Annotated in this window: 112 protein-coding genes and 1 pseudogene (2 of these 113 running past the window's edge); 61 read left to right on the top strand and 52 right to left on the bottom strand. The window is 73.7% G+C overall.

The genetic code is table 11. The annotated features are described in order from the left end of the window. Together asnB and ACSNN8_RS34850 are read left to right on the top strand one after the other, a co-directional pair. Positions 1-714 carry the 3' portion of an asparagine synthase (glutamine-hydrolyzing) gene (gene asnB, locus ACSNN8_RS34855; protein WP_436654429.1) on the top strand. Its footprint begins 1,206 nt before the window's first position, so 714 of the gene's 1,920 nt are visible here — the last part of the coding sequence; the start codon falls outside the window, past its left edge; it ends in the stop codon at positions 712-714. A 44-nt stretch (positions 715-758) separates the two neighbouring features. Continuing rightward, on the top strand, positions 759-2,171 hold the full coding sequence (locus ACSNN8_RS34850; protein ID WP_436654428.1) for a Dyp-type peroxidase: 1,413 nt from the start codon (positions 759-761) through the stop codon (positions 2,169-2,171). Here ACSNN8_RS34850 and ACSNN8_RS34845 read toward each other — a convergent pair. Then, positions 2,168-6,136 carry a tetratricopeptide repeat protein gene (locus tag ACSNN8_RS34845; protein WP_436654427.1) on the bottom strand — a complete coding sequence of 1,323 codons (3,969 nt, stop codon included), beginning with the start codon at positions 6,134-6,136 and terminating at the stop codon, positions 2,168-2,170. The two genes, ACSNN8_RS34850 and ACSNN8_RS34845, sit on opposite strands and share 4 nt — an antisense overlap. 121 nt (positions 6,137-6,257) lie before the next feature. On the opposite strand from ACSNN8_RS34845, the gene ACSNN8_RS34840 reads away from it, so the two are divergent. Beyond that, the gene (locus ACSNN8_RS34840; RefSeq protein ID WP_436654426.1) at positions 6,258-6,869 is read left to right on the top strand and encodes a hypothetical protein; all 612 of its coding nucleotides are present in this window, start codon (positions 6,258-6,260) and stop codon (positions 6,867-6,869) included. A 97-nt stretch (positions 6,870-6,966) separates the two neighbouring features. Next, positions 6,967-8,118 carry a cellulose-binding domain-containing protein gene (locus tag ACSNN8_RS34835; protein ID WP_436654425.1) on the top strand — a complete coding sequence of 384 codons (1,152 nt, stop codon included), beginning with the start codon at positions 6,967-6,969 and terminating at the stop codon, positions 8,116-8,118. An 83-nt stretch (positions 8,119-8,201) separates the two neighbouring features. Here ACSNN8_RS34835 and ACSNN8_RS34830 read toward each other — a convergent pair whose 3' ends face one another. From ACSNN8_RS34830 to ACSNN8_RS34810, 5 genes are all read right to left on the bottom strand, one after another. Next, the gene (locus ACSNN8_RS34830) at positions 8,202-8,600 is read right to left on the bottom strand and encodes a hypothetical protein (protein WP_436654424.1); all 399 of its coding nucleotides are present in this window, start codon (positions 8,598-8,600) and stop codon (positions 8,202-8,204) included. A 402-nt stretch (positions 8,601-9,002) separates the two neighbouring features. Then, positions 9,003-9,971, bottom strand: a complete 969-nt coding sequence (locus ACSNN8_RS34825; protein ID WP_436654423.1) for a phosphotransferase family protein — start codon at positions 9,969-9,971, stop codon at positions 9,003-9,005. 6 nt (positions 9,972-9,977) lie between these two features. Further along, positions 9,978-12,329, bottom strand: a complete 2,352-nt coding sequence (locus tag ACSNN8_RS34820) for an ATP-binding cassette domain-containing protein (protein WP_436654422.1) — start codon at positions 12,327-12,329, stop codon at positions 9,978-9,980. Between the two features lie 70 nt (positions 12,330-12,399). Beyond that, the gene (locus ACSNN8_RS34815) at positions 12,400-13,014 is read right to left on the bottom strand and encodes a TetR/AcrR family transcriptional regulator (protein ID WP_436654421.1); all 615 of its coding nucleotides are present in this window, start codon (positions 13,012-13,014) and stop codon (positions 12,400-12,402) included. 4 nt (positions 13,015-13,018) lie between these two features. Further along, on the bottom strand, positions 13,019-14,125 hold the full coding sequence (locus tag ACSNN8_RS34810) for an FAD-dependent oxidoreductase (RefSeq protein ID WP_436654420.1): 1,107 nt from the start codon (positions 14,123-14,125) through the stop codon (positions 13,019-13,021). 31 nt (positions 14,126-14,156) lie between these two features. Between ACSNN8_RS34810 and ACSNN8_RS34805 the strand changes: the two genes are divergently transcribed. The 7 genes from ACSNN8_RS34805 (at position 14,157) to ACSNN8_RS34775 (ending at position 19,433) form a co-directional block, all read left to right on the top strand. After that, complete coding sequence (locus ACSNN8_RS34805) at positions 14,157-14,693, top strand: TetR/AcrR family transcriptional regulator (protein WP_436654419.1); 537 nt, start codon at positions 14,157-14,159, stop codon at positions 14,691-14,693. A 2-nt stretch (positions 14,694-14,695) separates the two neighbouring features. Beyond that, positions 14,696-15,079 carry a DUF6582 domain-containing protein gene (locus tag ACSNN8_RS34800; RefSeq protein WP_436654418.1) on the top strand — a complete coding sequence of 128 codons (384 nt, stop codon included), beginning with the start codon at positions 14,696-14,698 and terminating at the stop codon, positions 15,077-15,079. Positions 15,080-15,168: 89 nt separating this feature from the next. Next, entirely contained in the window at positions 15,169-15,501 is a 333-nt protein-coding gene (locus tag ACSNN8_RS34795; RefSeq protein WP_436654417.1) for a YciI family protein, read from the top strand. Then, entirely contained in the window at positions 15,498-16,721 is a 1,224-nt protein-coding gene (locus ACSNN8_RS34790; protein ID WP_436654416.1) for an RNA polymerase sigma factor, read from the top strand. Before ACSNN8_RS34795 ends, ACSNN8_RS34790 begins: the two co-directional genes overlap by 4 nt. A 56-nt stretch (positions 16,722-16,777) precedes the next feature. Next, positions 16,778-18,172 (top strand): FAD-dependent oxidoreductase, encoded by a 1,395-nt coding sequence (locus ACSNN8_RS34785; RefSeq protein WP_436654415.1) that lies wholly within the window; start codon positions 16,778-16,780, stop codon positions 18,170-18,172. Between the two features lie 89 nt (positions 18,173-18,261). Then, complete coding sequence (locus ACSNN8_RS34780) at positions 18,262-18,975, top strand: SDR family oxidoreductase (protein WP_436654414.1); 714 nt, start codon at positions 18,262-18,264, stop codon at positions 18,973-18,975. After that, entirely contained in the window at positions 18,957-19,433 is a 477-nt protein-coding gene (locus tag ACSNN8_RS34775; RefSeq protein ID WP_436654413.1) for a hypothetical protein, read from the top strand. Before ACSNN8_RS34780 ends, ACSNN8_RS34775 begins: the two co-directional genes overlap by 19 nt. Positions 19,434-19,649: 216 nt before the next feature. On the opposite strand, the gene ACSNN8_RS34770 is transcribed toward ACSNN8_RS34775, so the two are convergent. Then, positions 19,650-20,327, bottom strand: a complete 678-nt coding sequence (locus ACSNN8_RS34770) for a hypothetical protein (RefSeq protein WP_436654412.1) — start codon at positions 20,325-20,327, stop codon at positions 19,650-19,652. A gap of 204 nt (positions 20,328-20,531) precedes the next feature. Between ACSNN8_RS34770 and ACSNN8_RS34765 the strand changes: the two genes are divergently transcribed. From ACSNN8_RS34765 to ACSNN8_RS34755, 3 genes are read left to right on the top strand one after another with little or no spacing between them, the layout of a single operon-like run. Then, positions 20,532-21,677 (top strand): sensor histidine kinase, encoded by a 1,146-nt coding sequence (locus tag ACSNN8_RS34765; protein ID WP_436654411.1) that lies wholly within the window; start codon positions 20,532-20,534, stop codon positions 21,675-21,677. Beyond that, positions 21,674-22,324, top strand: a complete 651-nt coding sequence (locus tag ACSNN8_RS34760; RefSeq protein ID WP_436654410.1) for a response regulator — start codon at positions 21,674-21,676, stop codon at positions 22,322-22,324. Before ACSNN8_RS34765 ends, ACSNN8_RS34760 begins: the two co-directional genes overlap by 4 nt. 11 nt (positions 22,325-22,335) lie before the next feature. Continuing rightward, positions 22,336-23,106 carry an enoyl-CoA hydratase-related protein gene (locus ACSNN8_RS34755; protein ID WP_436654409.1) on the top strand — a complete coding sequence of 257 codons (771 nt, stop codon included), beginning with the start codon at positions 22,336-22,338 and terminating at the stop codon, positions 23,104-23,106. Between the two features lie 21 nt (positions 23,107-23,127). Here ACSNN8_RS34755 and ACSNN8_RS34750 read toward each other — a convergent pair whose 3' ends face one another. Then, on the bottom strand, positions 23,128-23,751 hold the full coding sequence (locus ACSNN8_RS34750; protein ID WP_436654408.1) for a DUF5701 family protein: 624 nt from the start codon (positions 23,749-23,751) through the stop codon (positions 23,128-23,130). A gap of 175 nt (positions 23,752-23,926) precedes the next feature. On the opposite strand from ACSNN8_RS34750, the gene ACSNN8_RS34745 reads away from it, so the two are divergent. Together ACSNN8_RS34745 and ACSNN8_RS34740 are read left to right on the top strand one after the other, a co-directional pair. Next, complete coding sequence (locus tag ACSNN8_RS34745; protein WP_436654407.1) at positions 23,927-25,288, top strand: glycosyl hydrolase family 18 protein; 1,362 nt, start codon at positions 23,927-23,929, stop codon at positions 25,286-25,288. A 135-nt stretch (positions 25,289-25,423) separates the two neighbouring features. Continuing rightward, positions 25,424-26,473, top strand: a complete 1,050-nt coding sequence (locus tag ACSNN8_RS34740; RefSeq protein WP_436655516.1) for an EamA family transporter — start codon at positions 25,424-25,426, stop codon at positions 26,471-26,473. Here ACSNN8_RS34740 and ACSNN8_RS34735 read toward each other — a convergent pair. Then, positions 26,425-26,955: a hypothetical protein gene (locus ACSNN8_RS34735; RefSeq protein WP_436654406.1), complete on the bottom strand. Its 531-nt coding sequence runs from the start codon at positions 26,953-26,955 to the stop codon at positions 26,425-26,427. The genes ACSNN8_RS34740 and ACSNN8_RS34735 overlap by 49 nt on opposite strands. A gap of 99 nt (positions 26,956-27,054) precedes the next feature. Here ACSNN8_RS34735 and ACSNN8_RS34730 point away from each other — a divergent pair, with 99 nt between their 5' ends. Together ACSNN8_RS34730 and ACSNN8_RS34725 are read left to right on the top strand one after the other, a co-directional pair. Continuing rightward, complete coding sequence (locus ACSNN8_RS34730) at positions 27,055-28,113, top strand: sensor histidine kinase (RefSeq protein ID WP_436654405.1); 1,059 nt, start codon at positions 27,055-27,057, stop codon at positions 28,111-28,113. Beyond that, on the top strand, positions 28,110-28,760 hold the full coding sequence (locus tag ACSNN8_RS34725) for a response regulator (protein WP_436654404.1): 651 nt from the start codon (positions 28,110-28,112) through the stop codon (positions 28,758-28,760). The genes ACSNN8_RS34730 and ACSNN8_RS34725 overlap by 4 nt, the downstream gene beginning before the upstream one ends. Before the next feature lie 31 nt (positions 28,761-28,791). On the opposite strand, the gene ACSNN8_RS34720 is transcribed toward ACSNN8_RS34725, so the two are convergent. Next, positions 28,792-29,118: a DUF6223 family protein gene (locus ACSNN8_RS34720; protein ID WP_436654403.1), complete on the bottom strand. Its 327-nt coding sequence runs from the start codon at positions 29,116-29,118 to the stop codon at positions 28,792-28,794. Positions 29,119-29,301: 183 nt separating this feature from the next. Between ACSNN8_RS34720 and ACSNN8_RS34715 the strand changes: the two genes are divergently transcribed. Genes ACSNN8_RS34715 through ACSNN8_RS34700 form a run of 4 tightly spaced genes read left to right on the top strand, consistent with a single transcriptional unit; the run spans position 29,302 to position 32,193 of the window. After that, positions 29,302-30,402, top strand: a complete 1,101-nt coding sequence (locus ACSNN8_RS34715; protein ID WP_436654402.1) for a sensor histidine kinase — start codon at positions 29,302-29,304, stop codon at positions 30,400-30,402. Further along, positions 30,399-31,055 carry a response regulator gene (locus ACSNN8_RS34710; RefSeq protein ID WP_436654401.1) on the top strand — a complete coding sequence of 219 codons (657 nt, stop codon included), beginning with the start codon at positions 30,399-30,401 and terminating at the stop codon, positions 31,053-31,055. The genes ACSNN8_RS34715 and ACSNN8_RS34710 overlap by 4 nt, the downstream gene beginning before the upstream one ends. Positions 31,056-31,087: 32 nt before the next feature. Further along, positions 31,088-31,804 (top strand): MarR family transcriptional regulator, encoded by a 717-nt coding sequence (locus ACSNN8_RS34705; RefSeq protein ID WP_436654400.1) that lies wholly within the window; start codon positions 31,088-31,090, stop codon positions 31,802-31,804. Then, the gene (locus tag ACSNN8_RS34700) at positions 31,801-32,193 is read left to right on the top strand and encodes a VOC family protein (RefSeq protein ID WP_436654399.1); all 393 of its coding nucleotides are present in this window, start codon (positions 31,801-31,803) and stop codon (positions 32,191-32,193) included. Before ACSNN8_RS34705 ends, ACSNN8_RS34700 begins: the two co-directional genes overlap by 4 nt. Before the next feature lie 43 nt (positions 32,194-32,236). Here ACSNN8_RS34700 and ACSNN8_RS34695 read toward each other — a convergent pair whose 3' ends face one another. Then, on the bottom strand, positions 32,237-32,524 hold the full coding sequence (locus tag ACSNN8_RS34695; RefSeq protein WP_436654398.1) for a DUF1905 domain-containing protein: 288 nt from the start codon (positions 32,522-32,524) through the stop codon (positions 32,237-32,239). Between the two features lie 100 nt (positions 32,525-32,624). Here ACSNN8_RS34695 and ACSNN8_RS34690 point away from each other — a divergent pair, with 100 nt between their 5' ends. Continuing rightward, positions 32,625-33,065, top strand: a complete 441-nt coding sequence (locus tag ACSNN8_RS34690) for a VOC family protein (protein ID WP_436654397.1) — start codon at positions 32,625-32,627, stop codon at positions 33,063-33,065. A 21-nt stretch (positions 33,066-33,086) separates the two neighbouring features. Here ACSNN8_RS34690 and ACSNN8_RS34685 read toward each other — a convergent pair whose 3' ends face one another. The 5 genes from ACSNN8_RS34685 to ACSNN8_RS34665 are packed head-to-tail and all read right to left on the bottom strand — an operon-like array spanning position 33,087 to position 36,944. Continuing rightward, positions 33,087-33,740 carry a glycosyltransferase gene (locus ACSNN8_RS34685; RefSeq protein ID WP_436654396.1) on the bottom strand — a complete coding sequence of 218 codons (654 nt, stop codon included), beginning with the start codon at positions 33,738-33,740 and terminating at the stop codon, positions 33,087-33,089. Next, positions 33,737-34,345 (bottom strand): methyltransferase domain-containing protein, encoded by a 609-nt coding sequence (locus ACSNN8_RS34680; RefSeq protein WP_436654395.1) that lies wholly within the window; start codon positions 34,343-34,345, stop codon positions 33,737-33,739. The genes ACSNN8_RS34685 and ACSNN8_RS34680 overlap by 4 nt, the downstream gene beginning before the upstream one ends. After that, positions 34,342-35,064: a PIG-L deacetylase family protein gene (locus tag ACSNN8_RS34675; protein ID WP_436654394.1), complete on the bottom strand. Its 723-nt coding sequence runs from the start codon at positions 35,062-35,064 to the stop codon at positions 34,342-34,344. The genes ACSNN8_RS34680 and ACSNN8_RS34675 overlap by 4 nt, the downstream gene beginning before the upstream one ends. After that, a complete protein-coding gene (locus tag ACSNN8_RS34670) occupies positions 35,058-35,960 on the bottom strand; it encodes an acyl-CoA dehydrogenase (protein ID WP_436655514.1) in 903 nt (300 codons plus the stop codon). The genes ACSNN8_RS34675 and ACSNN8_RS34670 overlap by 7 nt, the downstream gene beginning before the upstream one ends. A 45-nt stretch (positions 35,961-36,005) precedes the next feature. Next, positions 36,006-36,944 (bottom strand): SDR family NAD(P)-dependent oxidoreductase, encoded by a 939-nt coding sequence (locus tag ACSNN8_RS34665; RefSeq protein ID WP_436654393.1) that lies wholly within the window; start codon positions 36,942-36,944, stop codon positions 36,006-36,008. Between the two features lie 44 nt (positions 36,945-36,988). Between ACSNN8_RS34665 and ACSNN8_RS34660 the strand changes: the two genes are divergently transcribed. The 3 genes from ACSNN8_RS34660 to ACSNN8_RS34650 are packed head-to-tail and all read left to right on the top strand — an operon-like array spanning position 36,989 to position 40,877. Continuing rightward, positions 36,989-38,173 (top strand): zinc-dependent alcohol dehydrogenase, encoded by a 1,185-nt coding sequence (locus ACSNN8_RS34660; protein ID WP_436654392.1) that lies wholly within the window; start codon positions 36,989-36,991, stop codon positions 38,171-38,173. Next, positions 38,170-40,413, top strand: coding sequence for a molybdopterin oxidoreductase family protein (locus ACSNN8_RS34655; RefSeq protein ID WP_436654391.1), 2,244 nt, complete (start codon positions 38,170-38,172; stop codon positions 40,411-40,413). Before ACSNN8_RS34660 ends, ACSNN8_RS34655 begins: the two co-directional genes overlap by 4 nt. A 5-nt stretch (positions 40,414-40,418) precedes the next feature. Then, positions 40,419-40,877, top strand: coding sequence for a hypothetical protein (locus ACSNN8_RS34650; RefSeq protein ID WP_436654390.1), 459 nt, complete (start codon positions 40,419-40,421; stop codon positions 40,875-40,877). Here the strand turns inward: ACSNN8_RS34650 and ACSNN8_RS34645 are convergent, their stop codons facing one another. The 6 genes from ACSNN8_RS34645 to ACSNN8_RS34620 form a co-directional block, all read right to left on the bottom strand. After that, positions 40,878-41,681: an SDR family NAD(P)-dependent oxidoreductase gene (locus ACSNN8_RS34645; RefSeq protein WP_436654389.1), complete on the bottom strand. Its 804-nt coding sequence runs from the start codon at positions 41,679-41,681 to the stop codon at positions 40,878-40,880. It abuts the gene before it with no gap. Next, positions 41,662-42,276, bottom strand: coding sequence for a TetR/AcrR family transcriptional regulator (locus tag ACSNN8_RS34640; protein ID WP_436654388.1), 615 nt, complete (start codon positions 42,274-42,276; stop codon positions 41,662-41,664). Before ACSNN8_RS34640 ends, ACSNN8_RS34645 begins: the two co-directional genes overlap by 20 nt. A gap of 72 nt (positions 42,277-42,348) precedes the next feature. Then, the gene (locus ACSNN8_RS34635) at positions 42,349-44,838 is read right to left on the bottom strand and encodes an FG-GAP-like repeat-containing protein (protein ID WP_436654387.1); all 2,490 of its coding nucleotides are present in this window, start codon (positions 44,836-44,838) and stop codon (positions 42,349-42,351) included. Between the two features lie 107 nt (positions 44,839-44,945). Beyond that, complete coding sequence (locus ACSNN8_RS34630) at positions 44,946-45,677, bottom strand: hypothetical protein (RefSeq protein WP_436654386.1); 732 nt, start codon at positions 45,675-45,677, stop codon at positions 44,946-44,948. A gap of 898 nt (positions 45,678-46,575) precedes the next feature. Then, the gene (locus ACSNN8_RS34625; protein WP_436654385.1) at positions 46,576-47,061 is read right to left on the bottom strand and encodes a universal stress protein; all 486 of its coding nucleotides are present in this window, start codon (positions 47,059-47,061) and stop codon (positions 46,576-46,578) included. Between the two features lie 619 nt (positions 47,062-47,680). After that, the gene (locus tag ACSNN8_RS34620; RefSeq protein ID WP_436654384.1) at positions 47,681-48,532 is read right to left on the bottom strand and encodes an alpha/beta fold hydrolase; all 852 of its coding nucleotides are present in this window, start codon (positions 48,530-48,532) and stop codon (positions 47,681-47,683) included. Positions 48,533-48,614: 82 nt separating this feature from the next. On the opposite strand from ACSNN8_RS34620, the gene ACSNN8_RS34615 reads away from it, so the two are divergent. After that, on the top strand, positions 48,615-49,064 hold the full coding sequence (locus tag ACSNN8_RS34615) for a CGNR zinc finger domain-containing protein (RefSeq protein ID WP_436654383.1): 450 nt from the start codon (positions 48,615-48,617) through the stop codon (positions 49,062-49,064). Then, positions 49,057-49,728, top strand: a complete 672-nt coding sequence (locus tag ACSNN8_RS34610; RefSeq protein ID WP_436654382.1) for a DNA-3-methyladenine glycosylase family protein — start codon at positions 49,057-49,059, stop codon at positions 49,726-49,728. The genes ACSNN8_RS34615 and ACSNN8_RS34610 overlap by 8 nt, the downstream gene beginning before the upstream one ends. Here the strand turns inward: ACSNN8_RS34610 and ACSNN8_RS34605 are convergent. Next, the gene (locus ACSNN8_RS34605; RefSeq protein ID WP_436654381.1) at positions 49,694-50,092 is read right to left on the bottom strand and encodes a VOC family protein; all 399 of its coding nucleotides are present in this window, start codon (positions 50,090-50,092) and stop codon (positions 49,694-49,696) included. The genes ACSNN8_RS34610 and ACSNN8_RS34605 overlap by 35 nt on opposite strands. A gap of 61 nt (positions 50,093-50,153) precedes the next feature. Here ACSNN8_RS34605 and ACSNN8_RS34600 point away from each other — a divergent pair, with 61 nt between their 5' ends. Together ACSNN8_RS34600 and ACSNN8_RS34595 are read left to right on the top strand one after the other, a co-directional pair. Beyond that, positions 50,154-51,170, top strand: coding sequence for a helix-turn-helix transcriptional regulator (locus ACSNN8_RS34600; protein ID WP_436654380.1), 1,017 nt, complete (start codon positions 50,154-50,156; stop codon positions 51,168-51,170). 109 nt (positions 51,171-51,279) lie between these two features. Then, on the top strand, positions 51,280-51,927 hold the full coding sequence (locus tag ACSNN8_RS34595) for a pentapeptide repeat-containing protein (protein ID WP_436654379.1): 648 nt from the start codon (positions 51,280-51,282) through the stop codon (positions 51,925-51,927). Positions 51,928-51,948: 21 nt separating this feature from the next. Here the strand turns inward: ACSNN8_RS34595 and ACSNN8_RS34590 are convergent, their stop codons facing one another. Next, on the bottom strand, positions 51,949-52,815 hold the full coding sequence (locus ACSNN8_RS34590; protein ID WP_436654378.1) for an aldo/keto reductase family oxidoreductase: 867 nt from the start codon (positions 52,813-52,815) through the stop codon (positions 51,949-51,951). An 86-nt stretch (positions 52,816-52,901) separates the two neighbouring features. Between ACSNN8_RS34590 and ACSNN8_RS34585 the strand changes: the two genes are divergently transcribed. After that, entirely contained in the window at positions 52,902-53,327 is a 426-nt protein-coding gene (locus ACSNN8_RS34585; protein ID WP_436654377.1) for a winged helix-turn-helix transcriptional regulator, read from the top strand. Between the two features lie 3 nt (positions 53,328-53,330). After that, positions 53,331-53,546, top strand: coding sequence for a hypothetical protein (locus ACSNN8_RS34580; RefSeq protein ID WP_436654376.1), 216 nt, complete (start codon positions 53,331-53,333; stop codon positions 53,544-53,546). Here the strand turns inward: ACSNN8_RS34580 and ACSNN8_RS34575 are convergent. Beyond that, the gene (locus ACSNN8_RS34575; RefSeq protein ID WP_436654375.1) at positions 53,522-53,650 is read right to left on the bottom strand and encodes a hypothetical protein; all 129 of its coding nucleotides are present in this window, start codon (positions 53,648-53,650) and stop codon (positions 53,522-53,524) included. The genes ACSNN8_RS34580 and ACSNN8_RS34575 overlap by 25 nt on opposite strands. A gap of 275 nt (positions 53,651-53,925) precedes the next feature. Here ACSNN8_RS34575 and ACSNN8_RS34570 point away from each other — a divergent pair, with 275 nt between their 5' ends. Genes ACSNN8_RS34570 through ACSNN8_RS34560 form a run of 3 tightly spaced genes read left to right on the top strand, consistent with a single transcriptional unit; the run spans position 53,926 to position 55,873 of the window. Continuing rightward, positions 53,926-54,327 (top strand): SRPBCC family protein, encoded by a 402-nt coding sequence (locus ACSNN8_RS34570; RefSeq protein ID WP_436654374.1) that lies wholly within the window; start codon positions 53,926-53,928, stop codon positions 54,325-54,327. 9 nt (positions 54,328-54,336) lie between these two features. Continuing rightward, the gene (locus ACSNN8_RS34565; RefSeq protein WP_436654373.1) at positions 54,337-55,308 is read left to right on the top strand and encodes an NAD-dependent epimerase/dehydratase family protein; all 972 of its coding nucleotides are present in this window, start codon (positions 54,337-54,339) and stop codon (positions 55,306-55,308) included. 13 nt (positions 55,309-55,321) lie between these two features. Beyond that, entirely contained in the window at positions 55,322-55,873 is a 552-nt protein-coding gene (locus ACSNN8_RS34560; protein ID WP_436654372.1) for a hypothetical protein, read from the top strand. Here ACSNN8_RS34560 and ACSNN8_RS34555 read toward each other — a convergent pair. The 4 genes from ACSNN8_RS34555 to ACSNN8_RS34540 are packed head-to-tail and all read right to left on the bottom strand — an operon-like array spanning position 55,864 to position 59,793. Next, on the bottom strand, positions 55,864-56,679 hold the full coding sequence (locus ACSNN8_RS34555) for an ABC transporter ATP-binding protein (RefSeq protein ID WP_436654371.1): 816 nt from the start codon (positions 56,677-56,679) through the stop codon (positions 55,864-55,866). The two genes, ACSNN8_RS34560 and ACSNN8_RS34555, sit on opposite strands and share 10 nt — an antisense overlap. Further along, positions 56,676-57,710, bottom strand: coding sequence for a FecCD family ABC transporter permease (locus ACSNN8_RS34550; protein WP_436654370.1), 1,035 nt, complete (start codon positions 57,708-57,710; stop codon positions 56,676-56,678). Before ACSNN8_RS34550 ends, ACSNN8_RS34555 begins: the two co-directional genes overlap by 4 nt. Continuing rightward, positions 57,707-58,753 carry a FecCD family ABC transporter permease gene (locus tag ACSNN8_RS34545; RefSeq protein ID WP_436654369.1) on the bottom strand — a complete coding sequence of 349 codons (1,047 nt, stop codon included), beginning with the start codon at positions 58,751-58,753 and terminating at the stop codon, positions 57,707-57,709. Before ACSNN8_RS34545 ends, ACSNN8_RS34550 begins: the two co-directional genes overlap by 4 nt. Beyond that, a complete protein-coding gene (locus tag ACSNN8_RS34540) occupies positions 58,750-59,793 on the bottom strand; it encodes an iron-siderophore ABC transporter substrate-binding protein (protein ID WP_436654368.1) in 1,044 nt (347 codons plus the stop codon). The genes ACSNN8_RS34545 and ACSNN8_RS34540 overlap by 4 nt, the downstream gene beginning before the upstream one ends. Before the next feature lie 198 nt (positions 59,794-59,991). Here ACSNN8_RS34540 and ACSNN8_RS34535 point away from each other — a divergent pair, with 198 nt between their 5' ends. After that, positions 59,992-61,959: a right-handed parallel beta-helix repeat-containing protein gene (locus tag ACSNN8_RS34535; protein ID WP_436654367.1), complete on the top strand. Its 1,968-nt coding sequence runs from the start codon at positions 59,992-59,994 to the stop codon at positions 61,957-61,959. Between the two features lie 42 nt (positions 61,960-62,001). Here the strand turns inward: ACSNN8_RS34535 and ACSNN8_RS34530 are convergent, their stop codons facing one another. Then, positions 62,002-63,570 (bottom strand): Na+/H+ antiporter, encoded by a 1,569-nt coding sequence (locus tag ACSNN8_RS34530; RefSeq protein WP_436654366.1) that lies wholly within the window; start codon positions 63,568-63,570, stop codon positions 62,002-62,004. 30 nt (positions 63,571-63,600) lie between these two features. Then, a complete protein-coding gene (locus tag ACSNN8_RS34525; RefSeq protein ID WP_436654365.1) occupies positions 63,601-64,011 on the bottom strand; it encodes a VOC family protein in 411 nt (136 codons plus the stop codon). A gap of 62 nt (positions 64,012-64,073) precedes the next feature. Between ACSNN8_RS34525 and ACSNN8_RS34520 the strand changes: the two genes are divergently transcribed. Together ACSNN8_RS34520 and ACSNN8_RS34515 are read left to right on the top strand one after the other, a co-directional pair. Further along, positions 64,074-65,009: a helix-turn-helix transcriptional regulator gene (locus tag ACSNN8_RS34520; protein WP_436654364.1), complete on the top strand. Its 936-nt coding sequence runs from the start codon at positions 64,074-64,076 to the stop codon at positions 65,007-65,009. 45 nt (positions 65,010-65,054) lie between these two features. Then, a complete protein-coding gene (locus ACSNN8_RS34515; RefSeq protein WP_436654363.1) occupies positions 65,055-65,696 on the top strand; it encodes a hemerythrin domain-containing protein in 642 nt (213 codons plus the stop codon). On the opposite strand, the gene ACSNN8_RS34510 is transcribed toward ACSNN8_RS34515, so the two are convergent. Then, positions 65,656-68,778: a BTAD domain-containing putative transcriptional regulator gene (locus tag ACSNN8_RS34510; RefSeq protein ID WP_436654362.1), complete on the bottom strand. Its 3,123-nt coding sequence runs from the start codon at positions 68,776-68,778 to the stop codon at positions 65,656-65,658. The two genes, ACSNN8_RS34515 and ACSNN8_RS34510, sit on opposite strands and share 41 nt — an antisense overlap. A gap of 95 nt (positions 68,779-68,873) precedes the next feature. Next, positions 68,874-70,343: a diguanylate cyclase domain-containing protein gene (locus tag ACSNN8_RS34505; protein WP_436654361.1), complete on the bottom strand. Its 1,470-nt coding sequence runs from the start codon at positions 70,341-70,343 to the stop codon at positions 68,874-68,876. 940 nt (positions 70,344-71,283) lie between these two features. Between ACSNN8_RS34505 and ACSNN8_RS34500 the strand changes: the two genes are divergently transcribed. From ACSNN8_RS34500 to ACSNN8_RS34490, 3 genes are all read left to right on the top strand, one after another. Next, positions 71,284-71,718, top strand: a complete 435-nt coding sequence (locus tag ACSNN8_RS34500) for a DoxX family protein (protein WP_436654360.1) — start codon at positions 71,284-71,286, stop codon at positions 71,716-71,718. A 40-nt stretch (positions 71,719-71,758) separates the two neighbouring features. Then, positions 71,759-72,529 (top strand): phosphotransferase, encoded by a 771-nt coding sequence (locus tag ACSNN8_RS34495; protein ID WP_436654359.1) that lies wholly within the window; start codon positions 71,759-71,761, stop codon positions 72,527-72,529. A gap of 92 nt (positions 72,530-72,621) precedes the next feature. Then, positions 72,622-72,792, top strand: a complete 171-nt coding sequence (locus ACSNN8_RS34490) for a hypothetical protein (protein WP_436654358.1) — start codon at positions 72,622-72,624, stop codon at positions 72,790-72,792. On the opposite strand, the gene ACSNN8_RS34485 is transcribed toward ACSNN8_RS34490, so the two are convergent. Then, positions 72,717-75,686 (bottom strand): AAA family ATPase, encoded by a 2,970-nt coding sequence (locus tag ACSNN8_RS34485; RefSeq protein ID WP_436654357.1) that lies wholly within the window; start codon positions 75,684-75,686, stop codon positions 72,717-72,719. The two genes, ACSNN8_RS34490 and ACSNN8_RS34485, sit on opposite strands and share 76 nt — an antisense overlap. 107 nt (positions 75,687-75,793) lie before the next feature. On the opposite strand from ACSNN8_RS34485, the gene ACSNN8_RS34480 reads away from it, so the two are divergent. Further along, entirely contained in the window at positions 75,794-76,576 is a 783-nt protein-coding gene (locus ACSNN8_RS34480) for a class I SAM-dependent methyltransferase (protein WP_436654356.1), read from the top strand. 12 nt (positions 76,577-76,588) lie between these two features. Here the strand turns inward: ACSNN8_RS34480 and ACSNN8_RS34475 are convergent, their stop codons facing one another. Further along, positions 76,589-78,463, bottom strand: coding sequence for a putative bifunctional diguanylate cyclase/phosphodiesterase (locus tag ACSNN8_RS34475; RefSeq protein ID WP_436654355.1), 1,875 nt, complete (start codon positions 78,461-78,463; stop codon positions 76,589-76,591). Between the two features lie 147 nt (positions 78,464-78,610). Between ACSNN8_RS34475 and ACSNN8_RS34470 the strand changes: the two genes are divergently transcribed. Further along, complete coding sequence (locus tag ACSNN8_RS34470; RefSeq protein WP_436654354.1) at positions 78,611-78,913, top strand: hypothetical protein; 303 nt, start codon at positions 78,611-78,613, stop codon at positions 78,911-78,913. On the opposite strand, the gene ACSNN8_RS34465 is transcribed toward ACSNN8_RS34470, so the two are convergent. After that, positions 78,910-79,908 (bottom strand): aldo/keto reductase, encoded by a 999-nt coding sequence (locus ACSNN8_RS34465; protein WP_436654353.1) that lies wholly within the window; start codon positions 79,906-79,908, stop codon positions 78,910-78,912. The genes ACSNN8_RS34470 and ACSNN8_RS34465 overlap by 4 nt on opposite strands. Positions 79,909-80,036: 128 nt before the next feature. Here ACSNN8_RS34465 and ACSNN8_RS34460 point away from each other — a divergent pair, with 128 nt between their 5' ends. The 9 genes from ACSNN8_RS34460 to lexA all read left to right on the top strand — a co-directional run bounded on the left by ACSNN8_RS34460 (position 80,037) and on the right by lexA (position 88,016). Further along, positions 80,037-80,879: a helix-turn-helix transcriptional regulator gene (locus tag ACSNN8_RS34460; protein WP_436654352.1), complete on the top strand. Its 843-nt coding sequence runs from the start codon at positions 80,037-80,039 to the stop codon at positions 80,877-80,879. A 31-nt stretch (positions 80,880-80,910) separates the two neighbouring features. Continuing rightward, entirely contained in the window at positions 80,911-81,648 is a 738-nt protein-coding gene (locus ACSNN8_RS34455; RefSeq protein WP_436654351.1) for a CPBP family intramembrane glutamic endopeptidase, read from the top strand. 27 nt (positions 81,649-81,675) lie between these two features. Continuing rightward, entirely contained in the window at positions 81,676-83,019 is a 1,344-nt protein-coding gene (locus ACSNN8_RS34450) for a cytochrome P450 (RefSeq protein ID WP_436654350.1), read from the top strand. A 195-nt stretch (positions 83,020-83,214) separates the two neighbouring features. Next, a complete protein-coding gene (locus ACSNN8_RS34445; protein WP_436654349.1) occupies positions 83,215-83,787 on the top strand; it encodes a PASTA domain-containing protein in 573 nt (190 codons plus the stop codon). Positions 83,788-83,978: 191 nt separating this feature from the next. Next, positions 83,979-84,677, top strand: a complete 699-nt coding sequence (locus ACSNN8_RS34440; RefSeq protein ID WP_436654348.1) for a GAF and ANTAR domain-containing protein — start codon at positions 83,979-83,981, stop codon at positions 84,675-84,677. A 284-nt stretch (positions 84,678-84,961) separates the two neighbouring features. Continuing rightward, positions 84,962-85,678: a SigB/SigF/SigG family RNA polymerase sigma factor gene (locus tag ACSNN8_RS34435; protein ID WP_436655512.1), complete on the top strand. Its 717-nt coding sequence runs from the start codon at positions 84,962-84,964 to the stop codon at positions 85,676-85,678. Positions 85,679-85,747: 69 nt separating this feature from the next. Further along, positions 85,748-86,458 (top strand): ANTAR domain-containing protein, encoded by a 711-nt coding sequence (locus ACSNN8_RS34430; protein ID WP_436654347.1) that lies wholly within the window; start codon positions 85,748-85,750, stop codon positions 86,456-86,458. 10 nt (positions 86,459-86,468) lie between these two features. Next, positions 86,469-87,368, top strand: coding sequence for a TIGR03619 family F420-dependent LLM class oxidoreductase (locus ACSNN8_RS34425; protein ID WP_436654346.1), 900 nt, complete (start codon positions 86,469-86,471; stop codon positions 87,366-87,368). Further along, a complete protein-coding gene (gene lexA, locus ACSNN8_RS34420) occupies positions 87,369-88,016 on the top strand; it encodes a transcriptional repressor LexA (RefSeq protein WP_436654345.1) in 648 nt (215 codons plus the stop codon). On the opposite strand, the gene ACSNN8_RS34415 is transcribed toward lexA, so the two are convergent. Then, positions 88,013-88,570, bottom strand: coding sequence for a CGNR zinc finger domain-containing protein (locus ACSNN8_RS34415; RefSeq protein ID WP_436654344.1), 558 nt, complete (start codon positions 88,568-88,570; stop codon positions 88,013-88,015). The two genes, lexA and ACSNN8_RS34415, sit on opposite strands and share 4 nt — an antisense overlap. A gap of 100 nt (positions 88,571-88,670) precedes the next feature. On the opposite strand from ACSNN8_RS34415, the gene ACSNN8_RS34410 reads away from it, so the two are divergent. Then, positions 88,671-89,432 carry an SDR family oxidoreductase gene (locus ACSNN8_RS34410; RefSeq protein ID WP_436654343.1) on the top strand — a complete coding sequence of 254 codons (762 nt, stop codon included), beginning with the start codon at positions 88,671-88,673 and terminating at the stop codon, positions 89,430-89,432. 45 nt (positions 89,433-89,477) lie between these two features. Here ACSNN8_RS34410 and ACSNN8_RS34405 read toward each other — a convergent pair whose 3' ends face one another. Genes ACSNN8_RS34405 through ACSNN8_RS34390 form a run of 4 tightly spaced genes read right to left on the bottom strand, consistent with a single transcriptional unit; the run spans position 89,478 to position 91,944 of the window. Beyond that, complete coding sequence (locus tag ACSNN8_RS34405) at positions 89,478-90,647, bottom strand: zinc-dependent alcohol dehydrogenase (RefSeq protein ID WP_436654342.1); 1,170 nt, start codon at positions 90,645-90,647, stop codon at positions 89,478-89,480. Further along, positions 90,644-91,054, bottom strand: a complete 411-nt coding sequence (locus ACSNN8_RS34400) for a hypothetical protein (RefSeq protein WP_436654341.1) — start codon at positions 91,052-91,054, stop codon at positions 90,644-90,646. The genes ACSNN8_RS34405 and ACSNN8_RS34400 overlap by 4 nt, the downstream gene beginning before the upstream one ends. Positions 91,055-91,057: 3 nt before the next feature. Beyond that, positions 91,058-91,237, bottom strand: a complete 180-nt coding sequence (locus ACSNN8_RS34395; RefSeq protein WP_436654340.1) for a hypothetical protein — start codon at positions 91,235-91,237, stop codon at positions 91,058-91,060. A gap of 56 nt (positions 91,238-91,293) precedes the next feature. Continuing rightward, on the bottom strand, positions 91,294-91,944 hold the full coding sequence (locus ACSNN8_RS34390; RefSeq protein ID WP_436654339.1) for an ATP-binding protein: 651 nt from the start codon (positions 91,942-91,944) through the stop codon (positions 91,294-91,296). 30 nt (positions 91,945-91,974) lie between these two features. Here ACSNN8_RS34390 and ACSNN8_RS34385 point away from each other — a divergent pair, with 30 nt between their 5' ends. Further along, positions 91,975-92,610: a response regulator gene (locus tag ACSNN8_RS34385; protein ID WP_436654338.1), complete on the top strand. Its 636-nt coding sequence runs from the start codon at positions 91,975-91,977 to the stop codon at positions 92,608-92,610. 37 nt (positions 92,611-92,647) lie between these two features. On the opposite strand, the gene ACSNN8_RS34380 is transcribed toward ACSNN8_RS34385, so the two are convergent. Further along, positions 92,648-93,883, bottom strand: a complete 1,236-nt coding sequence (locus tag ACSNN8_RS34380; RefSeq protein ID WP_436654337.1) for an Nramp family divalent metal transporter — start codon at positions 93,881-93,883, stop codon at positions 92,648-92,650. Between the two features lie 114 nt (positions 93,884-93,997). Between ACSNN8_RS34380 and ACSNN8_RS34375 the strand changes: the two genes are divergently transcribed. Then, on the top strand, positions 93,998-94,915 hold the full coding sequence (locus tag ACSNN8_RS34375; protein WP_436654336.1) for a manganese catalase family protein: 918 nt from the start codon (positions 93,998-94,000) through the stop codon (positions 94,913-94,915). Between the two features lie 67 nt (positions 94,916-94,982). Here the strand turns inward: ACSNN8_RS34375 and ACSNN8_RS34370 are convergent, their stop codons facing one another. Next, complete coding sequence (locus ACSNN8_RS34370) at positions 94,983-95,957, bottom strand: radical SAM/SPASM domain-containing protein (protein ID WP_436654335.1); 975 nt, start codon at positions 95,955-95,957, stop codon at positions 94,983-94,985. A 477-nt stretch (positions 95,958-96,434) separates the two neighbouring features. Here ACSNN8_RS34370 and ACSNN8_RS34365 point away from each other — a divergent pair, with 477 nt between their 5' ends. Further along, on the top strand, positions 96,435-98,891 hold the full coding sequence (locus tag ACSNN8_RS34365) for a transglycosylase domain-containing protein (protein WP_436654334.1): 2,457 nt from the start codon (positions 96,435-96,437) through the stop codon (positions 98,889-98,891). Between the two features lie 21 nt (positions 98,892-98,912). Here ACSNN8_RS34365 and ACSNN8_RS34360 read toward each other — a convergent pair whose 3' ends face one another. Then, the gene (locus ACSNN8_RS34360) at positions 98,913-99,317 is read right to left on the bottom strand and encodes an SRPBCC family protein (protein ID WP_436654333.1); all 405 of its coding nucleotides are present in this window, start codon (positions 99,315-99,317) and stop codon (positions 98,913-98,915) included. Between the two features lie 35 nt (positions 99,318-99,352). Next, complete coding sequence (locus ACSNN8_RS34355; RefSeq protein WP_436654331.1) at positions 99,353-99,985, bottom strand: HD domain-containing protein; 633 nt, start codon at positions 99,983-99,985, stop codon at positions 99,353-99,355. Positions 99,986-100,068: 83 nt separating this feature from the next. Between ACSNN8_RS34355 and ACSNN8_RS34350 the strand changes: the two genes are divergently transcribed. Further along, entirely contained in the window at positions 100,069-101,022 is a 954-nt protein-coding gene (locus ACSNN8_RS34350) for a GlxA family transcriptional regulator (RefSeq protein ID WP_436654329.1), read from the top strand. Positions 101,023-101,219: 197 nt separating this feature from the next. Here the strand turns inward: ACSNN8_RS34350 and ACSNN8_RS34345 are convergent, their stop codons facing one another. Then, entirely contained in the window at positions 101,220-101,756 is a 537-nt protein-coding gene (locus ACSNN8_RS34345) for a YbhB/YbcL family Raf kinase inhibitor-like protein (RefSeq protein ID WP_436654327.1), read from the bottom strand. A gap of 73 nt (positions 101,757-101,829) precedes the next feature. On the opposite strand from ACSNN8_RS34345, the gene ACSNN8_RS34340 reads away from it, so the two are divergent. From ACSNN8_RS34340 to ACSNN8_RS34330, 3 genes are all read left to right on the top strand, one after another. Next, complete coding sequence (locus tag ACSNN8_RS34340) at positions 101,830-102,465, top strand: GntR family transcriptional regulator (RefSeq protein ID WP_436654325.1); 636 nt, start codon at positions 101,830-101,832, stop codon at positions 102,463-102,465. Positions 102,466-103,368: 903 nt separating this feature from the next. Continuing rightward, positions 103,369-104,508 (top strand): GAF domain-containing sensor histidine kinase, encoded by a 1,140-nt coding sequence (locus ACSNN8_RS34335; protein ID WP_436654323.1) that lies wholly within the window; start codon positions 103,369-103,371, stop codon positions 104,506-104,508. A gap of 41 nt (positions 104,509-104,549) precedes the next feature. Continuing rightward, complete coding sequence (locus tag ACSNN8_RS34330) at positions 104,550-104,906, top strand: PRC-barrel domain-containing protein (protein WP_436654321.1); 357 nt, start codon at positions 104,550-104,552, stop codon at positions 104,904-104,906. Between the two features lie 885 nt (positions 104,907-105,791). Here the strand turns inward: ACSNN8_RS34330 and ACSNN8_RS34325 are convergent. The 5 genes and pseudogenes from ACSNN8_RS34325 to ACSNN8_RS34305 all read right to left on the bottom strand — a co-directional run bounded on the left by ACSNN8_RS34325 (position 105,792) and on the right by ACSNN8_RS34305 (position 109,737). After that, positions 105,792-107,030: a PEP/pyruvate-binding domain-containing protein gene (locus ACSNN8_RS34325; protein ID WP_436654319.1), complete on the bottom strand. Its 1,239-nt coding sequence runs from the start codon at positions 107,028-107,030 to the stop codon at positions 105,792-105,794. Continuing rightward, entirely contained in the window at positions 107,027-107,602 is a 576-nt protein-coding gene (locus tag ACSNN8_RS34320; protein WP_436654317.1) for a transcriptional regulator, read from the bottom strand. The genes ACSNN8_RS34325 and ACSNN8_RS34320 overlap by 4 nt, the downstream gene beginning before the upstream one ends. Then, positions 107,599-108,432: a TetR/AcrR family transcriptional regulator gene (locus tag ACSNN8_RS34315; RefSeq protein WP_436655612.1), complete on the bottom strand. Its 834-nt coding sequence runs from the start codon at positions 108,430-108,432 to the stop codon at positions 107,599-107,601. Before ACSNN8_RS34315 ends, ACSNN8_RS34320 begins: the two co-directional genes overlap by 4 nt. Before the next feature lie 255 nt (positions 108,433-108,687). Further along, positions 108,688-108,864: pseudogene (locus ACSNN8_RS34310) on the bottom strand (TetR family transcriptional regulator); the annotation flags it as partial. Between the two features lie 45 nt (positions 108,865-108,909). After that, complete coding sequence (locus ACSNN8_RS34305) at positions 108,910-109,737, bottom strand: LysR family transcriptional regulator (protein WP_436654315.1); 828 nt, start codon at positions 109,735-109,737, stop codon at positions 108,910-108,912. A gap of 70 nt (positions 109,738-109,807) precedes the next feature. Here ACSNN8_RS34305 and ACSNN8_RS34300 point away from each other — a divergent pair, with 70 nt between their 5' ends. Next, a complete protein-coding gene (locus tag ACSNN8_RS34300) occupies positions 109,808-110,530 on the top strand; it encodes an SDR family oxidoreductase (protein ID WP_436654313.1) in 723 nt (240 codons plus the stop codon). A gap of 3 nt (positions 110,531-110,533) precedes the next feature. Here the strand turns inward: ACSNN8_RS34300 and ACSNN8_RS34295 are convergent, their stop codons facing one another. Then, a protein-coding gene (locus ACSNN8_RS34295) for an SAM-dependent methyltransferase (RefSeq protein WP_436654311.1) crosses the window boundary here: on the bottom strand, positions 110,534-111,136 show its 3' portion. The gene runs 213 nt beyond the window's last position; the window shows 603 of its 816 coding nt (coding positions 214-816); its start codon lies off the right edge, out of view; its stop codon occupies positions 110,534-110,536.

Raw genomic sequence — 111,136 nt, 5'->3', positions numbered from 1 at the left:
GCCCACACCATCCCCGAGGGCGTGCGTGGCCGCAGCTTCCTCGAGCGCGGCACCACCCCGATCGAGGAGCGCTACTACGGCAACGCGCGCATCTTCACCCCCGCCGAGAAGGCCGAGCTGCTGCGGTTCACCGCCGACCCGCACACGGCGATCACCTCCCGGCTGTACGCCGAGACCGCCGACGTCGACGACGTGGCGTCCATGCAGTACGTGGACCTGCACACCTGGCTGCCCGGCGACATCCTCGCCAAGGCCGACCGCATGTCGATGGCCCACTCGCTCGAGCTGCGCGTGCCTTTCCTCGACCCCGCCGTCTACGCCGCCGCGGCGGGCCTGCCCACCGAGCTGAAGCTGCCCGCGCACGGCCGCTCCACCAAGCACGCCCTGCGCGAGGCGATGCGCGGCATCGTGCCCGAGTCCGTCCGTTCGCGGCGCAAGCTCGGCTTCCCCACCCCCACCCGGCTGTGGCTCAAAGGCGGCATCGGCGACTGGGTGGGCGGCCTGATCGCCGGCTCTGGCCCCCGCCACCTCATCGACGTCGACTACGCCCAGCGGCTGCTCACCGAGCACCGCGCCGGCGCGGCCGACCACTCCCGCAAGGTGTGGGCCGTGGCCATCTTCTGCCTGTGGTGGGCCATCTTCGTCGACGGCACCATCCGCCCGGCCCCCGCCGTCCAGAACGCGACAGTCCTGACCGGTCGGGGGTTCAGCTGACTAGCATCGGTCGCGCTCGATCCGACCGAGGGGGTTCCCGAGTCATGACCTTGTCGCTCGATCCACAGGAGATCCAGGGCAACATCCTCCGCCCCTTCGGCGGCAAGCATCAGGCCTTCGTGGCGTTGTCGTTCCGGCACGACCGCGCGAGGGCGCGCGAGTGGCTCGGCCGGATCGCGGACCGGGTCACGCGCAACGACGCCGTGCCGCCCCGAGGCGAGAACCGCCTGCCCCCGGGCCGGACGCTGCTGAATGTCGGTCTCACCGCGACCGGGCTCTATCTGCTGCATCCGGAGACCGCGGGCGTCCTGGCCGGTCACGACGCCTTCTGGAGCGGGCCGCTGGGTCCCCGGCTCGACGCGTCGGGCAACGTCACCACCGCGCCCGCACTGCTCGGCGATGTCGGCACCGGCGACCCGCAGAACTGGGTGGTCGGCGGGCTCGATGTGCCGGTGGATGCCCTGCTGACCATCGCTGCCGGCGACTACCGGACGATCCGGGACGCCGTGGCCCGTGCAAAGAGCGAAGCGTGGGGTCTGCGGGTGCTCCGCGTCGAGATCGGCGAGTCCCACCGCGACAGCGACAACCGCCGCTCCGAGCACTTCGGCTTCACCGACGGCATCTCCCAGCCGACCGTGCGCGGCTTCCCCGAAACCGAGGAGACCGGCTCCGGCAGCGGCTCCCCGGTCATCGCCGCCGGCGAGTTCCTCCTGGGTTATCCGGGCGAGCGGCGACCCCCGTCGTGGGCGCCCCGGCCGGTCGCGGCGCGATGGATGCACGGCGGCTCCTTCCAGGTGTTCCGCCGCATCGAGCAGGACGCCAAGCGGTGGTGGGAACACATGGAGTCACTCGCCGACAAGAAGAAGGGCGAGACTGCCGACGACGTGGCCGCGCGGGCGCTCGGGCGCCGCCTGGACGGCACGCCGCTGGCCACGGGCGGCGACTACAAAGACAACGACTTCGACTACAAGAGCGACCCCGACGGCGACGTCACGCCGCGCTATGCGCACATCCGCAAGGTGAACCCCCGCGACGACATGGTCTTCCGCGACCGCGGCCGCAAACTGTTGCGCCGGGGCATCCCGTACGGCCCCGAGTTCAAGCGCGCCGCGCCCGACAGCAAGAAGCGGGGGATGCTGTTCAACGCGTACATGGCCAGCATCGAGGACCAGTTCGAGTTCATCCTGCGGAACTGGTCCAACTCGCCGAGCTTTCCGCAGACCGATCTGGTCAAGTACGGCCGGGTCGCCGCCGGGACGCCGGAACGGGTCGACGGGCTCGACCCCGTCCTGGGCGACAGCTCGACCGCCGCGGCCAAGCGCCTGCCCGCCGACGTCGTCCGAGACATCCCCAAGCCGGCGTACGGCGGCTTCCTCACCACGACCGGCGCCGTGTACGCCTTCGCGCCCACCGTCACCGCCCTGCGGCAACTGGCCGGCGACGACGAGCTGAATTAGTCCTCGGGCTCGTGCCGGGGCGTGCGGTCGATGCGCTGCAGCAGCGTCTCGAGGTCGGGGCCGGTCTCCGCGACGATCCACTGCGGCAGGGCGGGCAGCGGCGGGCCGGGCGGCAGCCGTACGCCGGTGAGCCGCAGGTAGGCGCGGCGGTATTCGAGGCTGGGCGCCCGCGCGTAGAGCTGCTCGTAGATGCCCGCCGCAGTCCGGCGGGCGTCTTCGTCCTCCGGGTCGGCCAGCCAAGCGGCGTCCATCAGAGCCGCGATCTCGTGCGGCTCGGACCAGCGCTCGGCGGCCTCGCGCAGCGCCGCCGCCGCGCTCGCCGGCTCCAGGTCGCCACGGTCGACCTGCTGGCGGATCGCGAAGATGTACGTGCTCACCTGCGGGTCACGCTCGTCGTGCTGCTCGGCGACCTCGCGCGCCTCGGAGTTGAGCCGCTCCGCGACGGCCGGGCGGCCGCCGCTGAGGTGCAGCCGGGCCAGTCGGTGCAGCGACTCGCACAGGTAGTAGGGCGAGTCGAGCTCGCGAGCCAGCGGGATGGCCCGTTCCAGCAGCCGTGCCGCGTCGTCCGGACGGCTCTCGGCGGCGGCGATCACGCTGAGTCCGGTCAGCTGGTCGACCACGGTCGTCCAGTCGCGCAGCTCGACGGCGATCCGCAAGGAGTACATCGCGCACGTCCGAGCTCGGAGGAAGTCGCCCACCTCGCGGTAGATCTCGCCCATGTTGCCCACGGTGACGCTCGCGGTCTGCCGCGCGCCGATGTCGCGCGCCACGTCCAGGGCGCGCCGATAGGAGTCGATCGCCTGGACGAGATCGGCGTGGCGGTGCAGGGCCAGTCCCAGGTTGTTGGCGCCGTGCAACATCCAGTTGCGATCACCGGCTTGCTCCGCCGTGCGGAACGCGCGGCTCAGGTAGTCGAGCGCCTCCTCCGCACGGCCGGTGCTGAGATAGCAGATGCCCATGTGGTTGAGCGCGCCGCTCATCGCGGACAGGTCGCCGGCCTCGGTGGCCATGGCGAGGTGCCGGCCGGCCATCGCGAGGGCGTCGGCGTACGCGCCCTGGCGGAAGAGCGCGAACGTCATGCGGTCCATCGTTCGGGAGACCCCGGCGGCGTCACGGAGGCTTTCGAACCCGGCCAGGGCACGCTGCAGCCAGCTCACCGCCTCGGCCGGCGTGCTCGTGTACATCAGCAGGTCGCCGAGCTGCCGCTGGGCGGCGGCGACGATGTCGCGGCGACCGGTGGCCTCGGCGGCGCGCAGGGCCATCCGGTAGTGCCGCTCGGCTTCGGCCCACTGTCCGACGTGGTGGTGCACGGTGCCGATCTCGATGTGCAGCGCGGCCTGGTCGGCATCCGGCAGCAACGGCAGCAGCCGCCCGTAGTAGAAGGTCGCCGCCTCGTTGGCGTAAACGGCCTTCGCGCGGTCGCCGGCCGCCCGGAACCAGACGCGCTGCTTGTCGGTGCGCGGGGTGTGGGCGTAGTGGTGGGCCAGCACGTCGACGTACTGCGCCAGCCGATCCGGGAAGTGCTCCTCGATGAACAGGGCGGCCCGTTCGTGCAGCGCGGCCCGGGTGTCGTACGTGATGCTCTGGTACGCCGCCTCCTGCGTGATCGGGTGCTTGAACTCGTACTCAGGCTCCGGTTCCGGCTCGACCTGCGGGGTCAGCTCGAGCTTGTGCAGGTGGCGCAGGTGCGCCGCGACTTGAGCGGTGGTGCCGGCCGGTGGATAGACCGAGGCGATCGGCGGCGGCTGGAAACGGCGGCCGATCACGCTGGCCACCTTGATGGCCGCCTTCTCGTCGTCGGTGAGCTGATCGATGCGGGCCATGACCAGCCGCTGCAGGCTGTCGGGCAGGTGCAGTGCGGCAAGTTCCGATCCGGCCGGATCGACGCCCCGGCCGTGCAGGTAGGCGACCAGTTCTTCGATGTAGAAGGCGTTGCCGCCGGCCTGCTCGTCGATCTGCTCGACCAGCTCGGGTGCGATGCTCGCCTGCGGGCCGTAGCGGTCGCGCAGGCGCAGCATGGCGAGCCGTTGCGAGTCCTCGCTCGACATCTGGCCCAGGCCCACCTCGACCACGTGGTCGGCCACGGCCAGCTTGCCGGGCGCCGGTTCCCGCGAGGTGGCCAGCAGCAGCACCGGCAGCTCCGCCAGGCGCTCGATGAGGAGGTCGAGCAGGCTGAGCGAGGCCGGGTCGATCCAATGGCAGTCCTCCAGCAGCAGCATGAGCGGTCCGGATGTGGTGCGCTCACGGAGGAAGGACAGCAGGAGGGCACGGAGCAGTTCGTCGCGGCCGGCGGGGTCGAGCTGGGCGGTGAGCTCGGTGTCGGGCATCGGCAGACCCATCACGGCCGCCACCAGCGGAGCCCGCTGCCCGGTGCCGTCGTAGCGGGCGACGCGCCGGGTCAGGGCTGTCCGTTGTTCGTCGAGCGGCGCGGCCGGGTCGATGTCGAGCAGCTCGCGCCAGATCGGGCGCCACACCAGATAGCTGGAACTGGTGCCGTGCGAGCGGCAGCTGCCGCCGTGCCCGGAGAAGCCCAGCGCGCCGGCCGCCCGGCACGTCTCGGCGGCCAGGCGGGATTTGCCGATGCCGGCCTCCCCGTGCAGCCAGACGACTCGGCCGCGCCCCGAACGCGCCTCGTTGACGAGCTCACCAAGCCAGGCCATCTCGGCGGTGCGGCCGACGAGCGAGCCCCGCGCGGGGGTGGGGAGTTGGCTCGCCGACGCGGCCTCGTGCAACGAGCGGACGGCCCAGGCCGCGACCGGCGTGGCCTTGCCCTTGGCGGTGACCTCGAGGGGATCGCCGGCCTCGACCAGGTCGCGAACGCGCTCGAAGGTGAGCCGGTCGATCAGCAGACTTCCGGCCGGGGCTGCCTGCATGAGACGCGAGGCGAGGATGACGGCGTCGCCGACCACCGCGTACTCCCGGCGCACGTCCGACCCGACCTCACCGCAGAACACCGGACCGGTCGTGAGCCCGCCACGGCCGGCGCCGCCCGGCAGCGCCAGCAGCTCGAGACAGCAGCGCAGAGCCCGCTCCTCGTCGTTCTCATGGCTGAGCGGTGTGCCGAAGACGGCCACCAGCACGGTCCCCTTGTCGTCGGCCATGAGATGACGCAGGTGGCCGCCGTACCTGTCGATGATCTTCACGCCCGCGGCGAGATAGCGCTGCAGCGCCTCGGCGGTGGCCGGGTCGTCGATCGAGAGGTCCGGTAGCTGCACGAACGCGGTCGTCACCTTGCGGTGCTCGTTGACCAGCTCGTGCCGCCCGAAGCGCAGCCTGGTGCGGATGGCGGGATGCAGGAACGGCTCGATCAGCCGTTCGAGCTCGGCGGTTTGCGGCGCGGGCGGCGCGTAAGGGGAGTCGACAGCCGCGGGTGAGCCCGCGGTCTCGCGCAAGGCCGGGTCCACCACGATCTCACCGCGGTCCGCCCGGTGCAGCGCGTCGATCGCGCGGTCGAGCGCCGGGCCGGCGATCAGGTGCTGCAAGCGGGTCTCCGGGTCGCCGAGCAGCATGAGCAGCAGGGGGCCGGCGGCGAGTCCGACGCGGATCGTCAAGGATCGGGAGCCGCCCGGCGTGGGAATCGGGACGACCTCGGTGGTGGCCTCGCGAATGAGCTCGGCGCAACGGATGGCCCGGCGGGCCACCGCGGTTGCGGTCGCGGGCGTGTAGTCGAACATGCCGACCAGCGCATCACCGGCGAAGTCGACCACACTGCCACCGGACGCGGCGACGGCATCGGCCGTGACGGCGAACCACCGATTGATGATGCGGGTCAGTTGTTCGGTGCCGTAGCTTCCGGCTCCGGCGAAGCTTTCGGCCAGGGCGGTGAAGCCGACCACGTCGGCGTAGAGCACCACCGCCTCGGCACGCTGGGTGACTGGCGGATTGCTGACACTCTCGGCTGTCAGGAGAAGACGGGACACGTGTTCGGGCAGGTAGGAACGCCAGGTCGCGGCCAATCCGCTCACGATCTGTGACGGCCCGTTAACCGATGGTTGTCGGGTCACGCCTTGTGTGGCCACCCTTCAAATCCTATCGTCAGGGATCAATCATCACTCTGGGCACGTCTGTCGCCAATGGGGTTAGAAGATGAATCAGGCCACCAGCGATGTAGCCTTCCAGCTGTTCGACGCGTGCGTCCACTGTCTGCGCTTCGGGTTCGGCGCTCCACTGAAATACCCGTACGCCATGCCGCTGGCCGGCCCCGGCAACAACCCGGCCCCAGCGCTGTTCCGGCGGATCCAGGCCGTGTCGCCGCCACCCGACCGCGACGGTGAGCGCTGGTACGCCAGGATGCGGGTGGGTCAGGAGCCGTTCGTCCCGGGCGCCGTGCCCGTCGACCTGAGCAAGGTCGACTGTGACGAGGGCATTCCCTCGCTCGACCCCGCCACGCCCGAGGACATCGTGCTCGATCGGTGGTTCCGCGTCCCGCGGCAGGAGGACCCGCAGAAGAATCCGGTGTCCTTCCCGGGGGAGGATCAGGGCCGGTATCTCACCTCGATCAAATATTGGAGTCCGCCCATTCCCGAAGGCGAGGACGGTGTCGACGTGGCCGTCGACTACTACGACGTCTTCACGATGGAGTGGACCCGTCGGCCCCGGAAGGGCGACTGGGTCGCGGTCAGCTTCGACGCCTTCGATCCGCTGGAGCGCGACAGTGCCGACCTGATCATCCCGATCGGCGAATGTAACCACTCCTGACCTTTCCCGGCCGCACGAATGCAACTACAGTCATCAATGTTTGGGAGCGCTCCCATGACTGTAGGAGGCAGCGGTGCGGCGTGGATGGATACCCGTAGTGGTTGCGGCGGTGCTGGTCGCGGCCGGGATGACGGTCATGCAGGCTCCTGCTGCCTCGGCGGCGGCAGCGTGCAGCGTGCAGTGGACAACCAACCAGTGGTCGACCGGGTTCACCGCCGAGGTGCAGGTGACCAACGGCGGGGCGCCGGTCACCTCGTGGACGCTGTCGTGGACCTTCGCGGGCGACCAGCGCGTCACCAACGCGTGGAACGCGACGGTCACGCAGAGCGGCAAGGCTGTGTCGGCGGCGAGCGTGGGCTGGAACGGGTCGCTGGCCACGGGCGCCTCGGCGCGGTTCGGGTTCCAGGGCACCTTCTCGGGCGCCAACGCGACGCCGAGCGAGTTCAGCTTCAACGGGGTCTCCTGCAGCGGCTCGGGGACGCCGACCTCGCCCACGCCGACGCCGACCACCCCTGCGCCCACCACGCCCACCCCGACGCCGACGGTGACCACATCGCCGCCGCCGCAGCAGGGCTGCGCATCCGCGGCGATCTGTGACGGCTTCGAGACGCAGACGGGCGCGACGCCCGGGGGAGCCTGGGCGGTCTCCACGCCGGACTGCTCCGGCGCCGGCACGGCGGCCATCGACCGTACGGTGGCCCACTCCGGCTCGACGTCGCTGCGCATCAACGGGGCCGCGGGCTACTGCAACCACGTCTTCGCCGGCACGCCGCTCCCGGCCGGGCCCGTCTGGCACGTGCGCTACTGGGTCCGGCACACCACGGCGCTGCCGGCCTCGCACGTGACGACCGTGGCGATGCGCGACTCCGCGGACGGCAACCGTGACCTGCGCTTCGGCGGGCAGAACGGCGCGCTGCAGTTCAACCGGGCCTCCGACGACGCGACCCTGCCCGAGCAGAGCCCGGCCGGCGTGGCCCAGTCCGCCCCGCTGCCCGTGAACACGTGGAACTGCGTCGAGTTCAAGGTCGACGGCCGCGACGGCACGATCGAGACGTGGCTCAACGGCACCTCGGTCCCGGGCCTGCGCAACGACGGCGTGCCCACCCACGACGTCGACGGGCAGTGGCTCAACCGCACGTGGCGGCCCGCGCTCACCGACCTGCGGCTGGGCTGGGAGAGCTACGGCGAGGGGGCCGACACCCTCTGGTACGACGACGTGGCCGTGAGCTCGCAGCGCAACGGCTGCTGACAGCACCCGCAACGGGCCGCCGACCAGCGTTTCTGGCCGGCGGCCCCGACCGGTCTTTCCCAGCGGGTCGCGCCGGTCGGACCTCATGCTGCGGCAACGACCCGCGCCGAACTCAGGCCCGTCAACGCCACGTCGATCGACGATGTGGACGCGTGCGCCAGGATGGTGCCATGAGCACGGGCACATCCGACGACTGGTCGCCGGCCGACAACCCGTATGCGATCGCGGTGTCCGAGTCGCAGTGGTGGCGCGCCACAGTCGCCGTGACGGTGACCCGCATGCACGACAACGACATCCGTGTTGGTTGGTTCAGCTCGCGGCAGATCGACGCACGCACGTTGGTCGTCGCCCTGCACCAACTGCTGGCTGCCGAGCAGCTCGAACAATTCGCCTTGAAGGACCTCGGTATGGAGGAGGCGGTCGGACTCGCCCTGGCCGAGGCGCGGCAGCGGTTCGAGACGGCGTTGCCGGACATCAAGCACATGCGAGACGGCATGCAGCGCGTGCCGTTGATGCGAGGAACGCCGGTGAAATTCGGCAGCAGGCGGTCCGTGCGCTCGTCGATGCTGCCATCGGCTGTGAGCCGCCGGCCGGCCCGGTGCTTGTTTCCGGAGGTGACGGATCGCATGTCTGGCTTTCCCTCGTCCGTGCCGCCCGGCCGGAAGCCGACCTCAGGGGCTTGGCCGAGAAGGCGATCGCGGCGATCACCCGTACCGGACTGCGACTGGAGTCCCCGACGTTCCCGCAAGCGCAGGACCTGTCTCTACGGCTGGCCGGTGGGGAAACGTTGCAGGTTCGGCGCGAGTGAGCGACAGCAATCGGCACCGTGCACCCGCTATGGCGCCGGCCGCCGTGAAGCGGGCCGGCCCGGTCGCATACGGGTATCAGTCGAACAGTGCCAGCGCCTCGGTCAGGCGGGCCCGGGTCCACGTCCGGTGGCGGGGATCGTCCTGGCCGCGGTACGCGGCCTCGACGGTCATGACCAGCGTCAGGTACACGCAGTAGAGGCGCCGCCGCAGGCGTTCCTCCGCGGTGAAACGGGTCTTGCCGTAGCCGCGCAGGAACGCCTGGGGCTCGCCGAACGCGGGCAGCTCGGTGGCGACGAAGCCGGCCTCGATGAGCGGGTCGCCGAAGAAGGCGCGCTCGTGGTCGATCACGCAGACGATCCGGCCGTCGCGGACCAGCACGTTGCTGGCCCACAGGTCCCATTCGACGAACCGCGGCTCGGTCACCGCGTCGAGGCAGTCCGCGTGCTCGTCGAGCAACGAGGTGACGGCCGCGTGGTCGAGGCCGACCCCGCGCCGGGAGCCGTCGCGCAGCACCGCGTCGACCATGCCGAGGAAGCAGTCGCGCCAGCTCGCGGCGGCGGGGCCGGTCAGTGGGCCGAACGCCGGACCGGGGATCGCGTTGAGCTCCCGGTTCACGGCGCCCAGCGCCACGTCGTACCGGTCCTGCTCGGCCGCCGACAGCGTGGACCGGATCAGCCCGTAGTTGTCGGCGTCCACGTACGGCATGACGAACCAGTCCGCGTTGCACACCGAGCGGCCGGCGTCGGCGAAGTCCACGGAGGGCACCGGCACATTCGTGCGCGACCGGACCAGCGACAGCGCCGCCAGCTCGTTGGCCATGGCCCCCTGCTCGTACGCCATCACCTCGACCCCGGGCGGCGGAGCGATCTTGAGCACCGCCTGGTAGCCGTCGCGCAGCCGGATGCGGTAGGCCACGTTGAACCAGCCGTGCCCGAGCTCGTGCACCCAGTCGTCGCCGCGGGGGACCCGGTCGGGGCCGTAGGCGCGCGACACCATCGCCCGGAGCGTGTCGAGCGACTGCCGGTTCTTGGTGATGCTCTCCATCGTGGATCAGGATCCTACGTACTCCGCGAGGTGCTCGCCGGTGAGGGTGGCGCGGGCGGCCACCAGGTCGGCGGGGGTGCCCTCGAAGACGATGCGGCCGCCGTCGTGGCCGGCGCCGGGGCCCAGGTCGATGATCCAGTCGGCGTGCGCCATGACCGCCTGGTGGTGCTCGATCACGATCACCGACTTGCCCGAGTCGACGAGCCGGTCGAGCAGGCCCAGCAGGTTCTCCACGTCGGCCAGGTGCAGGCCGGTGGTGGGCTCGTCGAGGATGTAGACGCCGCCCTTCTCGGCCATCCGGGTGGCCAGCTTGAGCCGCTGCCGCTCGCCGCCGGAGAGCGTGGTCAGCGGCTGGCCCAGCTTGAGGTAGCCGAGCCCGACGTCGGCCAGGCGCAGCAGGATCGTGTGCGCGGCCGCCACCTTCGCGTCGCCGGCGCCGAAGAACTCCGCGGCCTCGGCCACCGGCATCTCGAGCACCTCGCTGATGTCCTTGCCGCCCAGCTTGTACTCCAGAACGGACGCGTCGAACCGCCGGCCCTCGCACACCTCGCAGGTGGTGGCCATGCTCGCCATCACGCCCAGGTCGGTGTAGATGACGCCCGCGCCGTTGCAGTTGGGGCAGGCGCCCTCGGAGTTCGCGCTGAACAGCGCCGGCTTGACGCCGTTGGCCTTGGCGAACGCCTTGCGGATCGGCTCCAGCAGACCGGTGTACGTGGCGGGGCTGCTGCGCCGCGACCCGCGGATCGCGCCCTGGTCGACCGCCACCACGCCGTCGCGCGGCGCCACCGAGCCGTGGATCAGCGAGCTCTTGCCCGAGCCGGCCACGCCGGTGACGACCACCAGCACGCCGAGCGGGATGTCGACGTCGACGTTCTGCAGGTTGTGGCTGTCCGCGCCGCGGATCTCCAAGGTCCCCGAGGGCGTACGGGTCTTCGCCTTCAGCGAGGCGCGGTACTCCAGGTGCCGGCCGGTCAGCGTGTCGCTGGCGCGCAGCCCGTCGAGGGTGCCCTCGAACACGACTTCGCCGCCCGCGTTGCCCGCGCCCGGCCCCAGGTCGACGATGTGGTCGGCGATCGCGATCGCCTCGGGCTTGTGCTCGACGACCAGCACGGTGTTGCCCTTGTCGCGCAGCTGCAGCAGCAGGTCGTTCATGCGCTGGATGTCGTGCGGGTGCAGGCCGATCGTGGGCTCGTCGAAGACGTACGTGACGTCGGTGAGCGCCGAGCCGAGGTGGCGGATCATCTTCGTCCGCTGCGCCTCGCCGCCCGACAGCGTGCCCGACGGGCGGTCGAGCGAGAGGTAGCCGAGCCCGATCTGCACGAACGAGTCGAGCGTGTCGCGCAGCGCGTCGAGCAGCGGCGCCACCGAGGGTTCGTCGAGCTTGCGCACCCAGTCGGCGAGGTCGCTGATCTGCATCGCGCAGCAGTCGGCGATGCTCTTGCCGTTGATCTTCGAGGAGCGGGCGGCCTCGCTCAGCCGGGTGCCGTCGCAGTCGGGGCAGGTCTTGAAGATGGCGACCCGCTCGACGAACGCGCGGATGTGCGGCTGCAGCGCGTCGATGTCCTTGGAGAGGAACGACTTCTGGATCGAGGGGACCAGGCCGGCGTACGTGAGGTTGATGCCCTCGATCTTGACCTTGGTGGCCTCGCGGTAGAGCAGGTCGTCGAGCTCCTTCCTGGTGAACTTCTTGATCGGCTTGTCCGGGTCGAAGTAGCCCACGCCGCGGAAGATGCGCCCGTACCAGCCCTCCATGCTGTAGCCGGGGATCGTGATCGCACCCTCGTTGAGCGACTTCTCCTCGTCGTACAGCTGGGTCAGGTCGATGTCGTTGACCGAGCCGCGGCCCTCGCAGCGCGGGCACATGCCGCCCAGCAGGCTGAACGTCCGCTTCTCCTTGACCTCGCGGCCGCCCTTCTGCAGGGTGACCGCGCCCGCGCCGCTGACCGAGGCGATGTTGAAGGAGAAGGCCTGCGGCGAGCCGATGTACGGCTTGCCGAGCCGGCTGAACAGGATCCGCAGCATCGCGTTGGCGTCGGTGGCCGTGCCGACCGTGGAGCGCACGTCGCCGCCCATGCGCTCCTGGTCGACCAGGATGGCGGTGGTCAGCCCGTCGAGCACGTCGACGTCGGGCCGCGCCATCGACGGCATGAAGTTCTGCAGAAAGGCGCTGTAGGTCTCGTTGATGAGCCGCTGCGACTCCGCGGCGATCGTGCCGAACACGAGCGAGCTCTTGCCCGAGCCCGACACCCCGGTGAAGACCGTGAGGCGCCGTTTCGGGATCTCGACGCTGACGTCCTTGAGGTTGTTCACGCGCGCGCCGTGCACGCGGATCATGTCGTGGCGGTCGGCGTCGTGCATCCTCGGCTCCTCGTCGTCGCGGATCGGCTCCTTGCGGAACTCTAGGCGCGACGACGGCCGCCGTGCTTCTTCATTCCTGATCAGGACGGGCGAGCGCCGCCAGGACGATGTCGCCGGCGGCGCGGACCGTCGCCGCCAAGGCGGCGGGGCCCCGGCCGAGGCGCTCGGTGCCCGAGCGCATGACACCCGAGAGCAGGTCCACCGTGAGGGCCACGTCGCCGACGTCGCGGAACTCCCCGCGCGCGATGCCGTCGCGGACGACGCCGCGCACCTCCACCACGATCTCGTGCCACGGGCCGCCCGGCCCCTTGGGCATCTCGGTCACCGGCAGCCCCGAGCCCGGCCGGAACATCAGCTGCATGGCCTGATCGGTCGAGGCCTCCAGCACCGTCGCGACGATTTCCCGCAGACGCCGCGCGGCCGGGTCCGCGGAGCGGGCGGCGATCGCGGCCACCCGCTCGACCGCGGGCCGCCCCGCCCGCCGGATCAGCGCCAGCACGAGCGCGTTCTTGTCGCGGGCGTAGTTGTAGAGCGTGTTGCGCGCGAGCCCGGCCCGGGCCGCGATGTGGCCCATGGTGATGGCGTCGTAGTCGTGCTCGAGCAGCAGGTGCCGCATCGCCTCGGCGAGGTCGGCCCACACCATCTCGTGGTGCTGCCCGATGCTCTCTCCCCGGATCCGCGGCACCTGGTCATCCTGCCTGACCGGCGGCCGCGGGCTGCAGGTGGGCGTTGGGTGACCAGTCCTGGAGCCGGCGCAGCTCGCGGGCGACCACGCGCTCCGGGGTCAGCCGCAGCGCCAGGTCGCGCAGGGGGCTGCGGCTCTGCAGCAGGCGGCCCATCGCGCGGGCGCGGCGCGCGATCGTCTGGGTGCGCGGCCGGCGCGTCACGTCGTACGCCCGCAGGGCCTGCTCGACCGGCAGCGTCGTGAGCAGGTGGGTGAGCGTGGCGGCGTCCTCCAGGGCCATCGCGGCGCCCTGGCCGAGGTCGGGGGTCATCGCGTGCGCCGCGTCGCCGAGCAGCACGGTGGTGCCCCGGACGAAGGTCGCGAGCGGGCGGGCCAGGTCGTGGATGTCGGTGCGGACGAGCGCCGCGGGATCGGTGGCGGCTAGGACCTCGGCCAGCGGGGCGTGCCAGCCGTCGAACCGGCGGCGGACCTCGGCGTACTCGTCGGGGAACCGGGTGCCCGGCGGCAGCGAGGCGACCCCGAACCAGTAGACGCGGCCGTCGGGCAGCGGGGCGAGGCCGACGCGCTCGCCTCGGCCGACCGACTCGCCGGCGTCCCCGCGCAGATCGACGGGGCGCCGGGTGACGCCGCGCCAGCTGGTGCAGCCGCTGTAGCGCAGGCCAGGGTCGCCGGGCCACGACGCGCGGGTGCGCGAGCGCAGGCCGTCCGCGGCGACCACGACGTCGTAGCCGTCCGGCGGCTCGGCGACGGTGTGCCCGTACGTGATGGTGGCGGGTTCGAGGGCGCCGGTCAGGACCCGGTGCAGGTCGGCGCGGTGCACGACGCGCAGGTCGGGGACCGCGCCGGGCGGGGTGACGGCGAGCCACCGGCCGTCGCTGCGGCGCTGGCCCGCCCTCAGGTGCTGCCGCGGGCCGGCGATGGCGCGGACGGCCTCGCCGAGCCCCAGGCAGTCGAGCGCCCGGAAGGCGTTGCCGAACAGCGACAGGCCCGCGCCGGCCGGCGAAGCGGTGCGGTCGCGCTCGAAGACGGTGACGTCCCAGCCGTGCCGCTGGAGACCGATGGCAGTGGCGAGGCCGCCGATTCCGGCCCCGATGACGGCTACTCTACGCATGTAGAGGACTCTACGTGTGTAGAGTGACGGTGTGAAGGTGGGGTCGAACACAGATCGCCGCGCGGCGATCGCGGACGCGGCGATCGGCATCGTGGCGGCCGAGGGTCTGCGGGCGCTCACGCACCGGGCGGTGGACCGCGCGCTCGAGCTGCCCGCGGGGTCGACGTCGTACTACGCGCGCACGCGGCGGCAGCTCGTCGAGCTGATGGTGCAGCGGCTGGCGAACCGGACGGTGGCCGACCTGGCGCCGGCGGGCGACCCGGCCGAGCTGTTCGAGCGGCTGGCCGAGCGGGCCGACGACCATCGCGTCCGCTACGCGCTGATGGTCGACCTGGCGGGCGACCCGGAGCTGCACCCGCTGCTCACCACCGCGTCGCCGGCGCGGGCGGGGTTCCTCGCCGCGGCCGAGGCGACGCTCGCCCGCGCCGGGGTGCCCGACCCGGCGGAACACGCTCCCGGCTTCATCGCGCTGGTGGACGGGCTGCTGTTCGACCGGGTCGCGGGCTCGGGCGCGGCCGGTGCGGGCATCGTCGAGGCGTATCTGCGCGGGCTGCGGGGTACCGGCTGAGCATGGCCACGAAGAAGCTGGACGCCGACGACCGCAACGAGCTGCCGGACAGCGCGTTCGCGTTCCCGCGCGTCCGCAAGGAGCCGTTGACCGACGCGCGGCACGTGCGCAATGCGATCGCCCGATTCGACCAGGTGCGTGACGTCAGCGACTCCGAGCGCGACGAGGCGTTCCGGCGCATCCAGCGGGTCGCGGCGAAGTTCGGCGTCGAGATGAGCGAGAGCAGCTGGCGCGAGCTGGGCAAGCCGTCCGCGGGGCGGCGCTCCTCCGACAAGCCCCGCCCCCAGGCCACCAAGCAGGAGCTGTACGCCGAGGCGCAGCGCCGCAAGGTTCCCGGGCGCTCCCGGATGACGAAGGACCAGCTGGTCGAGGCGCTGCGCGGCTAGATTCGGTGTCGTTGTTCCCCGCGCCTGTCCGATCGGGGCGCCCGCGTTCGTAGCAGGGTGAGACGGCGCACCACGACGGGAGACGAACGATGGCGCAGTACCTGATGTCCGTGCTCGACGACCGCACCAACTCCGGCACCGACGAGGAGATGGTGGCGATCCGGGCCTTCAACAAGCAGATGCAGGCGGACGGGCACTGGGTGTTCGCGGGCGGGCTCGCGGCGCCCGGCACGGCCACCGTGGTGGACGGCCGGGGCTCCGAGCCGGTGTTCACCGACGGGCCCTACCTGGAGTCGAAGGAGTACATCGCCGGGTTCTGGGTGGTCGAGGCCGACGACCTCGACGTGGCATTGCGGCTGGCCGCCGGCGGGTCGAAGGCGTGCAACCGCCGGGTCGAACTGCGGCCGTTCCTCGAGGGATGAGCGACGCCGCCGAGGCGATCGTCCGGGTCCACCGCCGGGAATGGGCCCGGCTGGTGGCCGTCCTTGGCCGGCGGTTCGGGGACCTGGACGTCGCCGAGGAGATGGCCGCGGAGGCGTTCGCGATCGCGGTCGAGCGCTGGCCCGTCGACGGCGTGCCGCCGAACCCGGGCGCCTGGCTGACCACGACCGCGCAGCGGCGGGGCATCGACCGGCTGCGGCGCGAGGTCAGACGCGACGAGAAGCACCGGGAGGCGTTGATGCTGGCGGACACCCCCGAGCCGCTCGGCGCCATCGACGACGACCGGCTGCGGCTGATCTTCACCTGCTGCCACCCCGCGCTCGCCCCGGAGGCGCGGGTCGCGCTGACCCTGCGCCTGGTCGGCGGGCTCACCGTGCCGGAGATCGCGCGGGCGTTCCTGGTGCAGGAAACCGCGATGGGCCGCCGCATCACCCGGGCCAAGGAGAAGATCAAGGCGGCCCGGATCCCGTACCGCGTGCCGTCCCGCGAGGACCTGCCGGCCCGGGTCACGGGAGTGCTCGCCGTGCTCTACCTGATCTTCAACGAGGGCTACCTGGCGTCCGGGCCCGGCACCGAGGCGATCCGCGCGGACCTGACCGCCGAGGCGATCCGGCTGACCCGGCTGCTGCGGGAGCTGATGCCCGCGGACGGCGAGGTGGCCGGGCTGCTGGCGCTGATGCTGCTGACCGAGGCCCGCCGCGCCGCCCGGGTGTCGGCGGACGGCGAGCTGGTCACCCTCGACGAGCAGGACCGCGGCGCCTGGGACCGGGCGCTGATCGCCGAGGGGCACGCCCTGGTCCGCGAGCGGCTCGCCTCCGGCCGGGCGCCCGGCCGCTACCAGATCCTCGCCGCGATCAACGCCGTGCACACCGACGCCCCCGACGCGCGCGACACCGACTGGTCGCAGGTGCTCGCCCTCTACGACCTGCTGGTGCGCCTCGACCCGTCGCCGATCGTGCGGCTCAACCGGGCGATCGCCGTCGCCGAGCTGGACGGGCCGGAGGTGGCGCTGGCCGAGCTCGCGGAGCTGCCGCTGGAGGGCTACCACCCGTACCACGCCACCCGGGCGGATCTGCTGCGCCGGCTGGGGCGCAGCGCGGACGCCCGGGCCGCGTACGACCGGGCTCTGGACCTGGCCGGCAACACGGCCGAGAGGGCGTACCTGCGTCGTCGCCGGGGGCAGCTGGCCGGGGCGGAGTGACGCCTCTCGATGCGTCGCGTATGTTGAAGAAACTTTCGCATACAACGGGGGAAGCGATGTCCGCTGCACGGCGATTCGCCGCGATCTCGACGTCCGAGCCGCCGCGGGGGCAGCGCAGGCTGTTCCGGCAGGCGGTCGTGCTGGGTGGCAGCATCGCGGGGCTGATGGCCGCGCGGGTGCTCAGCGACCACGCCGAGCAGGTGCTGGTCGTCGAGCGCGACGACCTCGCCGGGCTCGACCTGCCGAGCGAGCGGGTCGCCGCCGAGGCCGCGCCGCGTCCGGGGGTGCCGCAGGGCAGCCAGGTGCACGCGCTGCTGCCGTCGGGGCTCAACCAGCTGCGGCGGTGGTTCCCGGGCTTCGTCGAGGAGGCGCTCGCGGCCGGTGCGGTCGACCCGCCGGCGGGCACGAACAAGTTCTATCTCGACGGTGAGCTGCGCGACGAGCCGCCGAGCGGTCCCGCCGCGCAGGCGCTGATCTCCAGCCGCCCGTTCCTCGAGGCGCTGATCCGGCACCGGGTCCTGGCGCTTCCCAACGTGCGTACGGTGCAGGGCCGCGCCGAGGACATCGTCGTGCGCGACGGCGCGGTCACGGGGGTGCGGTTCGAAGGGCGGGAGGAGCCGGCCGACTTCGTCGTGGACGCCACCGGGCGCTCGAGCCGGCTCAGCGACTGGCTCGAGGCGCACGGCTACCCCCGGCCGCCGATGCAGCGCATGGGCATCAAGCTCAACTACGCGACCGCGCTGTTCCGGCGCCCCGCGGACGCGCGGGTCTGGACGTGCATCTCGATCGCGAACCCGGGGCCGGGCAAGGTCGCGCGGATCGCCGGCTTCACGCCGATCGAGGGCGACCGGTGGACGGTGCTCGTCTCGGGCTACGCAGCCGACCGGCCCGGCCGCGACGCCGCCGAGTTCCGGCAGCGCTGCGTCGACGACTTCCCGCGCGAGTTCGGCGAGGTCGCCACCACCGCCGAGCAGGTGGGCGACGTCATCACGTACCACCAGGCCGACAGCCGCCGCCGCGACTTCCACAAGCTCACCCGCCTCCCGGCGCGACTGGTCGCGGCCGGCGACGCGGTGGCGTCCTTCAACCCGGTGTACGGGCAGGGGATGACCTCGGCGATGCTGCACGCCTCCGCGCTGTCGGAGTACCTGCGCGGCGACCCCGACCTGTCCCGCCCGGCCCGCTCGTACTTCGCCGACGTCAAGGTCGTCGTGGACGCCGCGTGGCAGGTGTCGACGATGGCCGACCTGGCGCTGCCGCACGTCGACGGCCCGTACCCCCGCGGCTACAAGGCCATCCAGTGGGTCAGCGGCCTGGTGTTCCGGGCCTCGATGCGCGACGGCTCGGTCAGCCACCGGCTCAACCAGGTCACCACGATGCTCGCCCACCCGAGCGCGCTCGCCGAGCCGCGGTTCCTGCTGCGCGCCCTGGCGATCGGCGCCCGCGCCTGACGACTATGGCCTGAGCCACACCCCGTCACGTTCGCCGCCGGCGCCTCGTCCCTGCCGCGAGGAGCCACAACGACGAAGGGACGGACGCCATGAACATCGCAGTCGCCGGAGGGACCGGCTGGGTCGGCAGGCTGGTGGTCGAGCAGGCCCGGGCCAGGGGACACGAGGTGGTGGTGATCTCCCGGTCGACCGGCGTGGACCTGACGACGGGGGAGGGGCTCGACGACGCGCTGCGCGGGGTGGACGTCGTCGTCGACGTGACCAACGTCGAGACGCTGAGCCGCAAGGCGTCCGTCGCGTTCTTCGAGACGACGACGCGCACCCTGCTGGCGGCGGAGGAGCGGGCGGGCGTACGGCACCACGTCGTCCTCTCGATCGTCGGGGTCGACCGCGTCGACTCGGGCTACTACGAGGGCAAGCGGCGCCAGGAACGGCTCGCGCTCGACGGCCCGATCCCCGCGACCGTGCTGCGCGCGACGCAGTTCCACGAGTTCGCCGCGCAGCTGCTCGACCGCGTGCCCGGCCCGGTGAAGCTCGTGCCCGCCATGCTGAGCCGCCCGGTCGCCGCGTCCGAGGTGGCCGCCGAGCTGGTCCGGCTGGCCGAGGGCCCGGCGCGCGGGCTCGCCACCGACCTGGCCGGCCCCGAGGTGCTCGAGGTGCCGGCCATGGTGCGCCGCCTGGCCCGCCGCGGCCTCGTGCTGAGCGTCCCCGCCGGCCGCGCCATGGCCCACGGCGGGCTGCTGCCCGAGGGTGACTTCCACCGCGGCGAGATCACCTTCGACGAGTGGCTCGCCGCGCGATGACCCTCACCGCGAAGCGAGGCCTGATCGTGCCCCTGGCGGTGGTCGCCGCCACCGTGGGCGTGTGGGCGGCGGCGTTCCCGCTGTCGTTCCACACCGACTTCCCCGCTCCCGGCCGCCACTGGGTGTCGGCCCTGGGCCCGTACAACGAGCACCTCGTCCGCGACGTGGGCGCCCTCTATCTGGCCCTGCTGGTCGTCTCGGTGTCGGCCTTGCGCCGCCCCACGCCGTCCGCGATGCGCACCACCGGCGGCGCGTGGCTGGTCTTCAACGCCGTCCACTTCCTGTGGCACCTGCTGCACCTCCACGTCTATCCCACCCTCGACCGGGTGGGCAACGCCGCCGGCCTCGGCGCCCTGCTCGTGCTGTCGATCCTGCTGCTGCTCCCGGACCGCCCGGCGCCGGCCGGGGCGGCGCCGACCCGGGCCGGCACGGCCCCTCCGGCGCGCCGGCCCGGGTGAGCGCCCCGTCGTCCGGACGAGACCCCCTCACCGCGCCCTCCACCCCGGCGGATGCGCTCCGGACTCGCGTGGCGGCGTTCGGCCGGGCGTGAGCCACCACAAGGCCGGTGTGCGGGAGCAGGTCCGGCGGAGGATTCTCGCGGGATCGGGGTGTGCGCCTGATCGGCGGCACGCGGACGGCTCGGTCGGGACGTCGGGGTCCTGACCGAGCCGTTCTCAGCGGGCGGCGACCAGGTCGGGCTCGGCCGCGGCCACGTCCGGGGCGGTGCGGCGCAGGAGGCGGAAGCCGACCAGGACGAAGGGGGCGCAGCACAGGGCGCCGACGACGCTGCCGGCGGCGGCGCCCAGGATGCTGCCCGCGACGGGGCCGGCGATCATGGGGAGCAGGGCGACCGGGGTGGCCCACCAGCCGATCACGCCGTTGCGGGCCAGGCCGGCCATCAGCAGGGCCGGCATGGCGATGCCCAGCACGACGCCGGAGCGCAGCCAGACGGTCAGCGACGGGTCGGCGCTGACCCGGTCGAAGACGGCGACGGCCTGGTCGGTGGTGACGATCGACGGCATGGCGGCGTTGAACCAGTCGGTCAGCAGCATGCCGGAGATCTGGATAGCGCCCAGCGCGGTGGCGAAGGCGCCGGCGGTCGCCAGGGTCCGGCCGCGCGGGCCGCGCAGCAGGGTCAGCGCGGCCGGAACGGCCAGGGCGATCGCCACCCAGTAGTAGTGGAACAGGTTCGCCGACACGATCGACAGGTCCCAGTCGCGGGCCAGCGACTCGATGTAGGCCCGGGACGAGTCGTCGTCCTGCGGCGGCGAGGTCAGCATCGCGCCGAGCAGCAGGGCGGGGGTGGTCAGGAGGGCGGCGCCGGCCAGGCGGCGGAAAAGCGTGTTCGTCATGGCTCAGACGCTATGAAGCGGACCAGGGGCTCCGGATCATCGTGCGGGGCCGATCAAGGTGCGACCGGTGGGCGGCCGGACGCGCGCGGGGTCCTCCCGGGGGAGGACGGGCGGTCGTTCCGGGAGAGGATCCGCCGGCGGCGGGCGATCACTAGCGTCGGGCGCAGAGCGGGCGAGACCGTACCGCCGAAGGAAGGGGCGCACGTGCGCGTACCGCACACCCGGCGGCAGTGGCTGCTGACCGGCCTGCTCGCGGGGCTGGTCTGGGCCCTGGTCGCGGTCGCGGAGATGACCGGCAGCAAGGTGCCCCAGGGGGCGGGCTGGGGCGAGATCAGCGCCTCGGTGGTGCTGTTCCTCTGTTTCCCGCTGGCGGCCCGGCTGCCGGTCACCGCGATGGTGCTGTCGGTGCTGGTGGTGCCGTACATCGCCGTCCTGCACCTGCCCGGCGTGGGCGGGTCGCAGCTGATCGCCCAGCTCGTGCTGGTCGCGCACGCGGCGTACCGAGAACCGGCGCGACGCACGGTGCCGGCGGCGGTTGCGGCGTTCGTCATCCCGTCGACGGCGCTGTTCGTGACCGGCGAGACGTCGTGGGAGTTCGTGTTCTTCGCGGTGCTCGAGACGTTCGGCTGGAGCGTGGGGGCGTTGCTGCGGCGCGAGCAGGGCCGCTCGGCGCAGCTCGCGCGGCTCGCGGCGGAGCTGGCGGCCGAACGGGAGGCGCGGGCGCGCGCGGCGGTGGACGAGGAACGGGCCCGCATCTCGCGGGAGCTGCACGACGCGGTTGCGCATACGGTGAGCGTGATGACGATGCAGGCGGGGGTGCTGCGGCGGCGGCTGAGCGACCGGCCGGTCGAGCGGGACGCGCTCGCGCAGGTCGAGGAGCTGGGGCGGCGCAGCGTGGCGGAGATCCGGCGGGTGGTGGGGCTGCTGCGGCCGGACGACGCGGACGGGCTGGGGCCGGCGCCGTCGCTGCGGCGCCTCGACGAGCTGGTGGAGCACGTGCGCGCGGCGGGGCTCGAGGTGGACCTGCGGATCGCCGGCGAGCCCGGGGAGCTGCCCGCGGCGCTGGACATGTCGGCCTACCGGGTGGTGCAGGAGGCGTTGACGAACGTGCTCCGCCACGCCGGGGCGAAGCGCGCGACGGTCGAGGTGACGTACGGCGGGAAGGAAGTGGAATTGACGGTGACGGACGACGGGCGGGGCGCGGTGGCGCCCACGGGCGGCCACGGCCTGGTCGGGATGCGCGAGCGGGTCGGGCTGTTCGGCGGGCGGCTGACCACGGGCAACCGCGCGGAGGGCGGCTACCGGGTGAACGCGGTGTTCCCGCTGACGGCGGCCGGGGTGAGCCGGTGATCCGGGTGGTGCTCGCGGACGACGAGGCGATCATGCGGGCCGGGCTGCGGATGCTGATCTCCGACGAGCCGGACATGGAGGTCGCGGGGGAGGCCGCCGACGGCCACGGGGTGGTCCGGGTGGTCGAGCGCGTACGCCCGGACGTGGTGCTGATGGACGCGCGGATGCCCGGCCTCGACGGCATCGGCGCGGCCCGGCTCATCGCTGAGCGGCACCCGGCCGTACGGGTGCTGGTGCTGACGACCTTCGACGAGGACGTGCTGGTGGACGGGGCGCTGCGGGCGGGCGTGGCCGGGTTCCTGCTCAAGGTGTCGCCGCCCGAGCAGCTGCTGGAGGCGCTGCGCGAGGTGGCCGCCGGGCGCGGGCTGCTCGACCCGGCGGTCGTCCCGCGGGTGATCGACCGGTACGCGGGGACGCCGCCCACGCGGCCGCGCGACCCCGCGCTGGAGCTGCTCACGCCGCGCGAGGCCGAGGTGCTGGCGCTGGTCGGGCGCGGGCTGTCGAACCCGGAGATCGCGGCCACGCTGCACCTGGGCGAGACGACGGTCAAGACGCACCTCGGGCGGGCGCTGGACAAGCTGGGCCTGCGCGACCGGGCGCGGGCGATCGCGTACGCGTACTCGAGCGGGCTGATCATGCCGGAGTAGGGTCACGGTCCGTGGCAGCAATCGACGGTGACGTGCGTGACGGCGTCGGCTTGATCACGATGAGCAATCCCGCCCGCCGTAACGCCCTGTCGACCGCCATGCTCGGCGAGCTGGAGGCGGTCGTCCGCGGGATGGATCGGGACCCGGGCGTGCGGACGATCGTGCTGCGCGGCGACGGCGGGACGTTCACGGCCGGGGCGGACATCTCGGAGTTCGCCGCGCACCACGACTCGGCGGCCGCCCGCGACACGTGGGAACGGACGCTGACCGAACTGTTCGAGACGCTCAGCGGGCTCACCACCCCGCTGATCGCGATGATCCGCGGGCACTGCTTCGGCGCGGGCATGGCGCTCGCGCTCAGCGCCGACATCCGCGTCGCGGCCGAGGGCAGCCGGTTCGCGATCCCCGCCGCCCGGCTGGGCATCGGCTACCCGTTCGCGCTCGCGCAGACGCTGGTGCACGCGGTGGGGCCCGCCGACGCGAGCGAGATGCTGTTCACCGCCCGGGCGTACGCGGACACCGAGGCCCTGGCCGCCGGCCTGATCAACCGGCTGGTGCCCGCCGCCGGGCTCGAGGAGGACGTGCTGCGCACGGCGAGCGCGATCGCGGCCAACGCCCCGCTCGCCGTGCGCGCCGCGAAGGCCGCGATCAAGGCCGCCGCCCACCCGTCGATGCAGCCGCGGGCCCTCGCGCTGATCGCGGAGACCGCCGGCTCGCACGACGAGCGGGAGGGGCAACAGGCGTTCATGCAGCGGCGCGCCCCGCGGTTCGAGGGCCGCTGACCGTCCGCCGCCGGCGCCGGATCACCGGTCGAGCGGCCGGCGGTGGCGCGCCGAGGCGAAGCCCAGCCAGGTGTGCCGGTTGCCGGCCCAGCACCAGCCGACCTTGGGTGCCCGGCGCCGGGCGACGCCGTCGCGCCCGGTGCCGCCGCTGATCCAGATGGCGGGCGTCCGGGCGTCGAGGGCGGCGCCGCTGCGTTTGCGCGAGCCGATGGTCATGAAGCAGTGGCCGGGCTCGAGCACCTTGGGCTCCTGCAGCAGCCAGCTGATGCCCTCGTTGAGGGTGAGCGGCGTCCGGCCGCGGTCCAGGATCGCGGGCAGCGCCTCGTCGGGGCTCCAGTTGCGCATGTCGTCGCCGCGGTCGGGGTCGGCGAGCAGGTAGAGCGGGCGGTCGGGCACGGTGAGGCCGTCGAGGGGCACGAACTGCTCGAGGTCGGTCAGGTCGTCGACGACGAAGCCGGGCTTGTCGCGGTGGCGCAGCAGCGGCGCGAGCTGACGCGCGGTGGCCAGCGTGGGGTGCACGACGAGCACGCCCCGGGGTTCGTCCGGCAGCGCGGCGACGCAGGCGGCGAGCTCGGCCGCGGTGGTGCCGGTGACGTCGGCGAGGCCGGCCTCGAGGAGGCGGTGCAGCTGGTCGGTGAGGTTCATGCTTCAACTCCGTATGCCGTACGGAATGGCTTTCAGATACACCGTACACCACACGGAAATCGACTTGTTTCACGTCGTGTATTGACGACTATTAGTAAATCTTCCTAACCTTTGGTGCCCGTAGTCATCCCCACGGCGCGATCCCCCGCGCCGGACACGAAGGGTCACCATCCCCATGGCCAGAAGAAGCCGGTGGGCCGCGGCCGCAGCCGCCGTCACCGTCGCCGCCGTCGGCACCGTCACGGCACTCGCAATGCAGGGCACGTCGCAGGCCGCCGTCCTGCCCAACGGATTCAAGAGCGTCGGCTACATGCCGTCGTGGGCGGGCAGCGTCACGAGCATCCAGTACTCGAAGCTGACCCACATCAACTACTCGTTCGCGCTGCCCAACGCGAACGGCACGCTGCAGCCGATCGAGAACACGGCCAAGCTGCAGCAGCTCGTCACGCTCGGGCACCAGAACAACACCAAGGTCTCGCTCGCCATCGGCGGCTGGAACGACGGCAACGACTCCGCGTTCGAGGCGCTGGCGGCCGGCGCGAGCACCCGGACGGCGTTCGTCAACAACGTCATGAACACCGTGCGGCAGTACGGGCTCGACGGCATCGACATCGACTGGGAGTACCCGGACCCCGGCGCCAGCGCCACCAACTACACGGCGCTCATGCAGCAGCTGGGCACCGCCCTGCACAGTGAGGGCAAACTGCTCACCGCCGCGGTCGTCAGCGAGGGCGGCACCGCGAACGGCGTGCAGCCCGCGGTGTTCGGCTCCGTCGACTGGCTCAACATCATGGCGTACGACGGCGGGTCGCCGCACGCGAACTACGACTGGTCGATCGCGTCGGCGACCTTCTGGAAGAACCGGGGGCTGCCCAAGGCCAAGACCGTGCTGGGCGTGCCGTTCTACAGCCGTCCCGGTTATCTGACGTACGCCCAGCTCGTCGCCCAGGACCCGGCCAACGCCAACCGCGACTGCACGCCGTCGGGGGAGTGCTACAACGGGCTGCCGACGATCCGCCGCAAGACGCAGTGGGCGCTCGCCAACGCCGGCGGCATCATGAACTGGGAGCTGTCGCAGGACGCCACCGGCGCGAACTCGCTGGTCAGCGCCATCTACGAGGTCGCCACCGGTGGCTCCACGCCTCCGCCCGCGGGCCGCACCGGCCGGATCACGGGCATCGGCGGCAAGTGCGTCGACATCGCGGCGGCCTCCAGCGCCAACGGCACCGCGGTCCAGCTGTACGACTGCAACGGCTCCAACGCGCAGAACTGGACCGTCGGCACCGACGGCACCATCCGCGGCCTGGGCAAGTGCCTCGACGTGGCCGCCGCCGGCACCGCGAACGGCTCGCTGGTGCAGATCTACGACTGCAACGGCACCGGCGCGCAGCAGTGGCAGGCCCAGTCCAACGGCACGCTGCGCAACCCGGTCAGCAACAAGTGCCTCGACGCCTCGAACAACTCGTCGGCCAACGGCACCCGGCTGCAGATCTGGGAGTGCTTCGCCGGCACGAACCAGCGGTGGACCCTGCCCTGACCGGATTAGCCCGAGCGGCCCGTCTTCCCGTCGTCCGCGGCGGGGCGGCGGGCCGCCCCTCTTGCGGGCGACTGACCTGCGGCTACGAGGTCGGCATCATCGGCGCATGACGTGCTGGGGGCCGCCGTGGCCTGGATGATGACGGCCGCGGCGCTCGCCGCCCTGGCGTGGGGGGTGTCCGACTTCCTCGCCGGGCTGCTCGCCCGGCGGCTGCCGCTGCTGACCATCCTGGCCGGGTCGAAGGTCGCCGCGATGGCGCTGGTGATCGCCGCCGCCGCCGTGCGCGGCGTTCCCCCGCCCACCGACGGCCGGCTCCTGCTCGCGGTCGCCGCCGGACTGGTCGGGCTGCCGGCGATGGGCCTGCTGTACCGGGCGATGCGGGACGGGTCGCTCGCCGTGGTGGCGCCGGTCGCCGCGGTCGCCGCGCTGGTCCCGGTGGGCTGGGGGATGCTGCACGGCGAACGGCTCGGGCTGCTCGCCGCGCTCGGCGTCGTGGCCGGGCTGGCCGGGGCCACCATGGCCGGCTGGCCGGTGTCCTCCGCGGATCGCGCGCGGCGTTCCGCCACGGTGTGCGCGCTGGTGGCGGCGCTCGGGTTCGGGGCGTACTTCGTGTTGCTCCACGAGGCGAGCGCGGCCGATCAGTTCTGGGCGACTGCGCTGGCGCGGATCAGCGGCGGCTGCGGTGCGCTGGCGCTGGTGGCGGCGCTGGGGTGGCGTCGCCTCGCGATCGGGCCGGCTCTTTCGTGTGGACGCCCCGCCGCCGGTCCGCCTTCCCCGCTTTTCAAGATCGCCGTGTGCCACCGCCTCCCCCGCCCACCCGGGTGTGGCCGCGAGCCTAGACCCGCAACGAGGGCGGCGCGGGTCATCCACATTCCGCAGTTGTCCACACCCGCCGTCCACGGCGGGCCGCCAACCTCGCCCGCGCGAGCCGCCCGCGGCCGGCTGCTCGCGCCCGGGATGGGCGCCGCCATCACGATCCTCGCGGTCGGGGCCACCGACGCGCTGGCGGACGCCTCCTTCACGGTGGCCGCGGCCGGGGCCCTCGCCGCCGCGGCGGTGCTGGCCTCGCTCTATCCGGCAGTCACCCTGGTGCTCAACCGCTCACTGCTGCGCGAACGCCTGCACACCGTTCACCTCTACGGCGTCCTGACCGCGCTCCTCGCGGTGGCCTGCCTGGCGACCTGAGCGGCACCGCGGCGGGTGCGGCCCCACGGCTTGTAGACGGACAGGACGGTGGCGAGGCTGAGCAGGGTCAACGAGACGATCGGCGGCATGACCAGGCTGCTCGTGTCGAACGCGGTGGGCGGCATGGTCTCTCCGTACGCGCGGACGGCGGGCATGCCGGGCCGCAGCAGCACGATGATCAATGTGCACAGCAGCACGTTGATGCCGAGTTTGACGGCCACCCACCAGTAGCGGATCAGGCCCCATCGGGTGCCCAGCCCCAGGAGCACTCCGGTACCCAGGCAGACGAGCCCGGAGGACAGCATCGGACACACGACGAAGGTGCCGAGCGCGCGGTAGGCCAGGCTCCGCGTGCCGGGGTCGTCGGCGAGCAGGCCGGTGCCGGCGAGAACGGCGACGAGCACGTCGATGCCGATCCACGCGCCGGCCGACACGATGTGCAGCACGAGCCACAGCTTGCGGTGCGCCGGTCGGAGGTTCATGCGTCCAGCCTGGGGCAAGGCCCGCGCCCGCGCGTCGGGCGGGGAGCGTACGCCCGCCGACGTACGCGGCGGGTGCCCGCCCATGGCACGGTGGGAACCATGCGCGTACGTGACGTGGCCGTGCCCGCCGCCCTGGCGGTGGTGGGCGTGGCGACGCTGCCGGTGCTCGACGAGCTGCGGGCCGCGGACCACACCGTCGACGGGACCGCGGTGGTGCTGGTGGTGCTCGCGGCGGCCGTCACGGGGCTGCGGCGCCGGTGGCCGGGGCCCGCGCTGCTCGCGGCGGCCGCGCTCACGTCGGCGTACCTGATCGTCGGTTATCCGTACGGGCCGATCCTCGTGTCCTTTGCCGTGTGCGTCCACGAGGTGGCGCGGTGGCGGCCGCTGCGCCCGGCGGCGGCCTGGTCGGTGGTGGCGCTGCTCGTGCTGCTGATCCACGAGCCGCTGTACGGCCTGGCGCCCGGCCTCGCGTGGGTGGTGGTGCCGTTCACGGTGGGCGCGGCGCGCCGCTCGGTCGCGGAGGCGCAGGCCCGCGAGCGCGCCGAGTCGGAGCGGCGGATCGCGGACGCCGAACGGTTGCGCGTCGCCCAGGAGGTGCACGACGTCGTCGGGCACGGGCTGGCCGCGATCCAGATGCAGGCCGACATCGCGCTGCACCTGCGCGACACGCGCCCCGGGATGGCGCACGAGGCGCTGACGGCGATCAGCGCCGCGAGTTCGGAGGCGCTGGCGGAGTTGCGCACCACGCTGGCCGCGCTGTCGCACGGGGAGGCCACCGCGCCGACGCCCGGACTGGCCCGGGTGGACGACCTGTGCGCGCGGGTCCGCACGGCGGGGGTGGCCGTCGACCTGACGGTCGAGGGGACGCCCGGCCCGCTGCCGGCTGCCGCGGACGTGGCCGCGTACCGGGTGCTGCAGGAGGCGCTGACGAACGTGGTCAAGCACGCGGCCCGCCCGTGGGCGGGGGTGACGATCCGGCATCGGCCGCGCAGCGTCGACCTGCGGGTGTGCAACGACGCGCCGGGCGCGGGGCACGCCGACGGCTTCGGCATCACGGGCATGCGCCGGCGGGTGGAGCAGGTCGGCGGCACGCTGACCGCCTCGTCGGACGCGGGGACCTTCGCCGTCCGGGCGGTCATCCCGCGGGGGCGCTCGTGATCACCGTGCTGCTCGCCGACGACCAGGACCTCGTACGCCTGGGGCTGCGCGCCCTCTTCGACGCCACGGACGGGTTCGCGGTCGCCGCCGAGGCCGCCGACGGTCTGGCCGCCGTCGCGCAGTGCCGCCGCATGCGGCCCGACGTGGTGCTCATGGACATCCGCATGCCCGGCATCGACGGGCTCGAGGCGACCCGGCGCATCGTCGCCGACCCGGCGCTGGCGGCCACGAAGGTCATCGTGCTGACCACCTTCGACCACGACGAGTACGTGTTCACCGCGCTGCGCTCCGGCGCGAGCGGCTTCCTGCTCAAGAACACCGCCCCGCCGGCCCTGCTCGACGCCGTCCGCACGGTCCACGACGGCGGCGCCCTGCTCGCGCCGTCGGTCACCCGCACGCTGATCCGCGAGTTCACCGGGCTGGCGCCGCGGGCCGTCACCCCGCACCCGTCGCTGGACCGGCTCACCGACCGGGAGCGCGAGATCGTCGCGCTGGTGGCCGAGGGCCTGTCCAACGCCGAGATCGCCGAGCGGCTGGTGGTCAGCCCCGCCACGGCCCGCACCCACGTGAGCCGCTCGATGACGAAGCTGGGCGCCCGCGACCGCGCCCAGCTCGTCGTCTTCGCCTATCAGTCCGGCCTGGCCTGAGAGGTCTGCCGCCCGCCAGGCCGGGGGTCTCTCAGTCCGGCCCGGCCTGAGAGGTCGCCCGCCCGGCGACGGCACCATGCCGGCGGCGGCCGGCCCAGGCCAGGCCCACCCCGAGCAAACCCAGCCCCAGCGCCACGAAACCGCCCATGATGCCGCTTCCGCTGCCGGGACCGCCGTCGGCGACGGCCACGACGAATCCGCCCAGTGCCGCGCCGGCGCCACCGGCGGCCAGGCCCGCGGTGGTGCGCCGGCGGCCGGGGCGGGTCAGGGCCAGCCGGCCGAGGATGGCGCCGGCAAGGGCGATGAGGGCGGCTGCGGAGCCCAGGAGCCGGCCGCCGGTGAAGGTGTACGCGTCCATGAAGGTGCCTCCTCGTGTCCTGCTCCGATCGTGTCCGCCCGGCGCCGCCCGCGCGTCGTGCCGATGTGGACACCTGCGGCTGCCGCGGTGGTGGCAGATCCCGGGAACTACTGCGTGTGCGGTATGTGGCTGCTGCCGCGTTCGCACGACTCGCGCGGGCGCGCGGGCGGCTAGGGTGCCCGCATGGGGAAGGCCCGCGATCCGGTGGTCGCCGTCGGCGTGGCGGCGATCCTGCTGATCGCCGGGCTGTCGGAGAGCCCCGGCACCCCCGCCGCGCCGCTCGGCTGGGTGCTGCTGGTCGCCGGCGGGCTGGCGCTGGCCGCGCGCCGCCGGGCCCCGGTCGCGGTGCTGGTCGTGACCGGGTTGTGTGCGGTCGGCTATCAGGCGGCCGGCTTCGACGTGTTCGCGGTGGCCTACCTCGTCGCCGTCTACGGGGCCGTGCGGGCCGGCCACCGCCGCGTGACGGTGATCGTGAGCGGGCTGATGCTGCTCGCGCTGCCGGCCGCCGCGCTGGCGCCGGGGCTGCGCGACGCCGGGGAGGCGTTCGCGCGGGCGCGCGGCGTGCTCGAGCTGGCCTGGCTGATCGCGGCCGGCGCGGCGGGGGAGGCGCTGCGGCAGGCGGAGCGGCGCGCGGACGAGGCCGAGCGCACCCGTGAGGAGATCGCGCTGCGCCGCGCCGACGAGGAGCGGCTGCACATCGCGCGGGAGCTGCACGACTCGCTGACCCACCAGATCTCGGTGATCAAGGTGCAGGCCGAGGTCGCGGTGCACCTGGCCGAGCGGCGCGGCGAGCAGCCGCCGGAGGCGTTGCTGGCGATCCGCGACGCCGGGCGGGAGGCGTCACGCGAGCTGCGCGCGACGCTCGAGACGCTGCGCCGCGACGGCCGCGGCCCGCTGCGCGGGCTCGACGACGTGCCGGACCTGGTGCGGCAGGCGCGCACCGCGGGGCTGGACGCCACGCTGACGGTCGAGGGCGCCCGCGGTGACGTGCCCGACGCGGTGGACCGCACCGCGTACCGGATCGTGCAGGAGTCGCTGACCAACATCGCCCGGCACGCGGCCGCGGCCACCGCGTCGGTGCGGATCGACTACCGGCCGGGCGCGGTGGGCATCCGGGTCGACGACGACGGCACGGCCACGCCGGAGGCCGGCGTGCCGCCGGGCAACGGGCTGCTGGGCATGCGCGAGCGGGTGGCGGCGCTCGGCGGCCGGCTGCGCACCGGGGCGCGCCGCGAGGGCGGCTTCACCGTCGACGCCGAGCTGCCCCTGGACCGTACGCCGTGATCCGGGTGCTGCTGGCCGACGACCAGCCGCTGATCCGCAGCGGTTTCCGCGCGCTGCTCGACGCCGAGGACGACATCGAGGTGGTCGCCGAGGCGGGCGACGGCCGGCAGGGGGTGGCGCTGGCCCGTCGGCACCTGCCCGACATCGCGCTGCTCGACATCCGGATGCCCGGCGCCGACGGCATCGAGGCCACCCGGCACATCACGGCCGACCCGGCGCTGGCGAGCGTGCACGTCGTCATCCTGACCAACTACGGCCTGGACGAGTACGTGTTCGAGGCGCTGCGGGCGGGCGCGGCCGGGTTCCTGGTCAAGGACATCCAGCCGGAGGACTTCCTGCACGCCGTCCGGGTGGCCGCGCGCGGCGACGCGCTGCTGGCGCCGTCCATCACCCGCAAGCTGATCGACCGGTACGTCACCCAGCCCCCGCGGCCGCGGGCCGGCGCGCTGCTGATCGGGCTGACCAACCGCGAGCGCGAGGCCGTCGCGCTGGTCGCGCGCGGGCTGTCCAACGACCAGATCGCGGCCCGCATGGTGATCAGCCCCGTGACGGCGAAGACCCACGTCAACCGGGCCATGACCAAGCTGCGGGCCCGCGACCGCGCGCAGCTGGTGATCGCCGCGTACGAGTCGGGCCTGGTGACGCCGGGGTGATGTATCAAACGCGTTTGATGTAACCTGCCGGTGTGGTCACTCCGCCGGAGTTCCTGACCGCCGCCGGGCATCCGCTGCGGTGGCAGCTGCTGACCGAGCTGGCCCGCGGCGACCTGGCCGTGCGGGAGCTGACGTCGCGCGTCGGCCAGCCGCAGAACCTGGTCTCGTACCACCTCGGCAAGCTGCGCGCGGCCGCGCTGGTGGCGTCGCGGCGCAGCACCGCCGACGGGCGCGACACCTACTACTCGCTCGACCTGGGCCGCTGCGCGCGGCTGCTGGCGGGCGCGGGCGGCGCGCTGCACCCGGGTCTGCGGCTCGACCGGCCGGCCCCCGGCGGCGCGGTGACGGGCAGCGTGCTGTTCCTGTGCACGGGCAACAGCGCACGCTCGCAGATGGCCGAGGCCCTGCTGCGCCGGCACGGCGTCGACGCGTTCAGCGCGGGCAGCCGTCCCAGGGCCGTCAGTCCGCTCGCCGTCACGGTCATGGCCGCGCGGGGCATCGACCTGAGCCGGGCCCGCAGCAAGCACCTGGACGAGTTCGCGGCCCGCAGCTTCGACCGCGTGATCACCCTGTGCGACCGCGTCAAGGAGGTCTGCCCGCCGTTCCCGGGTCACCCGCGGCCGGCGCACTGGAGCCTGCCCGAGCCCGCCGACCGCCCCGCCTTCGAGCGCGTCGCCGACGAGCTCGACGAGCGGATCGCGTTCCTGCTGCACACCCTCGCCGTCCCGTCGGACAAGGAGGCACCATGACCAGCACCACCGACAGCACCGTGCACGTCCGCTACCTGGTGGACGACGTGCGGGCCGCGGTCGACTTCTACACCACCCACCTCGGCTTCACGCCGAACACGACGTACCTGCCCGCGTTCGCCGACGTGCTGCGCGGCAACCTGCGCCTGCTGCTGTCCGGCCCGGCGAGCTCGGCCGGCCGGGCGATGCCCGACGGGCGCCGCCCGCAGCCCGGCGGCTGGAACCGCATCCACCTGCTCGTCGACGACATCGACGCCGAGGTGGCCCGGCTGCGCGCCGCGGGGGTGAGCTTCCGCAGCGACGTGATCACCGGGCCGGGCGGCCGTCAGATCGTGCTGGACGACCCCGCCGGCAACCCGGTGGAGCTGTTCCAGCCGGCGGGCGGCTGAACGGCGCGGGCCTCGCTGGGTACCCGCGGGCGTGGCCTGCCGGTCAGCTGAGCCGCTCGGTCAGGTGCACGACCACCTCGTCGCCGTCGCCCTTGCCGATCGCGCGGCGGACCTCGGCCTTGACGGGGAGCTTGTGGGTCCCGTCGCCGAGCGCCATGAACGCTCCGCGGAACGGCACCCCGTCGACCGTGCCGGCCACCTTGACCAGCCCGCGCGTGCCGAACACCTCGGCCGAGCCGGGCATCTTCACGCACGTCCAGGTGTCGCCCTCCTGGGCCTTGCCGAGCACGGCCGTGAAGGTGATGTCGAGCGGTCCTGCGTGGGAGGCCATGCCGCAGCGTACGACAATGGCGGGCGCCCGCGAAGCGGCCCGCTCCGTGTCGAGAACGGGCCGGCGGCTCCGTCCCAGGAGAAACACACAGGGAGGCAGCATGGCGATCCAGCGGATGGACAACGTCCTCATCGTGGTCGAGGACCTGGACGCGGTCATCGCGTTCTTCGAGGAGCTGGGCATGGAGCTCGAGGGCCGCGGCCCGATCGAGGGGGACTGGGCGGAGCGGGTCATCGGCCTGCGCGACGTCCGGCAGGACGTCGCCATGCTGCGCGTGCCCGGCGCGCCCGGCCGCATCGAGCTGGCCCGGTTCCACCGGCCCCAGCCGATCACGCCGGATCCGGCGGACGCCCCGGCCAACACGCTGGGCATCCGCCGCGTCATGTTCGCCGTCGACGACATCGACGACACGGTCGCCCGCCTGCGCCGCCACGGCGCCGAGCTCGTCGGCGAGCTGGTGCAGTACGAGAACGTGTACCGGCTCTGCTACGTGCGCGGCCCGGAGGGCATCGTCGTCGGGCTGGCCGAGGAGATCGGCTGACCCGGCCCGGCGTCGGGGGCGTCAGGCGGCGGACAGGCCGCGCAGGTAGGACGAGAAGCCCAGCGGCGCCCGGCCGTCCGCGCGGGCGCTGGTGACCACCGGGCAGGTGGCGTCGTCGACGACCCGGCCGCCGGCGGCGCGCACCTGCGCGATCAGCCCGCGGTCCTCGTCGTGCGCGACCGGGCGGAACCCGCCGGCGGCCAGGTAGGCGGCGGCCGCGACGCCGAGGTTGGCGCCGTGCACGTGGGCGTTCGAGGCGGCGTAGCGGCTCTCGTAGAGGCCGGGCAGCGCGTCCGGCCAGCCCGCCCAGTCGTCGACGAGCACGGTGCCGGCGAGCAGGTCGGCGCCGGCCGCGGCGTGGGTCAGGTGCCACAGCAGCCACTCCGGCGGCACGCGGCTGTCGGCGTCGGTGGTGGCCAGCCAGAGCCCGTCGGGTCCGTGGCGCAGCGCGTGGTCCATGCCGGCCGCGCGGGCCCGGCCCACGTTGCGCGCGGCGATCTCGAGGACCGTCGCGCCCGCCGCGGCGGCCAGGGCGGCGGTGTCGTCGGTGCAGGCGTCCGCGACCACGACGACCTCCACCGGCACGGGCGCCTTGGCGAGCGCGAGGCTGTCCAGGCACGCCGGCAGCAGGTCCCGCTCGTTGTGGGCGGGCACGACGACCGCGATCCGGTTCATGCCAGCCCCTCCCGCTGCGCCACCGACAGGACCGGGGGTGGCGTACGGGTGAAGACCTCCAGCAGGAAGTCGGCCTCCTCGTGCCGGACCTGCCGCGCGAGGCCGGGCAGCGCCGCGATCCGCTCGTGCACGTCGTCGCCGGAGCGGGCGTGGTCGTCGACCGGATGCCGCCAGTGCACGGCCACGAGGTCTCCGCCCGGCTCGAGCGACGCGACCGCGCGGTCGAGCAGCGTGCCGAGGTCGTGGTCGTCGAAGTAGTAGCCGAGCTCGGAGAGCACGATCAGGTCGAAGGTGTCCGCGGGCCAGTCCGCGGGCATCCGCGCGACGCCGAGCGTGACGTTGGGGGATGCGGCGAGCGAGCCCGCGGCGGTGGCGACCGCGGCCGGGACGGCGTCGACCGCGAACACGTGGTCGCAGCGCTCGGCCAGACGCGCGGTGAGCAGGCCCGTGGAGCAGCCGGGCTCGAACGCCGACCGGTAGCGGCGGGCCGGCAGCGCGGCCACCGTGAGCGCGTGCTTGCGGGCGTCGTACCAGCGGCCGGCGAAGTCCCACGGGTCGCTGCTGCGGGCGTACATCTGCTCGAAGTAGCTCTGCGGGGTGGTCATCGGAACACCACCTCGAACGGGCGGGCGAAGCGGGCGAGCACGTGCGGCGGCAGGATCGCGGCGTCGGCCGGGTCGGGGCCGAGCGGGGCGATCTGGCTGGGAAAGGCGGCGACGGCCGCGTCCTTGGCCGCCCGGGCCCCGGGGGCGAGGTCGATGCGGTGCGCCCGGTGCCAGGGCACCCGGGGGTCGTCCGGCGCGGCCCAGTGCCACGTCCAGATCGGATACTCCAGCAGCACCGCGCCGGTGGCCTCGCACGCGCGGGCCGCGGCCCGGCCCACCGCCTCGTGGTCGGGGTGCCCGTCGTCGCGCCAGGTCGCCAGGCACCACCGTCCGGGGCTCAGCAGGCCGGTGAGCGCCTCGGCCAGGCCGTCCTCGTCGACCTTGCCGTCGGGCTGGCCGAGCCGGTGCACGGTCGCGTCGCCCACGCCGAGGCGGCGCAGGGCCTCCGCGGTCTCGGCGCGGCGGATCGCGGCGAGCTCGTCCGGCGTGTGCACGGTCGAGCCCGGATGCGACGCCTCGCCGTCGGTCACCGCCACCAGCTCCGCGCTGCCCAGCGTGGCGATCAGCCCGGCCACGCCGAGGATCTCGTCGTCCGGGTGCGGGGCGACGACCAGCGGGGTCCCGGCGTCGGTCAGGGGCAGCGCGGGCCATCCGGCGGGAGCGGGCCAGGCCTGCCACAGCTGCTCCGCGGTGCCGTGGCCGGCGATCGGGGTCACCACGGCGACTCCTCGGACTCGGCGACGAGCCGGCCCAGCTGCTCGAGGTCTGTCTCGGCGTGGCTCTGCCGCAGATAGACGGTGAGGTCGGCGACCCGGCGGGCGTGCGCCTCGTCGCGGCTCAGCGGGCCGGCGCCCAGCGCGCGCCCGGTCCGGTCGATCACCTCGGTGGCGGCCGCCTCGACCGTGGCGCGCACGCGCAGCGCCAGCCGGTGCCGGATCGCGTTCGGGTCGGCGTCGATGAGCGCGGCGGCCTCGTCGAGCACCGCGCGGGCCGCGCCCAGTGCCACGTCGGCCGCGCCCAGGTGGGCCAGCGCGTGCGGGCCCCTCGCCGCGGCCGCGGCGCGCAGCGTGTCGGCGATGCCGAGCGCGCCGCCGTACCAGCAGGCGGCCACGCCGATGCCGCCGTGCCAGAAGCCGGGCCGGTTCACGTACTCGCCGGGTCCGCCCACCGGCCGGGCGGGCGCGTCGGTGAAGCGCACCGTGCGGCTGTCGCTGCCCGCCATGCCGACCGCCGGCCAGGTGCCGTCGAGCGCGACGGCGTGCGGGGCGGCGTTGGCGACCGCGAACAGCCGGATGTCGTCGCCGGCCTCGGCGGTGACGAGCGCGTGGGTGCACCAGCCCGCCCCCGAGCACCACGGCCGCTCGCCGGTCAGCCGCCAGCCGTCCGCGGTCTGCACCGCGCGCACCGACCGGGGCGTCGCGGCCCAGACACCCCAGCGTTCGCCCGGTGCGCGGGGGCCGTCGTCGCCGAGCTCGGCACGGATCGCCAGCGCGTCCGCGTGCCCCTCGCCCAGCCGGGCGGCGACCGGGTCGGCGCGGCCGAGCGCGGCCAGCCCCCGGAACCGTTCGGCGGTGGCACCCTTGCCGGGCAGGGGCAGATCCGGGGCTTCGATCATGAGCACGGGCGGGCTGATACCCCGCCACGGCCGGACCAACCTGTGTTATCGACCTCTGCTCAAACTGCGGATCGCGGCGCCCGCGGCGAGCGCGACGGCCGCCGCCGCGGCGCCGACCTGCGCCCGGGTGAACCGGCCCGGGCCGCCCTCCTGCCGGGGCCGCGAGCCGAAGACGTTGCCGTCGTACGCCTCGATCGGGCGCCGGGACAGCCCGCCGCGGCGCATGAGCGGGCCCACCAGAGCGTCGTAGACGGGCGGCACGGCGTTGAAGCCGAACTCGATGAGGCGGTTGGTGGCGCCCACCGACAGGTCGCCGCGCGGCCGGTCGGCGACCCGGACGACCCGGGAGGCCACCAGCTCGGCGGAGTCGACCGGCGGCGGCGGACGGCCCACGAAGCCCGCGTAGTTGGCCGCGCTCGTGTAGATCGGCGTGTCGACGCTGCCCGGCGCGACCGTGCAGACGTGGATGTCGCGCGCGTCGCGGGTCTCCTGCTGCAGCGTGCGGGCCAGCCCGCGCATGCCCCACTTCGCGGTCACGTAAGACGACATGTACGGCACCGCCACGTGTGCGAGCAGCGAGCCGACCAGGATCAGCGTGCCGTGGCCCTGCACGCGGAACTGCCGTAGCGCCGCGCGGGCCACGTTCGCCGGCCCGAACAGGTCGGTGGTGACCGTCCGCTCGAACACCTCGCGGGGCAGGTCCTCGAACCGGCCGTACGCCATCACCGCGGCCGTGTCGACCCACACGTCGATGCGCCCGAACCGGTCGACGGCGGCCTGCGCCACGGCTTCCACGTCGTCGGCGTCGGTCACGTCGGCCGGCACCACGAGCGCGTTGCCGCCACACTCCTCGGCCACCTTGTCGAGGTCCGCCTTGCCGCGGGCGGCCAGCACCACCCGGTCGCCCCGCCCGGCGAACTGCCGGGCCGCCTGCCTGCCGATCCCACTGGACGCCCCGGTCAGCACCACCACGCGCGAAGTCATGACGGAGCTGCATACCCCCAAGTGGCAGGGGTATCCGTATCGCCATGCGTGCACTTACCTGGCAAGGCACCGGCAAGGTGTCGGTCGAGACCGTCCCCGACCCCACGATCCAAGAGCCGACCGACGCGATCGTGCGGATGACGTCCACCGCGATCTGCGGCTCGGACCTGCACCTGTACGACGTCCTGGGCATGTACCTCGACAAGGGCGACATCCTGGGCCACGAGCCGATGGGCATCGTCGAGGCGGTGGGCGCCGAGGTCACCCACATCAAGCCGGGCGACCGCGTGGTGATCCCGTTCAACATCTCCTGCGGGCACTGCTTCTTCTGCCGCAAGGGCTTCTACGCCCAGTGCGAGACGACCCAGGTCAAGGAGCAGGGCAAGGGCGCCTCGCTGTTCGGCTACACCAAGCTGTACGGCCAGGTCCCCGGCGGCCAGGCCGAGTACCTGCGCGTGCCGCAGGCGCACTTCGGCCCGATCAAGGTGCCGGACGGCCACCCGGACGAGCGCTACCTGTTCCTGTCCGACGTGCTGACGACCTCGTGGCAGGCGGCCCAGTGGGCCGACATCGAGAAGGACAGCACGGTGCTGGTCACCGGCCTCGGCCCGATCGGCCAGATGTGCGCGCGGATCGCCCGCCACCTCGGCGCGGGACGCGTCATCGCCGTCGACAACGTGCCCGAGCGCAACGCGATGGCCGAGCGGCACGGCATCGAGGTCCTGGACTTCGACAAGGTCGACGACATCGGCGCGGCCGTGCGCGACATGACCCACGGCCGTGGCGCCGACTCGGTCATCGAGGCGGTCGGCATGGAGGCGCACGGCACGCCGTTCCAGTCCGCCGCCATGAAGGCCGCCGGCCTGCTGCCCGACCCGATCGCGCGCAAGGCCACCGAGACGTTCGGCGTCGACCGGATGGCCGCGCTGCGCACCGCGTTCGACTCGGTGCGCCGGGCCGGCACCATCTCGATCATCGGCGTGTACGGCGGCGAGGCCGACCCGTTCCCGATGATGGACCTGTTCGACAAGGGCGTGACGATGCGCATGGGCCAGGCCCACGTCAAGCACTGGGTCGACGACATCATGCCGCTGCTCACCGGCGACGACGACCCGCTGGGCGTCGACGACCTGGTCACCCACCGGGTGCCGCTCGAGCAGGCCCCGCAGGCCTACGACATGTTCAAGAAGAAGGAGGACGGCTGCATCAAGGTGGTCCTCAAGCCGTGACGACGGGCGACCCCTGGGGCGTACGGACCCCGTACGCCCCGGGCTCCTCCTGGCCCGAGCGCGTCGACCAGCACACCGTGGCCGAGCCGCAGCGCTGGGTCCGGTCGGCGTCGCTGCTGCACTCCAACGGCGACGGCATCGACATCGGCGTGCGTGACGGCCGGATCGTCGGCGTGCGCGGCCGGGCCGCCGACCGGGTCAACCGCGGTCGCCTCGACCCCAAGGACGTGTACGGCTGGCAGGCGAACGGCAGCCCCGACCGGCTCACCCGCCCGCTCGTGCGCCGCGACGGCCGCCTGGTCGAGACCAGCTGGGACGACGCGATGGGCCGCGTCGTCGCCCGCTCGCAGCAGCTCGCGGCCGAGCCGGGCGGCTGGGGCCGGTTCGGGTTCTACACCAGCGGGCAGCTGTTCCTCGAGGAGTACTACACGCTCGCCGTGATCGGGAAGGCCGGGCTGGGCACGCCGCACATGGACGGCAACACCCGGCTGTGCACGGCCACCTCGGCGGCGGCGCTCAAGGCCAGCTTCGGCACCGACGGGCAGCCCGGCTCGTACGCCGACGTCGACCACTGCGACGCGATCGCGTTGTGGGGGCACAACGTCGCCGAGACCCAGGCCGTGCTCTGGATGCGGATGCTCGACCGGCGCCGCGGCGCGAACCCGCCCGCGATGCTCGCCGTCGACCCGCGGCAGACCCCCGTCGCGCGCGAGGCCGACGTGCACCTGCCGATCCGGCCCGGCACCAACCTCGCGCTGATGAACGGCCTGCTGCGGCTGATCCTGCGCAACGGCTGGGCCGACCGCGACTGGCTGGAGGCGCACACCCTGGGCCTCGAGGACCTCGAAAAGGTCGTGGACGCGTACGGCCTGGAACGGGTCTGCGAGATCTGCGACCTCGAGCCGGCCGACGTCGAGCGCGCCGCGGAGCTGCTCGGCACGGCCGAGCGACTGCTGTCCACTGTGCTCCAGGGCTTCTACCAGTCGCATCAGGGCACCGCGGCGGCGGTCGCGGTGAACAACCTGCACCTGCTGCGCGGCATGATCGGCCGACCGGGCGCCGGCGTGCTGCAGATGAACGGCCAGCCCACCGCCCAGAACACCCGCGAGACGGGCGCCGACGGCGACCTGCCGGGCTTTCGCAACTGGGCCAACCCGGAGCACATCCGCGAGCTCGCGGATCTGTGGAAGGTGGACACAGCCACGATCCCGCACTGGGCGCCGCCCACCCACGCCATGCAGATCTGGCGGTACGCCGAGCAGGGCTCGATCAAGCTGCTCTGGATCAGCGGCACGAACCCGGCGGTCTCGCTGCCCGACCTCGCCCGGGTGCGCCGCATCCTCGCCTCGCCCGAGCTGTTCGTCGTGGTGCAGGACATCTTCCGCACCGAGACCACCGAGTACGCCGACGTGGTGCTGCCCGCGGCCACATGGGGCGAGAAGACCGGCACGTTCACCAACGCCGACCGCACCGTGCACCTGTCGGAAAAGGCGGTCGAGCCGCCCGGCGAGGCCCGCGCCGACCTCGACATCTTCCTCGACTACGCGGCGCGGATGGACTTCCGCGACCGCGACGGCGAGCCGCTGATCGGGTGGTCCGACGCGGAGTCGGCGTACGCGGCCTGGCAGCGCTGCTCGGCCGGGCGGCCCTGCGACTACACCGCCATCACGTACGACAGGCTGCGCGGCGGCTCCGGGATCCAGTGGGGCGGCGAGCGGCTCTACCCCGACGGCGTGTTCAACACCGACTCCGGCTACTGCGAGACGTACGGCCAGGATCTGAGCACCGGCGCGGAGTTCCCCGCCGAGCGGCACCGGGCGAAGCGGCCCGACGGGCGGGCGTTCCTGCCCACCGCCGACTACCGGCCCGCTCCCGAGGCGCCGGGCGAGGAGTTCCCGCTGCGCCTGGTCACCGGCCGTACGGTCTGGCAGTTCCACACCCGCACCAAGACCGGCCGCGTGCCGGAGCTGAACGCGGCCGCCCCGTCCGTCTGGGTCGAGCTGCACGAGTCGGACGCGGCGGCCCTCGGCGTCGGCGACGGCGAGGTGGTGCGCATCGAGTCGCCGCGCGGGGCGATCGAGGCGCCGGCGCGGCTGTGCGGGATCCGGCCGGGGACGGTGTTCGTGCCGTTCCACTACGCGGACGAGGCGGCCAACGAGCTCACCCGCACCGCGTGGGATCCGGTGTCCAAGCAACCGATGTTCAAGCTGGCCGCGGTCCGCGTCCGCAAGATGGGGTGAGAACGATGCAACTGGCGCACTATCTCGGGTTGCTGCACCGGGCGCAGGACACGCTGGCCGACGCGCTGCTGGAGGTCGGCAACGCGCATGCGGACGAGGCCGACATCGCGCAGCTGTGCGAGCAGCAGGCCGAACTGTGCCGGGCCCGCGCTGCGGCGCTCAAGCCGTTCGCGGACCGCTACTCCGAGGAGGCCCCGGACGAACCGGAACGGCTGCACTCGCAGCTGTTCCGCGGCACCCGCAACGGGGGCCTCGCGGTGCTGCGGGACCTGCAGGACCTCTATCTGATGGCCGCGGAGTGCGACCTCTGCTGGACGCTTGTCGGGCAGGCCGCGCAGGGGCTGCGCGACCGGGAGCTCGCCGAGGTGGTCGAGCAGGGCGAGGCCGAGACCGCGATCCAGCTGCTGTGGCTGCGGGGCCGCATGAAGCAGGCGGCCCCGCAGGCCCTGGTCGTGGCCGGCTGACTACTCGTCGCCCGAGCCCGGCTCGGCCATCTTGCGGTGCATCTCGGCCTTCGCCCGGTCCGGCATCACCTTGGAGACCGCGCCCTGCACCTTGGTCTTCACCGAGCCGGCGACGACCTTCTCCTTGTCCTTCTGCAGCGCCTCGAAGCCCTGCTCGGCGACCACCGCGGGGTCGTCCTTCTTGCTCGAGCCGACCTTGGTGTCGTCCATCTCGGCGCGGTGGAAGAAGTTCGTGTCGGTCGGACCGGGCATCAGCGAGGTCACGCTCACGCCGGTGTCCTTGAGCTCGGCGCGCAGCGACTCGGCGAACGACTGCACGAACGACTTCGACGCGTTGTAGACCGCCTGGTAGGTGCCCGGCATCATCGACGCGATCGACGAGGTGAACAGCACCTGACCCTGGCCGCGCGCCACCATGTCGGGCAGCACCCGCTTGGCCAGGTGCACGGTCGAGGTCACGTTGACGTCGATGACGTTCAGCTCGTCCTTGAGCTCGGTCTGGGTGGCGAAGTCGCCGCCGATGCCGCGGCCGGCGTTGAGCGCGATGGCGTCCACCGGGCGGCCGGTCTCGAGGATCGCGGCGTACAGCTGCTCGACACCCTCGTACGTGGCCAGGTCGGCCTGGACCGCGGTCACCTGGTTCTGCCCGTCGTGGCGCAGGTTGACGGCGGCCTGCGAGATCTCCGCGTCCTCGGCGCAGATCAGCAGGTCGTAGCCGTGCTCGGCGAACTGCCTCGCCAGCTCGTAGCCGATGCCGCTCGAGGCGCCCGTGACCACAGCGAATTCATTCGTCGACGTTGTCATGACCACCGGGATGCCCCTGGCGGGGGTGATTAACCACGGTGTTCAGCAGGAAGTCCACCAGCCGGTGCGCCTGGTCGGAGCGGGCCGGCGCGGTGGTCAGCGCGTGCATCATCGCGCCGCCCGCGAGGGTCTCCAGCAGCAGCCTGACCGACGTGGCCGGGGGCAGCTCGCCGCGGTCCATGCCCCGGCGGACGATCGCGCGGGCGGCCCGCATCTGCGCCCGGCGGGTCGTCTCGTACTGCCCGGCGATGCCCGGGATCGCGCGTCCCTCGAGCAGCAGCCGCATCGCCGCGCGGCCGGCCGGCCCGGCGTAGACGTCGAGGATCTGCCTCGCCAGCTCAACCAGGTCGCCGTGCAGGGTGCCGGTGTCGACGTCGGCGACGTGCGGCAGGTTCGCCGTCAGCGCGTCGGTCAGCAACGTCTCCTTGTCGCGGTAGCGCAGATACAGCGACGCCTTGCCGACCGCGGCGCGTTTCGCGACGGCCTCCATCGCGAACCCGGCCCAGCCCGCGTCGCCGAACAGATCGAGGGCGGCGCGCAGGACCCGCCGGTCGACCCCGGGGTCGCGCGGCCGGCCCGGCGACGTCGTGCTCACCGCCGCATCGTAGACCGCCAGGGAAAAGGCCCCTCCCGCCTCGCGGCGGAAGGGGCCCGGGTCGTCCCGTGCTCAGAAGATCAGGTTGAAGCTGTTCCAGCCCACGCCGATCTCGTTCGGGTCGCTGCCGTTGAGCCAGCTGCCCTTGCCGTTGCCGCGGTAGAGCCTGAGCTCGCCGCTGGTGTGGCGGGCGATCACGTCGGTGAAGCCGTCGCCGGTGAAGTCGCCGGGGGAGAGGACCGCGGTGAAGCTGTTCCAGCCGGTGCCGATCGTCGTGGGCGTCGAGGACAGCCAGCCGCCCTTGCCGTTGCCGCGGTAGAGCTTGAGCTCGCCCGCCGCGTTGCGGCCGATCACGTCGGCGAAGCCGTCCCCGGTGAAGTCACCCGGCGAGAAGATCAGGTTGAACTGGTTCCACCCCGTCCCGACCGTGATGTTGCTGGACGGGTCGATCCACGAGCCCTTGCCGTTGCCGCGGTAGAGCTTGAGCTCGCCGGCGGTGTTGCGCGCGATGACGTCGGTGAACCCGTCACCGTTGAAGTCGCCCGGCGAGAAGATCGACGTGAACGAGCCCCAGCCGGTGCCGATCACGGTCGGCGTGGAGGAGATCCAGCCGCCGTTGCCGTTGCTGCGGTACAACCGGATCTCGCCGGCGGCGTTGCGCCCGGCCACGTCGAGGCGGCCGTCGCCGGTGAAGTCGCCCACCGGGAAGATGTGGTTGAACTGGTCCCAGCCGGTGCCGACCTTGATGTTGCTGGAGCCGTCGATCCAGTAGCCCTTGCCGTTGCCGCGGTAGAGCAGCAGGTCACCGGCCGGGTTGCGGGCGATCACGTCGGCGTTGCCGTCGCTGTTGAAGTCGTTGCGCCAGTCGTCCAGCGGGTAGTCGGCCGGCTCGGTGCCCGGGTCGGTGACCTCGACCGGCTCGTCGGTGATCGTCAGGTCGTCGATGAGGCCGCGGAAGCCGCCCGCGTTCTTCGGCTGGTCGTAGCCGACGCTGACCGTGGTGACCTGCTTGTCGGCCAACGAGCCGAGCGGCACGACGACCTGGTTCCACTTGTCGGCGACCAGCTTGCTGCACTGCTGCGCCGGGTGCACGCGGGTGCCGCTCTGGTCGTTCAGGCCGGAGTCGCGCAGGGTGGTGCCGTCGCTGAACGTCAGGTCGATCGAGACGCAGGTGCTGTTGCGGGTCTTGACCTCCGACCGCGCGGCCGTGCTCTGCGGATAGATCCAGTACGACAGCTTGGTGGCCGGCTTCACCGTGATCCGGCTCAGCGCCATCGACTTGAGGTACGCGTACGAGGAGATGGTGTTGACGTCGGTGCCCGAGTAGACCAGCACCTTGGTCCCGCTGTGCGCGCTGCCGGTGCCGACGGCCGTGGCCGGGCTCGTCACGTTGACGACGCTGCCGTTGACCGGGGTGGTCCAGGTCGGCTGCACGTCGGCGGACTCGAAGCCGGTGGTCAGGTCGAGGTCGTACTGCCCGATGCGCAGGAAGTCGTCGAGCTGCGTCGGCGTGCCGGCCAGCGCCCGGGTGACGTGGTGCACCAGGTTGAGGTCGCCGGCGGTGGTGGCGGCGGCCTTGATCTGGTTGGCCAGCGCGCGGTCGGCGGCGTACTTGCGGTCCAGCGCGATCTGGATGTCGCGGTCCTTCGCGGCGTGGATGCCGGTGTCGATGAACGCCTTCCACACCGCCGGGTCCGAGCTGCGGATGGTGGCGACCGCGGCGGCCTGCACCTCGCTGCCGTCCTCGCTGTTGTTCCAGATCTCGATGATGAAATCGCGGTCCGGCAGCGTCAGCAGCGTGTCGGTGACGGCCAGGCCGATCCGGTTGGCCGCGGACTTCTTGGCCGCGCGGGCCCGCTCGGCGGCCTTCTCGGCCTCGGTCTTCGCGTCGTCGGCCGCGATCCGGTCGTCCACGTCCTGCCGCGCGGCGGCGGCCATCCCGGCCGCGATGAACTCCTGCCGGTCCTCGGCGCTGCCGTCGCGGGCGGCGCGCGCGGCCGCCTTCACCTTGGGCCACTTGGCGTCGTCGGCGACCCGCTCCCAGATCAGGCGCACGAAGTCGGCGTCCGTGCCGTCCAGCAGGGCGGCGTCGGCCACGACGTCGATGCTGGCCGCGGCCGCCGTACGGGCGAGGTCGCTGGCGCGCTTGGCGTCGGCCTCGACCTTCTCGCGCGCCACGTCCCGGTCGAACGCGGCGAACACGCCGGTGACGATGAAGTCGTAGCAGGCCTGGTCGACCTGCTCCGACTCCGCGGAGAACGCGGCCTCGGCGGCGAGCCGCACCTCGGCGTGGTCGGGGTCGTCCTTGACGTGGTTCCAGATCGCCACCACGAAGTCGCGGTCGGCCATGCCGAGCAGGTCGTTGTCGTCACCGAGGCCGAACTTCGTCGCCGCGGCGAGCTTCTGGTCGTAGTCCGCCAGCGAGGCGGGCGCCGCGGCCAGCGCGGCCGCCGGCTGCGGCACGGCCTGAGCCGTACCCGGCGCCGCAGCGACCAGCGTGGTCGCGGCAAGCCCGGCGCCGAGCAGGCCCCGGAGCAGCAGGGATCGGTTTGTGGGCAGCATGGAGTCGGTGTTCCCCCGTGGTAGTCCGCATCGGAAAAGGCCGATCGCCCCGAGCCCATCGCCTCGAAGCCGATCGATCCGCCGGAAGCGTAGCGGATCGACTACGGTCACGGTGTCCCGAAACCCCACCGCCCCGCCACCGCCCCCGCTGCCGCCTCCGCCGCCGCGTCCGTCGTCGCTGTCACCGCCACCGTCGCTGCCACCGCTGTCTCCTCCGCCACCGCCGCTGTCTCCTCCGCCACCGTCGCCGCCGCGTCCGTCGTCGCTGCCACCGCCACCGTCGCTGCCACCGCCGCCTTCGTCGTCGCGGCCACCGTCGCTGCCACCGCCGCCTTCGTCGTCGCCTCCGCCGCTACGTCCTCCGCCGCCGCGACCGTCGCCTCCGCCGCCGCTGTCGGGAAAGCGCCTTCCGCCCGGCGCATTGTCGGCGCGACCGCCGAGTCGCCGGGCTTCGCCGACAAGCTCACTTGCCGGGCCGCCGAACCCCGCTCGGCGATACGGTGTCGCACACACTCGGAAATCGTCCCGTCGCGACGCTTTCCCGATCGCGATGGTGGACTCTCCAACCGTTCGGCGTCGAGGTGCAGTACGCTCGCTCGACCAGCCGAATTGCGGCGAAAAAGTATTGCTTTGTGAGGCCGCTGTGCCGACGTGGACACCGCCGTTTCTTGCGCTTCGACCATGCCGACGCCGGCCCAATCGTAAAAGGTTCTGGATGGGAACGTGGCGCCATAAATCGTGCTGAATGACGTCGTCCGCCAGTTCGTTCCAGCGCGTATGCTGTCGATTACCGGCTCGGCGCTCCACGCCCAGACAACCTGGTCCGGCGAGGTCAGCATCGCTCCTGCCGGTCGACGTCGGCTGTGCCCGGCGGATGGTCGTCGGCCCGATCGTGCCTCGGCCTAATTTGTCTCGGTGGGAAGTTCTGGCCGGGGCTGTCTGGGTGCGGTGTGCCGTGGACGGTGAGGTCTGGGTGCGGTGTGCCTTGGCCGGTGCTGCCTCGGTCGGCTGCGTCTTGGCCGGTGCTGTCTCGGCCAGTCGTGTTCCGGTCGGCTGCGATGCGATCGGCTCTTGTTCGGCCGGTCGTAGCTCACTCGCCCCGGATGCGAATGAGGTCGGAGCCGGTTCAGCGACTCGGCCTGCTGTCGTGCTCGGCGTGGCAGCCTGCACCGGAGGCTCGACAAACGCGGCGGCCGTCGATCCGATGCCGGCTTGAGCGTCTCGCCGATACCCGAGAGTGCCGCCCGCAGGGGACTCCGCGCCGCCCGCGGCGGGGCTGCGCCGACCATGGATCAAAAACCCGTTCCTCTCCACGAGAACGCCCTCGTGGATCAGGCGCAGCCGCTCCTCGTGGCGTCGCCGCTTGCCCCAGGCGCGACGAACCTCGTGGCCGCGCCTGAATACGTCACGCTCGGCGGAGAAACGGCGGCCTCTGCTCCGGTCGCGCATGGCGGCCATTTCCGTCCTGCCGAACAACTGCAACTGGGCCATGCTCAATTATGGCGAACAGGAAGGAGCCGCCGTCAGTATTCGATCATGCCAATAATGGCAATTCGGGGCCGGCGTCAGCCATTCTCAGGTGGAACAATGTGCGTGTCGCTGATGCCGGAGACGCGTCGCTATGGGCGATCCGCTGGGACGTCGAGGGCACAGCTGCCGGGCAGCTCTCGACTCGGCCGGGAAGGGCCGCGTCGGAGGGAACGCCGCGCTCGCGGTGAGCACGGCGACCGCGGGCGGTTACGGGACGACGGTTACCGGCCAGTGGCCGCAGCGGGTGAGCTTGGCGCCGACGGAGCCGGCGACGCGGTGCAGGATCTTGGTGGAGCGGCCGACGATGACGGCGTCGGCGTGCACGGCGCGGGCGATGTCGAGCAGTTCGGTGTACGGGTCGCCCTGGCGCACCACCAGGCGGGCGTCGATGCCCATCTCGGGCACCCGTTCGGCGAAGCTCGCCCGCAGCTCACGCTCGACCGCGTCCTGGGTGTCGAGCACGGTTGCCACGGCGCTGCCGCCGGTGTCGGCCAGCGGCAGCAGCGCCGGGGGTGGGGTGCGGACGTAGACGACGATCAGGCGGCTGCGCTGACGGCGGGCCATGCCGGCGGCGTACGCGGCCGCGCGCAGCGACGACGTGGAGCCGTCGATGCCGACGACGATCGCGCCGGGGCCGTCGCCGCGGACCTCGCACGGGTCGGCCTCGATGCGCGGCTGCAGTTCGTCGCTCATGTCGGCCTCGCTCGCTGACGTGTCCGCTCTGTCTTCATCGGACTTTATCGCGACGGTAACCGTTCAGCAATGAAGAGATTTCCCATTGCGCAAAATTCCGTGGAGGGCGGGAGGCAGGAGGGCGGGAGGCAGGAGGGGGAGGCGGGACGGGGCGGGAAGGCGGGAGGCAGGAGGGCAGCAGGCAGGAGGTAGGAGGCAGGAGCGCGGCAGGCAGGAGGCAGAAGGCAGAAGGGCGCGAGTCAGGCGGGGGGAGGCAGGAGGGGTGCAGGAGGTAGAGGCAGGAGGCAGAAGGCAAGAGGGCAGGAGGCAAAAGGCAAGAGGGCAGGAGGCAGGAGGTAGGAGGCAGGACGGCGGGAGGCAGGACGGCGGGAGGCAGGAGGCGCGAGGGCAGCAGGCAGGACGGCGGGAGGCACGAGGCGCGAGGGCAGCAGGCAGGACGGCGGGAGGCACGAGGCGCGAGGGCAGCAGGCAGGAGGCAGAAGGCAAGAGGGGAGGAGGCAGCAGGGGGAGGGTAGAGCGGCAGGAGGGGGAGGGTAGAGCGGCAGGAGGGGGAGGGTAGAGCGGCAGGAGGGGGCGGGGAGGGCGGCGAGGGCGCCGAGCGTGGCGCGCAGGGCGAGAGTCAGCGGTTGAGGAACTGGCGGATCAGGGCGGCCACCTCGTCGACGGCCGTTTCGAGCAGGAAGTGGCCGCCCGGCAGGAGGTGGATCTCGGCGTCCGGCAGGTCCTCGGCGAACGCGCGGGCGCCGGCCGGGCCGAAGATTTCGTCGCCCTGGCCCCAGACGGCGAGCAGCGGCGGCTGGTGCTTGCGGAAGTATTCGTGCACACGCGGATACAGCGGCGAGTTGGTGGCGTAATCGGAGAACAGGTCGAGCTGAACGGCGTCGTTGCCGGGCCGGGACACCAAGGTGAAGTCGTGCCACCAGACGGTCGGGTCGATCAGCGTCTCGTCCGGCACGCCGGTCACGTACTGCCACCGGATCGCCTCCAGCGTGAGCGCCTGCCGCATCGCCGCCTCCGTGGCCGCGTTGCGCTCGCGTTGGTAGGCCCACACCTCCGCCCAGAACTCAGGGACGAAACCGGCGTCGTACGCGTTGCCGTTCTGCGAGACGATGCCGGTGATCGCGGCCGGGTCCTGCAGTGCCAGCCGCCAGCCGATCGGGGCGCCGTAGTCCTGCACGTAGATCGCGTAGCGCTCGACCCCGAGCTGCTCCAGCAGCGCCGCGGTCAGGCCGGCGAGCGCGTCGAACGTGTAGGCGAACTCGTCGGCGGGCGGGGCGTCGGACAGCCCGAAGCCCAGATGGTCCGGCGCGATGACGTGGAAGTCGCCGGCGAGCCGCGGGATCAGCTCGCGGAACATGAACGAGCTGGTCGGATAGCCGTGCAGCAGGACGATCGCGGGCTTCGCCGGGTCGCCGGCCTCGCGGTAGAAGATCCGATGCCCGGCCACGGTCGCGTACCGATGATGCACCACGGGACTAACCTCCTTGCGGACGGATGATGGTTAGACCCTGCCCCGTGGTCGTGTAACCTGTCAAGGGTGTTTAGGGGGTTAGATGGATGAGGAGCTGCTCCTCACGCTGCTCAACAGCACGCCCGTGATCGACGGCGTGCGCCGCGACACGCTCGACCTCGACGTCGACGACCCGGCGCTGCTGCGGGCGGGCCGCGAGGTGCTGCAGGCCGTGGTCCGCGGTGACGAGCCGCCCTCGGCGCTCACACCGCTGCTCGACGGGGTGAGCTCGCGGCCTTCGATCGGCGACGACGGGCGGCTGACGTGGACCGTTCAGGCCTCGGGCGCCCGTGCCCTGCTGGTACGGGCGATCGCCGCGTGGGACGAGGTCGAGCGCACGCGGCCCGGCCGGCTGCGCCCGTGCGCGAACGACGAGTGCGCCCTGTTCCTGCTCGACCGCAGCAAGTCGAACAGCGCCCGCTGGTGTTCGATGGCGGCCTGCGGCAACAAGCTCAAGGCCCGCCGCCACTACGAACGCACCCGGCGTGACTGAGGCCGCCCCGCGCGGCCTCACGGAGGCGGGCCTTCGCCGGGCGGTGGCGGAGCTCGGCCGGCGGGAGCCGCTGTTCGCCGGGGTGGTGGAACGGCACGGGATGCCGCCGCTGTGGGACCGGCCGCCGGGCTTCGCGACGCTGCTGCACATCATGCTCGAACAGCAGGTGTCGCTGGCGTCGGCGCGGGCCGCGTTCGACCGGCTGCGGGCGCTCGCCGACCCGCTCACCGCCGAGAGCCTGCTGGGGCTCGCCGACCAGCAGCTGCGCGCGGCGGGCTTCAGCCGGCAGAAGGCCCGGTACGCCCGCGCGGTGGCCAGCGCGGTCGTGGACGGCTCGCTCGACTTCGCGGCCCTGCCGGGGCTGGACGACGACGGGGTGGACGCCCGGCTGCGGGCGGTCACCGGCATCGGCCCGTGGACGGCGGCGATCTACCGCCTCTCCGCGCTGGGCCGCCCCGACGCCTGGCCGACCGGCGACCTCGCCGTCGCGGCCGGGATCGCCGACCTGTGGCGGCTGCCGGCCGTGCCGTCCGCGGCCGAGGCCCTGGGCCGCGCCGAGGCGTGGCGTCCGTGGCGCGCGGTCGCCGCCCGCCTGTTGTGGCAGCAGTATCTGGCGCGACCGCCGCGGGTCAGGGTCGCTGGCGGGCGGCCGCCTCGGCGGTGACCGGGGTGAAGAGGTTGACCAGCGTGCCGTCGGGGTCGCGGAACAGCAGCGACCGGTTGCCCCACGGCATCGTGGTGGGCGCCTGCACGAGCTCGCCGACCACGTCGCGCAGCCGCGCGTACTCGGCGTCCACGTCGTCCACCCGGAACTCGACGATGGCGCTCCGGTTGGCGGCCGGCTCGGCCGAGCCCTCGCCGAAGAGCGCGACGGTGGCGGTGCCCCCGATCGCGAGCGTGGCGCCGGGCAGCACGATCTCGCTGAAGACGGGCGTGTGGCGGCGGGCGGGCCGGCCGGTCACCTGCTCGTAGAAGCCGGTGAGGCGGTCGACGTCGGCGGTGATGAGGCGTACCGAGGCGAAGTTCATGAGCGAACGCTAGAACGGATACCGGACAGGACCCGCCCGGTATCCGCGCGAGAATGATCGGGTGACCCGGCCCACCGCCCGCGTGCTCGCGTTGCTCGAGATCCTGCAGAGCGGCGGCACCCACACCGTCGCGCAGCTCGCCGCGCGGCTGGACGTCGACGAGCGGACCGTACGCCGCTACGCCGCCCACCTCGTCGACCTCGACGTGCCGGTGGAGTCGGTGCGAGGACGCTACGGCGGCTACCGGCTGGCGCCCGGGTTCCGCATGCCGCCGCTCATGCTGACCGACGAGGAGGCGCTCGCCGTCCTGGCCGGGCTCGTGGCGGGCCACCGGTCCGGCGCGGCCGCGACGACGCGCCGGGCCGCCGAGAGCGCCGCCGCCAAGGTGCGCCGGGTGCTGCCGAAGGCGCTCGCCGGCCGGCTCGAGGACCTGTTCGGCGCCACCGAGTTCACCTCGCCGGAGCGCCCGGCGCCCACGGCCGAGGCCGCGGTGCTGCTGCAGCTGGCGGAGGCCGCGCGCCGCGGCCGGCCCACCGCGATCGACTACACCGACCGGGCCGGTCGGCGCAGCGAGCGGACCGTCCACCCGTACGGGATCGTCGTGCACTCCGGCCGCTGGTATCTGACCGCCGCCGACCCCGCGTCGGGCGAGCCGCGGACGTTCCGTCTCGACCGGATCCGGCAGGCGCGCCCGCAGGAGGGCGTGTTCACGGTGCCCGGCGGCTTCCGACCGGCCGACGCCGTGCTGACGAGCCTGGCCGGTACGCCGTGGCGCCACGAGGTGGTGATCGAGGTGCACGGCCCGGCGGGCGAGGTCGCGGCGCGGCTGCCCCGCGGGCTGGCCACCGTCGAGCCCGGCGACCCCGGCTGGGTTCTCGTACGGCTGCGGGCCGAGCGGCTCGACTGGCTCCCCGGCGTCCTGGCCGGCGTGGGCCTGCCCTTCGTCATCCGGGAGCCCGCCGAGCTGCGCGAGGTCGTGCACGCCTGGGCCCGCCGCGTCGCCGCCTGCGCCGCCGCCGTCTCACCCGAGGCGGCCCTGACCGCCTGGGACAGCCCTCAGGACAGCGGCACGACGTAGGAGTCGACGCAGGGATCAGCTCGCCGGCCGGTCGACGCGCAGCGCGGTAGGCATGGTGTCAAGATGGCCACGGCGCCGGCCGCCTGTCTGTGGAACACGGAGGAACACCATGCCCGTCGCACGCGCGCTCGCCGACCTGCCGTACGCGCAATATCTGCAACCGTTCGACGGCGAGCTCACCTACGACGGCGACTACACCGAGGCGCACCTCGACCGGGCCGAGTTCGACGGCGCGGCGGCCGCGGGCGCGCGGTTCTCGGAGAGCGCGATCACCTCGGTGACGTTCACCGGCAGCACGTTCGAGCGGGCCCGGCTCGACGACGTGTGGGTGTCGCGCAGCCGCTGGATCGGCGGCACGTGGGCCGACGTCCAGCTGCTCGGCGTGACGATCCTCGACAGCGTGCTGGCCGGGGTGCAGGCCTACAGCTCCCACTGGCGCCGCGTGGTGGTGCAGGACTGCAAGCTGGACAGCCTCAACCTGCGCGGCGCCGACCTGCGCGACGTGGAGTTCCGCGACTGCGAGCTGTCCGAGGTGGACTTCGGCGAGGCCACGCTCGCCGGCGTCACGTTCCCCGGCTCCGCGCTGCGCCGGGTCCGCTTCCCCAAGGTGACCGCCAAGAAGCTCGACTTCCGCGGCGCCCGCGAGCTCGACGTCGCGCAGGGCTGGGACTCGCTGGCCGGCGCCGTGCTCGACGCCGGCCAGCTCGCCGAGGTCGCGCCCGCGCTGGCGCAGACCCTCGGCATCGTCGTGCGGTGAGCCCGCCGCGGCGTGCGGTCCTCAGCGGCCGATCTTGTCGAGCTCGGTGAGGTCGTCCGCGGAGAGGGCCAGTCCCGCGCCGGCGACGTTCTCGCGCAGGTGCGCCACCGAGGAGGTCCCCGGGATCAGCAGGATGTTCGGCGAGCGCTGCAGCAGCCACGCCAGCGCCACGGACATGGGCGTCGCGCCCAGCCGGGCGGCCACGCTCGACAGCGCCGAGGACTGCAGCGGGGTGAAGCCGCCGAGCGGGAAGAACGGCACGTACGCGATGCCGTCCGCGGCGAGCGCGTCGATCAGCTCGTCGTCGTGGCGGTGGGCGAGGTTGTACATGTTCTGCACGCACACGATCGGCGCGATGCCGCGGGCCTCGGCGACCTGCTCCGGCGTCGCGTTGCTCACGCCGAGGTGCCGGATCAGGCCCTGCCGCTGCAGCCCGGCGAGCGTCTCGAACGCCTCGGCGACCGGGCCCGGCTGCGGGCCCTGGGCGTTGCCGAGCCGCAGGTTCACCACGTCGAGCACGTCGAGGCCCAGCCGCTCGAGGTTGTCGTGCACGGCCCGGCGCAGGCTGTCCGGGTCCCGCGCCGGGGGCCAGCCGCCCTGGGCGTCGCGGTCGGCGCCGACCTTGGTGACGATGTGCAGCGAGTCCGCGTACGGGTGCAGTGCCTGCCGGATCAGCTGGTTCGTGACATGCGGCCCGTACGCGTCGGCGGTGTCGATGTGGGTGATGCCGAGCGCGACGGCCTCGCGCAGCACCGCCAGAGCGCCGTCGGGGTCGGCGGGCGGTCCCAGGACGAAGGGGCCGGCGAGCTGCATGGCGCCGTATCCGAACCGGGTGACGGTCAGGTCTCCGAGCGTCCAGGTGCCGCCGGGTAGTGAAGTCGTGTTCATGGTGGTTGACTATGGGCGGGTAACTTTCCATCGGGAAGTAGGCACCTGGAAGTGCGTAACCCACCCGGCGGTAGGAGGAGCGGCTCATGGCGACCACGACGGCGGCTCAGCGCAAGGCCCGGGCCAAGGCCGAGTACGACGCTTTCCTGGCGGTGTGCCCCAGCCGCAAGCTGCTCGACCGCCTCTCGGACAAGTGGGTCACGCTGATCCTGTGCGCGCTCGGCAGCGGCCCCGGCGGCGCGGGCGAGCCCCGCCCGATGCGGTACTCGGAGCTGTCCCGGCTGCTGGCCGGCGTCAGCCAGAAGATGCTGACCCAGACGCTGCGCTCGCTGGAACGCGACGGCCTCGTCACCCGCACCGTGACGCCGACCGTGCCGGTCACCGTCTCGTACGAGCTCACCGCCCTCGGCGTCTCCCTGCACGGCACGGTGCGCGCCCTCAAGGGCTGGGCCGAGACCCACATGGACGACGTGCTCGCCCACCGCGAGACCTACGACACCGGGGAGGCGTGAGGCGTGCTGGTCGCCGAGCTGCTGGAGTGGCTGTCCCACCAGGACCCGCGGTCGCCGGTGTGCATCATGGGCATCAGCGGGTCCGGCGACCCGGTGCGCGAGCCCGACATCGTGCTGGGCACCGGCCAGGGCCCCACCGACGACGTCGACGAGGTGATCCTGTCGTGGACCCCTGCGGCGGAGGCCGAGATCCGCTACGAGCTGCGCCACCGGGCGTGACCGCAGGGAGGCGGCCGGGTCTTCGTGGTGCCGTCGCTGACGACGAGCTCGGCGGACGGCTCGGCGTCGGACAGGCCGCGCGCCAGCAGCTGCAGCACCTCCACCTCGAGCAGCGCGTCCCCGCGGGCCGCGACCCGGATGGCCTCGACGTGCTCGGGTTCACGATGGCCCGGACGACCATACGGGAGCCGTCAGCGGTGCGATGAGGTTGTCCACAGGGCGGCGCCGGGCGCGGCTGGCTGTGGACAGCCGGCCCGCCGATGGCTTGCGAGGCGTAGGGTCGGGCTCCTGCCCCGGGTGGGTGGGGGTATGGGCGGGCCCACCGGCGGAGATCGCCGCGCGGCCGCGGGTGACGGGTCCACAGGGGAGGTCGGCGGCGATGGCGACGGTGCGGGTTGAAGCGGTCATCGAAGTTCCGGCGCAGCAGGTGTGGGAGGCCGTCGCCGATGTCGGGGCGGTGCACCGGCGGCTGCTGCCGGGGCGGGTGGCGGACGCGCGCCTCGAGGGCGACGTGCGGGTGCTGACCATGCCGGACGGGTCGGAGATCCGGGAGCTGATCGTCTCGGTCGACCACGTCGACCGGCGGCTGGTGTACGGGGTGGTCGAAGGGCAGAAGCTGCCGCTCACCCACCATCAGGCGACGTTCCAGGTGTTCGGCGAGGGGGAGCGCAGTCGCCTGGTCTGGTGGACCGACGTTCTTCCGCACGCCATGGCGGACGCGGTGCGGGCCCGCACCGAGCGCGGGGTTGCCGAGATGAAGCGGGTCCTCGAGAGCGCCTAGCCTGACGGCATGAGAGTCGTCGTCATCGGTGGCAGTGGGCACATCGGCACGTTCCTGGTTCCGCGGCTGGTGCGGGCCGGGCACGAGGTGGTCAGCATCAGCCGGGGGCAGCACCCCGGCTACGGCGCCGACCCGGCGTGGGAGCAGGTGCGGCAGGTGACCGCGGACCGGGCCGCCGAGGACGCGGCGGGCACCTTTGCGCGGCGGGTGGCGGAGCTGGGCGCGGACGTGGTGGTGGACCTCATCTGCTTCACCCCGGAGTCGGCGGCCGCGCTGGTGGAGGCGCTGCGCGGGCGGACGGGGCACCTGCTGCACTGCGGGTCGATCTGGCGGGCGGGGCCGAGCCGCAGGCTGCCGATGACCGAGGAGAACGGGCCGCCGCCGCTGGGGGAGTACGGGATCGGCAAGGACGCGATCGCCCGGCTGCTCAAGGCGGAGACCCGCAACGGCGGGCTGGTCACCACGTCGCTGCACCCGGGGCACATCGTGGGGCCGGGCTGGCATCCGATCGGGCCGCTGGGCAACCTCGACCCGGCGGTGTGGCGCAAGCTGTCGGCGGGCGAGCCGGTGGACGTCCCGGGGCTGGGCGCGGAGTTCCTGCACCACGTGCACGCCGACGACGTGGCGCAGGCGTTCGAGGCCGCGATCGCGCGCCGCGACGCGGTCGGCGGCGAGGACTTCAGCGTGGTGGCGCCGTCGGCGCTCAACGTGCGCGGGTACGCCGCGATCGCCGCGTCGTGGTTCGGGCAGCAGGCGGTGCTGCGGCCGGTGACGTGGGACGAGTTCCGCCGCGGCGCCGGCGAGGAGGCGGCGCAGGCGAGCTGGGAGCACCTGGTCCGCAGCCACTACTTCAGCATCGACAAGGCACGGACGCTGCTCGGCTACGCGCCGCGCTACGAGCCGGAGGAGGCGGTGCTCGAGTCGGTGCGCTGGCTCGTCGAGCACGACCGGCTCGAGGTCGCCGGCCCGTTGCGGGCCTGAGGAGGACAGTCGCATGGCTCTGGTTCCCTGCACCGATCTGTCGGCGGCGGACTGGCTGGTGGACAGCGAGCTGCCGTGGCACCAGCTGGTCGGGTTCGGCCCGGAGGGCTTCGCGGCGTACTGCCGGCTGCGCTTCCTGCCCGATCCCACCTTCGCCGGTCAGGAGGAGGCCGACGTCGACAACGAGGGCCTGCCGTCGGACGGCGAGCGGCTGCGCCTGGTGCTGCGGACGCTGGCCCGGCACACCCGTACGCCGGAGGACTGGTTCTTCTGCCTCTGGGACGGGTGGAGCGATCCGCCTGAGCCGCGCGGGCCGCTGGTCGTGGTGCCGTACCGGGAGTACTTCCTGTTCCGCGGAAGCCTGGCGGACTGGGACGCCACCGGGATCTGGCACGAACCCGCGTTCGTCTGGCCGGCCGATCGGGCCTGGTGCGTCGCCCGCGACGTCGACCCGCACTGGGCCGGGATCGGCGCGACCCGCGAGGCCGTCGGCGAGCTGCTCGCCGACCCGCGGGTCGACGTCGTCCCGGCCGACCCGGGCGCCGTTCAGCCGTTCTACGGGTGAGCTTCCGCGTGCACGTGGTGGCGGCCCAGCGGCAGCATCAGCGGCTTGCCCGAGGTCGGGTCGGTGATCACCTGGCTGTCCAGGCCGAACACCGCCCGCACGCAGTCCTCGGTCAGCACCGCCGCGGGCTCGCCGGCGGCGTGCAGCCTGCCGTCGGCCAGCGCGATCAGGTGGTCGGCGTAGCGCGCGGCCATGTTGAGGTCGTGCAGCACCATGACGATCGTCGTGCCCCGGCCGTGGTTGAGGTCGGTGAGCAGGTCGAGCACCTCGACCTGGTGGCTCACGTCGAGGAACGTGGTGGGCTCGTCGAGCAGCAGCAGGTCGGTCTGCTGCGCCAGCGCCATCGCGATCCACACCCGCTGCCGCTGCCCGCCGGAGAGCTCGTCGACCGAGCGGTCGGCCAGGTCGGCGGTGTGCGTGGCGTCGAGGGCGGCGGCCACGGCGGCGTCGTCCTCGCGGCTCCAGCGCGACAGCAGCCGCTGGTGCGGGTTGCGGCCGCGACCGACCAGGTCGGACACGGTGATGCCCTCGGGCGCGATCGGCGACTGGGGGAGCAGGCCGAGCGTACGGGCGAGCTCCTTGGCCGGCATGCGGTGCACCTCGCGGCCGTCGAGCAGCACGTGCCCGGCCCGGGGCGCGAGCAGCCGCGACATCGAGCGCAGCAGCGTCGACTTGCCGCACGCGTTGGCGCCGACGATCGCGGTGATGCGGCCGGGCGGCACCAGCAGGTCGAGCGACTCGATGACCGTACGGTCGCCGTAGCCCAGCGACAGCTCCTGCACGGTCAGGGAATGGGCAGCGGTCACAGCGAGCCTCCCGCGCGGTTGGTGCGGATGAGCAGGTAGACGAGGTACGGCGCGCCGAGCACGCCGGTGATGACGCCGACCGGGTAGCGGGTGTCGAACGCGTACTGGCCGATCAGGTCGGCGGCGAGCACCAGCAGCGCGCCGACGAGCCCGGCCGGGACGAGCAGCGAGCCCGCCCCGCCGAGGATGCGCGCGGCGATCGGGCCGGACAGGAACGCCACGAAGGCGATCGGGCCGGTGGCGGCGGTGGCGAACGCGAGCAGCCCCACGGCGGCGACGATCACCACGATCCGGGTGCGTTCCAGCCGTACGCCGAGGGCCGCGGCGGTGTCGTCGCCGAGCTGCAGCATGAACAGGTCGCGCGCCTGGGCGAGCAGCAACGGGCCGAGCAGCGCCAGGGCCAGCAGCACCGGCACCACCTCGCCCCAGGTGGCGCCGTTGAGGCTGCCGGTCAGCCAGCGCTGCGCCTGCTGCAGGTCCCACTGGGCGGCCTGGCTGAGCACGTACGCGGTGGCGCTATCGAGCATCGCGGCGATGCCGATGCCGATGAGGATCAGCCGGGTGCCCGCCACCCCGTCGCGGAACGACAGCAGGTAGACGATGACCGCGACGCCCAGCCCGGCGGCGATGGCGAACGCGGACACCCCGGCCTCGCCGAGCCCGAGCACGACGATGGCGAACGCGGCGGCGGCGCTCGCGCCCGAGGTGATGCCGATGACGTCGGGGCTCGCGAGCGGGTTGCGCAGCATGGTCTGGAACGTGACGCCGCCCAGCCCGAAGCAGAACCCGGCCAGCGCGGCCAGCGACGCGCGCGGCAGCCGCAGCTCGCCCACGGTGAACGACGCGCCCGGCACGGTCTCGCCGAGGATCACGTCGAGGACGTCGCGCGGCGGATAGAAGGTCTCGCCGACCATCAGGGAGACGGCGTACGCCGCGGCGACGAGCGCGGCGAGCACGCCGATCACCAGGAAGCGGCGGCGGGTACGGCGGATCCGGCTGCCTGCGACCGCCTCGAGAGTCGCAGTGCTCACAGCTCGCGCACCTTCTGCCGCCGGACGATGGAGATGAAGAACGGCGCGCCGATCAGCGCCGTGATGATGCCGACGTCGATCTCCTGCGGCCGCGCCACCATCCGGCCCGCCACGTCCGCCGCGGTCAGCAGCGCCGCGCCGAACAGGGCGGAGCTGGGCAGCAGCCACCGGTGGTCGAGGCCGAGCAGTAGCCGGCACACGTGCGGGACGACCAGGCCGACGAAGCCGATCGGCCCGGCGACCGCGGTGGACGCGCCGCACAGCAGCACGGCGCCCAGGGCCGCGGCGCCGCGGGCCAGCGCCACCCGTTCGCCCAGGCCCGCCGCGAGGTCGTCGCCGAGCGCCAGCGAGTTGAGCGCCTTGGCGGACAGCAGCGAGATCGCGAAGCCCACGGCCAGGAACGGCAGGACCATGCGGACGCCCGGCCACGAGGCGCCGCCCACGCCGCCGATCTGCCACGACTGGAAGCCGGTCGCGATGTCCGCGCGCGGCAGCACGAACGCGCTGATCAGCGACGCCAGCGCGGCCGAGATCGCGGCGCCGGCGAGGGCCAGCTTGAGCGGGGTGGCGCCGCCGCGGCCGAGCGAGCCCACGGCGTACACGAAGACCGCCGCGACTGCCGCGCCCGCGATGGCCACCCACACGAAGCTCGCGGCCGACGACAGTCCGAACGAGACGATCCCGGTGACCACGGCGAGCGAGGCGCCCATGTTGACGCCCAGGATGCCCGGGTCGGCGAGCGGGTTGCGGGTGACGCCCTGCATGACCGCGCCCGCCAGGCCGAGCGCCGCGCCGACGACGACCGCGAGGACCGTACGGGGAACGCGTTTGACCACGGCCGCCTGGCCGAGGGTGTCGTCGTGGCCCTGCACGCCCGCGACGATGTCGTGCCAGCCCACGACCCGCGAGCCGAACGCGACCGACGCCACCGCGAGCAGCGCCAGCACGACCAGGCCGGCGAGGACCCAGAGCGTGCGCGCCCGTGCCGGGCGCCGCCGGACGACGGCGGGGCCCGGCACGGGACGGGAGGCGAGCTGCGTCATGACACCTTGTCGGCGGCGGCGGCGAGCAGGTCGACGTAGTCGTCGAGCACGTACGGGATCGCCAGGACGGTCGGGTTCGCGGCCGTCGCGAGCGGGGTGCTGCCGACCAGGCTGACCACCGAGCCGCGCTTGATCGCGGGGATCTTCGACAGCAGCGGGTCCTTCTGCAGCTTGCCGAGCATCTTGTCGTCGTCGGCGTACAGCACGATGATGTCGACGTCGTCGAAGGCCTGGATCTGCTCGGCGCTCTGGTTGAGCGTGAACGCCTCGGTGCCCTGCGACGCCTTCTCCACGACGTCGGCGACCTTGAGACCCAGGTCGTTGAAGAAGTCGGTGCGGGTGTCGTGCGAGGTGTAGTAGCCGACCTTGCTCAGGTCGGTCGGGTCGATGTGCGTCATGAACATCGTCTGCTTGCCGGTGAGCTGCGGCTTTTTGGCGGCCGCTTCCTTCATCGCCTTCTCGGTGTTCGCGATCAGCTCGTTGCCCTGCGTCTCGAGGCCCAACGCCTGGCTGGAGAGCTTCACGATGTCGCGCCACGGCGTGGCCCAGGGCGCGTCCGGGTACGCGACGACCGGCGCGATCTTGCTGAGCGTGTCGTAGTCCTGCTGGGTCAGGCCCGAGTAGGTGGCGAGGATGACGTCGGGCCTGGTGTTCGCGACCGCCTCGAACGCGATGCCGTCGGTCTCGTCGAACATGACCGGCGTCTGCCCGCCGAGCTGCTTGATCTTCTCGCCGACCCACGGCAGCATGCCGTCGCCGTCGTCGTCGCCGAAGTTCGCCTTGGCCATGCCGACCGGCACGACGCCCAGCGCGAGCGGCACCTCGTGGTTCTCCCACTGCACGGTCGCGACGCGCTCGGGCTTCTTCTCGATGACCGTGGTGCCGAGCTTGTGCTTGATCGTGATCGGGAACGAGGCGGTGGGGGCGGAACTGTCCCCGGCCGCCGGCTCGTCGGACTCGTCGGACCCGCCCCCGCAGGCGGCGAGCGCCAGTGCGGTGGCCGCGGCGACTGCCGCCGCGAGCAAACGGTTGGCGCGCATGCGCGAACTCCTGTTTCTCAAAACCTCAAGTAAGGGGTGCCTAACCTAACATCGAGGCGCGGAGCATACCGAGGGGCCCCGTCGTCGATCTCGGAAGTTTCGGAAAGTTTTCGACCCATTGACAGGGGAGTTTCGGAAACTATCGTGGAGCCATCGCGGCCGGGACGGTGGCCGCGCGCGGGAAAGGGCTCCACTCGTATGACATCCGTGTTCCACGTCGCCACCAGCGGCTCGGATGCCGCCTCCGGCTCGGCGGACGACCCCTTCCGGACGATCAACCGGGCGGCCGCCCTGGCGCAGGCCGGCGACACCGTGGTCGTGCACGCGGGGGAGTACCGCGAGTGGGTCAAGCCCCGCCGCGGCGGGCTCAGCGACGCGCGCCGCATCACGTACCGGGCCGCCGAGGGTGAGCACGTCGTGATCAAGGGCTCCGAGCGGGTCACCGGCTGGGAGAACGACGGCGGCACGGTGTGGCGGGTGTCGGTGCCCAACACGTTGTTCGGCGACTTCAACCCGTACGCGCAAGAGGTCTCCGGCGACTGGATCGTGTATGCCAAGGACGCGCCGCACAAGCACCTGGGCGACGTCTACCTCAACGGGCTGAGCTTCTACGAGGCCGGCTCGCGCGCCGAGCTGGACGACCCGCCGCTGCGCACCGAGGTCCTCGACAACTGGACGAGGACCACCGACCGCGTCCGCAACCCCGAGCAGACGCGGCTGGTCTGGCACGCCGAGGTCGGCGAGGACACCACGACGATCTGGGCCAACTTCCAGGGCGCCGACCCCAACGCCGAGCTGGTCGAGATCAACGTACGCCGGTCGGTGTTCTACCCCGAGGTGCCGCACCTCGACTACATCACCGTGCGCGGCTTCGAGCTCGCTCAGGCGGCCACCCCGTGGACGCCGCCGACCGCCGACCAGCCGGGCCTGATCGGGCCGAACTGGGCCAAGGGCTGGATCATCGAGGACAACGTCATCCACGACGCGAAGACCTCGGCGATCTCCATCGGCAAGGAGGCGTCGACCGGCCACAACTACGCCACCGAGCGCGGCGACAAGCCCGGCTACCAGTACCAGCTCGAGTCCGTCTTCTCGGCCCGGCAGATCGGGTGGGACAAGGAGCACATCGGCTCGCACGTGATCCGCCGCAACACGATCTTCGACTGCGGGCAGAACGGCATCGTCGGCCACCTGGGCTGCGTGTTCTCGACGATCGAGGACAACCACATCTACAACATCGCGCTCAAGCGCGAGTTCTACGGCTACGAGATCGGCGGCATCAAGCTGCACGCCGCGATCGACGTGGAGATCCGGCACAACCGCATCCACGACTGCTCGCTGGGCACCTGGCTGGACTGGGAGACGCAGGGCACCCGGCTGAGCCGCAACGTGTTCTACAACAACAGCCGCGACCTGTTCATCGAGGTCAGCCACGGGCCGTACCTGGTGGAGCACAACGTGCTCGCGTCGCCGGCTTCGCTGGAGATCTGGAGCCAGGGCGGGGCGTACGTCAGCAACCTCATCCTCGGCACCGTGCGCGCCGAGGCCGTCATGGACCGGGCCACCCCGTACCACCGCCCGCACAGCACCCAGGTCGCCGGCTACGCCTACATCCGCGGCGGCGACGACCGCTGGGTCGGCAACCTGTTCGTCGGCGGCGACCCCGCGGTGGCGTACGGCTCCGAGGCCGAGGGCGAGGCGGGAGCCTTCGCGGGCCTGGGCGCGTACGACGGCTTCCCGTCCTCGTTCGACGACTACCTCGCGCGCATCGACGCCCAGCCGCCCGGCGACCACCAGCGGTACCTCACCGTGCAGCAGGCCGTGTACGCCCGCGGCAACGTCTACGCCGCCGGCGCGCGCGCCTTCGACGGCGAGGCGAGCCCCGTGGTCGTCGACGGCGGCAGCGCCACGGTGACCGAGGAGGGCGACGCCGTCTACCTGGTGACCGACCTGCCCGCGGAGTTCGACGGCGCCCGGCTGGCCCCCGTCTCGGGTCGCGACCTGGAACGCGTCCGGTTCGCCGACGCCGAGTTCGAGGAGCGCGACGGCACCCCCGCCGTGCTCGACACCGACCTGGTCGGCGAGGTCAAGACCGCCGGGGGCGCCTTCCCCGCCGGCCCGGTCGCCACGCTCGCCTCGGGCGAGTCCCGCACCCGCATCTGGTGAGGCCCACGGGGTGCGGCGCCGGGCGGCGCCGTGCCCCGTGTCTCAGTCGTCGCCGTAGGTGTGGTGACGCAGCTGGACCTCCTCGAAGTCCAGCGTGGTCTGGATGCCGCGCAGCACCTCGTCGTCGATCGTGCCCTCGTCGCGCAGGCGCACCAGGGTGTCGCGTTTGTGCGCAAGCGTGGCCAGCCGCAGCTCGCGGTCCTGTTCCTGCTGCCGGCGGGCGCCGTCGCCCCCGTCGGGCCCGTCGGCGCGCAGCATCTCGAGGCGCCGGTCGAACTCCTCGCGCAGCCGGCCGGCCACCGCGCCGCCCGCCCCGACCGTGCCGGCCAGCCCGGGCAGCGCGTCGCGGGCCTCCTCGAGCGCGGTGACCTCGGCGAGGTGCCGCTCGCGCTCGGCGGCGCCGTCGCCGGTGAGCCGCGCCCAGCGCACGATCCGCGGCAGCAGCGGCGCCTGCACCAGCAGCGTCACGGCGATGACCCCGGCGGTCACGAAGACGATGACGTCGCGGCCGGCCAACGACTCCGGCACGGCGAGGGCGGCGGCCAGCGAGACGGCGCCGCGGAACCCGGCGGCGGCCATGACCGTCCGCGGTCTCGCCCCCAGCCGCAGCTCGCGCTGCCGGGGCCGCCGGTCGATCAGCCGGATCACGTACGGGCTGGTGAACAGCCACGCGAACCGCACCCCGATCACGGCCGCGGAGACCGCGACGACGGCGACCAGCGCCTGCGCGAGGCCCACCGTGCTCAGCCCGCGCACCGCCGACTGCACCTCGAGGCCCACCAGCACGAACAGCGCGGCGTTGGCGAGCGTGGTCAGGAACCCCATGACGGTCTGCACGTACTGACGCGCCTCGGCCGGGAACAGCCGCGGCGCCGTGCGGCCGACCCACAGCCCGCACACCACCACGGCCAGCACGCCCGAGGCCTCCAGCTCCTCGGCCACCAGGTAGGCGGCCAGCGGCGTGGCGAGCGCGATGACGTTGTGCTGGAACGGATCCCGCAGCCGCCGGCGCACCTGGACGCTGAGCCACGTCGCGGCCAGCCCGACGGCGATGCCGCCCAGGTAGGCGAGCGCGAACCTGCCGGACACGGTGGCGAGCCCCACGTGCTCCTCGCCGAGCGTGACCCCGACCGCCAGCGCGTAGATGACCAGCGCGGTGCCGTCGTTGACCAGGCTCTCGGCCCGCAGCGTCGTGGCGATCCGGCGGGGCAGCGCCCGCCCCAGCACGCCGACGGCGGTGGCGTCGGTCGGCGCGACCGCCGCGCCGAGCACCCACGCCGGTCCCCACTGCATGCCGAGCAGGTGCGCCGTCGCCGCCGCGGCGGCCGCGGTCGCGGCGACCAGCACGGTGCTCAGCAGCACGATCGCCCGCAGGTTCGTGCGGATCTCGCGCAGCGACGAGGTGAGGCTCTCCCAGTACAGCAGCACGGGCAGGAACAGCAGCAGCACCGCCTCCGGCGGCAGGTGCGCCGACCGGAGCGCGGGCACGAAGCCGAGCAGCACGCCCGACAGCAGCAGCAGGGCCGGCGGCGCGACCCGGAACTGGCGGGCGAGGCTCGTGCAGACCAGGACGGCGACCCCGACGGCGACCGTGAGCAGCAGACTCAGCACGGCGGGGCACCTACCCGATCGACCGGTCCGCTACACGGCGGCGAGCACGTCGCGGTAGTGCTGGTTGAGCATGACGCCGAGGACGTTGCCGAACGGGTCGAGCACCGACGCGGTCACATAGCCGGGGCCGCGCTCGGTGGGCTTGTCGTGCGGCGTCGCGCCGAGCGAGAGCAGGCGGGCGTACGCCCCCTCGAGGTCGTCGACGGCCCAGTAGACGATCGCGCCCGACGGCCCGCCGGTGGCGGGGTGCGGCGCGTACGCGGAGTTGAGCACGCCGAACTCGTGCTGGTAGTCGCCGACGCGCCATTCCAGGTACGCGCCGTCGCGCACGAAGTACGGCTCGAGCCCGAACACCTCGGTGTACCAGGCGCGCGCCCGGTCGAGGTCGTCGGCGAAGAACGTGACGTTCGTGAGGCCGCGCAGGGCGGTGGAAGCAGTCATGCCCCCATCCTGCGAGCAAAAGTGCTCACCTCCTGCGCACTTTTCCGGGCAGACTCGGGTCCATGCGAGCCGACCGTCTTGTCGCCACGCTCCTGCTGATGCAGGCCCGGGGCCGCGTCACCGCCGCCGAGCTGGCGACCGAGCTCGAGGTCTCGGTGGCCACGGCCCGGCGCGACCTGGAGGCGCTGTCCGCCGCCGGGATCCCGGTCTATCCGCAGCCCGGCCGGCACGGCGGCTGGCAGCTCGTCGGCGGCGCCCGCACCGACCTGAGCGGGCTGTCCGCGGCCGAGGCGCGGGCGCTGTTCCTGCTCGCCGGGCCGGCCGCGGAGTCCTCCGGCGAGGTGAAGGCGGCGCTGCGCAAGCTGTTGCGGGCGCTGCCCGCGCCGTACCGCACCGAGGCGCAGGCCGCCGCGGGCGCCACGCTCATCGACCCGGCCCGGTGGGGCGGGCACGGCCGCGACCGGCCCGCCGAGGTGCGCCTGCTGCAGGAGGCGGTGGTCCGGCAGCAGCGGATCCGGTTCGCCTACAAGGGCGAGCGGCGGCAGGCCGACCCGTGGGGCGTGGTCGGCAAGGACGGCGTCTGGTACCTCGTGGCCGGCACGGACCGCGGCCGGCGCACGTTCCGGCTCGACCGCCTGGGCGAGCTCGAGGTGACGGCCGAGACGTTCGCGCGGCCCGGCGACTTCGACCTGGACACCGCGTGGGACGAGGTGGTCGCGGCGATGGAGGAGCGGCGGTCGCGCACCTGGGCCACCGTGCTGATCCCCGAGCGGTTCGTGTGGGTGCTGCGCGACCACTTCGGACGGCACTGCCACCCCGGCGAGACGCTGGCCGACGGCCGCGTCCGGGTCCGGGTGGGCGCGCCGGAACCCCGCGACCTCGCCCGCACGCTCTCCGGCTGGGGCGCGACGGTGGAGGTGGAGGAGCCCCCGGCCGTACGCGCGGAGCTCGCCCGCATCGGCGCCGAGCTCGCCGCCCTGTACGCGGACCCGCGTTAAGCCGGTCTTAGGTCAGCCACAGGCGGCCCCCGGCACGGTGGTGCCATGAACAACGAGCCGAACGGCCTTCTCCTCGCCCACCGCGCCATGCTGCGCGACCTCGACCGCTGTGCCGGCCTCGCCGCGGGGCTCGCCCGCAGCGGCGAGCGGCTGGACCGCAAGCGGGCCACCGCGATCGCCGGCTACCTCACCGACTTCTGCGACAGCATCCACCACCACCACAGCGCCGAGGACGACGTGCTGTGGCCGGTGCTCGAGCGGTCGGCCGGCGCGCACGTCGACCTCACCGAGCTCACCGACGACCACGCCGTGCTCGACCCGAAGCTGGCGCGGATCCGCTCCGGCGCGGCGGCCGTCGCGACGAACCGCACCGTGCCGGCCGAGCTTGCCGCCGACCTGGCCGACCTGCGCGACACGTTGCACGAGCACATCGCCGACGAGGAGCGCACGATCGTGCCGCTGATCAAGCGCTACGTCTCCGACGACGAGTGGAACCGCGTCGAGGCGGCAATCCGCAGGCGGGGCGCGAAGATGAGCTTCGAGGTGCCGCGGATCCTCGCGGTGAGCACGCCCGGCGAGCTGGCCGAGGCGCGCCGGGAGGGCGGGATCCCGGTCGCGCTGATGATCAAGCTGATGCCGCTGCCGTTCAAGCGGCGGGAGGCGCTGGTGTTCGGAGCCGGGCGATGAGCGCCGCGGCCGAATCGGCGTACGCGGGATCGCCCGACAACGCGTGCAGCGCCGCGTCGACCGGGCCGGCGTAGAGGGTGCCCGAGTCGAGCCCGGCGACCCGGCCGGCGTACGGCAGCAGCTCGTCGTACAGCTGCGCACAGGCCTGCCGGTCGCCGAGCCGGGCGGCCGCGTGCGCCCGCAGCGCGGTGAAGCCCAGCCAGTAGTAGTTGCGGTCGATCGGCAGCCGGTTCGCCCACACCCGGCGCGCCTCGCCGGTCTCGCCCGCCTCCAGCAGCGCCAGCACGAGCGGGTCGGTGACCCGGCCGGGGTACGCGGCCTCGACCGCCCGCAGCTCCTCGAGCAGCGGCGCCCAGCCGCCCCGCGCCATCGCCGCGCCGACCCGGCCGACGGTGGCCATGGCGGCGCCGTTGAGCGCGCCGTGCTCGGCCAGCCGGCGGCTCACCTCCTCGTAGCGGCTCAGCGCCTCGTCGACGCGGCCGGCCAGCAGCTCGAGCAGCGCCGTGAAGATGCCGACGACGGCGAGCAGCCCGCTGAGCTGCCCGGTGGTCGAGCGGGCCACGGCCAGCTCCATCTCGGCGCGCGCCCCGGCCAGGTCGGTGTGCGCGGCCGAGTCGAGGAACAGCAGCCAGTGCGCGACGGCCTCGTGGTCGATCTCCCCGGCCGCGGCGGCCACGGCCAGGTACTCCTCGGCGACGGCCCGGCGTTCCGCGCGCAGGTCGGGGCCCAGGGCCGCGTACGCCCGCACGTTGAGCGCCGCGCAGCGCAGGCGCGCGTCGCCGCAGCCGCGGGCCAGCGCGAGCGCCTCGGCGCTGACCTGCTGCGCGGCGGCCTCGTCGTAGCCCTCCAGCTCGCGGAACAGCGCGAGCAGCAGCCGCACGCGGACATCGCCGGGAAGCTCGCCCGCGAGCCGGCCGCGCAGCGCGGCCAGCGCCCGCTCGGACGGCTGCCGCCCGTCGCGGGTCGTCCAGATCAGCGGCGCGTCCCACGCGACGAGCAGCGCGGTGTCGTCGTGCCCGGCGAGCGCGCCCAGATAGATCTCCCGCGCCCGCACGATGTCGCCGGCCCGGGCGTGCGCGGTGACGGCCGGCGCCAGCAGGTCCACAGCGGAGCCGGTCGCCCGGGTCCCGGCGAGCTGCCGCAGCCGCAACGCCTCCCGCCACTCGGCGGCCGCCTCCCGCCACGAGCCGGCCCGCTCCGCCGCGCGGGCCGCCGCCACCGTGTACGGGATCGCCTGCTGCGCCGTCGCCGGTCCCGCCGCGGCGGCCGCGTGCCGCGCCAGCGTCGCCGCGTCCGCGTGCCCGTCGAGCACGTGCAGCGCGCGGGTGTGCAGGCGCGCCCGGCGCAGCAGCGGGGTGTCCTCGTACAGCGTGTCGCGCACCAGCGCGTGGGTGAACCGCACCCGCCCCGGCGCCGGCTCGTCGAGCAGCCCGGCCAGCACCGCCGCCTCCAGCGTGTCGAGCAGGTCGTCGGGGTCGCGCCCGGCCACGTCGGCGAGCACGTCGAGGTCGGCCTCGCGGCCCAGCACGGCCACCTGCCGCAGCGTGGTCGCCACCGTGTCGGGCAGCCGGGCGACGCGGCGGCGCAGCACCTCGCGGACGCCCGCGGGCACGGCCGAGCCCGCGGCGCGCGGGCCCTCCGCGGCGATCAGGCGGGCCAGCTCGCGGACGAACAGCGGGTTGCCGCCGGTGCGCTCGGCGACCATCGCGAGCAGCCCGGGGCCGGCCTCGGCCAGCCCGTGCTCGCGGGCCAGCTCGGCCGCCGCGGCCGCGTCCAGGCCGCGCAGCGTCAGGTGCGCCGCGGTCGAGCCGAGCAGCGCGCCGACCGTCGCCTCCAGCTCGTCGCCGCGGTCGGTGCTGCGATAGGTGACCAGCACCAGCAGCGGGCGCCCGCTCTGCTGCGCCACCACCTGGCGCAGCAGCTGCAGGGTCAGGTCGTCGGCGCGGTGCACGTCGTCGAGGAGCACCACCGTACGGCCGGTGTCGAGCGCCGCGGCGATGGTGCGGCCCAGCTCGAACGGGTTGGGCGCCTCGCCGGGCAGCGCCCCCGCGCCCAGCGCCTCCGACCACGCCCAGCCGGGCGGGGCGCCGTCCACCTCCGGGCAGCGCCCGCGCCGGCCCTGCCAGCCCGCCTCGACCAGGGCGGCCAGCGCGGCCTCCGCGAGCGTGGTCTTGCCGGCCCCCGCCTCGCCGCCGATCAGCACGACGCGGGCGCCCTCGCGCTCGGCCTCGGCGGCGCCGGCCAGGATCGTCGCGATCTCCGCGTCGCGGCCCCGGGCCGCCTTGCGCGCCGGGGCGGGCGGCTGCGGCTGCGCCACCAGGGCCGGCTGGTCGAGCGCGGGCGCCTGCGCGAGGATGTCGCTCTCCAGCGCCCGCAGCACCGGGCCGGGGTCCACCCCGAGCTCGTCGGCCAGGTGGTCGCGGGTGCGGCGCAGCACGGCCAGCGCGTCGCCCTGACGCCCGCAGCGGTAGAGGGCCAGGGCCAGCAGGCGTACGGCCGCCTCCCGGCCCGGGTTGTCGTGCAGGTGGCGTTCCAGCTCGGCCACCACGACGGCGGCCCGGCCCAGCGCGAGCTGCGCCTCGGCGCGTGACTCCACCGCCAGCAGGCGCAGCTCGGTCAGCCGGGCCACCTCGGGCACGGCCCACGGCTCGTCGGCCACCTCGGCGTACGCGTCGCCCTGCCAGCAGTCCAGCGCCTCGGTCAGCAGCCGCAGCTGCTCGGCGGGCGCGGCGCCGGCCGCCCGCCGCATCAGGTCGTCGAACAGCCAGGCGTCGACCGCCTCGGCGGGGAGCCGCAGCGCGTATCCGGGCGGGGCGCTGACCAGCACCGTGGCCGGGGTGCGCGGCGCGCGGCCGGGCTCGAGCGCGCGGCGCAGGTGGGAGACGTGCACCTGGAGCGTGGCGAGCGCCTTGGCGGGCACGTCCGCGTCGCCCCACAGGTCGTCGACGAGCCGGTCGGCCGAGACGACGTCACCGCCGGCGACGGCGAGGCGGGCAAGGACGGCGCGCTGCCGGGGCCCGCCCAGGTCGGCCACGGCGCCACCGACGGTGGCCCGCAGCGGGCCGAGAACGGAGAGGAACACGGTGCTCTTTCTGCAGGTGACGCGGATGCCATGCGGAACGTACCGGGACCGCGTCGCCCCGTCGGCCACCCGAACGGCTGGTTTGCGCCACCGCGTCACCGTGCGGGGGCCGGCTCCGATCGGCGGGCGGCCTTGGTGCGGTACATCGCGGCGTCCGCGTCGCGCAGCAGCTGGGCGGCCTGGCGGGGCGAGCCGGTGGCCACGCCGACGCTGGCGCCCACGGAGACCTCCCGCGCGTCCGGCAGACGGATCGGCTCGGCCACCGCCCGCATGATGTGCTCCGCGCGGTCCTGCGCCTCGGCGGCGCCCGTGCCGGGCAGCAGCACGGCGAACTCGTCGCCGCCCAGCCGCACCGCCAGCCCGGCCGGCGAGCTGGCGGCGGTGAGGCGCTCGGCCACGGCGACCAGCACCCGGTCGCCCGCGTGGTGACCGTGCTCGTCGTTGACCGGCTTGAACCCGTCCAGGTCGATGATCAGAATGCTCACCTGCTCGTCCGGCGCGCCCTCGTCGAGGCGCTGCTCGAGCAGGCTGCGGTTGGCCAGCCCGGTGAGCGCGTCGTGGGTGGCCTGGTGACGCAGCTGGTCGTGGGCGCGGTCGAGTTCGGCCAGCAGCCGCTCGTTGTCGGTGAACGCGGCGACCTGCCGGCTCAGCACCAGCGCGGTGATCGCCACCGCGCCGATCGCGACACCCCACACCTGCAGGTCGCCGCCGTGGGCCAGCAGCGCCGCCACCAGCAGCAGCTGCACCGCTCCCACGCCCAGGTACGGCAGCCGGCTGGACCGGCGCCGCCGGGTCGCGCCCGCGCCGGTGCCGGCGCGGCGCATCCGCAGCTCCTGCCAGCGCATGCCCACCGGCATCAGCAGGCACGGCACCAGCTGGGACACGTAGATGACGCCCGGGTCGTCGCTGCCGGTCAGCAGCGTCACCGTGGACGCCGCGATCGCCGTGCCCGCGACTCCCGCGCTGGCCAGCAGGCCCGGGCCGCGGGCGAACGGCGCGGTGCCGCTGAGCATCAGCTTGAGCAGCCCCACGGTGATCAGCAACATGACCGCCGACGTCATCACCGCGCCGGCCAGCTCGGTGTGGTCGGCGTCGGTCACCACGCCGGCGATCACGAAGTACCAGAGGAAGACGATGACGGCCGTCAGCACCGTGGCCGCATCCAGCCACAACCGCAGGCGCTGCCGTCCCGTGCCGCCGAGCGGGTGGAACAGCATCGTCACCACCACGGCGAGCATGCCGAGCACGACGAAGCCGGTCTGCACCGGGCTGGGCTGGTGCCCCGAGAGGTGCAGCACCGCCAGAGACGTCTGGTACGCGTCCCCGGCCGCACACAGCAGGGTCCCGTACGCGACCGCACGCCAGAACCGCCGGGCGTGCCTGTTACCGGCGGTCGCCCGGGCCAGCCGCCACGCCGACACCACGATCGTCACGTCCAGGCACGTCTGCACGGCCCACGAGGTCGTCGCGCCGCCGGGGCCGGCCAGGAACCACCCGAGGATCGCCACGCTGAACGCGGCGAACCCGGCCAGGGCGGGATCGATCCTGCGGGATGGGTCGCTCATGCAGGCTCCGTTCCGCGGCCGTCCATGGTTCCGCCTATCGGCAGAAGCGCCGCCGATGTGAGCGAAAGGCCGCCGCAGCCTACCGGCCCGACCCTCAATTCCCCTCGATCCCGCCGCCGCCCGGCCGATAGCCACGCGCGACGGTTCCTTCGGCCTGGGGCCGCTCGCCCGTCCCTCGCCTGCCGTCCCTCCTGCCTGCCGCGTCGCCTGCCCGCGGCCCGCGGCCCGCGTGCCGCCTCTGCCGGCCCGCCGCCTCGGCCCATCTGCGCGTCCGCCGCTTCGGCCCGCTCGCGCAGCCGCCGTCAGTCGCCTGCGCGCCCGTCACCGCCCGTCCGGGTGCCTGCCGCCCACCTGCCGCCGCCGGGCGCCGCCCCGCCCTGGCAATTCGTCGCGTCTTGATCCCTACGCCCGTCCACAAGCCGACTCGGCTGTCCACAACGCGGACCGCCGCTGCTGCCTGTGGATAACGCTCGACAGCTCCGCGGACGGCGTAGGCTTCGGGCCCGCCCCCTGGCAGGGCGGGGTGGGCTGAGTGGAGGACCCGGACACGCCCGGCAGTCCATGCCCCCCGCGTCGCCTCGCCGTGCACGACACGGCAGTCCCACCTGGCACCCTTCGGGCAATCGTCCGACGCCGGTCCCGCCTGACGCCGGTCGCGCCCGAGCCGGTCCAGCCTGACGCCGGTCCCGCCCGACGCCGCTCCGCTCAACGCAGCCCCGCCCGATGCCGGGCTCCCCGACGCCGACCGGCGAGTCCTCCGCCGACGCCCGGACGCGGCGAACGAGACACCTCGGGCCGGCAACCCCGACACGCCGCCTCCAACGGCTGTCTTCTCTCCGACATAACAGCAACATCCCTCAGAATCCGCTCCAACCGGACGGCCCGCGCGTACCCTCCGAAAAGACCAAGCTTCAACCATTCCCACGCCAAGGGAGAACGCATGGACACGTACCGGTTTTCCGGCCCGTTCTGGTCGCTGTTCCGCTTCGTGGTCGGCTTCCTGTTCACGCTGCACGGCGCGCGCACGGTGCTGGGCCTGTTCGGCGGCGCGGACGGCACCGGCGACCCGCTGCCGGCCGGCCAGTGGCCGGGCTGGTGGGCCGGCCTGATCCAGCTGGTGTGCGGCCTTCTCGTCCTGGCCGGCGTCCTCACCCGTCCCGCGGCGGTGCTGGCCTCGGGCTCCATGGCGTACGCCTATTTCGTCGTCCACCAGCCGCAAGGCCTGCTGCCGATCCAGAACGGCGGCGTCTCCCCGGCGCTGTACGCCTGGTCGTTCCTCGCGATCGCCGTGCTCGGCGCCGGCCCGTGGTCGGTGGACGCGCTGCTGGCGCGCCGGTCCGCGGCCGCGCCCGAGCCGGCCGGGATCCGGCGCTAGACTCGCCGCCTCGACGGGCGCAGGGGTACGGGGGTCGCGAGTGGATGATCGGGAGACGCTGACCGGCGGCGGGATCAACGAGGTCGTGCGGATCGGCGCCACGGTGCGCCGCCCGACCGGTCCGTGGTCGCCGCGGGTGCACGATCTGCTCCGGCATCTCGAGGCGGTCGGGTTCCGCAGCGCGCCGCGGCTGCACGAGGTGACGCCGGACGGCTTCGAGATCCTGGACTTCCTGCCGGGCGAGGTGTCGAACTATCCCGCCTCGCCGGCCGCCGCCTCGGCCGAGGCGCTGGAGAGCGCGGCCGTGCTGCTGCGCGACTATCACGAGGCGACCGTGGACTACGCGGCGGTCGCGCCGCGCGACGGGTGGCAGGTGCCCGCGCGGGAGCCGGTCGAGGTGGTCTGTCACGGCGACTTCGCGCCCCACAACTGCGTGCTCGACGGCAACCGTACGGCCGGGATGATCGACTTCGACTTCGCGCACCCCGGCCCCCGGCTGTGGGACGTGGCGTACGCGGCGTACCGGTGGGTGCCGCTGACCACGGAGGGCGAGGCGGACCCGGGGAAGCAGGCGGCCCGGCTGCGGGTCTTCTGCGACCGGTACGGCCTCGACGACGCGGGCCGCGCGAAGCTGATCGACACCGTGGCGGAACGGCTCGACGCGCTGGTCGCCTTCATGCACGCGGCGGCCGCCGGCGGCAACGCGGCGTTCGCCGGGCACATCGCCGCGGGGCACGACCGCCTCTACCTCGGCGACGCGGCCTACGTCCGCGAGCAGCGCGCGGTTTTCGAGCAGCACCTGCGCGGCTGACAGCCGGCCGGGGGCGCTCAGCCCGGCACCGCGGATGCCGATGGAAACCGGGTGACGGTTCGGACATCGACCAGCCCACCGGGCCGTACGCGGTGACGACTTCGGCGACGGCCCTGCCCCCGCCCGCGGCGCCCGTCGACGTGGTCAAGCTGCACGACCTCGGCTACCGGCAGGGCATGGGCTTCCACTACGCGGTGCCCCAGGCCGCCCGTGCCATCCCGCTGTTCCTGGCCGACGAGGCGTTGCTGACGCCGTTGAGCTGATCGGGTTCCAGCGCCGCGGCCAGCTCGCGGCGCGAGGCGATGCCCAGCTTGCAGTAGGCGTGCGCCAGGTGCGTCTCGACCGTGCGCCGGCTGAGCACCAGCCGCTGGGCGATCTGCCGGTTCGTGAGCCCGCCCGCGGCCATGGTCGCCACCTGCTGCTCGGCCTCGGTGAGCGAGGCGGGTCCGTGCGTCGCCGACCGCCGGGGTCGCGCCCCGGCGGCGTGCAGCTCGGCCCGGGCCCGTCCCGCGAGCCGGTGCGCGCCTCCGGCGACGGCCACTTCCCATGCCGTACGCAGGGGCTCGCGCGCGGCCTCCCGGAGCCCGGCCCGGCGCAGCGCGCTTCCCAGAGCGACCTTCGCGTACGCCTCGGCCAGCCGCTCCTCGGTGCCGGCGCACACCTGCACCGCCCGTTCCACGAGCGACAGCCGCTCGGCGCGCGGCGCCACGAGCGCCATCACGCGCAGCGCGGTGCTGAGCGGGCCCGGCGCCTGGGCCGCCTCCGCGAGCGCGAGCTGCTCGCGGGCGAGGTCCGCGGCTCCCGGCCCGCCGGTCGCGAGCAGCGGCGCCACCAGGTCGGCCCGCCACGTCGCGAAGGCCGGGTGCCGTACGCCCAGCTCGGTCAACCGGTCCGCCGCGGCGCGCAGGTCGGCGATCGCGTCGCCCGGCCGCTCCTGCGCCCACCGCAGCCGCCCCCGGCTCTGCAGGAAGAGCGGACTGCTCAACGCGTACGGCGGTGGCTCGCCCGGGAACGACGCCCGCAACACCTGGTCCGCCTCCGCCACCCGGTCGGCCTCGACCAGCCCGTCGAGCAGCGGGCACAGCGCATACAGCAACCCCTCCGGCGGCGTGTTGCTGTCTAGCTTGAACTCCAGCGCGGCCCGCGCGTCGGCCAGGGCCTCGTCCACGAGCCCCGCGGGCAGCACGGCCAGCGACCGCAGGAACCGGCCGTGCGCCACGGCGCTCAGCCACCCGTGCGGCTCGGCGTCGCGGATCAGCGCCTCGCACATCGCCCGGGTCGTCGCCGGCTCGCCGTTGGCGATGAACGCCAGCCCGGCCACCGTCGGCAGCACCGAGCCGGTCTCGGCCGCGAGCACCCCGGTGTCGAGCAGCGGTCGCAGACCGGCCAGCGTGCCGGGGGCCGGCCGGGCGTCGAACGTGGCGTTGATCGCCTCGATCACCCGCCACAGCGGCAGCGCCGGCGGGTGCGCCCGGCACCGGTCGACCAGTTCGCGGGCGAGCGCGATGGTGCGGCTGTCGATGCCCGCCACGCCCGCGATCTCGGCCTCGAGCCGGTCGAGCGTCGCGGCCGGAATTCCGGCGGGCGGGGGACCGCTGCGGACCGGGTCGTCCCACGCCAGGCGGCACACCGCGATCGCCGCGAGCGGGTACGGCGTGATGGCCAGCGCGCGCCCGCACTGCAGCGCGGCCTCGGCGCGGGCCGCCGGGTCGGTGATGCGGGCGACCGCCTCGTGGGCCAGCGCGGCCGTGCCCTCTTGCCGCACGGCCGCGAGGGCCAGGGCCAGGTCGAGCCGGATCGCGACATCGTCGGCGGCCGGGGGCGGCTCGGCGAGGGCGCGGCGCAGATAGCCGGCCGCTGGCTCGGGCGCGCCCCGCCCGGCGGCCCGGGCGGCCGCGCCGCGCAGCAGGGCCACCGCGTCGGCCCGGCCGGCGGGTTCGGTCCGCAGCAGGTGCGCCGCCGCCCGCTCGGGGTCGTCGCCGCGGGCCGCGAGCAGCGCCGCCGCCCGCGCGTGCCACCCGCCGCGCTCCGCCGCCCCGAGCCCGCGCAGCAGCGCCGCCGCCATCAGCGGCCCGGACGGCGACCAGTCGCCGGCGGCGAGCACCTCGGCGGCGCGCAACGCGTCCGCGCAGGCCGCCGCGCGGTCGCCGGGGAGCCCCGCCAGCTCCGCGGCGTCGCACAGCCGTGCCGCCGGGCCCAGCACGGCCAGCGCGGTGGCGAGCGGCGCGCACCCAGGCGGCATCCGCCGTAGCCGGGGCCCGAGCCAGCGAGCCGCTTCTTCGGCGCAGGCCGCGGCGATCTCCCCGGCGCCGGCCGCGGCGATCTGTCCGGCGCCGGCCGTGCAGACCGCGCCGGCCGTGCAGACCGCGCCGGCCGTGCAGACCGCGCCGGCCGCGCCGGCGGTGGAGACCGCGCCGGCCGTCGCGACCGCGCCGGCCGCGGCGGTCACCGGGCACCCGTCGGTGTGGTCGAGCAGCATCCGCAGGAGGGCCGGGATGCCGGCGCTCGCCTCGTGACAGGCCGCCGCGAACGAGTCCGAGGCCCGCGGGAACCGCTCCCGCACCAGGCCGGCGGTCGTCCCGGCGTCGAACGGCCCGAGCTGCAGCACGGTGCCCGCGAGCAGCTCGTCCAGGGCCGGCCCGTGCGGGCGCTCGCCCGAGCGGATGGTGCACAGCAGGGTCAGGGGGAGCTCGTCCACGCGCCGGGCCAGCGCGGCCAGCCAGCGCTGTGACGGCACGTCGGCCCACGGCACGTCGCCGACGAAGAGCACGGCCGGTCGCCGCGCCGCCACCGCTGCGGTCAGACAGAACAGGCCGTGGGCCGTGCCGCCGGGATCGGAGCCGGCCAGCATGCGCGCGGCCGCAGCGGCCGGGCCGCGGCACAGCTCGTCCCAGCCCGGCGCGGCCTGCAACGGCGCGAAGACCTGCCGCGCGACGCCGTAGGCGACGTCCTGTTCGAGCGGGTTGCCGCGGGCGCGCAGCACGGTCAGTCCCCGCCGGCGCGCCTCGGCCAGGGCGCCCCCCGCCAGCGTCGACTTGCCGACTCCCGCCCCGCCCGCGACGACCAGCAGCCTCCCCGAGCCGGCGGCGGCCGCGTCCAGGCCGTCGGCCAGGGCGGCGACCTCGGCGTCGCGTCCACGCGGCTCGGTCCGGAACACAGGGCACCTCGGGGGGCGGCAAATCTCGGTATCGGCTCCACGATGAACCGCCGCGGGGTGCGGCAACAGCCTGGAGGCACATGCCCGACAGACGAGGGGACACCGCAATGACCAGGTACGTCATGGGCCGCACCGCCCAGGAGCACGAGCGGCTGCGCCGGCAGGCCGCGATCTGGCAGCAGGCCACCGGGCGGCTGCTCGACGTGGCCGGGTTGGCGCCGGGCGACCGCTGCCTCGACGTGGGCTGCGGCACCGGGGCGGTCATGCAGCTGATGGCCGAGCGCGGCGGCCGGGTGACCGGAATAGATCTCGACGCCGAGCTGGGGGAGAAGGCCGCGGCCGACACCGGCGGCACGTTCGTGGCCGCGAACGTGGAGACCGACGACGACGCGGTGCCGGCCGGCGGCTTCGAGCTGGTGTACGGGCGGCTGATCCTGCTGCACCTGCCCGACCCGGTGGCGGCGCTGCGCCGGATGTGGCGGTGGGTGGCGCCCGGCGGCCGGCTCGTGGTGCAGGACTACGACATGGAGTCGACCGAGGCCTTCCCGCGGCTGCCCGTGACCGCCGAGTGGCGGCGGGTCTTCCTGGGGGCGTACGCGGCGGCGGGCCGCGACTACCGGCTCGGCACCCGGCTGCCCGCGCTGTTCGCGCAGGCCGGGCTGGGCGCGCCCGACCTCACCGACGTGGCCGGCCGGCTCGGCACGATGGCCGACACCGCCGGCATGCTCGCCGCCACCTACCGCAGCATCGCGCCGCTGGCGATCGAGCAGGGCCTCATCACCGCCGACCAGCGGGACGCGTTCTTGTCCGACATCGATCAGGCAGGCCGCGACCGTCCCGAGGTCACCATGATGTGGCCGCTGCTGATCGGCGCGGTCAAGCGCCGCTGACGCCCGCCGCGGTCAGGCCGGCTGCACGCTCTCCCGCAAGCGCGCGGTCAGGGCTTCGGCCGGCAGCGGCTTGGCGAAGTGGTAGCCCTGCGCGGTGTCGCAGCCGATCTCCCGCAGCGCCGCGACGGCGGCCTCGTCCTCGACGCCCTCGGCCACCACGGTCAGGCCGAGCCGGTGGCCCAGCTCGACGGTCGAGGCGACCAGCGCGCGGCTGCTCGAGCTCGCGGCGATGTCCATCACGAACGACCGGTCGATCTTCAGCTCGGCGATCGGCAGCACCTTGAGGTAGGTCATCGACGAGTAGCCGGTGCCGTAGTCGTCGATGGACGCCTTCACGCCGGCCGCGCGCAGGCGGTGCAGCGCCTCGATCGCGGTGTCCGGGTCGCTCATCAGCGCGTACTCGGTCACCTCGATCGACAGCAGGTCGCCCGGCACGCCCGCCTCGGCGAGCAGCGCGGCCACCCGGCCGGGGAAGTCCGGGTCGAGCAGGCTGCGGGTCGAGACGTTCACCGCGATCGGCACCCGGTGCCCGGCGTCCAGCCAGGTCCGTGCCTGCCGCAGCGCCGTCGACAGCACCTGCTCGGTGAACCGGTGCATGAGGTTGGTGACCTCGAGCACCGGGATGAAGTCGGCCGGCGAGATCGGCCCGCGCGCCGGGTGGTGCCAGCGCGCGAGCGCCTCGACGCCGACCAGCTCGCCGGTCGCGACGGCGACCTTGGGCTGGTAGTGCAGCGTGAGCTGCTCCGGGTCGTCCAGGGCCCGGCGCAGGTCGCCGAGCAGCGACAGCCGCGCGGCGGCGTCCTGCCGGTTCTCGCAGCGGAAGCGGGAGAAGCCGGTGCGCTGCTGCTTGGCCTCGTGCATCGCGGCGTCGGCGTGCCGCAGCAGGGTGACGACGTCCTCGCCGGCGCCGGCCGTGGCAGCGCCGATGCTGACCTCCAGGTCGACGGTCACCTCGTCGAGCACGAACGACTGGTCGAACGCCTCGAGCAGCCGGGCCCCGACGGTCTCGCCGAGCCGCGGATCGTCGTCGCGCAGCAGCACGGCGAACTCGTCGCCGCCGATGCGCGCCACCGCGTCGGCCTCGCGGACCAGCGCGCCGAGCCGCCGGCCGGCCTCGACCAGCAGCAGGTCGCCGATGCGGTGCCCGAGCTGCTCGTTGACGTCGCGGAAGCCGTCGACGTTGACCACCAGCACGGTGGGCTCGCCGGCGAGCGCCTGCTGCGCCCGGGTGGTGAACGCGGTGCGGTTGAGCAGACCGGTCAGCGGGTCGGTGTCGGCCAGCGCCTCGACCTGGCGCCGGTGGGCACGGCGGGACACGCCGAAGCCCGTGAGCACGACCAGGCCGAGCAGGAAGACGATCAGGACGGTGCCCACCGACGTCCGGGAGTCCTCGACCGCCCGGGCCTGCTCGCGCCGGTAGTCGGCGAGGTGGTGGTCCCGCTCGGCGACCAGCAGCTTCGTCAGCGCCGCGAACTCCGGCTCGAGCACGTCCTCGACGACCACCGTCGCGCCCGGCAGGTCGCCGCGGTCGAGCTGCGCCACGAAACCGGCGATCACCGTACGCAGCGCACGGTGCCGCGCGGCCAGCCCGGCGGCGTCGCCCCCGTGCTCCACGTCGAGGGCGGCCATGTGCGCCATCGCCTCGTCCGCGCGACGGTTCGCGTCCAGCAGCCGGTCGCGTTCCTCGCCGCCGGGCTCCAGCATCGCGGCCTGCAGCATCACCAGCTCGGCGGTCACCTCGTACGTCGCCGTGCGGTACGCGTCCGTGTTGGTGGCCGTGGCCGCCAGGTCGCGCACCCGCAGCGCCTGCTGCCAGTTGGCCACCACGGCGTAGCCGGACAGCGCGGCGAGCAGCACCGCCAGGATGACCGGCACAGCGCGAGGCACACGCGGCAGCGTCACCCGGGCCTCCCGTCCGTCGTCGCGGCGGGTGGACCTCACCCGTCGACAGCGAGAATGGGACGCGGCGGCCCCGGGTTGACGGGGAGCCGGGTTGCGAACGAGGTGCGGCCGGGCCGTGGCTAGGCTGGGGTGATGCGCGTTCCCACTGCGGCGATCACGGCAGGTTCCCTCATCGGCGGCTGGCAGGTCGCCCGCCGCACCGGCATCCGCCCGCTGGGCGGCGCCGTCCTGGCGGCGGGCGGCGTGCTGGCCGGCCGCGAGTGGGCCCGGGTCACGAGCCCGGCGGTCACCGCCGCGCTCGTGACGACGTACGTCGGCGCCTTCGCCCTCTCCCACCCGCTGGCCAAGCGCATCGGCAGCTGGCCCTCGGTCCTGGCCGTCTCGGCCCTGACCGCCGCCGTCTCCTACGCGGCGGCCGACCGGCGCCGGGGCTAGTTGCCCGTGCCCAGGTGCTGCATCATCGCGCTCGGGTAGCGGTCGCCGCGGGCCGCGCCGAGCGGCACCGCCTTCTCGATCTCGGCCAGGTCGTCGGGCGACAGGGTGAGGTCGAGCGCGGGCAGGGCCTCGGCCAGGCGCTCCCGGGTACGGGCGCCGACCAGCGGCACGATGTCGTCGCCCTGCGCGGCCACCCAGGCGATCACCAGCTGGGCCACCGAGCAGCCCTTCGCGTCCGCGACCCGGCGCAGCGCCTCGACCAGCCCCAGGTTGTGGTCGAGGTTCTCGCCGGAGAAGCGCGGGGTCATGCCGCGGAAGTCGCCCGGCGCGGTGTCCCGGCCGGCGTTCCAGTGGCCCGAGATCAGGCCGCGGGCGAGCACCCCGTACGCGGTGAGGCCGATGCCCAGCTCGCGCAGCGTGGGCAGGATCTCCGCCTCGACGCCACGGGAGATCAGCGAGTACTCGATCTGCAGGTCGGTGATCGGGTGCACGGCGTGCGCCCGCCGGATCGTGGCGGCGTCGACCTCCGAGAGCCCGACGTGGCGCACGAAGCCGGCGTCGATCATCTCCTTGATCGCGCCCACGGTGTCCTCGATCGGCACCGCCGGGTCGAGCCGGGCGGGGCGGTAGATGTCGATGTGGTCGGTGCCGAGCCGGTTCAGCGAGTACGCCAGGAAGTTCCTGACCGCCTCGGGACGCCCGTCGTTGCCGCCCCACGAGTTGTCCGGGCCGCGCAGCGCGCCGAACTTCACGCTCAGCACGTAGCTGTCCCGGGGCCGGCCGCGCAGCGCCTCGGCCAGCAGCAGCTCGTTGTGGCCCATGCCGTAGAAGTCGCCGGTGTCGATCAGCGTGACGCCCGCCTCCAGTGCGGCGTGCACGGTGGCGATGCTCTCCCGCCGGTCGGGGTTGCCGTAGACGCCGTTCGACATGCCCATCGCACCCAGGCCCAGCCTGCTGACGGCGGGGCCGGTGGCGCCGAGGGTGACTGTCTGCATCGCTTGCTCCTTCGTCGAGGTCCTGCCACCTACCCTGCGCCTCCGGCGGCACACCCGGCAGCGGAGCGCTCATCGTGGGAGCGCGGCTCCCTGGCTGGCGGGGCCGCCGGCGGGGGAGCATGGAGGGCATGCAGCGTGACGAACTCGCCGACTTCCTGCGCCGCCGCCGCGAGGCGATCCGCCCGGCCGAGGTGGGGCTCGCCGAGGGTCCCCGCCGCCGCACCGCGGGGCTGCGCCGCGAGGAGGTGGCGATGATCGCGGGCATGTCGGTCGACTACGTCGTCCGGCTCGAGCAGGGCCGCAGCAGCCAGCCCTCCACCCAGCTGCTGGGCGCGCTGGCCCGGGCCCTGCGGCTGTCCGACGACGAGCGCGACCACCTGTTCCACCTGGCCGGCCACCAGCCGCCGCCGGCCGACGGCACGGCCCGGCACGCCCGCGCGGGCCTGCTGCGCATGCTCGACCTGCTCGGCGACACGCCGGCGCTGGTCATGTCCGACCTCGGCGAGACGCTGGCGCAGAACCGCGGCTCGCTGCTGCTGACCGGCGACCTGAGCGGGTTCCAGGGGCTGCGCCGCTACCACGCGTACCGCTGGTTCACCGAGCCGGAGAGCCGGATGGTCTATCCCGCCGAGGACGAACAGCGGCACGCCCGGGTGATCGTGGCCGACCTGCGCGCGGTGGCCGGCCGCCGCCACGGCGACCCGGCGGTCGCCCGGCTGGTCGCCGCGCTGCTCGAGGCGAGCGAGGAGTTCCGGGGGCTGTGGGCCGAGCACGAGGTCGCGGTGCGCCGCTTCGACCGCAAGGTCGTGGTGAACCCGCGGGTGGGCCGCCTGCTGATGGACTGCGAGACCCTGATGACGCCCGACCAGCGGCAGCTGCTGCTGGTGCTGACGCCGGCCGACGACGAGGCCCGCGAGCGTCTGGAGCTGCTGCGGGTGCTCGGCCTCGAGGAGTTCCACGCCGAGGTTTGAGACTCGCCCGGCGGGTACCCTTCGTACGGTCATGCCTTCAGTTCTCCCGCAGTCTCCTCCCTCCCGGCGCAGGTTGATCCTCCTCCTCGGCGCCGTCGTCCTGATCCTCGCCGCGGTCAACGTCGCCGACAAGTTCGGCCCGCACCACACCGGCCTGATCGTCGGCCCGACCATCGCGCTGCTGCTGGTGCTGATCGCCCGCCGCGCCGGCCTGACCTGGCACGACCTCGGGCTCTCCCGCCGCACGCTGATACCCGGGCTGAAATACGCGGTCGGCGCCATCCTCGCCGTGGCCGTCGTCTACGCGATCGGCGTGGCGCTGCCGTTGACCCGCCCCGCCTTCCACGACGTCCGCTACCACCTGCATCCCGGCGCCGCGCTGCTGACCGCGTTCATCGTCGTGCCGCTGGGCACCGTGCTGCTCGAGGAGATCGCGTTCCGCGGCGTGCTGCTGGGCCTGGTCAACCGGCACCGCGGCGCGGTCTGGGCCAGCATCACCTCGTCGGTGCTGTTCGGTCTCTGGCACATCCTGCCGTCGCTGCGCCTCAACAGCGCCAACCAGGCCGTCGGGGCCGCCTTCGGGTCGGGCGCCGCCGGGCGTGTGCTGGCCGTGGCGGGCGCGGTCGCCTTCACCGCCGTGGCCGGTCTGCTGCTGTGCGAGCTGCGCCGCCGCAGCGGGAGCCTGCTGGCGGCCGCGGCCCTGCACTGGGCCACCAACGGCCTCGGACTGCTGGTGGCGGCCGCCTTGGCAACGACGAGCTTCGCTTGATGGGGGTCGCGAGGTTACCGTGAGGTAATGACGCTGCTTCCCGACGGACCGCGCAGTCCCCGCCTGGTGCAGGCCCTCAGCTTCGCGGTGTCCCGGCAGGGCACGATGCGGCGGCTGCGCCGGCAGTACGGGTCGGCGTTCACCGTGCAGTCGCTCAACCTCGGCCGGATGGTGATGCTCGCCGACCCGGGCGAGGTGCGCGAGCTGTTCCAGGCCGCGCCCGACGTGGCCGACACCCCCGACGCCAACCTGGGCTCGGTGCTCGGGCCCGGCTCGTTCTTCGCGATCACCGGGGACGAGCACCGCCGCCAGCGCAGGCTGCTGACCCCGCCGTTCCACGGGCGCCGCCTGCGGGCGTACGAGTCCCTGATCGAGAGCGAGACGCGCCGCGAGACGGACTCGTGGCCGGAGGGCAGGCCGTTCCCGGTCATGCCGTCGACGATGCGCATCACGCTGAACGTGATTCTGCGCGCGGTGTTCGGGGCCGAGGGCGCGGAGCTCGACGAGCTCCGCGCGCTGCTGCCCAAGGCCGTACGCCTGGGGTCGGTGCTCGCCGTGCTCCCCGTGGCCCGGGTCGAGCTCGGCGGCCACGGCCCGGGCGCCCGCTTCGACCGCTACCGGCGGCGCTACGACGAGATCGTCGACCTGCTCATCGACCGCGCGCAGGCCGACCCGCGGCTGGCCGAGCGCGACGACGTGCTCGCCATGCTCGTGCAGTCCCGCTACGACGACGGCTCGGCGATGCGCCGCGACCAGATCGCCGACCAGCTGCTCACGCTGCTCACCGCCGGGCACGAGACCACCGCCACCACGCTGGCCTGGGCCGTCGAGCGGCTGCGCCGCCACCCCGCCGTGCTCGAGCGCCTCGCCGGCGCGGACGACGCCACCCTCGACGCGGCGCTGATGGAGGTCCAGCGGGTACGGCCGGTGATCGAGCTGACCTCCCGGCAGGTCCGCGCCGAGGCGATGCGCCTGGGCCGCTGGACGCTGCCGCGCGGCACGGTCGTCACCGCGAGCATCGCCCTACTGCACCACGACGCCACGCTGTTCCCCGACCCCGGCCGCTTCGACCCGGACCGCTTCGCCGGCGCGCGCGCCGAGACGTACGGCTGGATTCCCTTCGGCGGCGGCGTGCGCCGCTGCATCGGCGCCGCGTTCGCCGCGCTCGAGATGCGCGTCGTGCTGCGCACCATGCTGCGCGACTTCGCCTTCGAGCCCACCACCGCCCCGCCGGAGCGCTCCCACAACCGCGGCATAGCGGTCGCCCCGGCCCGCGGCGGCCTGGCAGTGGTCCACCGCCGCCGACCGGACGACGTCTCCGGCGACGGTGCTGCCGCCCACCCGCACCGCGCCGCCGACCCGGCGGGCTGATCAAGTACCGGAGCTCCTTCAGTAACTCCTGGCGCCTGCGGTCCTGCGGCCTGACCCGATCGGCCTGCTGCGATCGGTCCGGGTGGGCGGATCTCATCGTCGATCGGCCGTCATCGCCCGAGTCGATCACTCAAGGCGGCGCGTCGCCGGCCGAAGATGGACGGCGGTTCCGTCCGTCCGTCACCAGGAGTGTTCGTGTCCTACCAGCCCTACCCGCAGCCCCCGGCGAAAAAGAAGCGCCTGCCGGTCATCCTCGGCAGCGTGGGCGCGGCCGTCCTGCTCTGCCTCGGCGGCGTCGCGGTGGCGGCAATCTCCGGCGGCGACGGCGACGACGACGGCAGCTTCGCGGACGGCTACGCCCAAGGCGTCGCCCAGGCCCGGAGTGCGGCGGCAGCCGCGACCAGCCCGACCACCGCGACCAGTCCGACCGCCGTGGCCACCCAGGCGACCACCGCGCCGCAAGCCACCGCCGTGGTCACCGCGGCGCCCGCGAAGACGCCCGCGAAGGCTCCCACCACCCGGCCGGCCGTGAAGAAGCCGACGACCCTCAAGGTTCCCGACGGCGTCGGCCTCGACTACCAGTCCGCGCAGGACCGCTGGCGGGCAGCCGGACTCGTCGTGGCCCCCGCGATCGACGCCACCGGCGCGCACCGGCTGCCGGTCATCGACGCGAACTGGGTCGTGCTGGCCCAGGACCTCAAGGCGGGCTCGCGGGCCGCCGCCGGATCGGTGATCACCGCGACGGTCAAGAAGTACAGCGACGACTGACGCAGCCGGACCGCGTGTGCCACCGTCCGGCTCCGGTGGGTAATATCGTTCTCTGCGGTCGGCCTCGTCGAAGGCCTGCCCTCCGGCGTCAAGCAGCGGCGCGGAAAAACGGCATTCAGGGTTCCCTGGTGTCTTTCCCGCCCATCCGGCCGTTCCGCGGCCCGCACCGCTGCAAGGACTGTTCGACATCCATGACGCACGACCAGAGTGCCTCCGCTCCGCTCGCGCACATCCGGTTCGAGGACACGACGCTCGACGGCTTCCTCGACCGGGTGGCCACCCTCGCCCGCGAGGCTGTCCCCGGCGCCGACGAGGTCTCCATCACGCTGGTGGCCGACGCCGGCGCGTACACCGCGGCCTCCACCGGTGACCTGGCCCTCCTGCTCGACCTGCTGCAGTACGAGCACCAGCGCGGCCCCTGCCTGCAGGCCGCCGCCGCCGCGTCGACCGTCTCCGCGCCCGACACCCGCACCGACAGGCGCTGGGGGCAGTGGGCGCCGCGCGCCGCGGCCGCCGGGGCGGGCAGCGTGCTCTCCGTCGGCATGCCGATCAGCGCGGGGCTCGGCGGCGCGCTCAACATCTACGGGCGCGAGCCCGGCGCCCTCACCGGCGACCACGCCGTACGGGCGGAGGCCTTCGCCCGGCATGCGGCCGTCGCGATCGCCAACGCCCACCAGTTCTACAGCGCCGCGACGCTGGCCGCGCAGCTTCAGGCGGCCATGCACAGCCGCGCCGTGATCGAACAGGCCAAGGGGGTGATCATGGCGCAGCGGCGGTGCACACCCGACGAGGCGTTCGCCTACCTGACCCGCGCGTCGCAGGACACCAACCACAAGGTGCGCGACGTCGCCGCGGCGCTGATCGCCGACGTCGCTCGCCGGTCCGGCTGAACAACCGGCGACAACTCATCCTTTTGGTTGGCAACGCACTGGACCTTCGGGTAGCGTCCGGTCATCGGTCAAGAAGGTGCCGAGCTCGACGTGCGGTTGACAGCGTCGTGGTTCGGTGCGCCCTGACCCTGGTGTGCTCCGCGATCACGCCCGATCGCACGCCGCGGCGACCAACCGACGCGACGTGACGAGGAGACATCGTGGCCACCATCACCCGAGAAGCCGACCGGCGCAGGACAGAGGCCACCGAAGCGGACATCCGGGCCGCCGAACTGGTCGACGCGATGGCCGCCCTGCCCGCAGCCCACCCCGACCGGGCCGCCCTGCGCGAGCGGGCGATCGAGGCCTGGCTGCCGATGGCCGCGCGGCTCACCCGCCGCTACGCCAACCGCGGCGAGCAGTTCGACGACCTCTACCAGACGGCCACGATCGGCCTGATCAAGGCTATCGACGGGTACGACCCCGGCCGCGGCAGCGACTTCGTCAGCTACGCGATCCCGACCGTGCTGGGCGAGATCAAGCGCTACTTCCGTGACCGCACCTGGACGCTGCGCATCCCGCGCCGCCTGCAGGAGCTGCGCCTGGCGATCAACGAGGCGCGCGCCGACCTGGGCCACAAGCTCAACCGGGCGCCCACGGTCGCCGACATGGCCGCGCACCTGGGCGTCGGCGAGGAGGAGATCCTCGAGGCGCTCGAGGCCGGGCACGCCTATCGCCCCGCGTCGCTGAGCGCCCCCGTGGGCGACGCCGAGGACATGTCGCTCGGCGACACGCTGGGCGCCGAGGACCGCAACTTCGAGCTGGCCGAGTTCGCGGTGGCGCTGCCGCCGGCCATGGCCTGCCTGAGCGAGCGCGAACGGCACATCATCGCGCTGCGCTTCTACGGCAACTTGACGCAGTCGCGGATCGCGGAGCGGACCGGCATCTCGCAGATGCACGTCTCGCGTGTGCTGAGCCAGGCGCTGGGTAAGCTGCGCGCCCAGTTCGACGGCAGCTGCTGAGACCGGGCCGGCCACCACGTCCGCGACTGTGAGCGGCCGCGGCGGCGGCGGCGGCGGAAGGACAGGCAGATGAGCACGACGGGTCCGGCCGGCCCGCACGAGGCGTTCGCCGAGCTGGGGCGCATCCGGCTCAGCGAGGTCTCGCTCGACGACGTGCTGACCAGGGTGGCGCACTTCGCCCGGGCCACGATCGGCAACGTGGACGATGCCTCGGTCACGCTGGTCGGCCCGGTGGGGGCCCGTACCGCCGCCTACACCAGCCCGCGCGCGCGGGAGCTCGACGACTGGCAGTACGAGAACGAGGGCGGCCCCTGCCTCGAGGCGTCCGCGTCGACGATGACCGTGCTGGTGCGCCACACGACCCGGGAGGACCGGTGGCCCCGCTACATCGCCCGGGCCACCGAGGCGGGCGTGCGCAGCCTGCTGTCGGTGGGCCTGCCGGTGCAGGAGGCGGTCACCGGCGCGCTGAACATGTACTCGTTCCGCGACGACGCCTTCGACGACCACGCGATCACGGTGGCGCAGAACTTCGCCGGCTACGCGGCGGTCGCCCTGGCCAACGCCCAGTCGTACGACTCCACGGCCACGCTGGCGCGGCAGATGCGCGAGGCGATGGCCCACCGCGCGACGATCGAGCAGGCCAAGGGCATCCTCATGGCCGAGCACCGGTGCACGCCCAAGGAGGCGTTCGCCCGGCTCAGCCGCCTGTCGCAGGACGCCAACCGCAAGCTGCGCGACGTCGCCGCGGCGCTGGTCGCCGACGCCTCCCGCCCTCGGTAGCCTGTGCCCGGTGAAGATCGGGATCAATCTGCCGCAGACCACCGCGTACGATCTCGCGTCCGACGTGACGACGTTCGCCCGCGAGGCCGAGCGGCTCGGCTACGACAGCCTGTGGGCGTACGACCGGGTGCTGACGCCGCAGGACCAGAGCGGGTCCCACGGCCTGTACGGGATGCCCGGCGTGCCCTGGCCGGAGCGGTACGCGCACACGACCGACCCGCTGGTCACGCTGACGCTGGCGGCCGCCGTGACCGAGCGCGTCGAGCTGGGCACGGGCGTGCTGGTGGCGCCGCTGCACCTGCCGGTGCGGCTGGCCCGCATGCTCGCCGCCCTCGACGTGGCCAGCGGCGGGCGCCTGATCGCCGGGCTGGGCGCCGGCTGGTCGATCGACGAGTTCGAGGCCACCGCGCCTCGGCCGATCGGGGAGCGGGGCGCCGCGCTCGACGAGTTCCTCGACGTGGCCGCCGCGGTGTGGGGGCCGGACCCGGTGGCGTACGACAACGGGCGCTACCGGATCGCGCCGGCGCGCATCAACCCCAAGCCCGCCCGGCGCATCCCGGTGCTGCTCGGCGGGTTCGGCGAGCCGGCGCTGCGGCGCGTCGCCCGGCGCGCGGACGGCTGGCTGCCCACCGGGTTGCCGCCGGCCGAGGTGGGGCGGACCCTGACCCGGCTGCGCGAGATGGCGGCCGCGCACGGCCGGGACCCGTACGCCCTGCGGGGTTTCTCCCAGGTCGGCGTCGCCGGTCCCGCCGATCTGACGCGCGTGGCGGACGACGTCGCGGCGCTCGCCGAGGTGGGGGTCGAGCACGTGTACGTGACCCTGCCGTCGGCCACCCGCGACCTCGCCGAGCTGCTCGAGGCGGCGGCGCGCCTGATTGCCGAGCTGGGCCGCGCGGGGCAGGATCACTGAGTGCTGGCGGACGAGGACTACTACGACACGTCGACGCTGACCGAGCGGCAACGCCGGATCCTCACCGTCATCCACGACTGGGCCGTGCGCCACGGCTACTCGCCGTCCACCCGCGAGATCGCCGACGAGGTCGGGCTCGCGTCCCCCTCGACGGTCGGGCGGCACCTGCGCGCGCTGGAGGACCTCGGCTTCCTGCGCCGGGGACGCTCGGCGACCCGGCCCATCGACGTACGCATGTTCCTGCACCCCGGCGAGCCGCGCCGCGCCGGGGAGCCGACCGTCGGCGTGCCGGTGCTCGGCGACATCGCGGCCGGCGCGCCGATCCTGGCCGAGCAGACCTCCGACGAGGTGCTGCCGCTGCCGCGCGACCTGGTGGGCCGCGGCACCCTGTTCGGGCTGCGCGTGCGCGGCGACTCCATGGTCGACGCCGCCATCTGCGACGGCGACCTCGTCGTGGTGAAGAAGCAGCACGAGGCCTACAACGGCGACATCGTGGCCGCCATGATCGACGACGAGGCCACCGTGAAGGTCTACCGCCGCCGCGGCGGTCACGTCACGCTGGAGGCCCGCAACCCGGCCTACGCCGACATCCCCGGCGACCGTGCCGTCATCCTCGGCAAGGTCGTCTCGGTCCTGCGCCGCACCTAGACCCGCCGCCGGGCGCGCGAGGCGCGCAGGTTCATCGCGTTGCCGCAGGTCTTCATGTCGTGCCAGACGCGGGTGCCGTTGCGGGACAGGTCGTAGAAGGCGGCGCCGCAGGCCGGGTTCTGACAGGTCTTGAGGCGTGCCAGCGTTCCGGTGCGCGAGGCCAGCAGCACCTCGACGTGCACCAGCGACGCGAGGTCGTCGGGCCGGTAGCCCACCCCCGATTCCGCGAGCGACAGCCCGAGGCGCACCGGGCGCGGCTCGTCGTCCTCGAGACCCTTGGCCAGCCAGTCGCGCAGGCGCCCGCGCAGCGCTCGCAGCGGAACCAGGTCGCGCCGGGCGACGGACAGCTCGGGAGCCGGCTGACCGGTCTGCGCGGCCCAGGTCTGCAGCGCCGTCGCGAGCCACAGCCGCGCCGGGGCCTCGTCGTCGAGCAGGTCCGGCACGTCCGCGTACGCGATGGCGGCCGTGTTCAGCAGGTCCTGCACCACGCACAGGCCCCCGGGCGCCGGCGGCAGCCCGAGGCGCCGCGTCCCCCCTGCTTCGTCGCTCGTCACGCGGGCCAGCGTAGACGACGCCCACCGACATGTCCAATAGCCATTCAAGTGCGTTGTGCGACATTGTCGTAAGCCGTACGGCCATGTCACGCTGAGCGCCATGAACAACCGAAGCAAAACCATGACCGCCCTCGTCACCGGCGCCGGCAGCGGCATCGGCGCAGCCACCGCCGTCCTCCTGGCCGAGCAGGGCGTCACCGTCGCGCTCGCGGCGCGGCGCAAGGACCGGCTCGAGGAGACCGCCGGGCGCATCCGGGCCGCCGGCGGCACGGCGCTGGTCATCGAGGCCGACCTCACCGACCGGGCGCAGGCCGCCGGCGCCGTCGAGCAGACGGTCGCCGCGTTCGGCGGGCTGGACATCCTCGTCAACAACGCCGGGCTCATGCTGCTCGGGCCGGTCGAGGGCGCGCCGGTCGAGGAATGGGACCGGATGATCGCCGTCAACCTGCAGGGCCTGCTGTCCGTGACGCACGCGGCCCTGCCGCACCTGCTCGCCGCGGCCGGGGGAGCGCGCGGCACCGCCGACATCGTCAACGTCAGCTCGGTGGCGGGGCGTTACCCGCGCGAGGGCTCGGCCGTCTACAGCATGACCAAGCACGGCGTGGGGGCGTTCAGCGAGGCGTTGCGCCGCGAGCTCGCCGCCCGGCACGTGCGGGTCTCGCTCGTCGAGCCCGGTCCGGTCGCCACCGAGCTGTTCGGTCACATCCGGCCCGAGGTGCTGGCCGCCAACCGCGAGGCGTGGGCGGACGCGACGCTGCTCGAGGCCCGTGACGTCGCCGAGACGATCGCCTTCGTCGTCTCCCGGCCGGCCCGCGCGGTCGTCAACGAGGTCGTGATCCGGCCGGACGGCGACATCTGGTAGGCGCGGGCCGGCGCCCCCGGGCGACCGGGCCCGGGGGCGGGAGGCTCAGGGCGTGAAGACGGCCCGCACGCAGCCGTCCTCCTTCTCCTTGAACATCCGGTAGCCCTCGGGCGCCTCGTCGAGCGGCATCGTGTGGGTGGCGAGGTACTCGGGGGTCAGCTCGCCCTTGGCCATCCGCTGCAGCAGCATCGGGATGTAGCGCTGCCCGTGCATCTGCGCGCCGCGGACGGTCAGGCCCTTGTTCATCAGCGCGCCGAGCGGGAACTTGTCGATGAAGCCCGCGTAGACGCCGAGCACGAAGACCGACCCGCCCTTGCGGCAGGCGTGAATGGCGTCGCGGACGGCCGAGGGCCGGTCGGTCTGCAGCCGCAGCTGCTGCTTGACCTGGTCGTAGACGTTCTGCGGGCCGGGCGTGTGCGCCTCCATGCCGACCGCCTCGATGCACACGTCCGGGCCCCGGCCGCCGCTGCGTTCCCGCAGCTCCAGCGCGACGTCCGTACGCTCGTAGTTGAGGGTCTCGGCGCCGGCGTGCTTGCCGGCCTGGCTCAGCCGGTTGTCGTACCGGTCGATGACGATCACCCGGTCCGCGCCGAGCAGCACCGCGGCACGCGCCGCCATCTGGCCGACCGCGCCCGCGCCCCAGACCGCGACCACGTCGCCCGGCTTCACCCCGCCCAGGTCGGCGCCCATCCAGCCGGTCGACGCCGAGTCCGAGGCGAACAGCGCCCGCTCGTCGGTGACCTCGTCGGGCACGGTGAACGCGCCCACGTCGGCGAACGGCACCCGGATGTACTCGGCGTGGCTGCCGGGGTTGCCGCCCATCGCGTGCGAGTAGCCGAAGCAGCCGCCGGGCGCCTGGCCCCACAGCGTCTCGGTGATGGCCGGGTTGGTGTTGCCGTTGTCGCACAGTGAGAACAGCTGCTGCGAGCAGAAGTAACACTTGCCGCACGCGATGAACGACGACACCACGACCCGGTCGCCGCGCCGGTGCCGCTGCACGTCCGCGCCCACCTCGACGACCTCGCCGACGAACTCGTGCCCGAGCACGTCGCCCTTCTCCATGAACGGGATGTAGCCGCCCAGCAGGTGCAGGTCGGAGCCGCAGGTGACGGTGCGGTTGACCTTCACGATGACGTCGCCGGCGTTGCGGATCTCGGGGTCGGGCACCTCGCCGACCGCCAGCTTGTTGACGCCCTGCCACTGCAGCGCCTTCACAGCAGACCTCCCGTACGGGTACGCCGGGTGATCGCGCGCAGCGAGGCGTTGAGCGGCGTCGGGGTCGTGGTGGGGCCGCCGGGCCGCAGCACCTCGCCGACCTCGAGCAGCGACCGGGTCTCGCGCAGGATCCGCTGCACCTCGGCGTCGGGCACCTCGCCGGCCGCCGCGCGGGCGTGCACCTCGGTGCCCCGGTCCTGCGGCGCGGGGGTCAGCTGGACCTCGAGGTCGCGCAGGTCGTCGGGGAGGTGCTCGGCGACCTCGGCCGGCGAGCGGAACACGGTCACGGAATGCCATCGGCCTGCGCCGGCGGGCGTGCTGCTGCGCCGCCGGGCGAGCCGGAACGCCGCGGCGCCACCTGCGACGGCCGCCGCCCCCAGGAGGGCGGCTCGGGGGGTTGGTCTCATGGATCAACGGATACCGGCGCCGCGCGTTTCCAAACTCGTCAATCTCAGGCGCTTGTCGCGCAGCAGCGCGACCGTCCACACCGCGGCCAGCGCCAGCGCCAGCACGGCGGTGAGCGGCCCGTGGTCCCCGCGGATCAGCAGGACGGCGAGCCAGCAGACCAGGATCAGGGAGCGGTACATCATGGCTGGGGGGTTCCCTCCGGTGACGGTCCGGCGGGGCCATCGGTGGCCCCCGGGGGTCAGTCGCGGTGGCGGGGCAGGTCCACCTCGACGGCCAGCCCGGCCGGCGACAGCGCGCGGGCGCGGATCGCGCCGCCGCGGGCGGCCACGAGCTGGCGCACCACCCACAGGCCCAGGCCGCGGTCGGTGGCCGGCGGGGTGCGGCGGCGCAGCGCGGTGAACAGCTCCGGCGTGGGCTGCCCGGGGTCGAGCACGCTCAGCCGCAGCCGGCGGCCGCGGCGGCGCGCGACCAGCCGCACCGGGCCGGCGGAGTGCCGCGCGGCGTTGCCGATCAGGTTGATGAGGATCTGCCGGGTGTGCTGCGCGTGCAGCGGCCAGCGTGCCGCCGTCCGGCCGATCTGGACGGACAGCCGCCCGTCGCCGGCGGCCGCGGCCACCCCGGGCAGGATCTGCGCCAGCGTGTGGGCGGGGGCGGGCTCCGGGTTCAGCCCGCTGACCGCGGCCGCCGCCTGGCCGAGCACGGCCTGCGCGTGGGCCGCGTGCTCGGCGGCCAGGCGCGCCAGCTCGCCGCGGTGGGCCGCCGGGTGCTCGCTCTCCAGGGCGCGCACGAGCGCGGTGAGCGTGGCCATGGGGGGTCGCAGCTCGTGGCAGACGCTGCGCAGCAGCAGCACGCCCGGGTCGGGGGAGCGCCGCGGGCGAATCAGGCGCATGAGTGGGCTCCCGAGGGGCACTCGACGCCCATGGACAAGACGGTTCGGGTGGCGGTCATCGATGACCATGAGTTGTTCCTCCGCGGGTTGGAGCTGCTGCTGCCCGAGGTGAGCGGGGGGCGGGCGACCGTGGTGGCCACCACGTCCGACGCGACGTACGCCGCGAGCGTGGTCCGGCACGCGGTGCCCGACCTCGTCCTGGTGGACATCCACATGCCGAAGCCGGGCGGGATCCGCACGATCGCGGCGGTCCGCGGCGCGGCGCCGCGGGCCCGGGTGCTCGCCATGTCCGGCGACGACGACCCGGCGACGGCCGTGGCGGCGCTGCAGGCCGGGGCGGTGGGCTTCCTGCCCAAGAGCAGCGAGCCCGCCGTGCTGCTGCCGCCGCTGCTGGCCGCGATGGAGGGCTGGGCCGTGATGCCGGCCGCGCTGCTGCCCACGCTGGTGGGCACGCCGTCGCCGCACCCGGCCGCGGAGGCGCTCACCGAGCAGGAGCGCCATCTGCTCAAACTCATCGCGTACGGGGCGTCGACCGTACGGATCGCCGCCGAGCTGCACGTCTCCGAGCGGACGGTCAAGCGGCTGACCGCGGCGCTGCTGCGCAAGCTGCGGGTCTCCAGCCGCACGGAGGCCGCCGCGCTCGCCGGCAGTGCCGGGCTCCTCTGAGACATGGGCCCCGGATCCCCCGTACCGGACGAATCAATCACCCGAAGGTCTGGATCACCAGGAAAACGTTGAGGGCGATGATCAGGGCGGCGACCGTGATGGCCACCGCGGTGGTGACCGGGTGGTTGCGGTGCTTGCCCAGCACGTCCGGGCGCCGGGTCAGCCAGATCAGCGGGACCAGCGCGAACGGCACGCCGAACGACAGCATCACCTGCGACCAGACCAGCGCCTGGGTCGGGTCGATGCCGAGCAGCAGCACGACCATCGCGGGCGCCATGGTGAGCAGCCGGCGCAGGGTCAGCGGGATGCTGCGCCCGATGAAGCCCTGCATGACCACCTGACCGGCGTACGTGCCGACGCTCGAGGACGCGAAGCCCGACGCGAGCAGGGCCAGCGCGAACGCCACCGCGGCGGGCTGGTCGAGGACCACGCCCAGCCCGTGGTGGATGCCCTCCAGCGTGTCGGTGCCCAGGATGCCCGAGCCGAAGAACAGCTGCGCCGCGATCACCAGCATGGCGAGGTTGACCAGCCCGGCGGCGCCCAGCGCGATCAGGGTGTCGGCGCGCTGGTAGCGCAGCGCGGTGGCCAGCCGCTGCGGGTCGGCGGTGGAGCGCGAGGTGGTCAGCGCCGAGTGCAGATAGATGACGTGCGGCATCACGGTCGCGCCGAGGATGCCGGCCGCCAGCACCATGCTCTCCGCGCCGGAGAACGTGGGCACCACGCCGCCGGCCAGCGCGCCCGCGTCGGTGCCCGAGCGCAGTCCGTTGTAGAGGAAGCCCAGCAGGATCACGCCGAGCAGCCCGCCGATCGCGGCCTCGAACCGGCGCGCGCCGCGGCGGTGCAGTCCGAGCAGCGCGAACGCCACGATGCAGGTGATCAGGCCGCCGATCGGCAGCGGGATGCCGAACAGCAGGTACAGCGCCAGGGCGCCACCGATGATCTCGGCGAGGTCGGTGGCCATGGCGACCAGCTCGGCCTGCACCCACAGGCCGGCGTTCACCGGCTTCGGGAACCGCTCGCGGCACCACTCCGGCAGGTTACGGCCGGTGACCAGGCCGAGCTTGGCGGACAACGACTGGATCAGCATCGCCATGACGTTCGCCGCGACGATCACCCACACGAGCTGGTAGCCGAAGGTCGAGCCGCCGGTGAAGTTCGTCGCGAAGTTTCCGGGGTCGGCGTACGCGATCGCGGCGACGAACGCCGGGCCGAACCACGGCGCCGCGCGCACCACCCGCTTCTTGAGGGGTGCAGCCAAATCGAGAACCACCATGCCGCCGGGAGTGCCCAGGGTCTGTGGACCTTGCGGGCCACCGACGGCCCCGCGGGGCCCGCGCCCGGGGCAATCACTGCGGCGAGCCACCCCATCGAGAGGAGCAAGTGAGCCATGTTCAAGCACGTGGACTACCTGCAGTTCCAGGCCAAGCCGGAGAAGCCGGACGCGCTCTTCGCCGCGAAGATGCAGGAGCTGGTCGGTGGCCAGTTCGGCGAGATGACCGTGATGATGCAGTACCTGTGGCAGGGCTGGTCGTGCCGGGTGCCCGGCAAGTACAAAGACATGATCATGGACATCGCGACCGAGGAGATCGGTCACGTCGAGATGCTCGTGACCATGATGGCCCGCCTGCTCGAGGGCGCCCCCAACGAGGCCACCGAGAAGGCCGCGGCGGCCAACCCGCTGCTCGCCGCCGTGCTGGGCGGCATGAACTTCCAGCACGCCATCGTCACCGGCGGCGGCGCGATGCCGACCAACAGCCAGGGCGTGCCGTGGAACGCCGGCTACATCGTGGCCAGCGGCAACCTGCTCGCCGACTTCCGCTCCAACGTGTCCGCCGAGGCGCAGAGCCGCCTGCAGACCAGCCGCATCTACAACATGACCGACGACCGTGGCGTCAAGGACATGCTGCAGTTCAACCTGGCCCGCGACACCTACCACCAGCAGCAGTGGCTGCTCGGCATCGAGCAGCTCATCGCCGACGGCTTCACCGAGAACGGCATCGAGAACTCCAACGGCGAGCACGAGCACCCCGAGGCCAACCACACCTTCTACAGCTTCGACCCGGAGAGCACCGCGGGCGAGGGCCGCTGGGCCCAGGGCCCGGCGCTGAACGGCAAGGACGAGATCGTCTACGTCGCCGACGCCCAGCCGCTCACCGACGACCGGCCGCTCGGCCCCGCCCCCGACCCCAAGCTGTTCGTGACCTACGACGGCTCCATGGGCAAGGGCAAGCCCGGCACCGGCGCCGGCGCCCACGCCCAGGGCATGGCCAACGTCGTCAACAAGATCAAGGGCGCCCTCGACTGAGGTTTCCCCGCATACGGTTCCGGGCCCGGTCGCTGTCGGCGGCCGGGCTCAACCGTGCCCGCCCCGCTCAGAACGTGTGGTGGTAGAGGGAGCAGCCGCGGCAGACGTCCGGGGGGTCGGCGCTGTCGAGGCGGCGGCGGAAGTCGCGGTAGGCCTCGCCGTACCAGATCTCCGGGAACGACGACTCGGTGAGTGAGCCCAGCGCCACCCGGTCGTCGCCCATCACCATGCAGCAGGGCTGCACGACGCCCGCACTGGTTATATAGGCGGCGTCCCACGGCCACGTGCAGTTGCCGCCGCCCTGGTCGCTCAGCGAAGGCAACCGCAGGTTCAGCCCGAGCTCGCGGGCCACCTGCGAGGCCTCGGCGAAGGACGCCCCGGCGCGATCGCGGTCGGCGCCCGACCACAGGGCCTGTTCGAGGGTGAACGACCGGATCGCGTCGTACTCGCCGGCGGTGTCGCCGAAGTCGTGCGACAGGTTCTGCACGCGCAGCTCGTCGACGCCGATCCCGCTGAGCAGCCGGACGAGGGCGGGCAGCTCGCCGACGTTGTCGCGCATCGCCACGAACACGACCCGGATCCACGGCGTGGCACTGCCGGCCGTCCGTTTCGCCTCCGCCAGGCCGGCCAGGTTGGCGATCACCTGCCGGAAGTCGGCGCCCTCGCGGATCGCCTCGTAGACCCGCGGGCCCGCGCCGTCGAGCGACACGTGCAGCCAGTCCAGGCCGCTGGCCACCAGCTCGTCGGCGCGGCGGCGGCTGAGCAGCGTCGCGTTGGAGTTGAAGCCGACCCGGATGTCGTTGCGCACCGCGGCGCCGACCATCTCCATGAGGTACGGCGACAGCAGCGGCTCGCCCAGGCCCTGCAGCGTCAGCCGGCGTACGGGAACGTCGGCGATCAGGCGGTGGAACAGCTCGGGCCGCATCGCGCCCGCCAGCTTGTTGACCGGCGGCCGGTAGCGCACCAGGCACATCGTGCACCGCAGGTTGCAGGCGGACGTGACCTCGAGCTGCAGGTGGCGCGGAAGCGGAGGATCGGGCACACCCGGCGCGTTCCCTCACCGGTCGGACGCAAACGGGCGGCCGCGAGCCGCGCGCCGGGGGTGGGCCGGATCACTTCGCCGGGCCGCATGGGTGAAAACGCGTCCGTCTTCGCCCGGTTTGGGTTGCCTCGGGACAGTGGCCAAGCTGAATGCGTGCTCCCGCCGGGGTGGCGATCACCCGTACGATGCTCTCGCGAAGCTGGCATCACGACGTACGCGACCCCTTGAACCCTGTTGTCCGCTTCTTGCGGGGTCGTGTAATAAAGAGATCCATTTCGGCGACGACGAGGACAGATGAACCCCTACGGTGATCCGCAGTCCGCGAGCGCCCGGGCCGGTGTGCCCGGCTCTGCCTCGGCCCCCGTGCGTGGCACCGGCAGCCCCGTCCCGCCGGGCGGCCGTGCCTCCGTGGGCTCGGCGTCGGTGGGCTCGGCGTCCGTGGGTGGTCGCGCGCCGGCCGGCTCCGCGAGTGTGGGCGTGGGCTCCGCGAGGGTCGGCACCGCCAAGGTCGGCACCGCGAGCGTCGGATCGGCGAGCGTCGGTTCGGCCGGTGCCGGCACGGCGAACGTCGGTGGGCGGGCCCCGGCCGGCACGGCGTCGGCGGCCGTCGCCCGCGCCGCGGTGCGGCCCAAGCCGGTGACCGGCGAGCCGCCGTCGCCCCAGCGCAAGGACAAGTCGGCCAAGAAGCGCCGCCGCACCAACCTGCTGACCATCGCCGCCGCGCTGCTGGTGATCGTGCTCGGCGCGGGCGTGGTGGGCGCGGCCTGGTTCTTCGACGACGTGCAGTTCACCGAGCCCAAGGCTGAGGACCAGGTCAGCCAGATCTACGCGGCCGACAACACCACGCAGATCGGCAGCATCGGCACCTCGAACCGCTCGCTCGTGCCGTACCAGAGCATCAACCCCGTCATCGGCCAGGCCGTCATGGCCGCCGAGGACAAGAACTTCCTCGACCACCACGGCATCGACATGAAGGGCATCGCCCGCGCCGCCTGGAACAACTTCACCGGCGGCGACAAGCAGGGCGCCTCGACGATCACCCAGCAGTACGCGCGGCACGCCGCCGAGCTCAAGGAGATCAGCTACAACCGCAAGCTGCGCGAGGCCGTGATCGCCCGCAAGATGGAGGACCACTACTCCAAGGGCGAGATCCTGGGCCGCTACCTCAACTCGGTGTACTTCGGCCGGGGCGCGTACGGCATCGAGGCGGCCGTGAAGGCGTACTTCGGCAACTCCCGCTCGTCGCTGACCCCGCCCGGTCAGAAGGGCGCGATCACCGCCGCCGAGGCCGCCGTCATCGCGTCGGTCATCAAGCAGCCCGAGCCGTCGACGACGCACCGCGGCTACGACCCGCAGAACAACATCAAGGACGCCAAGATCCGCTGGCAGTACACGCTGAACAACATGCTGGAGAAGGGCTGGATCAAGCAGCTCCCGGCGGCGTACCCCAAGGTGCAGAAGTTCGACGCGGACGCGTGCCGCACCTCCTGCGGCAACGACAAGGCCACCGGCAAGATCGTCAAGTACGTGAAGCAGGAGCTGCGCGCGATCGGCATCAGCGACGCCCAGCTGCAGAAGGGCGGCCTGCGGATCACCACGACGATCAACCCCGCGGTGCAGAAGGCCGCCGAGACCGCGGCGAACCGCACCAGCAGCAAGTCGCCGCTGCGCAAGCTCGACGCCACGTACAAGACCGCGCTCGTCGCCGTCGACCCGGCGACCGGGCACGTGCTCGCCTACTACGGCGGCAACGACGGCGTCGGCTGGGACTACGCGGGCCCCAACTACAACTCCGACGGCGAGTTCATCGGCGGCGGCCGCCCGCCCGGCTCGACCTTCAAGATTTACACGCTGCTGGCGGCGCTGAGCGACGGCTACGGCTTCGACACGACCTGGGACGCCGACGCCAAGAAGGTCGGCGGCGACGCGATCAACAACTCGAGCCGGACGAACTTCACGTGCGACCGGCGGCGCTGCCCGCTCGACGAGGCGACCATCCAGTCGTACAACTTCCCCTTCTACCACCTCGCCGCGAAGCTCGGGCCCGACAAGATCGCCGAGGCCGCGCACAAGGCCGGCATCCAGTACATCGCCAGCCCGACCAAGATCGGCGTACGGGTCGACCTGAACAAGACCAAGGGCGACGCGCTCAAGCAGTTCGGCAACGAGATCGGGTACGGCCAGTACGCCATCACCGCGCTCGACCACGCCAACGGCGTCGCGACCCTGGCCAACGACGGGCTGTACAACAAGGCCCACTTCGTGAAGTCGGTGCAGAAGCGCGACGAGAAGACCGGCAAGTTCAAGCCGTTCCACACCGAGCGGATCAAGGCGACCCCCGTCTTCGACCCCAACGTCGTGGCGGCCATCGACCACGTGCTGCAGAAGATCCCCGGCAAGAACGACCGCGCCCTCAGGAACGGCTACGACGCCATCGGCAAGTCCGGCACCTGGGAGTACCAGGACGGCAAGTCCGGCGAGAACGGCGACGCGTGGTGGGTCGGCGCGACCAAGCACATCGCCGCGTCGGTCTGGATCGGCCGCGAGAAGGTCGAGAAGGACAAGATGAAGCTGCTGCCCATCTACAAGCCGGGCACCAGGAAGGGCATGACCGGCGGCTCCACCCCGGGCGAGACGTGGAAGGTCTTCATGGACCTCGCCAACAAGGCCATCGACGCCGAGAAGGACAAGTTCCCCGACAACGTGCAGGTCGGTGACCCGAACAAGAAGGGCAACGGCCTCGACCCGCTGCCCCCGCCCCCGCAGAACGACGGTTGCCTGTTCGGCGGCGCCGTCTGCCCCGGCGGCCAGCCGGGCCAGCCCGGCACCGGCCAGCCCGGCCAGCCCGGGACGGGTCAGCCGGGCACCGGCCAGCCGGGGACCGGCACCCCGCCGATCAACAACGCCAACCGGGGGATCGTCCCCGCGCAGTGACGCGGCCCGGCCCGGCCCGGCTCAGCGGGCGGCGACGAGCCGGCGCAGGGCCAGCCGGGCGAGCGGCAGATAGAGCAGCACGGCCGGCGCGAACCCCTCGAGCGCGAGCACCGTGCGGCTGCCCTCCGCGGTGGCCTCGACGGTGTGCCACAGGTTCATCCAGACGCCGGCCGCCGAGACGGTCCACGACCAGGCGTACGGCGCCCGGACCTTGAGGACCTTGAAGTGCACCGGCAGCCCCAGCGGCCCGTGCACCGTTCCGCCGGTGCCGGGCTGCAGCATCGGAACGGGATAGTCCACCGACCGGATCTGCGGCGACCACTCCGGCCACCGCGCCGGGCGCACGTAGCTCTCCCACACCTCGTCGGCGGGCCGCGGGCCCCGCACCTCCACAGCCCGGCGTAGCACCGGTCGGATCAGCTCCACGGACCCATGATTCCGCGAAACGGCCGTCGCTAACCTCACGACGGCCAGGGGGAGTCCTCGATGACCCGGACGAAGTCGATGTGGCGGAAGCCGGGCACGCGGTGCTCGAGCACGTCGCCGTTCACGGTGCCGAACGTGGTGGCGGGGCGGTGGCGGAAGCCGTTCGCGAACGCGTCGACGATGGCGCGCTTGAAGTCGCCCCGCGGGTGCGCGGCGGTCACCGCGGCGATGTCGGCGGGGGAGAGGTCGGCGTGGCCGATGCCGAGCACGTCGGTCTCGACACCCGCGGTGACCAGGGCGACTTCGGGTTCCAGGCCGTACGGGACCTCGGGCGTCGTGTGCAGCGCGATGCCCTCCCACACCAGGCGCGCCTCGTGCTCGCCGATGCCGTGCGAGCGCAGGAAGCGGCGGGCCTCGTCCGCGCCGTCGAGCTCGAAGCGCTGGTCGTCGCGGCGGTAGCGCTCGGTCAGGCCCAGGTCGTGGAACATCGCGCCCACGTACAGCAGCTCGGGATCCGCCTTCAGGCCGCGGCGCAGGCCCTGCAGCGAGCCGAACAGGAACACCCGGCGCGAATGGTGGAAGAGCAGGTCGTCGGTGGCCTCGCGGACCAGCTCGGTGGCCTCGCGGGCGAGGGCGGAGTCGGGAATGTCGATACCGGCGATGGTCATGCGTCGAGCCTCACGCCCGCGGGCCGCCCACGGCCCCGTCCGTTCTGCCATGCTCCCCTCGGATCGGGACATGGAGGGTACGGGTGCACAGGATCACGGCGCTGGTGTTCGACGGCATGAAGCTGCTCGACCTGGCCGGGCCGTTCGAGGTCTTCGCCGAGGCCGCGAAGTTCGGGGCGTCCTACGAGCTTTCCGTACGCTCACCCGGCGGCGCCGCGGTCGTGTCGTCGACCGGCCTCCGGGTCCCCGTGGACGGCCCCGCGAGCGGCATGCCGGGCGGCGGCACCGCGCTGATCGTCGGCGGCGACGCCCTGCCGACCACGCCGCCGGACCCGGCGCTGACCGCCGCGGCGACACTGGTGGCCCGCCGCGCCGACCGTGCCGCCTCGATCTGCACCGGCGCCTTCGTGCTCGCCGCCGCCGGTCTGCTCGACGGCCGCCAGGCCACCACCCACTGGCAGCACACGCGGTTGCTCGCCGCCGCCTACCCGCGGGTGAGCGTCGAGCCGGACGCGCTGTTCGTGGCCGACGGCCCGATCGTCACCTCGGCGGGGGTCTCCGCCGGCATCGACCTGGCGCTGGCGCTGGTCGAGCACGACCACGGCGAGGAGGTCGCCCGGGCGGTGGCCCGCTCGCTCGTGGTCTTCCTGCAGCGCCCCGGCGGCCAGTCGCAGTTCTCGCCGTCGCTGGCCGTGCCGCGGCCCTCGGCACCCGCGCTGCGCCGGGTGACCGACGCGGTGGCCGCCGATCCCGCCGGCGACCACTCGGTGACGGCGCTCGCCGCCCGTGCCCACGTCAGCCCGCGCCACCTCTCCCGGCTGTTCCGCCGGGAACTGCGGACGACCCCGGCCGAGTACGTCGAGAGCGCGCGCATCGATGCCGCGGTCCGTCTGCTGCACGAGGGCACCTCCGTCACGGCCACCGCCCAGCGCACCGGCATCGGCAGCCCGGAAACTCTCCGGCGCGCCTTCGTGGCCCGGTTCGGGGTGTCGCCGAGCGCCTACCAGCAGCGTTTCCGCTCCACGCCGCCCGGCTGAGCGCCCGGCCGCGAGCCGTGATGAGTGCACGGCCGGCCCGTCGTCAGGGTCTGCCGCGGCGGCTCTTGGGCGCGCGGGGCCGTTCCCGTCGTGGGGGTCTGCTGCGGGCGGCTTCCGGGTGCACGGTTGGAGCGGTCGGCGGGGTGCTTCGGCCGGCCGTGGTGCATGCACGGCCGGCCGAGTCAGTGGGGGAGGCCTTAGGCGGCCGGGATCTCCGCGGTGGCGACGATCGTGGCGCGGGCGAGGACGTGGCCGAACATCGTGAAGCCGAGCAGCGCCGGCGTCGCGTCGCGGGCGACCCCGAGGTCCTCGACGTCGAGGGCGTGCACGGTGATGAAGTAGCGGTGCGCGCCGTGGCCGGCCGGCGGGGCCGCGCCCACGAAACGGGCCGCGCGGGCGTCGTTGGGTAGCTGGAACGCCTCTGCGGGCAGGCCCGAGCCGGTGTCGTCGCCCGCGCCCTCGGGCAGGGACGTCGTACCGGCCGGGATGTTGGCGACCGCCCAGTGCCAGAAGCCGGAGCCGGTGGGGGCGTCCGGGTCGTACACGGTGACGGCGTAGCCGCGGGTGCCCTCGGGCGCGCCGCTCCAGCTCAGCTGCGGCGACGCGTCCTGACCGCCGGGGACGCCGAACATGCCGGACATCTGCGCGTCGGGCAGCGGCTCGCCGTCCTTGACGCTCGTGCTCGTGACAGTGAAGCCCGCAACCTCGGGCAGCCGCGCGAACGGGTCGTTCATGTGCTCCTCCTTGATGATCACCTACGATCGACTACCGTACAGATAATCGATTATCTGCGGTAGGGTGATCGGCATGACACCGTCGGAGAAGGTGTACGCGTCGTTGCGCACGGCCGTGCTGCAGGGCGAGGTCGCCCCGCGGCAGGCGCTCAAGCCCCAGGAGCTCGCGACCCGCCACGGGGTGAGCCTGGCGGTCGTACGGGAAGCTCTCCTGCGTCTCGTCGGCGAGGGCCTGGCCGATCGGCTGCCCAACCGTGGCTTCGCCGTGCCGGCCGTCGACGCCGAACGCTGGCAGCAGATCGCCGAGGCGCGCGGCATCACCGAGCCCGCCGCGCTGCGCCTGGCCATCGAGCGGGGGGACCTGGAGTGGGAGGCCCGCGTGCGGGCCGCGCACCACCGGTTGGCCGGCACGCCGTACCGGGACGGTGGTCGTCTCAGCGAGGCGTGGGCGCAGGCGCATCGGGCGTTCCACCGCACGCTGCTCGAGGCGTGCGGCAACGACGTGCTGCTGGCGACCTTCGACCGCTTGTGGACCTCCAGCGAACTGGCGCGCCGGTGGGCCGCTCCGGGCGATCCCTTTCGCGATGCCGACGCCGAGCATCTCGCCCTGGAGGAGGCCGTCCTGGCCCGGGACGCCCCCCGCGCCGCCGCGCTGCTGCACCGCCACATTGTCCGAACAGCAGCCGCGCTGGGCGCCGGCAGCGACTGATCCCCGCCCGCAGAGATAGCGGCACCCGTGACGGCACGGCCCCCTTAACGTGACGCCGCCCTTACCTTCACCTCACCTAGCCACGTCGCGCTCCGCCTCGACTCACCTGGCCGAGTCGCGCTCCACCTCGATTCTCCGGCCGCGGCCGCCTCGCCCTCACCCGGCCGATGCGCGCGGTCTTGCGGTCGACGCGGACCGCCTCCCTCGCCCGGCCGCATCCCGCCTTGCCTCGCGTTGCTACCGGCGTCGTGCCTCGCCTACGTTCCTGCCGGTGTCCCGTCTTGCCTCGCTACACCTCATCCTGCCCGCCTCGCTACACCCGCCTCCCGCCTCGCCTCGGGTCCCGCCTCGACTTGCCCAGCCTCCGCCTCGCCCTGCCCCACGTCCCGCCTCGCCCTGCCCGACGTCCCGCCTCGCTCGGGGCCCGCTCGACTTGCCCCGCGTCCCGCCTCGCCTCGGGTCCCGCCTCGCCTTGCCCCGCCTCCCGCCTCCCGCCTCCCGCCACGCGTCGTCCGGCCCGTTTCACCTCGCCGAGCCGTCTCCCGAAACTGAGCGACCGCTGCTACCTGCCGATTCAGTCCATCGCCTCAGTTCTCTATCCGAGGAGCCTAGCCTCCTAGGATGCTGACGCAGCGTGTGCGGGGCAAATGATGTTGCCGGTCGAGCAAGACACGGTGATGGCAGCACTCCGAAGCGCCGGACGTGACGTCGTACTGGCGACATTTGATGTCGCAGCAGCCGATGACGTCGCCGTGCCGGACGAGGAGGTCTGCGGTGAGGGGCGTGCTGATCACTGCTCCCGCACTGCAACGGCCGGTCCGTACAGCCGGCGGCTTGCGCGCCGATTGTTCGCGCTGCCGGGTCGGGAGCGTACGGGGGAGAGCAGCGATGGTGTCGTTGAGTGTGGAACCGCGCCATCTCGCGGCCGGGAGCTACCGGGCTGCGGTTGCGGACGTGCCCGAGGTGCTCGAGCTGGCGGCGGACGTCTGCCAGGCGCCGATGGCCGCGCTCAAGGTGGCCGACGAGGCGTACGCGCACTTCGCGGCGACGCTGGGCCTGCCGGTCGCTCTGGACGTGCCCAAGTCGCGGTCGCTGTGCGACATCGTCGCGGGCACGCACGACACGATGGTCGTCGACGACGCGCCGCACGACCCGCGAGTCGCCGGGCACCCGCTGGTCGCCGGGGCCACGCACGTCAACTTCATCGCCGCGGCCCCGCTGCGCCACGACGGGCACATCGTGGGGGCGCTGTGCGTCTTCGACAACGACCGGCGCAGCCTCGACGCGGAGACCACCCGCCGCTACCTGGAGCGGCTCGCGCGCCGCGTCGACACCGAGACGGGCCTGCGGCACCTGCTGAAGCACCGGTCGCCGTACGAGCTGACTGCGCAGGACGACCTGCTCGCCACGGTCTCGCACGAGTTCCGCACGCCGCTGTCCGCGATTCAGGGCTACGCCGAGCTGCTCACCGACACGCCGGGTGCCGTCCCGCCCGCGTACGCCCATCAGCTCGAGGCGATCGGCCGCAACGCCGGGCGCCTCCGCCGTACGGTCGACACCCTGCTGCGCGCCGTGCACCAGCACCGGCACGAGCCCGTCGGGAACCCCCGTACGGTCGACCTGGCGTGCCTGGCCACCTCGCTGGCAGCCGGTTTCGGCGACGCAGGTTCGCGCATCGTGCTGGAGCGGCCGGCTTACCCGGTGCCGGTGTGCGCCGACCCGCACCTGCTCGAGGTCGCGATCGGACACCTGCTGAGCAATGCGCTGGGCTTCAGCGAGCCCGACCGGACCGTGACGGTGTCGGTCACCGACGCCCCGCACCCCGTGCTCGAGATCCGCGACCAGGGCCCGGGCCTCGGCGCGGACGAGATCGGCCTGTTGGGTACGCCGTTCTTCCGCGGCGCCGACGCGCGCCGCAACGAGGCGCCCGGCATGGGTCTCGGGCTGGCCGTCACGCGGCGCATCATCCAGGCGCAGGGCGCGGACCTCACGTTCGCGAGCCCCGCCGGGGGTGGCCTGAGCGCGCGGGTCACTTTCGTCTGAGCGGCTGTTTCGCCGGGGAGCGGGCCGGGCACCTGACGTGCATGTTCCCCGCTGAGAACCTGCGCGACTGGCGCGGCGAAAAGGTCATCGACCCGGACGGCGACAAGATCGGCGACTTGGAGGCGGTGTATTTCGACACCGCGACCGACCAGCCGGCGTTCGCCACCGTACGTGTCGGCTTCATCGGCCGGCACAAGCTCGCTTTCGTGCCGCTGGACGGCGCCACCGTGAAGCCCGACGCGGTGCGGGTGCGCTACGAGAAGAAGGTCGTCGGCGACGCCCCCACGATCGAGCTGGACGGCGAGCTGACCGCAGCCGACGAGCCGCGCGTGTTCGCCCACTACAACCTGCCCTACCAGACCGGCGCGGCCGGCGAACGCCGCCTCGCTCGTCGCTGAATCAGCCCTGCCCCGCCCACCCAGGGGGCGGACCATATCGCAGTTCCCTGAGCCGGCGCTGACCGTTGTGGACAAGCTGTCCTTCGTCCACAGGCGCGCCGGCTCGATCGACGGAGACCTCCGGCGCGGTGGAGAATACGGCCGGAGGTCTCGTCGCACACCGGCGGCGCAGTCTCCGCCCATGGAGAGAAGCTGGGCGTGAGCCGCCGGTGGCGAGCCGGATCGACGGGACGCGGCCGGCCGACCGGTCGGCGCGGGCGGTGGGTGAGGCGCATCGCTGCGGGCCGCAGGCTGCGTTGCGCGGGCGCAAGCTGAGCGGCGAGCTGCGCGGTCGCGAGCGCTGAGCGGCTTGTGCGGTCGCGAGCGCTGAGCGGCTTGTGCGGTCGCGAGCGCTGAGCGGCTTGTGCGGTCGCAAGCATTGGGCGGGTCGCGGTCGCGGGCGGCAGGGAGCGTTGCGCCGTGGCACCTCACTGGGCCGGGTCGCCTTGTGGGCGGTTGCCCGTAGCAGCGGGCAGGCTGGATCGGGGACGAGCTCGATGTCCGGAAGGGCCGCATCAGGAGCCGAGAGCTGCGTACGCGTTGGCCCTGTGCGCCGCGCTGGGCGGCGGGCCGCTCGCGAGGAGTAGGCCGGGCGGCGCCATCGCGAGTGACCCCATTGCGCGGTCGCGAGCACTGGGCGGCCTGTGCGGGTCGCGGACCGCAGGTCAGTCACGTTGTGCGGTTGCAGGCGCTGGGCCGGGTCGCCCTCGTGGGCGGAGGGCTGCTGTACGCGCGGGCGGCGCGTTGGATTGCGCTGCACAGGGCACCTGGCTGGGCGCGCGGTCGCAGGCGACTGGCTGGGCGCGCGTCGGCGGCGGGTGCCGACGTCGGCGTCGGCGCGAGCGGCTAAAGCAGCGCCCGCGCGGCGGCCAGGCGGGCGGGGGCGGAGCGGGGGGAGCGATCCCCGGAGACGTCGTCGGCCCAGGTGAGCAGACGGTGCAGGTGGGGGTCGGCTACCGGGAGGACGGTGCCGGGATTGCCGAGAGCTACCGCGCCGCTGGAGCCGTCGATGGTGAGCAGGGTGCCTTCGGTCAGGTCGTCGAGGCCGGCGGCGTCGACGACGGCGGGCTTGCCCAGGGCGCGGGCTACCACGGCAGCATGGCTGGCCAGGCCGCCGCGGCTGGTGAGGACGCCGGCGGCGGCGGCGAGGCCGGGCAGGTCGAGCGGGGAGGTGACCGGGCGCACCAGGATGACGGGGCCGGGCATGCGGGTGGCGCGCTCGGCGGTGAGGGCTACGCGTCCGCTGGCCACGCCGGGGGAGGCGCCGCGGCCGCGGGTCAGCAGGGCGTGGTCGAGCATGCGCGGGGTCGCGGCGGCGCGCAGGTGCCGGGGGGTGATGCGCCGGAGGGCTTCGCGGCGGTCGATGAGGTGTTCGTCGGCGAGGTCGACGGCGACCCGTACGGCGGCGCGCGGGGTGAGGCCGCCGGGGCGCACCTGCAGCAGCCACAGGCGGCCCGACTCGATGGTGAACTCGACGTGGCAGGCGTCGCGGTAGTGCCGTTCGAGCCGGTCGAGCGCGGCGGCCAGTTCGGGCAGCGCGGGCAGCGGCCCGGTGCTGAACCGGCCGGACACCACGTCGTCGCCGCGGTGGCCGGGCAGGTAATCGCCGTACGGGGTCGGCTCCCCGGTGGTGGGGTCGCGGCTGAAGGCGACGCCGCTGCCGCTGGCGGCGTCGCGGTCGCCGTACACCATGGACTGCACGATCACGGCGGTGCCCAGGTCGTGCGGGATGCCGTGCAGTGAGCGGTACGTGATGGCGCGCGGCGTGTTCCACGAGGCGAACACCTCCCGTACGGCGTCGGCGACCGACCCGCGCACGTCCAGCGCGGTGGTCATCATGCCCGGCATGGACACCGCCGCGCCCGAGCGGACGGACACTGCTTCCGCCCCCAGCCGGGAGACGGCCGCATCGAGCCCGTCGGGCAGCCGACCGTCGCGCAGATAGGCCCGGCAGGCGTCGACGCTCACGACGAACCCGTCCGGCACCGGCAGCCCGAGCCGTCGCAGCACCACCAGGCCGTACGCCTTGGCACCGATCACCTCCGGGGGCGCGTCGAGGTCCGCCGTCAGCGGGAAGATACTCATCGGCGCGGGATCCCGAGCGTGGCCAGCAGGTCCTCGTGCAGCTGGAACCACACCACGTGGTACGAGGTCAGGCTGTCGGCCAGCTCCCCGGTGTCGCCGGCGCGGGCCCGGTCGAGCGCCGCGCCGAGCCGTTGGCGGTAGCGGTCCAGGCGGGGCAGCGCGCCGAAGACGACCTGCGCGCGCCCGTCGAGGTCGGCGAACCGGTCGAGGACCCGCGCGTCGTACGCCGCGTCACGGTGATCGTTGGGCGTGGTGATCCCGTCGAGCGTGCGCAGCTGCCACGCCGAGCAGAGGTCCAGCAGTTCGGGGTTGAGGACCAGGAACTGCTCGTACGCCGCCTCGACCGCCGGCCGGGCGCCGCCGGCCTCGAGCTCCGCGGCAGTCTGCCTGGCGTCCTCGGCGCGCCCGGCGTCGGTGAGCCCCCACGCTCCCATCGCGCGGGTCACCAGCCCGTCCACGGCCAGGTCGATGAGCTCGGACTCCACCTCGGCGGCGGGCAGCCCGGCGGCGTCAGCGACGCGGCCGAGCTCGGCGTGGCCGATGCAGCGCAGCGTGTGCAGCACGGGGTTCATGAGCGCACCGCCACCGCGTGGGCGGCGCCGCGGCCTTCCGCCCGTGCCACGATGTGGCCCGCTGTCAGGCGTACGGCCGCTTCGGTCCGCCGTTCCGCCGGTGCGCCGATCGCCGCGGCGAGCGTGCCCCGGTCGTCGAGGACGAGCCGCAGCCCCGGGTGGATCGCGGGCCCGGCCACGCGGCGCAGGCAGGCGGTCAGGTCAGTGACGCGCAGCCGCACGAGCGCGCCGGTCTCGGCCGGGTCGTCGGTCACGAGCGCGACCACCACCGTGTCGCCGGGCCGGGCGGCGCGCACCGCCTCCTCGGCCGCCTCGAGCCGGTCGGCGCCGAGCACCACGACCAGGCCGTCGCCGCCGAGGTCGGTGGGCAGGCCGGTGAGCTCGTCGGTCGGCGGGTCCGGCGGGGTCCACGGCTCGCGGACCGGCCGCGCCGGGGAGACGTACGGCAGGTGGGGCGGGTCCCAGGCGTCGGCGAGTTCCAGCCCGGCGAGGTGCCGGCAGGCGCGCGCCACGTCGAAGGGGTCGCCGAAGCCGGGCGCGGTCTCGGCCAGGTGGGCGGCGCCGTGCAGCAGCGTGAGGATCAGCTCGGCCAGCCGCTCCCGGCGCCCGGCGGTGCGCCCGCGGCGCGATTCGAGGGTGAGCGCCAGCAGCAGCGCCTCGAGCCGGGTGAGCTGCGCCAGCGCGGTGCGCCCGGGCTCGTCGTCGAACACGCCGGTCAGCGACCGGCCCCGCAGCCGTCCGGGCCCGGGCTCGTCGGTGGTGAGGGGGAGCCGCTCGAGCCAGATCCGGGCGAAGGCCTCGGCAGCCCCCGCGAGATCCAACGACTGCACCGGGGACGACAGACTGACGACATCCCAGCTCCCGGACGACTGAAGGCCGGCAGACGCCGCGCCGGAAGTGGGCGGCCCGGAAGTGGGCGGCCCGGAAGGCGGCGGCCCGGAAGGCGGCGGCCCGGAAGAGGGCGGCCGGGAGAAGGGCAGCCCAGGAGATGACGGCCCGGAGGACGGCAGCCCAGAAAGTGGCGGCTCAAGAGGCGGCTGCCCAGAGGATGGCGGGTCGACCGTGCCGAGCAGCACGGCCAGATAGAGCGCCCGCTTACTGGAGAAGTTCGAGTAAACGGCCCCCCGCGTCAACTCGGCCCGCTCGGCGATCCGGTCGACCTTGGCGTCGGCATAACCGTGCTCAGCGAACTCCTCCCGCGCCGCCGCGAGGACGAGAGCCCGCGTGCGCGCCTGCTGTTGAACCCGGGTCAGCCGAACCATGCCCGGAACGATACACCCACCATCCGGATGATGGCGACATCCGAATCAGAGCCGGGCAGCCGCCAGGACGAGCCCCGCGACCGCCCGGGAACGGCTGTGCGGCGGCCACGCCAGGACGGTCGTGACCAGCGGCGCGTCCACCACCGGCACGGTCGTGACGCCGTCGCGCAGCATCGGCCGGACCGACTCGGGCAGCACGGCCACGGCCCGCCCCAGCGACACGAGCTGCAGCAGCTGGGTGTTGTCGCGCACCTCGGGGCCGGTCCCGTCGCCGTACGTGCCGTCGGCGCCCGGCCAGCGCGGCAGCGACAGTTCCGCGATCTCCGACATCCGTACGCCGGACCGGCCGCTGAGACGGTGACCGGCGGGCAGCAGTAGCACCTGGCTCTCGGTGTGCAGCTCCTCGCTGTCCAGGCCGGCGACCGAGTCGAACGGCAGGTGCAGCAGCGCGACGTCGGCCCGGCCGTCGCGCAGCCACTGCTCCTGCTGCCCGGGCCCGCTGAGCGCCACCTCGACCGGCACGGCGCCCGGCTCCGCGGCGTACGCGTCGAGCATCTTGGCCAGCAGCTCCTGCGACGCGCCGGCCTTGGAGACGAGCACCAGCGCGGCGCTCTCCGCGGCGCGGCGCGTACGCCGTTCCGCCGCCGCGACCGCGTCGAGCGCGGCCCGTGCCTCGCGCAGCAGCACCGCCCCGGCCTCGGTCAGCGTGACGGCCCGGCTCGTGCGCCGCAGCAGCTCCACCCCGAGCCGGCGCTCCAGCTGGCTGATCGCCCGCGACAGCGGCGGCTGCGCCATGCCCAGCCGTTCTGCCGCCCGTCCGAAGTGCAGCTCCTCGGCCACGGCCACGAAGTAGCGCAGCTCCCGCGTTTCCATACCCTCACGGTATCGCTGCCCACCGACATGGTGTTGGCCCCGCGGCCGCGCACGGCGAACGATTCGAGGCATGAGCGAACAGACGATTGCGCTGGTCACCGGCGCGAACAAGGGCATCGGGTACGAGATCGCGGCGGGCCTGGGAGCGCTGGGCTGGGCCGTCGGTGTGGGCGCGCGCGACGATCAGCGGCGCGAGGCCGCGGTGGAGAAGCTGCGCGCGGCCGGCGTGGACGCGTTCGGGGTGCCGCTGGACGTCACCGACGACGCGAGCGTCACCGCCGCCGCGGCGCTGCTGGCCGACCGTGGCGGCCTGGACGTGCTGGTCAACAACGCGGCGATCACCGGGGGGTGGAAGCAGGAGCCCACGGTGGTCGATCCGGAGACCCTGCGGTCGGTCGTCGAGACCAACGTGATCGGGGTCGTGCGCGTCACCAACGCGATGCTGCCGATGCTGCGCCGCTCGGACGCGCCGCGCATCGTCAACATGTCCAGCAGCGTGGGCTCGCTGACGCTGCAGTCGGACCCGGCGGGCGACACCGGGCCGATCTCCGGGGCGTACGCGCCGTCGAAGTCGTTCCTGACCGCGATGACGGTGCAGTACGCCAAGGAGCTGCGCGGCACGAACATCCTGATCAACGCCGCCTGCCCGGGCTTCGTGGCGACCGACCTCAACGGGCACCGCGGGCACCGCACCCCCGAGCAGGGCGCGGCGATCGCGATCCGCCTGGCGACGCTGCCCGCCGACGGGCCGAGCGGCGGCATCTTCGCCGACTCGGGCCCGGTGCCGTGGTGACCGTCAGGGCTTGCGGCCGACCGCCGTCCAGATGTTGACGTCGTTGCGCGGAGGCAGCTGCGTGCCCGGCTCCGGGCGCCACTCGCTGGCCGGCACGACGCCCGGCTCGACGAGCTCGAGGCCCTCGAACAGCTCGGCGAACTCGTCGTGGCCGCGGGTCCACACGTCGGACTTGCCCTGCTCGACGAGCTGCCGGTAGAGCGCCTGCTGCTCGGGCGTGCCGAAGTCGGAGGTGGCGTGGGTGGCGACCAGGTAGCTGCCAGCCGGCAGCGCGTCGAGCAGCTCGCGCACGATCGGCCGGGCGGCGCCGTGGCCGTGGATGAAGTGCAGCACGGCGATCAGCATGAGCCCGACCGGCCGGTCGAGGTCGAGGGTGTCGCGCAGCGCCGGGTTTCCCAGGATGGCGCGCGGCTCGTTGAGGTCGGCCTCGATGTACGCGGTGCGCCCCTGCGGGCTGCTGGTCAGCAGCGCGCGGGCGTGCACCATCACCAGCGGGTCGTTGTCGACGTAGACGATCCGCGACTCCGGCGCCACCCGCTGGGCGACCTCGTGGGTGTTGTCGGCGGTGGGCAGCCCGGTGCCGATGTCGAGGAACTGGCGGATGCC

Source organism: Actinoplanes sp. URMC 104 (assembly GCF_051386375.1).
Classification (GTDB): Bacteria; Actinomycetota; Actinomycetes; order Mycobacteriales; family Micromonosporaceae; genus Actinoplanes.
This window is presented reverse-complemented; position numbering and strand designations above follow the sequence as displayed.

Coding starts and splice junctions, on each gene's coding strand:
- ACSNN8_RS34820 (WP_436654422.1), bottom strand. CDS start 12,329: ATGCACGACGCCGACCGCCACGACATGATCCGCGTGCACGGCGCGCGC.
- ACSNN8_RS34465 (WP_436654353.1), bottom strand. CDS start 79,908: ATGCAGACAGTCACCCTCGGCGCCACCGGCCCCGCCGTCAGCAGGCTG.
- ACSNN8_RS34325 (WP_436654319.1), bottom strand. CDS start 107,030: ATGAGTATCTTCCCGCTGACGGCGGACCTCGACGCGCCCCCGGAGGTG.
- ACSNN8_RS34400 (WP_436654341.1), bottom strand. CDS start 91,054: ATGAGACCAACCCCCCGAGCCGCCCTCCTGGGGGCGGCGGCCGTCGCA.
- ACSNN8_RS34785 (WP_436654415.1), top strand. CDS start 16,778: ATGTCCGCTGCACGGCGATTCGCCGCGATCTCGACGTCCGAGCCGCCG.
- ACSNN8_RS34690 (WP_436654397.1), top strand. CDS start 32,625: ATGGCGATCCAGCGGATGGACAACGTCCTCATCGTGGTCGAGGACCTG.
- ACSNN8_RS34565 (WP_436654373.1), top strand. CDS start 54,337: ATGAGAGTCGTCGTCATCGGTGGCAGTGGGCACATCGGCACGTTCCTG.
- ACSNN8_RS34780 (WP_436654414.1), top strand. CDS start 18,262: ATGAACATCGCAGTCGCCGGAGGGACCGGCTGGGTCGGCAGGCTGGTG.
- ACSNN8_RS34305 (WP_436654315.1), bottom strand. CDS start 109,737: ATGGAAACGCGGGAGCTGCGCTACTTCGTGGCCGTGGCCGAGGAGCTG.
- ACSNN8_RS34390 (WP_436654339.1), bottom strand. CDS start 91,944: ATGCGCCTGATTCGCCCGCGGCGCTCCCCCGACCCGGGCGTGCTGCTG.
- ACSNN8_RS34300 (WP_436654313.1), top strand. CDS start 109,808: ATGAGCGAACAGACGATTGCGCTGGTCACCGGCGCGAACAAGGGCATC.
- ACSNN8_RS34695 (WP_436654398.1), bottom strand. CDS start 32,524: ATGGCCTCCCACGCAGGACCGCTCGACATCACCTTCACGGCCGTGCTC.
- ACSNN8_RS34665 (WP_436654393.1), bottom strand. CDS start 36,944: ATGACTTCGCGCGTGGTGGTGCTGACCGGGGCGTCCAGTGGGATCGGC.
- ACSNN8_RS34345 (WP_436654327.1), bottom strand. CDS start 101,756: ATGAACGACCCGTTCGCGCGGCTGCCCGAGGTTGCGGGCTTCACTGTC.
- ACSNN8_RS34470 (WP_436654354.1), top strand. CDS start 78,611: ATGCGCGTTCCCACTGCGGCGATCACGGCAGGTTCCCTCATCGGCGGC.
- ACSNN8_RS34790 (WP_436654416.1), top strand. CDS start 15,498: ATGAGCGACGCCGCCGAGGCGATCGTCCGGGTCCACCGCCGGGAATGG.
- ACSNN8_RS34385 (WP_436654338.1), top strand. CDS start 91,975: ATGGACAAGACGGTTCGGGTGGCGGTCATCGATGACCATGAGTTGTTC.
- ACSNN8_RS34745 (WP_436654407.1), top strand. CDS start 23,927: ATGGCCAGAAGAAGCCGGTGGGCCGCGGCCGCAGCCGCCGTCACCGTC.
- ACSNN8_RS34500 (WP_436654360.1), top strand. CDS start 71,284: ATGGACACGTACCGGTTTTCCGGCCCGTTCTGGTCGCTGTTCCGCTTC.
- ACSNN8_RS34560 (WP_436654372.1), top strand. CDS start 55,322: ATGGCTCTGGTTCCCTGCACCGATCTGTCGGCGGCGGACTGGCTGGTG.
- ACSNN8_RS34795 (WP_436654417.1), top strand. CDS start 15,169: ATGGCGCAGTACCTGATGTCCGTGCTCGACGACCGCACCAACTCCGGC.
- ACSNN8_RS34625 (WP_436654385.1), bottom strand. CDS start 47,061: ATGAGCGACGAACTGCAGCCGCGCATCGAGGCCGACCCGTGCGAGGTC.
- ACSNN8_RS34535 (WP_436654367.1), top strand. CDS start 59,992: ATGACATCCGTGTTCCACGTCGCCACCAGCGGCTCGGATGCCGCCTCC.
- ACSNN8_RS34700 (WP_436654399.1), top strand. CDS start 31,801: ATGACCAGCACCACCGACAGCACCGTGCACGTCCGCTACCTGGTGGAC.
- ACSNN8_RS34605 (WP_436654381.1), bottom strand. CDS start 50,092: ATGAACTTCGCCTCGGTACGCCTCATCACCGCCGACGTCGACCGCCTC.
- ACSNN8_RS34545 (WP_436654369.1), bottom strand. CDS start 58,753: ATGACGCAGCTCGCCTCCCGTCCCGTGCCGGGCCCCGCCGTCGTCCGG.
- ACSNN8_RS34430 (WP_436654347.1), top strand. CDS start 85,748: ATGAGCACGACGGGTCCGGCCGGCCCGCACGAGGCGTTCGCCGAGCTG.
- ACSNN8_RS34735 (WP_436654406.1), bottom strand. CDS start 26,955: ATGAACCTCCGACCGGCGCACCGCAAGCTGTGGCTCGTGCTGCACATC.
- ACSNN8_RS34850 (WP_436654428.1), top strand. CDS start 759: ATGACCTTGTCGCTCGATCCACAGGAGATCCAGGGCAACATCCTCCGC.
- ACSNN8_RS34730 (WP_436654405.1), top strand. CDS start 27,055: ATGCGCGTACGTGACGTGGCCGTGCCCGCCGCCCTGGCGGTGGTGGGC.
- ACSNN8_RS34685 (WP_436654396.1), bottom strand. CDS start 33,740: ATGAACCGGATCGCGGTCGTCGTGCCCGCCCACAACGAGCGGGACCTG.
- ACSNN8_RS34515 (WP_436654363.1), top strand. CDS start 65,055: ATGAACAACGAGCCGAACGGCCTTCTCCTCGCCCACCGCGCCATGCTG.
- ACSNN8_RS34715 (WP_436654402.1), top strand. CDS start 29,302: ATGGGGAAGGCCCGCGATCCGGTGGTCGCCGTCGGCGTGGCGGCGATC.
- ACSNN8_RS34595 (WP_436654379.1), top strand. CDS start 51,280: ATGCCCGTCGCACGCGCGCTCGCCGACCTGCCGTACGCGCAATATCTG.
- ACSNN8_RS34590 (WP_436654378.1), bottom strand. CDS start 52,815: ATGAACACGACTTCACTACCCGGCGGCACCTGGACGCTCGGAGACCTG.
- ACSNN8_RS34410 (WP_436654343.1), top strand. CDS start 88,671: ATGAACAACCGAAGCAAAACCATGACCGCCCTCGTCACCGGCGCCGGC.
- ACSNN8_RS34505 (WP_436654361.1), bottom strand. CDS start 70,343: ATGAGCGACCCATCCCGCAGGATCGATCCCGCCCTGGCCGGGTTCGCC.
- ACSNN8_RS34450 (WP_436654350.1), top strand. CDS start 81,676: ATGACGCTGCTTCCCGACGGACCGCGCAGTCCCCGCCTGGTGCAGGCC.
- ACSNN8_RS34585 (WP_436654377.1), top strand. CDS start 52,902: ATGGCGACCACGACGGCGGCTCAGCGCAAGGCCCGGGCCAAGGCCGAG.
- ACSNN8_RS34355 (WP_436654331.1), bottom strand. CDS start 99,985: ATGACCATCGCCGGTATCGACATTCCCGACTCCGCCCTCGCCCGCGAG.
- ACSNN8_RS34460 (WP_436654352.1), top strand. CDS start 80,037: ATGCAGCGTGACGAACTCGCCGACTTCCTGCGCCGCCGCCGCGAGGCG.
- ACSNN8_RS34615 (WP_436654383.1), top strand. CDS start 48,615: ATGGATGAGGAGCTGCTCCTCACGCTGCTCAACAGCACGCCCGTGATC.
- ACSNN8_RS34520 (WP_436654364.1), top strand. CDS start 64,074: ATGCGAGCCGACCGTCTTGTCGCCACGCTCCTGCTGATGCAGGCCCGG.
- ACSNN8_RS34340 (WP_436654325.1), top strand. CDS start 101,830: ATGACACCGTCGGAGAAGGTGTACGCGTCGTTGCGCACGGCCGTGCTG.
- ACSNN8_RS34680 (WP_436654395.1), bottom strand. CDS start 34,345: ATGACCACCCCGCAGAGCTACTTCGAGCAGATGTACGCCCGCAGCAGC.
- ACSNN8_RS34825 (WP_436654423.1), bottom strand. CDS start 9,971: ATGGAGAGCATCACCAAGAACCGGCAGTCGCTCGACACGCTCCGGGCG.
- ACSNN8_RS34330 (WP_436654321.1), top strand. CDS start 104,550: ATGTTCCCCGCTGAGAACCTGCGCGACTGGCGCGGCGAAAAGGTCATC.
- ACSNN8_RS34720 (WP_436654403.1), bottom strand. CDS start 29,118: ATGGACGCGTACACCTTCACCGGCGGCCGGCTCCTGGGCTCCGCAGCC.
- ACSNN8_RS34750 (WP_436654408.1), bottom strand. CDS start 23,751: ATGAACCTCACCGACCAGCTGCACCGCCTCCTCGAGGCCGGCCTCGCC.
- ACSNN8_RS34630 (WP_436654386.1), bottom strand. CDS start 45,677: ATGCTGACCTCGCCGGACCAGGTTGTCTGGGCGTGGAGCGCCGAGCCG.
- ACSNN8_RS34740 (WP_436655516.1), top strand. CDS start 25,424: ATGATGACGGCCGCGGCGCTCGCCGCCCTGGCGTGGGGGGTGTCCGAC.
- ACSNN8_RS34455 (WP_436654351.1), top strand. CDS start 80,911: ATGCCTTCAGTTCTCCCGCAGTCTCCTCCCTCCCGGCGCAGGTTGATC.
- ACSNN8_RS34480 (WP_436654356.1), top strand. CDS start 75,794: ATGACCAGGTACGTCATGGGCCGCACCGCCCAGGAGCACGAGCGGCTG.
- ACSNN8_RS34660 (WP_436654392.1), top strand. CDS start 36,989: ATGCGTGCACTTACCTGGCAAGGCACCGGCAAGGTGTCGGTCGAGACC.
- ACSNN8_RS34380 (WP_436654337.1), bottom strand. CDS start 93,883: ATGGTGGTTCTCGATTTGGCTGCACCCCTCAAGAAGCGGGTGGTGCGC.
- ACSNN8_RS34810 (WP_436654420.1), bottom strand. CDS start 14,125: ATGCGTAGAGTAGCCGTCATCGGGGCCGGAATCGGCGGCCTCGCCACT.
- ACSNN8_RS34440 (WP_436654348.1), top strand. CDS start 83,979: ATGACGCACGACCAGAGTGCCTCCGCTCCGCTCGCGCACATCCGGTTC.
- ACSNN8_RS34320 (WP_436654317.1), bottom strand. CDS start 107,602: ATGAACCCCGTGCTGCACACGCTGCGCTGCATCGGCCACGCCGAGCTC.
- ACSNN8_RS34645 (WP_436654389.1), bottom strand. CDS start 41,681: ATGACAACGTCGACGAATGAATTCGCTGTGGTCACGGGCGCCTCGAGC.
- ACSNN8_RS34670 (WP_436655514.1), bottom strand. CDS start 35,960: ATGATCGAAGCCCCGGATCTGCCCCTGCCCGGCAAGGGTGCCACCGCC.
- ACSNN8_RS34525 (WP_436654365.1), bottom strand. CDS start 64,011: ATGACTGCTTCCACCGCCCTGCGCGGCCTCACGAACGTCACGTTCTTC.
- ACSNN8_RS34635 (WP_436654387.1), bottom strand. CDS start 44,838: ATGCTGCCCACAAACCGATCCCTGCTGCTCCGGGGCCTGCTCGGCGCC.
- ACSNN8_RS34840 (WP_436654426.1), top strand. CDS start 6,258: ATGAATCAGGCCACCAGCGATGTAGCCTTCCAGCTGTTCGACGCGTGC.
- ACSNN8_RS34375 (WP_436654336.1), top strand. CDS start 93,998: ATGTTCAAGCACGTGGACTACCTGCAGTTCCAGGCCAAGCCGGAGAAG.
- ACSNN8_RS34395 (WP_436654340.1), bottom strand. CDS start 91,237: ATGATGTACCGCTCCCTGATCCTGGTCTGCTGGCTCGCCGTCCTGCTG.
- ACSNN8_RS34435 (WP_436655512.1), top strand. CDS start 84,962: ATGGCCGCCCTGCCCGCAGCCCACCCCGACCGGGCCGCCCTGCGCGAG.
- ACSNN8_RS34650 (WP_436654390.1), top strand. CDS start 40,419: ATGCAACTGGCGCACTATCTCGGGTTGCTGCACCGGGCGCAGGACACG.
- ACSNN8_RS34540 (WP_436654368.1), bottom strand. CDS start 59,793: ATGCGCGCCAACCGTTTGCTCGCGGCGGCAGTCGCCGCGGCCACCGCA.
- ACSNN8_RS34770 (WP_436654412.1), bottom strand. CDS start 20,327: ATGACGAACACGCTTTTCCGCCGCCTGGCCGGCGCCGCCCTCCTGACC.
- ACSNN8_RS34800 (WP_436654418.1), top strand. CDS start 14,696: ATGGCCACGAAGAAGCTGGACGCCGACGACCGCAACGAGCTGCCGGAC.
- ACSNN8_RS34570 (WP_436654374.1), top strand. CDS start 53,926: ATGGCGACGGTGCGGGTTGAAGCGGTCATCGAAGTTCCGGCGCAGCAG.